Raw genomic sequence first — 113,493 nt, forward strand, 5'->3', positions numbered from 1 at the left:
ACTACCAGCGCGTCATTCCGACCGGCAACGACAAGAAGCTGATTATCGATCGCCAGAGTTTCGCCGCTGCCGTCGATCGCGTTTCGACCATTTCGTCCGAACGCGGCCGGGCGGTGAAGCTTTCGATCGCCGAAGGACAGGTCACGCTTGCGGTCAACAACCCGGATTCGGGCAGTGCCACCGAGGAACTGGCGGCCGACTATTCGTCTGATCCGATCGAGATCGGCTTCAACGCCAAATACCTGCTCGACGTTGCCGCGCAACTGACCGGCACGGAGGCGAAGTTCATGCTGGCGGATGCCGGTTCCCCGACGCTGATCCACGATATGGCCGACGAGACCGCGCTCTACGTGCTGATGCCGATGCGGGTGTAGGGCCCGAACGGGGCCATCTTGCTGTCGTGACCAAATCTGCAAAACCGCAGCAGACCTACATAAGTAAGCTTACACTTACGAATTTCCGCAACTATGCGGCGTTGGCAATCGACCTTGATCCCGGCGCCGTGGTTTTTTCCGGCGACAATGGCGCCGGAAAAACCAATCTGCTTGAAGCGATCTCGCTGCTCACGCCTGGCCGCGGCTTGCGCCGCGCACCCTATGCCGAGGTGGCGCGCGAAGGCGGTGATGGTGGCTTTGCGCTGCATGCTCGGCTTGACGGGCCGGAAGGCCAGGTCGAGATCGGTACCGGAATAGCGGGCAGCGACGGCGAAGGCGGCCGGCGAGTGCGGATCAACGGCGCGGCGGCACGCTCAGCCGAAGACATGCTGGAATGGCTGCGCGTGGTCTGGTTGACACCGGCTATGGACGGCCTGTTCCCCGGGCCGGCGGCCGATCGTCGGCGCTTCCTCGACCGGCTGGTGCTTGCGATCGATCCCGGCCACGGCCAGCGCGCGCTTGACTACGAAAAGGCAATGCGCGGCCGCAACAGGCTGCTCGCCGACGGTTCGCGCGACAGTGCGTGGTTCGATGCAATCGAGATGCAAATGGCCGAGACCGGCGTGGCAATCGCCGCGGCGCGTGCCGAACTGGTGCGCCTGCTCGCCGCCATGATCGACCGGCTGCCCGGCGACGGACCGTTTCCGCAAGCCGACATCGGCATCTCGGGCGAACTGGAAGGCGAAATCGGTGTTTTACCGGCCGTCGACGTAGAGGAACGGTTCCGTCGCGCCCTTGCCCAGGGGCGCGACCGCGACCGCACCGCCGGGCGCACGCTCGACGGCCCGCACCGTACCGACCTCGTGGTGTGCCACCGGCCCAAAGCGATGCCAGCCGAGCTCTGTTCGACCGGCGAGCAGAAGGCGCTGCTGGTCGGCATCTTCTTATCGCATGCGCGGCTAACCGGCGAAATATCGGGCATGACGCCGATCCTGCTGCTCGACGAGATTGCCGCCCATCTCGACGGCGGTCGACGGGCGGCCTTGTTCTCGATCCTGGAGGAACTGAACTGCCAGGCCTTCATGACCGGGACCGATGCCGCGTTGTTTGACAGCCTCAAGGGACGAGCGCAGTTCCTGACCGTAGATCACGGTAAGGTCAGGCCGACCATTTGACCTTCGGCCATGGCGCATTTCCGAGCGGCACGTATTGATGCCTGACAAGTTTTTTCCTCCGTTATAAGGTCCGGGGATGATCGCAGCCGCCCTTACCGACGAAGAGCTCGAACGCTACGCCCGCCACATAGTGCTGCCCGAAATCGGCGGCGCCGGCCAGCAGCGGCTAAAGCGGGCGCGGGTGCTGGTCATCGGCGCCGGCGGATTGGGTGCGCCGGTGCTCGAATATCTCGCCGCTGCGGGCGTTGGCACGCTCGGTATCGTCGATGACGACCGTGTCTCCCTTTCCAACTTGCAACGACAAGTGATCCACGGCACGGACATGGTCGGCATGGCAAAGACCGACAGTGCCAAGGCTGCGATCACCCGCATCAATCCAAACGTCGTCGTGGAAGAGCATAATTTCAGGCTGACCGCAGACACAGCCCCTGCCCTCATCGCCCGTTATGACATCGTCGTTGACGGCTCCGACAATTTCGAGACACGATACGCAGTGGCCGATGCCTGCGCCGCCGAAAGCCGGCCGCTCGTGCATGCCGCCGTTGGCCGCTTCGACGGCTCGGTCACCGTATTGAAGCCTTTCGAGACCGGCCCGGACGGCAAGTCGAACCCAAGCTACCGCGATCTTTTTCCCGAAGCACCGCCGCCGGGACTGGTGCCGTCCTGCGCGGTGGCCGGCATTGTCGGCGCGCTGACCGGGGTCATCGGCACGCTGCAAGCAATGGAAGCGATCAAGCTGATCACCGGGATTGGCGAGCCGCTGGTCGGGCGACTGCTGCTCTACGATGCGCTGGCGGCACGCTTCGACACGATCCGCTACAAGCGAACCAGCCCGTGAGCCAGCCTGCCGAGGTCTCCATTGTGCAGCTTGCGGCCGATATTGACCGTTGGGACGAGGTCCTGGCTCTGATCATGCGCGCCTTCGCCTTCATGGACGGCGTCATTGACCCGCCGTCCTCGGCGCATCGACTTACCGTTGAAAATCTCAGGGCTAGAGCGCTGGAGGAGACAGCATTCCTGGCCCTGAAGGAAAACGAGATCGTCGGTTGCGTCTTCGTCCTTAAGCGCGCAGACGACCTCTATATTGGAAAGCTCGCGGTCGAGCCGACGCTTCAGGGACAAGGCGTCGGAAAACAGCTGATGCAGGCCGTCGAAGATCTTGCCCGCAGCCACAACAGGACCGCCATCGAGCTCCAGACCCGGATCGAGCTGACCGGAAATCACGCAGCCTTTGCCCGCCTCGGTTTTCGTGAAACCGAACGGACGGCGCACAAGGGCTACGACCGGCCGACCTCGATCACCATGCGCAAGATGCTTCCCGTAAGCAAACGCTATCCAAAGACGAACGCTCGATTGCCGCGGCAAGACCATGCCGGCGCGATGGCAGGTCACGCCCTCAGCGGCAGCACGCGGTCGGGCGGGCGATGACCGTCGAAGAAGGCGCGGATGTTGATGATTACCTTCTCGCCCATGTCGATACGGCCTTCGAGGGTCGCCGAGCCCATATGCGGCAACAGCACGACCTTGCCTTTGTGAGCAAGTTTCAGCAGCTTGCTGTTCAGCGCCGGCTCGTGCTCGTAGACGTCGAGGCCTGCGCCGGCGATCTTGCCGTCATGGATGAGCTTGACCAACGATTCCTCGTCAATGATATCGCCGCGCGCGGTGTTGACTATGTAAGCTGACGGTTGCAGAAGCGCCAGCCGCCGCGCCGAAAGCAGGTGGAAGGTTGCCGGTGTCGATGGGCAATTGACCGAGATAATGTCCATGCGGGCGAGCATCTGGTCGAGGCTTTCCCAATATGTCGCTTCCAACTCGTCCTCGATTGCCGGAAGCACGCGGTGGCGGTTGTGGTAGTGGATCGAGAGGCCAAAGGCCTTGGCGCGCCTGGCGACGGCGGTGCCGATGCGACCCATGCCGACAATGCCGAGCCGTTTGCCCCAGATGCGCCGGCCGAGCATCCAAGTCGGCGACCAGCCCGCCCATTTCTTGTCGCCGGTCAGCACGTTGGCGCCTTCGGCCAGCCGCCGCGGCACGGCCAGCATTAGCGCCATCGTCATGTCGGCCGTATCTTCGGTCAACACGTTCGGCGTGTTGGTGACGGTGATGCCTTTCTTGGCCGCTGCCGCAACATCGATCTTGTCAACGCCATTGCCAAAATTGGCGATCAGCTTGAGGTTGTCGCCAGCCTGGGCAATCAGCGCCGCATCGATATTGTCGGTCACGGTCGGCACCAGCACGTCGGCCTCCTTGACCGCCGCCACCAATTCCGGCTGCGTCATCGGCCTGTCCTCGACATTCAAGCGGGCGTCGAACAACTCGCGCATGCGGGTCTCGACCGGGTCGGGCAATTTGCGCGTGATGATGACGAGGGGCTTCTTTTTGCCTGCCATTGTTTCCTCGAACCCGATCTCGTTGAGACCTCTTTAACCAAGAACGGCGAAACTGAGAGCCGATCGCGGTACCGGTCATTCATGTAACAAGCGGTTCCGCCGAAGACAAAGAAAAAGGGGCGAAGGCCGATGGGCCGGCGCCGAAAGGAACGAAAGTGTCTGGTTTCGCGTCGCTCCGCCTGACCCTCCGTGCAGCATTCCTCGGCGCTCTCATCCATAGCCCACTGGTGATGGCGCAAAGTGCCGCGGCACCCGCCCAGAGCGTCACGCTCGGACCAAGCGGCTTGCCGCTGCCGCGCTTCGTCAGCCTGAAATCCGGCCGCGTCAACTCGCGCGTTGGGCCGGGCGTCAATTATTCCGTCGACTGGATGTATATGAAGCCAGGCCTGCCGATGGAGATCATCCAGGAGTTCGATACGTGGCGCCGTGTGCGCGATGCCGACGGCTCGGAAGGCTGGATCAATCAGTCGCTGCTTTCGGGCCGCCGCACGGCGATCGTCGCCCCCTGGCAGCGCGGCAAGGACGCTCGCGTCAACCTCCTGGACGACCCGGCAAAAGATGCTGGCGTCATCGCGATCCTCGAACCGGGGGTGATGGGCACGATCAAGTCCTGCGATGGCCAGTGGTGCGAAATGACCTTCGACGGTCATACCGGCTGGCTCGCGCAGTCGCTCGTCTGGGGTGCCTATCCCGGCGAAAAGGTCAAGAACTGACGTTTTCGGGACCGCAGGTCGGGCCAGCACGGCAAGCACCGGATCCGGCACTTGTTTCGCTGATCTTCGGTTCGGGGATGGTTTAGTGGCCGATGCGGCCGAGATGGGTATCCTGGAAGCTGCTCGACAGCTTCAAGCCATATCGCAGAGCGCGGTCAACGGCGATGTGGGCGATCCAGATCAGCGCAACAGCCATCGCCATTGCATTGTCAAAGACGTTGCCGACAAGCGCCAGCAGAACGGGCAAGATCATTATGTGCAAGGCGTTGTAGGCGACGGCCCCGACGCGCGGCCCGGCCATGTAGCCCAGCATCGACAGGTCGGGCGCCAGAATGAGCACGGCAAATAACCACCAGGAAACACCAGCGATCGCATAGAAAACAAGAGCCGCCACCGCGACTGCGACCCATTCGAGCCGGAGCGTCAAATCCAGGAATTCATAAGGCGCCGGTCAGTCGCAGCGTTTCGGACGCAGTCTCACCACGATATCGACATTGGCGATCTCCATGCCTTCCGGCGGTTCCGGCAGGTTGGAAACCGTCACCGGGCCGCTGTCGATATCGAAGATCCTGTTTTCGCCCTCGATATAGAAATGATGGTGATCGGAGGTGTTGGTGTCGAAATAAGTCTTCGATCCCTCGACGGCAAGGATGCGCAGAAGACCGGCCTGGGTAAACTGGTGCAGAGCATTGTAGACGGTGGCCAGAGACACCGGCACGCCGGCGGCAAGCGCCTCCTCGTGCAGTTCCTCGGCCGAAAGATGGCGGTCGCCCTTGGCGAAAAGCAGATCGGCCAGCGCGATGCGCTGGCGTGTCGGCCTCAGACCGGCCTCGCGAACCCGCTTGTCCACAGCGACATTATCCTTCCGGCAACCCAGATCCATCTATCCGTCGCGCTCACAGTTGCGCCTCAGACACGTCCAAAATGGCAGAAATTGAGCATCTGCCGAAACTGGACGTGTCCTGACATATATTCTGTCGGCCGAATGCGATCAATAGCGCGCATTGACCCGGGCAGACGGGCAGGTTAAGCGCAAACGCCGGTTTCCGGCCTGAAACAGATTGTGTTAGGAAACCACCGACAAGGGCGCCTTTCGCCCGGGACGATCACGGGGACGAGATTGATGGCGGGTTCGAAATCCAGCTACGGTTACGAGGAATTGCTTGCCTGCGCCCGCGGCGAGCTGTTCGGACCGGGAAATGCGCAGCTGCCCTATCCGCCGATGCTGATGTTCGACCGCATCACCGAGATCAGCGAAACTGGCGGTGCGTTCGACAAGGGTTTCATCCGCGCGGAGTTCGATATCAAGCCGGATTTGTGGTTTTTCGCCTGCCATTTCATCGGCAATCCGATCATGCCGGGATGCCTGGGCCTGGACGCCATGTGGCAGTTGACGGGGTTCTATCTCGGATGGCTCGGTGAACCCGGCAAGGGGATGGCACTGTCGACCGGTGAGGTGAGGTTCAAAGGGATGGTCACGCCAACGGTCAAGAAGGTGGAGTATGGCGTCGACTTCAAGCGGGTGATGCGCGGTCGGCTTGTGCTTGGTATCGCCGATGGCTGGCTGAAGGCAGATGGCGAGCCCATATATGCGGCAACGGATCTGAAGGTCGGTCTTTCCAAGCAATTGGCCGCCGTCTGAACGAAGACCCTACAGTGCCACGCCTTGGACGTCCAAAGGACGCTGTAGCACTTTAATTTTTGCGCATGGTTCCGTTCCGGAAATCGATTTCAGGTTTCGGAGGTCCGCGCTGGAAGGAGTTGCGAATGAGACGGGTCGTAGTCACAGGTCTCGGCATCGTATCGTCGATAGGCAATAATGCCAACGAGGTGCAGACCTCGCTGCACGATGCCAGATCCGGCATCAGCTTCTCCGACTCTTTCGCCGAGCATGGCTTCCGTTGCCGGGTGTGGGGTGCGCCGACGCTGGATCCGTCGGGCATGATCGACCGTCGCGCCATGCGCTTCCTGTCGCAGGGTGCTGCCTGGAACCATGTCGCGATGGACCAGGCGATCGCAGATGCCGGCCTCGACGAGACCGACATCACCAACGAGCGCACCGGCATCGTGATGGGCTCCGGCGGACCGTCGACCCGTGCAATCGTCGAGGCGGCCGAGACCACGATCAAAAACGGCAGCCCCAAGCGGATCGGCCCGTTCGCGGTGCCAAAAGCGATGTCGTCGACCGCGTCGGCGACGCTTGCCACCTGGTTCAAGATCCACGGCGTCAACTATTCCATCTCATCGGCCTGCTCGACGTCAGCGCATTGCATCGGCAATGGCTACGAGCTGATCCAGTGGGGCAAGCAGGACATCGTCTTCGCCGGCGGCCATGAGGATCTCGACTGGACGATGTCGGATCTCTTCGATGCCATGGGTGCCATGTCGTCCAAGTTCAACGACAGGGCATCGGTCGCCTCCCGCGCCTATGACGTCGATCGCGACGGATTCGTCATTGCCGGCGGCGCCGGCGTGCTGATTCTTGAAGAGCTCGAGCACGCAAAAGCGCGCGGCGCCAAGATCTATGCCGAGATCGTCGGCTATGGCGCCACATCGGACGGCTACGACATGGTGGCGCCATCGGGCGAAGGCGCGGCACGCTGCATGCGACAGGCAATGGCGACCGTCACTTCACCAGTCGACTACATCAATACGCACGGCACCTCGACGCCGGTCGGCGACTCCAAGGAAATGGGCGCCATCCGCGAGGTGTTCGGAGAGGAAATGCCTTTCATCACATCGACGAAATCGCTGACCGGCCATTCGCTAGGTGCGGCCGGCGTGCAGGAATCGATCTACTCGATCCTGATGATGCAAGGCGGCTTCATCGGCGAGAGCGCCCACATCGAGAACCTCGATCCGGAATTCGAAGGCATGCCGATCGTGCGCAAGCGCATCGACGACGCAAGGATCGACACTGTTTTGTCCAATTCGTTCGGTTTCGGTGGCACCAACGCTACGCTGATTTTCCAGCGCTATTCCGCATAAGGATTTGCCGACCATGGACGGATTGATGAACGGCAAGCGCGGGCTTGTCATGGGTGTCGCCAACGATCATTCCATTGCCTGGGGTATCGCCCGCAAACTGTCCGAACATGGCGCGGAACTCGCCTTCACCTATCAGGGCGACGCCTTCGGACGCCGGGTCAAGCCGCTCGCCGAGAAGCTGGGCGCATCGCTCGTGGTGCCTTGCGACGTCGAGGACAGCGCGTCGGTCGCCGCCACCTTCGAGACCTTGGGCAAGGCGTGGGGCGGGCTGGACTTCATCGTTCACGCCATCGGCTTTTCCGACAAGAACGAGCTGAAAGGCCTCTACGCCGACACCAGCCGCGACAATTTCATCCGCACCATGGTGATCTCCTGCTATTCCTTCACCGAGGTTGCCCGCCACGCCGCCACGTTGATGAAGGACGGCGGCTCGATGATCACGCTGACTTATGCGGGTTCGGTTCGCGTCATGCCGAACTACAACGTCATGGGTGTTGCCAAGGCCGGGCTGGAGGCCAGCGTCCGCTATCTAGCCAACGACTACGGCCCGCGCGGCATCAGGGTGAACGGCATATCGGCGGGACCAGTACGGACGCTTGCGGGCGCCGGGATTTCCGACGCACGCCACATGTTCTCCTACCAGCAGCGCAACTCGCCGCTACGCCGTACGGTGACGATCGACGAAGTCGGCGGCTCCGCGCTCTATTTGCTGTCCGACCTGTCCTCCGGCGTCACCGGCGAAATCCACTATGTCGATTCCGGCTATCACATCGTGTCCATGCCGACGCTTGACGAGTTGAAGCAGACTGACGCCGGACGGGAATAGCGCGAGCGACGTGTCGCCGGCTTGCGCCGCAGCGTTTCAGCGTCGCGCCGAGAAGACCTTAAACATGCCATCACGGGCGAGCTCCGCATGGCTGGAGAAGGCGGCCGCCAGCACCGGTTCGTAGGGAAGCTGACGGTTTGCCACCATGAACAGCCGGCCGCCCGGCTTCAGCGCTTTGCCTGCCGCGCGGATCATACCGGCACCGATTTCCGGCTCAGTCGCCCGGCTGCGGTGAAAGGGCGGGTTCATGACGACCACATCGTAGCGGCGCTCGACCGGTTCGCTCAAAAGATCTGTCCAGAAGAAACGTGGCTCCACGCCTGTGTTGCCGACATTGGTTTTGGCCGCCTCCAGCGCCTCGAAATCCGCTTCGTAAAGGTCAAGCGCCGATATGCCGGGTGAGCGGGCGGCGACCTCGGCAGCGACATAGCCCCAACCGGCACAGAAATCCGCAACGCTGCCACGCAGATCGTTGGGCAGATTTTCGACCAGCAGCTTCGATCCCGCATCGATCTTGTCGAAGGAAAACATGCCTGGGGCCGTGCGGAAGTGGTCCTCGACCACCAAGTCCGGATTGGCGGCGCGAAGCGTTGCCGCGGCAACGGTATCGGTCGGCCGGCGAAACCAGAAGGCAATGCCGTGATGCTTCGGCAGATGGCCTTCGAGCCGCACAAGGGCGCCGACATGCTTGCGCAGGCTGGCGATGCCATCGTCCTTGCCGCCGGCGACGACGATCAACCCGCCTGGTGCCACGCGTTTGACCGCTTCGGCGACGCGCAACTCGTTTTGGCCGCGATGGCGGCCGGCGAGCACAAATGCCGTGTCGAAAGCCTCGCCTTCGACCTGCGGCATGACAGTGAAGCCGGATGCCTGCAAGGCACGAAAATGCGGCCTGAAGCCTTGGACGAGATGAAGCTTGGCATGAAAGCCTTCGGGTAAGCGAAAGCCGGGCTCGGCACCGAGAAAGAGAATGCATTCATCCTTTCGTGGCAGGGACACAGCCCCCGCCTCGAATGGATGGAAAAGCGTCTTCAGCGGCTCGGCGGACATTCACCACTCTTGAACTGCAAGGCTGTTGTTGAATGCAAACGGGCGCGACCTTCCGGCGCGCCCGCTTCGATTGCATAGTTAGATCAGCTTAGGCGGCGTTTTCTTCGCCTTCGCTCTTTTTGTCGCGAGCGATTTCCTTGCCGGTGGCCTGGTCGACGACCTTCATCGACAGGCGGACCTTGCCGCGCTCGTCGAAGCCCATCAGCTTGACCCAGACCTTGTCGCCTTCCTTGACGACATCGGAGGTCTTGGCGACACGATCATTGGCGAGCTGCGAGATGTGGACGAGACCGTCACGCGGGCCGAAGAAGTTGACGAAAGCGCCGAAGTCGGCGGTCTTGACGACCGTGCCTTCGTAGATCTCCCCGACTTCCGGCTCAGCGACGATGGTGTGTATCCACTTCTTCGCCGCCTCGATCTCCTTGGCGTTGGCCGAAGCGATCTTGACCGTGCCGTCATCCTCAATGTTGATCTTGGCACCGGTCTTTTCGACGATTTCGCGGATGACCTTCCCGCCCGAGCCGATCACATCGCGGATCTTGTCGGTCGGAATGTGCATGACCTCGATGCGCGGTGCGAACTCGCCGAGCTCGGCACGCGCGCCGGACAGGGCATGGGCCATTTCGCCAAGAATGTGCTGACGGCCTTCCTTGGCCTGGTCGAGGGCGATCTTCATGATCTCCTCGGTGATGCCCTCGATCTTGATGTCCATCTGCAGCGAGGTGATGCCGTAGGCGGTGCCGGCAACCTTGAAGTCCATGTCGCCGAGGTGGTCCTCGTCGCCAAGAATGTCGGAGAGCACGGCGAAGCGCTCGCCTTCCTTGATCAGGCCCATTGCAATACCGGCGACCGGCTTGGCCAGCGGCACGCCGGCATCCATCAGCGCCAGCGAGGTGCCGCAGACGGTAGCCATCGATGACGAACCGTTGGACTCGGTGATCTCCGAAACGACGCGCAACGTATAGGGGAACTGGTCGGCGGTCGGCAGCATCGGCCGGATGGCGCGCCAGGCGAGCTTGCCATGACCGATTTCGCGACGGCCCGGCGAACCCATGCGGCCGGTTTCACCGACCGAATAGGGAGGGAAGTTGTAGTGCAGGAGGAACTTCTCCTTGTACATGCCGGTCAGCGAATCGACATACTGCTCGTCCTCGCCGGTGCCGAGCGTGGCGACGACCAGTGCCTGGGTCTCGCCACGGGTGAACAACGCCGAGCCGTGCGTGCGCGGCAGGACGCCGACTTCCGAGACGATCTTGCGGACCGTCTTCAGGTCGCGGCCGTCGATGCGCGAGCCGGTGTCGAGGATGTTCCAGCGCACGACCTTGGCCTGGAGCTCCTTGAACACGGTGCCGATCTGTTCGGACGTGTATTTGGCCTCTTCGCCTTCTGCCGGCGCGAACGCCGCCTTGACCTTCGCCTTGACGGCGTCGACGGCGGCATAGCGCTTCTGCTTGTCGGTGATCTTATAGGCGTCGCGAAGCTCGCCTTCGACGATCTTGAGCATCTCGGCTTCAAGTGCGGAATAGTCCGGGGCGGTGAAGTCGCGCGGGTCCTTGGCCGCGACTTCAGCCAGCTTGATGATCGCGTCGATCACCGGCTGGAAGCCCCTGTGGCCGAACATGACGGCGCCCAGCATAAGGTCCTCGCCGAGTTCCTTGGCTTCGGACTCGACCATCAGCACGGCGTCGGCGGTGCCGGCGACGACCAGGTCGAGCTTCGATTCTTGCATCTCGTCGACGTGCGGGTTGAGCACATATTCGCCGTTGATGTACCCGACGCGGGCGCCGCCGACCGGGCCCATGAACGGCACGCCGGACAAGGTCAGGGCGGCGGAGGTGGCGACGATCGACAGGATGTCCGGATCATTTTCGAGATCGTGCTGGACGACAGTGACAACGATCTGGGTGTCGTTCTTGTAGCCTTCGGCGAAGAGCGGCCGGATCGGGCGGTCGATCAGGCGGGAAACCAGCGTTTCTTTCTCGCTCGGACGGCCTTCCCGCTTGAAATAGCCACCCGGGATCTTGCCTGCGGCGTAGGTCTTTTCCTGATAGTTGACCGTCAGCGGGAAGAAATCGAGGCCGGGTTTCGGCTCCTTCATCGAGACGACGGTGGCGAGAACCTTGGTTTCGCCGTAGGTGGCCAGCACCGCGCCATCAGCCTGACGCGCGATCTTGCCGGTTTCGAGAATGAGCGGGCGGCCGCCCCATTCGATTTCCACTTTGTGGTAATTGAACATGTCTTGTCCTTCGTATGCGGAAAGGGCCGCGCCGTTTCAGCGTGCGCGGATGCCCCTTTCCCTTGGCTTCCTTTCTCGGGCAGCCACGGGCAAGACAACGGGAAGCTCGGCTATTCGGCGCGGTGCCGCACGAGCGTCCTGCAATCCTGCCCCATGACCGTCCATGGGCGGTTTCGAGTGGCCCTCTGCTGTTTCGAAACCGGGTTGGCCAATCGATCCGACTGGCCTTGCGCGTGAACCCGAAAACCAGGTTTTCGGAAAGTATCCTGCGCAAATCTAGAACTTCAGAGCGTCCTTTGCGCAGCCAAACCGGTGCGCGGCGCTCTGCTTTCTTCATTGGAGCCTTGGATGATCCGATGCTCCAATGCGCGACCGGCGGGCTCTCGAAAGAACCCGCCGGTCAATTCGTCAACGGCGCAGACCGAGCTTCTCGATCAGCGTCTGATAGCGCGCGTCGTCCTTGCGCTTGAGATAATCAAGCAGGCTGCGGCGCTGGGAAACGAGAGCGAGCAGACCACGGCGGGAATGGTTATCCTTCTTGTGGTCCTTGAAATGATCGGTCAGGTTCTTGATGCGCTCGGAAAGGATGGCCACCTGGACTTCCGGAGACCCGGTATCGCCCTTGGCGGTTGCGAATTCGCCCATCAATTCCTTCTTGCGTTCGGCAGTAATCGACATCGTGTTTTTCCTTGTCTGTTTGAGGAAACGGGACGCCCTCAGCCGGGATGTCGTCCAGCAGGGGCCGGTGCAAGCAACGCGTCAAAGCGCGAAGCTGCGGCGCATATAGTGCAATTCCGACAAAAAGGCCAGCCTAATTCACAAGCCGGCTTTTCGCTGCATAAACGGGCACTTCCGCCTAGTCAGAGCCATTTCTTCCATTTGAAGTACGCAAAGAGCCCGACCGCAACAAGCGCCATGAAGGCGAGCGACAGGGGATAGCCGTAATAGGCCTTCAGCTCCGGCATATTCCAGGGCGAGGTGTCGGGGTCGAAATTCATGCCCCATACGCCGACGAGAAAGGTAAGCGGCATGAAGATCACCGAGACGATCGTCAGATAGCTGATGACGTCGTTGGTGCGCGCCTGGCTGAGCGACAAGTGCATCTCGATCAGGCCGGTCAGCATGTCGCGCTGGGTTTCGACCAGTTCGATCAATCGCAGCGAATGATCGAGCGTGTCGTTCAGGAATATCTTGGTTTCGGCCTTCACATAGGGCACGTCGTTGCGGATCATGGTCGCCAGCGCATCGCGCATCGGCCAAAGCACTCCCTTCAGCACATTGGCATCGCGCCGCAATTCGTGAAGCTGCCGCATCTGGTGCTTGTGCGCCTGGTGCAGCATCTGGTCCTCGATGCTATCGACCAATTCGCCAGCAGCCTCGATCGGCGGGAAATAGCTGTCGACGATGGCGTCGATCAAAGCATAGGCGAGATAGTCGGCGCCGCGCGAGCGCAAGCGGTTGGGCACCGAGCTTGCGATCCGCTTGCGCACGGGGTCGAATGGGTCGCCTTCGCGCTCCTGGAAGGTGACGACGAAGGTCTTGCCGAAGAAGACGGCGATCTGTTCGTAACGGTGCGCGGTGACGTCGTCGATCATCCTGACGACGACAAAGGCGTGGTCCTCGAAGAAATCCACCTTCGGCCGCTGACCGGTGTTGACGACGTCTTCCAGCGCCAGCGGATGCAGGTTGAAAATCCGGCCGATCTCCTCGATCAGCTGGATATTGGCGAGGCCTGTGCAGTCGAGCCAGATGACCGGCCAATTGTGGCAATGGGTGTTGACGTCGTCGATGCTGGCATTCTCGATCGTCTTGAACTTTTCAGGCGAGATCAACGTCAGCCTGAGCTCGGAGCGGCGCGCCGCCGGGTCGGCGATCAGTGTGCCCGGCGAAGCCCCGACCGGCGGCCTCCGTGTTTTGAGCGCCGCTCGTTTGTTGACCGTGTCAGCCTTTGCCATGTGCCCCCTCGAGTGCAGCGTCGAACGGCACTACGCGCAGCGCATCCTTTCGGACGGCAAACGGCACCGTAGCCCCGTTGATTTAACGCATGATCGTTTCCCAAAATAGAATCCGGTTTGGAGATCATGCGCCGGGCCACAGCTGTTACCCGATAAAGACCCGCTTTGGCTTGAACATGCCTTGCTCAATGGCGCCGATGGCGACCAACTTGCCGCGCGCGGTGGCGCAGGCCTCCTCCGCTTCCACCGGCGCGTCACGGCCGCGAATGATGACCGGATTGCCGAGGCGGATTTTGGTTGCCGCATCATCGCTGATCGCGACCTGCGGCAGGCATTCGAGCGCCGCGGCGGTGTCGACCAGGAGTGCATCGATGGCACCGAAGTCGATCGGGGCGTCCGCTGCTTGCGGCTCGCCCTGCTCGCCGAAGCGGGCGACTTCCAGCTCGGCCAGGGTGACGAAATCTTCCTGCGTGAACGGCTCGACCTCGACCCGCCGCAGCTCGGCAATGTGGCCGAAGCAGCCGAGGTCGCGGCCCATGTCGCGCGCCAGCGAGCGGACATAGGTGCCCTTGCCGCATTCGACCTCGAAGACGGTGCGATCGACCATATGCTCGACCAGGTCGAGCCGGCCGATCTCGACCTCGCGTGCCGGAATGTCGACCGTTTCGCCATCGCGGGCAAGGTCATAAGCGCGCTCGCCGGCGATCTTGATCGCCGAAAATTGCGGCGGCGTCTGCATGATGACGCCGGTATATTTCGAAAGCAGCGCCAGCACGTCGGCTTCCGCCGGACGGCGGCCCGAGCTTTTGGTCGCCGGGCCTTCGAGGTCGTCGGTCGAACGCTCCTCGCCCCAGGCAACCGTGAAGCGGTAGACCTTGGCGCCGTCCTGGACGTAAGGCACGGTCTTGGTCGCTTCGCCGAGCGCGATCGGCAGCATGCCGGACGCGAGCGGGTCGAGCGTGCCGGCGTGGCCGGCCTTTTCCGCCTGGAACAGCCATTTGATCTTGGACACGGCTTCGGTCGAGCCCATGCCGACCGGCTTGTCCAGTACCAGCCAGCCCGAGATCGGCCGGCCCTTCTTCTTGCCGCGACGCGCCACTATTCGCTATCCTTCCGGTCGTCTTTGTCTTTGTCGTCGGCGCTGAGATCGCGCGCCACTTCGGGCGAGTGCAGCAATTCGTTGATCTTCTGGAAATTGTCGTAGCTGGTGTCGAGCCGGAAGCGGAATTCCGGCATGTACTTCATCTGCCGCAGCGCGCCGGAGACACGGCCGCGGACGAACTTCGCATGCTTGTTGAGCGCTTCGACCACCACGCCGGCATCCTTGGCGCCAAGCGGTGAGACGAAGGCGGTGGCGATCTTCAGATCGGGCGACATACGCACTTCGGAAACCGAGACCACGGCATTCTCGATCAGCGGATCGAGAATTTCGCCGCGCTGCAAAGTCTCGGAGAGCGCATGGCGCACCTGCTCGCCGACGCGCAGCATGCGCTGGGATGGGCCAGCTGTTGATGGTCTTGGCATGAAAATCTCTTCTCTCAGTGCGGGTTCGAACCGCCTCAAACGGTTGACTTAGCGCCGTTGATCCGGCTTGGCTACCCCAAGGAACCTGCACCTCAGCTAATGTAAGGTGCGCGGCACTGAATGCTCTGTCTCCGGGCCGGCCTGTAATGAGACCATGAACGAAACGATCCTGTCGTATTCGGCTTTCAAATCGCTCTCGGACCCAAATGCACTCATCGGAATAAACCAGCCACCCTCTTGCGTCACAAAACCGATGCCGAATTCGGTCAGAGTAACTCGGCTTACGGATTTCCATCCGATGTGGATCTCTGTATCTGCGGCACGCTTTGAGATGCCGGCGACATCCACTCGGATCATGGTGGGTTCAGGCTCGAAATGAGCAACCTCGACTCGCCTCGCCAGAATGGGGCCGAGATTGATCATGATACCCGTGACAATGGTCATCATGCCCACAACTCCCGCACTCCGGCCAAAGCACCGGAGCCGTCGAGATAGTTTGTGGCAAGCACAAGCGGAATGCCAACGAGAAAGCAGTAAAACAACCGTCTCAGGGCGCCGAGACGACTTTCGCTCCGCGCCCTTGAGTAGACCCCTGAAAAATCGGCAGGAGACAGAACAAAGCGGTACTCAAGGCTTCGTTCTTGCTCCATATGCCGACACTACAGCGTCCTGGTCACCATCTCGACGCGGAAGCACTCGATGACGTCGCCGGCGCGCATGTCCTCGTAGTTCTGGAAGGCCATGCCGCATTCCTGGCCGGCCGGAACTTCCGAAACTTCGTCCTTGAAGCGCTTCAGGGTCTTCAGCGTGCCTTCGTGGATGACGACATTGTCGCGGATCAGGCGCACGCCCGCACCACGCTCGACCTTGCCTTCGGTGACACGGCAGCCGGCGATCTTGCCGACCTTGGTGATGTCGAAGATTTCGAGGATCTCGGCATTGCCGATGAAGGTCTCGCGACGCTCCGGCGAGAGCAGGCCGGAGAGCGCCGCTTTCACATCATCGACCAGATTGTAGATGATCGAATAGTAGCGGATCTCGATGCCTGCCGCAGCCGCGGCTGCGCGGGCCTGCGCGTTGGCGCGAACGTTGAAGCCGATGATCGCAGCCCCCGAGGTTTCCGCCAGCGACACGTCGCTTTCGGTGATGCCGCCAGCTCCCGCATGGACGATGCGCGCGCGCACCTCGTCGGTGCCGAGATTGTCGAGCGCTGCGTTGATCGCCTCGATCGAACCCTGCACGTCGCCCTTGATGACCAGCGGGAATTCCTTCAATCCGCTGGTCTGCAATTGCGACATCATCTGTTCAAGCGAGCCGCGCTGGCCGGCATGTCTGGCCACCGCCTTCTCGCGCGCCAGACGCTGGCGATATTCGGTGATCTCGCGGGCTCGGGCCTCGTTGTTGACAACGGCGAAGCGGTCGCCGGCCAGCGGCGTACCTTGCAGACCGAGGACTTCCACCGGCATTGCCGGCCGCGCTTCCTTGACCTGCTCGCCGCGATCATTGACGAGCGCGCGTACCCGGCCCCATTCGTTGCCGGCGACGAGAATGTCGCCCGGCATCAACGTGCCGGTCTGCACCAGCACGGTAGCGACCGGGCCGCGGCCCTTGTCGAGCTGGGCTTCGATGACCACGCCTTCGGCGGTGCGATCCGGATTGGCCTTCAGGTCGAGGATTTCGGCCTGCAGCAGGATCGCTTCGAGCAACTTGTCGAGATTGATGCCCTTGGTCGCCGACACCTCGACATCCAGCACCTCGCCGCCCATGGATTCGACGAACACCTCGTGGCGCAGCAGTTCCGAGCGCACCTTCTGCGGATCGGCGTCATGCTTGTCGATCTTGTTGATCGCCACGATTATCGGAACGCCGGCCGCCTTGGCGTGATTGATCGATTCGATCGTCTGCGGCATGACGCTGTCGTCGGCTGCCACCACGAGGATGGCGATGTCGGTCGCCTGGGCACCGCGGGCACGCATCGCCGTGAAGGCGGCGTGGCCGGGCGTGTCTATGAACGTGATCTTGTGACCGTTCTTCTCGACCTGATAAGCGCCGATATGCTGGGTAATGCCGCCGGCTTCGCCGGACACGACGTTGGCATTGCGGATGGCATCGAGCAACGAGGTCTTGCCGTGATCGACATGGCCCATGATCGTTACCACCGGCGGACGCGGCTGCAGGTCCTCGGGACGATCCGCGATGTTGAACAAGCCCTCTTCGATGTCGGACTCGGCGACGCGGCGGACCGTGTGGCCAAATTCGGTGGCGACCAGTTCGGCCGTGTCGGCGTCGATGACGTCTCCAGGCTTCAGGATCTGGCCCTGCTTCATGAAGAACTTGACCACGTCGACAGCGCGCTCGGACATGCGCTGCGCCAGCTCCTGGATGGTGATGGTTTCGGGCAGGATCACTTCACGCATGACTTTCTCGCGTGGCTCGTTATGCAACGCGCGCTTGAATTTCTCCTGACGACGGCGCATCGACGAGAGCGAGCGGGCGCGCGCATCCTCGTCGGAAAGAGCCGAATTCAGCGTCAGCTTGCCGCGGCGGCGGTCTTCCTCGCCCTTGGTCGGCTTGGCAGGACGCGCCACTTCGGGCGTGACCAGACGGCGCACTGGTGCACCGGCACCGGTCCGCTTCGGCTTGACCTCTTCCTCGTCATCGACTGTCGCCAGTTCGGCGGCGAGCGGCGCACGGCGGCGCGCCTCTTCCTCGGCACGGCGGCGGGATTCGGCCTCGGCTTGCAGCCGTGCCTCTTCCTCGGCCTGACGGCGAGCCGATTCCTCGCGCTCGCGGCGGCGGCGCTCTTCGTCCTCGCTGCGGCGCTTGGCCTCCTCGATGGCGCGCTGGCGATCCTCGACGTCGCGGACCTTCGAGCCCTCGAGAGCCCGGCGGCGTGCTTCCATTTCCTGGCGCGACAACTCGTTCAGCACCATGCCGCCGCGTTCGAGCGGCGGAGGAGGCGGCGGCGCCTTGGGAGCTTCCTGCACGGCAGGCGCTGCCGCGACCGGCTTCGGCGTGAAAACGGACACAGGCGCTGCCGCCGGCTCCGGCTTGTCGCCAGGCAGCGAGAACTTGCGCTTCTTGGTCTCGACGACCACCGACTTGGTGCGGCCATGCGAGAAGTTCTGGCGCACCGTGCCCTGTTCCATACCGGGGCGCTTCAGCGTCAAGGTCTTCTTCGGCGTAACACTCAGCGTCTTGTCGTCGCCCGATTTCGTATCGCTCATTCCATATCCTCTGCGGCATCATCTTCGTCAGCAACGGCCGCAAGCATTGCCAGATCGTCCGGGGAACCGCCCCGATATCGGTCGAGCGCAACCATGCGCTTCTGGACCGCCCTGCCCGCGTCTCCCGCGAGAACGGCAGCATGTATCACATTTGTACCCCCCAATGCCAAGCTCAACTCGGCCTCGGAGAAAAGTTTGTAAGCGCGGATCGCAGGCCCGCCGAGGTGGACCGTTGCCCGTCGCGCCTGGCTTATCTTGCGGACGCCATCGTCGGAAGCCTCGGTCGCGTGGAGCACGAAAAGTGCAAGTCCGCCGCGCACGGCGCTCTCGACCTTGGTCGCTCCGAGCGCTATGGCGCCCGCCTTGCGGGCCAAGCCAAGCATGCCCAGAGCGGACCTGGAAAGCAGCGCGTCGACCATACCGCCAAGATCGGCTGGCACGCTCACCTGCGCCTTGAAAGCACGGGCAAACAGGTTTTTCGCCGCTGCCTTGTCTATATGTAGGCGGTCGGCCGTCACCCAGCAACCGCGGCCGGGCAGGTTTCTCTTGATGTCCGGAACGACGGCCGAATCCGGGCCGACGACGAAACGGATCAGTTCATCCGGTTCGGCTTGCCTGCGGGTGACGATGCAGGTGCGATCGTTCATCTCGTCCAAGGGCGGGTTCGGTGCGATGCGGTTTCACCTCACGCACCGACGGTTTCGTCAGCCGGCACGCCCTCGGCGGCAAGCTCGTCTTCGGTGATCCAGCCAGCCTTCAGGCGAGCCGCCAGGACCATCTGCTCGGCATCGGCGCGTGATACGCCATGGTTGGCGAGCACACCCGGGAATACCTTCGTCTCGCCGTCCTTGCGTTCTTTCCAACCGGTCAGGTCGTCGGCGGCGTAGCCGGCGAAATCCTCGATCGTCTTCACGCCGTCCTCGCCGAGCGTCACCATCATGGCGGTGGTGATGCCGGGAATCTCGCGCAATTCGTCCTTGACGCCGAGGGCCTTGCGCTTCTCGTCGTGCTCGGCTTCGATCTTCTCCAGATATTCGCGGGCGCGGGTCTGGATTTCCGAAGCCGTGTCCTCGTCGAAGCCGTCGATCGACGCGATTTCGCCGGAATCGACATACGCGACTTCCTCGACGCTGGTGAAGCCTTCGGAAGCGAGCACCTGGCCGACCATCTCGTCGACGTCGAGGGCTTCCATGAACAGCGACGACCGTTCGACGAATTCCTTCTGGCGGCGTTCGCTCTCTTCCTGCTCGGTCAGGATGTCGATATCCCAGCCGGTGAGCTGCGAGGCAAGACGGACGTTCTGGCCGCGGCGGCCAATGGCCAGCGACAGCTGATCGTCGGGAACGACGACCTCGATGCGCTCGGCATCCTCGTCGAGCACGACCTTGGCGACTTCCGCCGGCTGCAATGCATTGACAATGAAGGACGCCGCCGAAGGTGACCACGGAATGATGTCGATCTTCTCGCCCTGCAATTCACCGACGACCGCCTGGACGCGGCTGCCGCGCATACCGACGCAGGCACCGACCGGATCGATGGAGCTGTCGCGCGAGATGACAGCGATCTTGGCGCGCGAACCCGGATCGCGGGCGACCGACTTGATCTCGATGATGCCGTCGTAGATTTCCGGCACTTCCATGGTGAACAGCTTCGCCATGAACTGCGGATGGGTGCGCGACAGGAAGATCTGCGGACCGCGCTGTTCGCGGCGCACGTCATAGACATAGGCACGGACGCGATCGCCATACTTGTAGTTTTCGCGCGGAATCAGCTCGTCGCGGCGGATGATCGCTTCGCCGCGGCCGAGATCGACGATGACGTTGCCGTATTCGACGCGCTTGACGGTGCCGTTGACGATCTCGCCGATACGGTCCTTGTATTCGTCATATTGCCGGTCGCGCTCGGCCTCGCGTACCTTCTGCACGATGACCTGCTTGGCCGACTGGGCGGCGATACGGCCGAAATCCATCGGCGGCAGCTGTTCGGCAATGAAATCGCCGAGCTGGGCGTCCGGATTTCGCTCGCGCGCCGAGGAAATGGCAATCTGGGTCGCGTAGTCGTCGACCTTCTCGACCACTTCCATCAGCCGCTGCAGCTTCATCTCGCCGGTATTCGGATTGATATCCGCCCGGATATTGGTTTCCTGGCCGTAGCGCGAGCGCGCGGCCTTCTGGATCGCATCGGCCATGGCGGCGATGACGATCGACTTGTCGATCGACTTTTCACGCGCGACCGCATCGGCGATCTGCAGCAGTTCAAGCCTGTTGGCGCTTACAACCATCTTCTTTCTCCCGAGCTTGTCGCCGACCTTACCGCCGGCAGCCCAATCACATTTCCTGTTCGGTTTCGTCTTCCGCACCCGCTGGTGCGTCTTCGGGTTCGCCGCGGCGTTTCCTGGCTTCCTTGCGCGCCCGGTTGTCCTTCGACAGTGCATCGCGGATAAGATCGTCGGTCAGAACCAGCCGCGCTTCGCCAATCGCATCGTAGGGAACACGCACCGTCGGCTCCTCGCCGTAAGCGGCCTTGTCGCGCTCGATCACCACACCGTCCGCGTCGCTTTCGGCGATCTTGCCCTTGAAGCGCTTGCGGTCGGCGACGAGAACCGACGTCTCCATCTTCACCAGATGGCCGGCCCAGGCTGCAAAGTCCGATTTGCGGACCAGCGGCCGGTCGATGCCCGGCGACGACACTTCGAGATGATAAGCCTTCTCGATCGGATCATCGACATCGAGCGCCGGCGACACCGCCCGGCTGACCTCTTCACAATCCTCGACCGTCATGGTGCCGTCCTCGCGCTCGGCCATGATCTGCAGCGTCAGCCCGTTCTGGCCCGACAGGTGCACACGTACCAAGCGGAAGCCAATGGCGCGCAGTACCGGCTGAACGATCAGCGCGATGCGCGCATCGATGCCGCTTTCGCGGATGATGCGGTCGTCGCCTTCGCTCGCCGTCATTGTCATTCGGTCTTCCGTCGCTCGATTCCTGTTTGGTCGGCAGGTAATAAAAAAGAGCGGGACCGGGTGGACCCACTCTTCGTCATACCGACCAAGAATTTGAAGCTGATATAGACGATCATGGTCCTCGTTTCAAGCCCGTCCTGCATGACGGCAAGGCACCGAGTCCGCAGCGCTGCGCCAAATGCATGGCGCCCATGCAGTGATCCCCCTTTGAGCACCGGCCACGCACGACTATCTATGTTGCATTGCACAATTGGAGCGATCACTGCGCTCGAAAGGGTACGATCATGAACAATCGTGGATTTTTTTCAGCCATAGGCGATGTCTTTAGCGTGTTCGGCAGCGCCGTAGCAGCGTCGCGGGCTGTGGAAAACGGTCGCAAGCCGCGTGCGCATGATCTGCGCAATCTCGGCATGGAGCCGGCAGCCTTCGACAAGATCCGTCGCTTCTGAGCCAAGTGAGCGCCGAGAGCCTTCGGCCGCTCGCCTTTGCTCAGCTCGGACTTTCTGCTTATTTCCGCACGAAGGTCAGATAGGCTGGCCGTCGGCCTTCGCGAATGGCCTTGGCCTCATAGCGCGTCCCCGGCCAGCCATCATAGGGCCGATGCCAGTCGGCTGCTTCGCTCGCCTGCCACGTGAAGGCGCCGTGCGCCCGGCAATGCAGGAGCGTCCAGTTCACATAGCTGTCGATGTCGGACGCAAAGTGGAACTTTCCGCCGTGCTTCAGGACGCGCGCGAAACGGTCGAGATTGACCGGGCTGACGAAGCGCCGCTTCCAGTGCCTCTTCTTCGGCCACGGATCCGGATAGAGAAGGTCAATGCCGTCAAGCGAAGCCTGCGGCAGCCAGTCCAGCAGGCGCGTGGCGTCGTCATCATAGACGCGCAGATTGGCAAGCGGCCGCTCCCGGACCGCCATCATCATCTTGGCCATGCCGTTGACGAAAGGCTCGACGCCGATAAAGCCGGTCGCCTGGCTGGCCGTAGCACGGTGCAGAAGATGTTCGCCGCCGCCAAAACCGATTTCGAGCTGGACAGCGGAAACTCCGGCTTCGAAAAGGCTGCGCAGATCGGCCGGCGGTTCAACCGTCAGATCGAGCTGGTAGGCGGCAAAGCCGCTCTCCAGCGCCGCTGCCTGCTGTGGTCGAATGGTCTTGCCGCGCCGGCGACCGAAAAACGCCTCGGTCGCACGACTTGGCCGGTCCTTCGGGTCCATAGGCGCCGCGGTTAGGCGGCGACTGCTTCGGCGACCGGTTCGGCGAGAGCGTCCTTGAGCGCCTTGGCGAGATCGGTCTTCTCCCAGGAGAAGGATCCGTCGCGGCCGGCCTTGCGGCCAAAATGGCCGTAAGACGACGTCTTGGCATAGATCGGCTTGTTGAGATCGAGGTGGCGGCGGATGCCGGACGGCGACAGGTCCATCACGGTGCGCAGTGCACGCTCGAGCTTTGCCTCGTCGACCTTGCCGGTGCCGTGGAGGTCGACGTAGATCGACAGCGGCTGGGCGACACCGATCGCATAGGAAAGCTGGATAGTGCAGCGATCGGCGAGCTTCGCGGCAACCACGTTCTTGGCGAGATAGCGCGCCGCATAGGCGGCCGAGCGGTCGACCTTGGTGGTGTCCTTGCCGGAGAAAGCGCCGCCGCCATGGGGCGCAGCCCCACCGTAGGTGTCGACGATGATCTTGCGGCCGGTCAGGCCGGCGTCGCCGTCGGGCCCGCCGATGACGAACTTGCCGGTCGGGTTGATGTACCAGTTGCAATTGTCGGCGATCTTCAGGTCGCCCAGTGCTTCGCGAATATAGGGCTCGACGACGTTGCGCACCTTCTTCGAATCCCACGTCTCATCGAGATGTTGGGTCGACAGCACGATCTGCGTCACTTCCGCCGCTTTGCCGTCGACATAGCGGACGGTGACCTGGCTCTTGGCATCCGGCCCGAGCCTGCCTGCATCACCGCTGCCTTCATGGCGCGCAGCGGCCAGCAGTTCGAGGATCTTGTGGCTGTAATAGATCGGCGCAGGCATCAGGTCCGGGGTTTCGCGGCAGGCATAGCCAAACATGATGCCCTGGTCGCCGGCTCCCTCCTCACCTTGCCGGTCGGAGGCGTTGTCCACGCCTTGGCCGATATCCGGCGACTGGCCGTGCAGCAGGACCTCGATCTTGGCCGTCTTCCAGTGGAAGCCGGCCTGCTCGTAGCCGATTTCGCGGATTGCCTTGCGGGCGACCGACTTGAACTTGGCCGGGTTGACAATCGGATGGCCTGCCGCATCCTTCAGGACATTGCCCTCCTTGTCCTTCTTGAGCAGCGTCTCGGGGACGCGCACCTCGCCGGCGATGACAACGCGATTGGTTGTCGCAAGCGTCTCGCAGGCAACGCGGACCTTCCACGGGTCCATGCCGGTCTTTCTGGCTTCGCGATAGACGAGATCGACAATCTCGTCGGAGATGCGGTCGCAGACCTTGTCGGGATGGCCCTCGGCAACGGATTCCGAGGTGAAGAAGTAATTGTGCCGCGTCACGGGTGTCCCCTCTTGAAAAAATATCGGCAGGCCGCCGATTTTGGCGCGCCAGTTGTTAACGGTGCCGGGCGCCGGTCGTCAAGCCATGCAGCCGTTCTGGCATGAATTTTGACGTTATTTATCTTTGCATCCCGAGACGGCGGCAGGGCGCACTGCGATCAGCCCTTGCGCCAACAGACTGAGGGAAAACGGCTTCGAGGAAGCGCGTCGAGCAAAATCGATCCGCGCTTTGGCGCATCTGCGGAATGCACATCCCTCGATGCGGGCAAGCGCGAGAAATTGCCTGCCCAGCCACGACGAACTCTACCTCTTTGAACTCTTCGCGAGCCAGTCAATCGACCTCGTCGGTGGAGAGCGACTTCACAAGCTCAATTATCTTACGGCGCACTTTCACGTCGGCGATCTTGACGAAGGCGCGATTCAGCTGGAGCCCTTCCGGGCTGCCGCAGAATTCGACGGCGGAGGTCATCGACGCATCCTCGGCAAATCCACGGTTGCCCACGGGCTCCTGACCGGGCGCATCCTCGAAAAAGAAGGCGACGGGCACGCCGAGTATGGAGGCGATTGCCTGCAAACGGCTGGCGCCGACGCGATTGGTGCCCTTTTCGTACTTTTGGATCTGCTGGAACGTTATGCCGAGGTTTTCGCCCAGTTTTTCCTGGCTCATTCCCAGCATATTGCGGCGAAGCCGGATGCGGCTTCCGACGTGGATGTCGATCGGATTCGGCTTTTTCTTGTTTTCTTCTGTCATTTTGTCCTCGCCGAATTTTTCCGGCTTTTTCTATTTTGCTGCCCAAACGACGCCGCGGCCCGTGCCCCAACAGAACGACCTTATCGACTTCGAAAATTTTCAGGCGCTTACAGTATGAGTTTCTAATGTGTCGGCTGTCAATTCGCCCGTAGCCTTTGCCTTACGTTCAAAATGCATGCCGCTACGGCGAGCAAAAACATGATCAGCATTCCGTTAATGCGTCGTTGGCCGGAGGAAACGATGGCTTGGTTGGAGATCGGCACACGCACATCGATGGCGCCGCGTGCATCGATTGCCAGCGCGTCGACGATGCGGCCGCGCGGGTCGACAACGGCCGAAATGCCGTTATTAGCCGCGCGCAACAGGGGTACCCCATTCTCCACCGCCCGGATCTGCGCCTGCCTGAAGTGCTGGTACGGCCCTGGCGTGTCGCCGAACCAGGCGTCATTGGTGACGTTCACAATAAGCTCGGCTGACGTTGCGTCAACCGCGACGAGATCGGAGAAGATGACCTCATAGCAAATAAATGGCAGCGCTCGGATACCGCCGGGCAGCGTGATCGGGTGCCGCTCATTGCCCGCCGCGAAGGTCATCGGACCGGCAACAAGCTGCTCAAGCCCGAAGCGGCCGAGCAGATCGGCGAAAGGCAGATATTCGCCGAAGGGCACCAGGTGGACCTTGTCCACGGCATCGACGATTTCGGCCCTGTCGTCGATCGCCACGACCGAGTTGTAGTAACGGCTGCGGGCCGCCGAGCCGCCTTCCTCGCGAACGACGCCGGCAACCAGCATCTGGCCGTCGCCAAGCATCTCTCCGATGGCAGGCAAGGCATCCGGACGTTCGGTGAACAGAAACGGCACGGAGGTCTCCGGCCACAGGATCAATTGCGGCCTGTTATGGCCGGGTTCCGGTGCCTTGGCCGAAAGCCCCATCATGGTGGCGAAGATGCGGTCACGCACCGAGGCATCCCATTTTTCCGTGAGATCGACGGCAGGTTGCACGATACGGACGTCGAGGCTATGGGCCGCCGCTTTTTCGGGGGCGGCGAGCCGGATATAGCCGAAGCCGGCATGGGCGGCGACGAGAACGACAAGCAACGCCGCGCCCAGGCGAAGATGCTGGCGCGCCGCAAGCAGCGCCGGCAGAGCGAAGACGAAGACCGCCAGCGCGTTCATGCCGACCATGCCAGTCACCGAGACGCTCTGCATCAGCAACGGCACCGGCATCGCCGCATAGCCGACGGCATTCCACGGAAAGCCGGTGAACAGGAAGCCGCGCAGCCATTCCGCCAGCGCAAAGCCGAAGGCGAGCGCGGCGATGCGGCCGATGTCGTTGCTCCACAACAGCCGGGCAACCACGGCAGCGAAACCGTAAAAGAAGGCCAGCGCGAGGGGGATGCCGACCACCGCGAACGGCAAGGCCCAGGCAAAGCTGTCGGCCTCGACCAGAAGCGCCGAGCCGACCCACCAGAGCCCGGCAAGAAAGTAGCCGAAACCGAACCACCAGCCGGTGGCGAAAGCCGGCAGCAAGCGTCGCAGAAAACCGTCCGAGGCTTCGCCGGTCGCGCCATCGAGAAGCCAGACCAGCAGCGGGAACGAAACGAAACCGACGGCGAAGAAATCGTAAGGCGCCTGGGCAAGAACCGCCAGCGCCCCGGCAAGAAACGCCACCAGCGCGCGCCGCCAGCCCCAAAGCAGAATTATCCGGCCGGCCTGGCGCTCCATCTATGCTTCCGAGTCGTGCGAATCAGGAAGCAAGATTTATCAGGCCGCGGGCTTGGCTCCAAACAAACCCTAAGCCTGCTCAGTGCGGACGGCGCGGCGCCGCCGCTCGCCCTTCAGGGTCTCGACGATGCGCACGCGCTTGACGCGGCGCGGATCGGCGTCGAGCACATGGAACTCGAAGCCGGGTATGGCCTGCACCACTTCGCCGCGCGCCGGCACCCGGCCAAGCGTGTTGAAGATCATGCCGCCGATCGTGTCGACATATTCGCCGTGCTCGCCGGCGGCGAAATCCTCGCCGATCATCTTGGCGACATCGTCGATCTCGGCCTTGCCGTCGACGATGAAGACGCCTTCGCCGGCCTGTGTAATCATCGGCTCGTCCTCGTCGTGCTCGTCCTCGATGTCGCCGACTACCATCTCGACGATGTCCTCGAGCGAGACGAGGCCGTCGGTGCCGCCATATTCGTCGATGACCAGCGCCATCTGGGTGCGCGTCGTCTGCATTCGCCCCATCAGGTCGGAGGCGAGCATCGACGGCGGCACGAACAGCACCGGTCGGATCAGGTTGAGATCGCCGATGGTGCGCGCCAGATCGACCTGGGCGAGATCGAGAACCGTCGCGACCGGGGTTTTCCTGGTCGTCCTGCCCTTTCTGACGCGGGCGACCTTGGTGATATGCGCCAGCACGTCGCGGATATGAACCATGCCGCGCGGGTCGTCGAGCGTCTCCGAATAAACTGGCATGCGGGAGTGGCCGGACTGTTCGAACAGCCCCAGAAGATCGCCGAGCTTCGTCGTGATCTCGACCGCCTCGATGTCGGCGCGCGGCACCATGACGTCCTCGACCCGCACTTCGCGCAGGCGCAGGATGTTGTTGAGCATGGCGCGTTCGCCGGGCGAGAAGGATTCTGCATCGCTCGCCGTTTCGGCAAGCGCACCGGCAATCTCCTCGCGCAGGCTGGTGCCGTTGCGGTGCCTGAAAAGCCCGAGCACGCGATCGAACAGGGAAGGACCGGCAGGCGATGCCTCGCTGGCGAAGCTGCCGGTCGTGGTACTCGGACTCGAGCCCTCTTCCGTCGTTTCGGAAGGCTTGATCGCACTGCCGGCGTCGGAGCGGGCGGCAGTCTCTGGTTTGTCGTTCATCATCGTCCGGTCAATTGGTCTTTTGTAATTACGTGTAGGGATCGGGAATGGCAAGCCTCGCAAGTGCTGCGCGCTCTGTCGCTTCCATCAGGTCCGCTTCGGCATCCGTTTCGTGATCATAGCCCAGCAAATGCAGCAGGCCATGGATGACGAGATGGGAGATATGGTCCTCGACGGGCTTGTCTTCCAGTGCCGCCTCGCGCGCGACAGTCTCGGCGGCCAGCACAATGTCGCCGAGCATCGGCGGCAGAGGCCCGCCCCTGGCAAAGGGAAAAGCCGGAAAAGACAGCACGTTGGTCGGCTTGTCCTTGCCGCGCCAGCCGGCATTGAGCGTACGGATATGGGCATCGTCGGAAAAGACGATGCTGAGCTCGGAACGACCGTCCGCACCGGTTTCGGCAAAGGCGGCCGATACGGCGTGGTCGACCAGCCGCGTCAGCGTCGTCTCGCCGGGCCAGTCGCCCGCCTCTATGGCGATATCGATCTCGACGGGAAGCGGCCCTCCCGCCTTTTGCTCCTCAGCCATGCGGCCGCATAATCATATCAGCTTTCGACACCCAAGCCCCTGGCCAGCTTGCCGTCACGGTCGTAGGCCTTGACGATCTCGGCGACCAGCGGATGTCTGACGACGTCGCCTTCATTGAAGCGGACCGTCACCATGCCGGTAACGCCGTCGAGAATTCTCAGCGCCTCGACCAGGCCGGACTTGGTGTTCGGCGGCAGATCGATCTGGGTCGGATCACCGGTGACGATCATGCGCGAGTTCTCGCCGAGCCGGGTCAGGAACATCTTCATCTGCATCGGCGTGGTGTTCTGCGCCTCGTCGAGGATGACGGCGGCATGCGCCAGCGTACGGCCGCGCATGAACGCCAGCGGCGCGATCTCGATGACCTCGGCGGCAATCGCCCGTTCGACCTTGTCGGCCGGCATCATGTCGTAGAGTGCATCATAGAGCGGCCGCAGATAGGGATCGACCTTCTCCTTCATGTCGCCCGGCAGAAAGCCAAGCCGTTCGCCGGCCTCGACCGCAGGGCGCGACAGCACAATGCGTTCGACCATGCCGCGTTCGAGCAGCATTGCCGCGTGCGCCACCGCCAGGTAGGTCTTTCCGGTGCCGGCCGGGCCGATGCCGAAGACGAGTTCCGACCGCTCCAGCGCGCGCATATAGGCGTCCTGGTTCAGCGAGCGGGCATAGATGGTCTTCTTGCGTGTCGATATCTGGGCGGCGGACACCTTGCCCTTGCGCTCCAGCGTCGGCAGCGTCAGCTGGTCGTCGGTGGCGATCGCCATGCGCACCGCGCCGTCGACATCGGACTGGCCGATATCAGTGCCTTTCTGCAGAATGCCGTAAAGATTGTCCAAGGCGCGGCGTGCCTGCTCGGCGGCTGAGGAAGAGCCCTTGATGGTCAATTGGTTGCCACGCGAGCGGATGTCGACGCCGAGCTTCTGCTCGAGCCTGGCCAGATTCTCGTCGAACTGGCCGTAAAGGGCGCTGGCAAGCTTGTTATTGTCGAAAGTCAGTACGATGTGCGCCATATCCGAGGCCCCAGAGGGTAGATTCTGGGGCAGGTTCTTGACTTCAGCAGCGCTCAACCGTCTCTCCTCATCTGCCGAGGCCATCAGGCCAATTCGGCGAACAGGCTGTTGTAGCCCGTCTTCGTGATTCGTACCGGGATAATGTCACCGATTTCGCCGGCCTTTTCATCAACAATAACCGGCTGCAGCCACGGCGAGCGGCCAACCTTCTGGCCGGCCTGGCGGCCCGGCTTTTCGATCAGCGTGTCGATGGTCCTGCCGACCAGGCTTGCGCCGAAATGCTGCTGCTGTTTCAGAAGCAGCGCTTGCAATCGCTGCAGGCGCTCGTCCTTGACGGCCTCCGGCACCTGATCGTTCATTTCGGCGCCCGGCGTGCCGGGCCGCGGAGAGTATTTGAACGAGAAGGCCGAGGCATAGTTGACGTCTTCCACCAACTGCATCGTCGCCTCGAAATCCGCTTCCGTCTCACCGGGGAAGCCGACGATAAAATCGCCGGACAGTGCGATGTCGTTCCGTGCGGCACGGATGCGGTCGATCAACGTCAGATAGTCCTTGGCCATATGCCTGCGGTTCATCGCCTTGAGTATGCGGTCGGAGCCGGATTGCACCGGTAAATGTAGATAGGGCATCAGCGCAGGCAAATCACGATGGGCGGCGATCAATTCATCGTCCATGTCGCGCGGATGGCTGGTCGTGTAGCGCAGCCGCGCCAGACCTGGAATCTCTGCGAGCCTGAACAGCAGCCGGCCAAGGCCCCATTCCTCGCTGTCTTCGCCTCTTCCATGCCAGGCGTTGACGTTCTGGCCGAGCAGTGTCACCTCGCGCACGCCGGCATCCGCCAGGCGCTCGGCCTCGGCGACGATCTGTGCCACCGGCCGCGAGACTTCCGAGCCGCGCGTATAGGGCACGACACAGAAGGTGCAGAATTTGTCGCAGCCTTCCTGAACGGTCAAGAACGCCGTCACGCCGCGCCTGATCAGTTCGGCGCGCTTGGGCTGCGGCAGATGCTCGAACTTGTCCTCGACGGCATAGTCGGTCTCGACGATCTTTTCTCCGGTCCGCGCCTTCGCCAGCACAGCGGGCAGCCGGTGGTAGGTCTGCGGGCCGATGACCAGATCGACCGCCGGCGAGCGACGGATGATCTCGGCGCCCTCGGCCTGCGCCACGCAGCCGGCGACGCCGACCAGCATTTCGCGCCCGGCCTTGGCACGTTCCGCCTTCAACTCCCGGATGCGCCCAAGTTCGGAATAGACCTTTTCGGCCGCTTTCTCGCGGATGTGGCAGGTGTTGAGCAGCACCAGATCGGCCTCGCCAATGGCGTCTGTCGCGGCATAGCCGTCGGTCGCCAGAGCATCGGTCATGCGCTGCGAATCGTAGACGTTCATCTGGCAGCCATAGGTCTTGACGAAGACCTTCCTGGTCGCGGCAGGCGGAACGACCAGGTCTTCGGCGGCAGCGCCGATGTCGTCGCGTTCTATCGTGTTCAATTCCATTTCGCGGCTTCTAGCGCCTTTCCCTGACAAAAAACAGACGAATCTGGCCGGTACCGCGCAGACTACCGGCTCGGGCGCGGTTCGGCGAGCGCCGCCTGCACCATCTCGCGCACCTGGCGTTCCATCTGCTTTGCCGTCTCCTTGCGGCTGGAGCCCTTGGAGAAAGCAATCGCTTCGCCAAAATGCACCTCGACGTCGAGAGCGCCCTCGGCCATCAGCACCTTGAGGTGCGGCATCAGTTCCTCATCGCCGATCCAGGCGGCAACCGGTCGATGCCGGCGGCCGAGTGGCACGCCATGCAGGCGCGTATAAACGATCGCCACCGGCTGGATGAAGACCTGTTCGGCCGCCCCTTCAGCAATCGCCATCGTAGCTGCGCCGAACAGTGTGCTCTTGAACGGCAGGATCATGTTGCCGTCGCCGGTCGAGCCTTCGGCGAACAGCACCATGGCGGCCCCTTTGGCCATCCGGCGGGCGATCTCGCTCGCCTGGTCGCCCGACGAACGTTTGCGCTCACGTTCGATGAAGACGGTGCGTTGCAGCTTCGACAGCATGCCGATCAGCGGCCAGCCTGCCATGTCGGCCCTGGCGATGAACGTCACGTCGACCATCGATCCCAGCACCATGATGTCGGTCCAGGAGATGTGGTTGGCGGCGACCAGCAATGGGCGTTGGCCGGATAGCGCCCCTTTGACATGGATGCGCAGCCCCAGCGCCCTGACGATCATCCTGTGCCAGATCTTCAGGATGAAGGTCTCGCGCCAGAGCCCGGTCTTCATCGACAAGACCTGCAGCGGCACAAGCACCAATGAGCCGACGACAACCAGCCCCAGCGCCAGGAAAATCCTGATTTTTCCTATCATCCGCACCACCCCGGCGTTTGGCTAGCGAAGATCGCGGCGCATGACAAGCGCGCCGGTCGGGCCGTGCTCCGGCGACTTGTAATAGTTGGCGCGCTTGCCGACCTCGCGGAAGCCGAGCCGCCGGTAGAGCGCGATCGCGGCGACGTTGGTCTCGTCGACCTCAAGGAAAAGCGCCTCGGCGCGCTGTGCGTGCAGTTCACGCAGCACCGCATCCATCAATTGCCAGCCGAGCCCCCGGCGCCGGTGCGAGCGTGCCACCGCGACCGTCAGGATCTCCCCCTCGCTGGCGGCCAGCCGCGCCAGGACGAAGCCCACCGGCGGCTTGGCGCCCTGTCCGGTCTCGCGCGCGGCATAACCGAACACCGTGTCCTGCTCGAGCAGCGCGGCGAATTCGTCGTCGGTCCACGGCCGCGCGAAATCCTCGCGATGCAGCACCGACATGGCCGCGCTGTCGGCAACCGTCAGCGGCTCGATCGCATAGTCCCTGCGACGCGGCTGGAGGAATGGAATGCGCATCAGTTTTTTTGCCTGGGTAGAACAAAGCCGGCCTGCGGCTTGGCGTCGGCGCCCCGCAGATAGAGCGGTTTCGGCTTTTCGCCCTCGCCGTGTTTACCGGCACCTTGGGCCGCGGCCAGCCGCGCATAGACAGCGATGTCGGCGGTGGCCGCCGTCTCACCGAGATCGAAGCTGCGTCCGGCCGCCGCGGCAATTTGGGTTGCCGCCGTGCCCGCCAGAACCGGAGAGATGTCGATCGCCATGGCTGCGGCTTGCGAGAGCGTGGTCACAGCCGGACCATAGATCAGAACCGACCTCTCATCGTAAAGTGCCGCATGGATCTCCTCGCGGCCTGCATCGAGCGCTGCGAGCACGGGGCGGCGGGGAAATATCGCTGCGGTCTCTGCCGCCAGTGCCTCCAGAGTCGTCACGCCGATCGCCGGGATTTTCAGCGCCAGCGCCAGGCCGCGCGCCGCCGAGACGCCGACACGCAGTCCGGTGAAGGAGCCCGGACCGGTTGAAACGGCAATGGCGCCGAGGCTGGCATAATCGCTTCCGGCCGCCTTCAACGCGCCTTCGATGACACCCATCAGATGCTCGGCATGACCCTTGCCGAGATCGAGCACCGAACGGCCGAGTTCTTTCCCGGCCGCCGCGTCGTAGACGCAGGCGGCGCAGAGATTGGCGGCACAGTCGATGGCAAGCAACTTCATGAAGCGGCCGGTTGAGACAGTTTCGAAAACAGCTTCCCTCTGCCCGCCAGGGCTGATCCCCGCAAGGGAATAATGGATAAATCGTCAGGCGACTTGGCTTCGGCGCGGGTCCAAGAATGTAAGTTCCAACGCACCCAATCCCCACAATAGGTATCGAGACTAGCCGACCTGTTCGATACGCAGCACGTGATTGTCCCAGACATAGTCCGGCTCTGAACGTATCGAGCCACCGGACTCGACGATATCGCCGGCGCCGGTCGTCGCCATGAAGCTTTCCCCATCGGGCGCAACGCCGCAAACCTCGACCAGCGCCTTGGTGGCGACGATGCGGCCGCTGGCCGTGTCGATCACGGCAAGCGAATTCCCCTCAGGCGAAGACACGGCGATGGTGCCGACGGCAGGGTTGGCCGCGACCGAGCCGATATAGTTCCTGAAGCCGGAGAGCACGTCCTGCGGCATATCGAGCAATTGCAACTCCTTGCCGCGCGGCGCGCGGCCGACCAGCGGGGGACGATTGGTACCCGGCCCCCTGTACTGACAGCCGAACCAGACGGTGCCGGACCGGTCGGCATCCATATGGCGGATCGACAGTTGGTGCAGCGCCGGCGGCAATCCGTGCTTTTCGGTGAGGTCGCCGGTAAGGCGGTCGACCAGAACATAGGAAGGCTTCATCGTTGCGATATTGAGCTCGGCGCGGCCATAATCCGGATGCGTCTCGATGCCGCCATTGGCGACAGCGATTGTCCTGCCGTCGGAGAGAAGCAGAAGTTCGTGCGGCCCCATGCCGTATGTCGGGAACTCGCCGATACGCTCGAATTTCGCATGCGCGTCATAGACGCCGACGACGCCGGCGGCATTGTCGAAATCGTTCTCGGTTGCGTAGAGCAGCGTGCCATCGGCCGAAAACACGCCATGGCCGAAGAAATGCCGGCCGGCAACGCTGGCAATGGTGTGCGGTTCATCGCGGCCGGTATGGTCGAAGACGACAGCAAAGGTGCCCGGCTGCCTGGCAAACACCACCGAACGCTTAGACACCGGGTCGAAGGTAACATCGTGGCCCCGATCGGGCAGATCGATCGTGTGCAACAACTTGCCGGCCTCGGACAGGACGGCCGCGCCATAGCTGCCGTCGCGCTTGACGAAAGCGGTGGCGAAGACCGCGTCGGCGTCGAGTGTATTTGCCCAGGCCGAAGGCGCCATCGCCGCCACGAAACCAGCGCCCGCGGCCCTCAGGAAATCGCGCCGATCGATCAGCGGCGGCCTCATGATCAGTCGCCATCCAGTGACGAGAACCCGGCGGTCAGGCCGAATTCGGCGGTCAGCCTGGCGCCGATCAGGGTCGTCAGGCTGGATGTCACCAGTGCGAAGTAGTCGAGCTTCTGGCGCAACGTCGGATCGGCTAGTGCCTTGTCGACCGGACCCCTGATCGCCTTGGCGGCCTCGATCCCGTTGGTGAATTGGATGTGGACCGATTCCGCAATCCAGCGTGCATCAGGCGGCAGCGCATCGCCAAGCTGGGAGGCCTGGAATAGCGCATCCATGCCCGCCAGATTGCCGGTCAGCGAGCGTGCGGTATTCTGCGAGCGCCAATAAATCGCCTGTTTCGGTTTGTCGGGCTCCGGCTTGGCGCCCAGGAAGCCTTTCAGGCGCACGTCGCGAACCATTTCCAACTCGTTGATGAAGACGCCGACCAGTTCGGTCACCGCTTCAGTGCCGTCGTGATAGAGCGCGTTCTGCGGACCGGGATTGGCCCAGAGCGCGGCAAAGCCGTTAGGCTTGTTCCAAGCCTCGCCGACCTCGCCGGCAATCGTCTCGACATTGCCGGCAATGGCTGCACCATAGGCGCAGCGATAGGCGTCGCCCTTGCCGGCCAATTGACCGGCGCCATCGCCGTAGAGCACGAACTCCAATGCGCCGAGCCCTTGCATGGCGACACTCTTTGTCGCCAGTTGGGCCGGATCGGCGGCCGCCGGATCCTTGCCGGCCAGTGCTGCCTGCACCTGCTTCAGGCCGATGCTCTTGCGGTCCGGCCAAAAAAGCATGCGCTCAAGCCGGTTGTTTTCGGCGATCGGCCCGAAACGGATGATTTCCACCACCGACCAGGCATCCACGACGCCTGAGAATTCGGCGCGTGCCGCATCGAGCGTATCTTGCGAAGAGGCCTGGCAAAGCGCGTGCATGGTCTTGGCCAAGCTGTCCGCATGGTCATGCAGCCTGGCATAGGCCGGGCGGACGAAGCCGTCGATCGCCCGCTGGATCACATCCGAAGCCTTCACCGCGGCGGATGCCGGCAGCGCATCGGCGAGGACCAGCATCAGCGCGAGTGCAAGACGCTTCCGCATCAGAGCGACTCCAGAAACTTGATCAGCGCGGCGCGTTCGGCCGCATTGGCAGCGGCAAAGCGGCCACGCGCCTTCTGGCCCTCGCCGCCATGCCACAGGATTGCCTCGGCCAGGCTGCGTGCGCGCCCGTCATGCAGGAAGAAGGCGTTGCCGCTGACGGTCTGGGTGAGCCCGATGCCCCACAGCGGCGGCGTGCGCCATTCGCTTCCCGTGGCCTCGCCCACCGCCTGTCCGTCGGCAAGGCCGGGTCCCATGTCATGCAGCAGGAAATCGGAATAAGGCCAGATCAGCTGGAAGGCGTGCGCTTTGTTCGGGGTGCCGCGACGGGTGACGAATTTCGGCGTATGGCAGGAGATGCAGCCCATATCGTAGAACAGTTTTTTGCCGGCGAGCACGTCCGGTCTGTCGAGATCGCGCCGAGCCGGCACGGCAAGGTTTTGCGAATAGAAGGTCACGAGGTCCACGACCGGCGGCGGCGCTTCGACCGGACCGAGGCGCTCCTGAACACCGTTGGGTAGGGCAAGGCAGGTCTTTTCTGCGGCGCTGCAATCGCCCCAGTGCCTCGGCACCTCAGGCGTCGAAATGCCGATATCGCCCGCAAAAGCGTCCGCCGATTGCTGACGGATCGAAGCCGCCTGCGCCTTCCAGCCGAAACGGCCGAGCGTCAGTTCACCGCTGCTGCCGTCGCGTATTATGTTGGGCCTGCCGGAAATCCCGTCACCATCGCGGTCGGTCGCATCGGCATGCGCAAGGATGTCGGCAGGAGCGATCTGCTCCACCAGGCCAAGGCCGATCATCGGCGGTGTCATGCGCGGCGACAGCGTGGTGTGCGGATCGAGCGGCCCGTAGGCGAGACCCTCGACCGAATAGCTCGGCTTGCGCAGCGACACGACGCTGCCGTCCGCCAGTTTCACCTTCTCTTCCTGATAGTCGACATGCATCCTGCCTTCGCCCTGCAGACCGGGAACGGCTAGCTCCTGAAGTTGCGTGCCATAGACCGGGTCGGGGAAGTTGAGCACCTTGTGATCGGCGAGTGCGGCTTTCTCCTCCTCGGTACTGGCTTCCCTTGCCAGGCGCAGGAACATCGAGGTGGTGCCGCTGTCTCCTTCGGGCGGATGGCCGCGACCGTCCTTCAGATGACAGTTCTGGCAGGCGCGCTCGTTGAACAGCGGACCGAGTCCATCCGAGGCTTGTGTCGAGGATGGCGACGACACCCAGTTCTTGCGGAAAATGGCATTGCCGAGCTTGAAGGTACCCTCTTCCTCGAAGCTGATGTTGGCGGAGGATTGCGAGAAGGCATCCTTGTTGACGTCCTTCTTCGAGGTGCCGGCGCCGCCTTGCATCATTTCGAATTGCTCGGGCTTGGAGAAATCGCTGGTCGGCCTGGTGATGGCGATGACGCGCGCCAGATCCTTCGGCGTCAGATCGGTGCGGCTGGTGGCAAGCCCCGCCGGTTGTGGCGCTCCGGCCAGCGCCGAGGCTGTGAGCGTCGCCACCACGGCAAGAAGAGGGCCGCGAAGGATACCGTATCGCGGCTTCTTCTGAGGCGGCAGGCCGCAACCTTCGGCCGGCAAGCGGCGCAAGAAATCTAGGGGGCGCCGCATTCCGGCATGTCCTTATTCCGCCTCGTCGGCCGACGTTGCGTTGAGTTGGCCGTACTTTTCCTCGCCGATGGAGGCGAGCAGGTCGAGTTGCGTCTCGAGGAAGTCGATGTGACCTTCCTCGTCAGCCAGCAATTCCTCGAACAGCTTCATCGTCACGTAGTCGCCTGCTTCGTTGCAAACCTCGCGCGAACGCTTGTAGGCGGTGCGTGCGTCATATTCGCCGGCAAGATCGGATTCGAGCACTTCCTTGACATTCTGCCCGATACGCAGCGGCGCCACGGACTGCAGGTTCGGATGGCCCTCAAGGAAGATGATGCGCGCCACGAGCCGGTCGGCATGGTGCATTTCTTCGATCGATTCAGCGCGTTCCTTCTTTGCCAGCTTGGCGTATCCCCAGTCCTCCAGCAGCCGGAAATGCACCCAATATTGATTGACCGCTCCAAGTTCCAGAAACAGAGCCTCGTTAAGCCGCTCTATGATCTGCTGTTCGCCTTTCATGGGTTCTGCTCCCGTATTGGATGCGCAGGCCTCTGACGCGATCCAGGTGTGAAACGATGTCCACGCCGCTCGCCGCCGAGCGGGCGTGATAATTTTCGGTGACCCGAATGATCGTTTCGACCACATTTGGGAAGCAGCCGCAACAGCGACCGCGCTTGTGCATGGCATGGTAGACCTTCGCCGGCACGATCAGCTGCCAGGGGTCCTCATCCAGCAGTCCGACGATCGTCTGCTCTATCTCCTTTTCGGTGATGATGTTGCAATGGCAGATCAGCATTTGTCGCTCTGGCTAACGGCGCTCATTGCGCCGCGTGGCTGTTGGTTTCGAAGTTTACTGGAACACCTTGTCCGGTGAATCGAGGCTGTCCGAGCCCTCGAAGGCGATGGCATTGAGCTTCAGGGTGCCGACGGCGCGTTCGATCGACTTGGTCTGATCGACCAGCGCGTCGATCGCCGCCTGCACGGTGGCGTTGCCGTCAGCGTTACCCTCGGCGATCTGCTGGTCATAGGCCTCACCGGCAAGCGCCCGCGCCTTGATGGCCTCCATCTTGGCGATGGTGACATCCAGTTTAGCCGACAATTCCTTGTCGATCGCCGGATCGGCCGCCTTGACCATGTCGGCCACCGACGGCCCCTCCACGACAGTGCCGTCAAGCCGCGTGTAGCTGCCGTGATAGGCGGCGCGGATGCCGGTCGCATCGTAGAGATGGGAGTTGTAAGTGTTGTCGGAGAAGCAATCGTGTTCCTCTTCCGGATCGTGCAGCAAAAGGCCGAGCTTCATCCGCTCGCCGGCGAGTTCGCCATAGGACAGCGAGCCCATCCCGGTGAAGATGGTCGAAATGGCGGCGTTCGGCTCGCCATCGACAAGGTTCTTGCGGGCGGCGCCGCCTGCCTTCCAGTCGTCGACCATATCCTTTAGATCGGAAACCAGAAGGTCGCTCGCCGATTTCAGGTACTGCGCCCGACGGTCGCAATTGCCGCCGGTGCAATTGGCGCGGTCGTAATCGGTGTAGGGCCGCTCGCCGGCGCCCGGACCGGTTCCGTTCAGGTCCTGACCCCAAAGCAGGAATTCGATGGCGTGATAGCCGGTCGCCACATTGGCCTCGATGCCGCCGGCCTCCTGCAGGGTGCCGGAGAGGAACTCCGGCGTCAGATTGGTGGCGTCGACCTTCTTGCCGTTGATCTCGATCGACTTGTTGGCGATCACATTGGCGGTGTAGAGCGCGTTGGCGTCCGACTCGGTGCCGTAGCTCTTGGCGACATAGTCGATCAAGCCCTCGTCGAGCGGCCAGGAGTTCACCTTGCCTTCCCAGTCGTCGACGATGGCGTTGCCGAAGCGATAGACCTCGGTCTGCTGATAGGGAACGCGCGATGCCTTCCAGGCCTCGCGGGCGGCGTTCAGCGTCTCGGCCGATGGCTTGGCGAGCAGCGCATCGACAGCCTTGTCGAGCGCCTCGGCCGTGATCAGCGAATCCTCGTATTTGGCGAGCGCGATGTCGGAATAGGTCTTGATGACCGCCTTGGCATCGGTTTGCGCCTTGGCCGGCAGCACGAACACCGCCGCCGTGAGCATCGCGGTGGCGCCGATCGCCGCAAGCCTGCCGCCATACCGTGCCGTGATCATCGTTCTCATGACTGTCTCTCCTCGGGAATCAATGAAATGCCGGCGCCGCGGCGGGCAGCTGCCAGCGGGCAAAGAAGGGTCGCGCCATCGCGCGGTTCGCGGAAGAAAGACACCGAAATGCCTCCAATCGAAAGGGTTCAAGGCCCAGACATCAAAGGGATGCGCTGACGCGCGAGCTTCCATAAAACGGCGAAGACACCGGATGTCAACTGGTGGCGTAGAAAAAATTCAATTGAAACAACAGTTTAGAATTATTCTAAACTAGAACTGTCAACTTTAACACCGATGTATAGGGATGCCGGCGCATGACGCGGTTGACAGGCGGCCGTTCCGGGTGCGACCCGGATCGGCGCTCTTGCGGCGGGACCAGACAATCGCCACCTGGCGGGACGTCCTAGATTTGGGTGAGGAATCGGGCTGTTATGAAGATCGGGGTCGTCATTGTCGGTGCGGGTCATGCGGGCGTGCAAGCGGCCGCCAGTCTGCGCGAAGAAGGCTATGACGGGCCGGTAATCCTGATCGGCGACGAAAACGAATTGCCCTACCACAAGCCGCCGCTGTCGAAGACCTTCATCAAGGATCAGCAAGCAAAGCCGCAGCCGTTGCGCGGCGAGGCTTTTTATACCGGCAGCGCCATCGACTACCGGCCAGGCCTCCGGGTCGAGCGGATCGACGTCGCCGGCCGCCGGCTGGAGATATCAGGCGGCGTGCTGCCGTTCGACCGGCTGATCCTCGCCACCGGCGCGCGTCCGCGCCTGCTGCCGCTGCCGGGTTCGGAGCTTTCTGACGTTGTGCCGCTGCGCTCGCTCAGTGATGCCCGCCTGATCCGCGAATTGAGCGCGCAAAGCGAGGAGGTCGTCATCCTCGGCGGCGGCTTCATCGGCCTTGAGATTGCCGCAACGCTCACCGCGGCCGGCCGCAAGGTCACGGTGGTCGAGGCGGTTGACCGGCTGCTCGGCCGCGCCGTGGCGCCGGTCGTCGCCGGCCATGTGCGCCAGCGGCTGGAGGCGACCGGTGTGCGCATCCTTACCGGCACCACCATCGAACGGCTGGAGGGCGAGAACGGCCGTGTTTCGGCTGCAATCACCTCATCTGGCGAAAGATTGCCGGCGCAGATGGTCGTCATCGGCATTGGCGTCGTGCCGAATGTCGAATTGGCCGAAGCCGCCGGCATTGCCATCGCCAACGGCATCCGCGTCGACCAGCAGATGCGCACGTCGGTGCCGGAAATCCTCGCCATCGGCGACGCGGCGTCCTACCGGCACTGGCTCACAGGCGGCGACGTGCGGCTGGAATCGGTGCAGAACGCCACCGACCAGGCGCGGCTCGCCGCACGCACCATCGCCGGCCACACCGACAATTACTCGGCGGTGCCGTGGTTCTGGTCCGATATCGGCGACATGAAGCTGCAGATGGTCGGCCTGATTGCGGGCGGCGACAGCCATCTCGTGCTGGGCGACGTGGCCGAGAACAAATTCTCCATCTACCACTATGCCGGAAGCCGGCTGCTCGGCATCGAGTCGGTCAACCGGCCCAGCGACCACATGCTTGGCCGCAAGATGCTCGGCGCCGGCTTGTCGCCGTCGCCGCAGATTGTCGCGACCGGGCCCGACGGGCTGAAGGCGGCGCTCGCCGCCTTCCAGGAAGAAGAGCCTGTCCGCGCTGCGGGATAAGATCAAACCCAATCACCCTGAATGACCTAGTCTAGTTCGACCGGGAGCTGACCTTCAAACATATAGCGAAGTAAAGGAAACAGCGGTATTTTGACCAATTGAAATCGTCGGGGGGTGCTCATGGCTCTATATGTCATTGGCGCAGGCATGGGTCGCACTGGCACATATTCGCTGAAGCTCGCGTTGGAGCATCTTGGGTTCGGGCCGTGTCATCACATGGCAGATGTCCACGCCAATCCCGAGCAGAAGACGCTGTGGCGCGCAGCCGGCCAGGGACAACTCCCGACCTGGGATGCGGCATATGCCGGCTATCTTTCCGCGGTCGATTGGCCAACGGCGCATTTTTGGCGCGAAGTGAGTGACCACTACCCTGATGCGAAGGTTATCCTGACAGTTCGTGACCCCGAAGCCTGGTATGACAGCATGGCGCAAACAATAGGGCTCACGATGGATGCTGCTACCAATGATCCACAGTCCTTTGGTGTGGCGGTGATTGGAAACACTGTCTTTGGCGGTCGATTTGATAACCGTGATCACGCAATCGCTGTCTATGAAGCACATAACGCTTCCGTGAAATCAACACTGCCACCTGAACGCCTTCTTACTTATCAGGCCTCCGAAGGGTGGGAGCCGCTTTGTGCCTTTCTCGGTGTACAGTTGCCTTCCGAACCGTTTCCACGCACCAATTCGACTGCCGAATTTCGTGCTCGCATAGGGCGTTGAACGGCGGCTTGCCGCCTATCTCGGCCTTCGCCGCAGTTGAATCCCAGGCCATATCCTCGCCGCTTAGGCGGCGCGGGCGTCGCGGATCGAACTTTCCAGGATGTCGAGCGCCTCGTTCATGACGCCGTCCTGGATGGTGATCGGCGCGAGGAAGCGGATGACGTTGCCGTAGACGCCGCAGGTCAGCAGGATCAGACCCTTGTCGAGCGCCTTCAGCCGCACCGCATTGGCGAGTTCCGGCGACGGCAGGCCCTTCGTCACATCGTTGAACTCGACCGCGTTCATAAAGCCGGGACCTCTGATATCAACGATCTCCGGCGCTTCGTCGCGGATCGATTGCAGGCGCTGCTTCAGACGGTTGCCCAGCGTGTTGGCGCGGTCGCAGAGCTTCTCTTCGTCGATGACGTCGAGCACGGCATGCGCCGCGGCGACGCCGATCGGGCTGCCGCCATAGGTGCCGCCGAGCCCGCCGGGGTTCGGCGCATCCATGATCTCGGCACGTCCGGTGACCGCCGCCAGCGGAAAGCCGCCGGCCAGGCTCTTGGCCATGGTGGTGATGTCGGCCGCCACTTCGTGGTGGTCCATTGCGAACATCTTGCCGGTGCGGGCAAAGCCGGTCTGCACCTCGTCGGCGATCAGCAGCATGCCGTGCTGGTCGCAGATCTTGCGCAATGCGGTCATGAAGTCGCGCGGCGCCTCGTAGAAGCCGCCCTCGCCCTGCACCGGCTCGACGATGATGGCGGCAACGCGGGCCGGATCGACGTCGGCCTTCAACAGCCGGTCGAGCGCGGCCAACGAATCGGCGACCGACACGCCGTGCAGCGCAACCGGGAACGGCGCATGGAAGACATCCGCCGGCATGGCGCCGAACCCGACCTTATAGGGCACGACCTTACCGGTCAGTGCCATGCCCATGAAGGTGCGGCCGTGAAAGCCGCCGGAAAAAGCGATGACCGCCGGCCGGCCGGTGGCGTTACGGGCAATCTTGATAGCGTTCTCGACCGCCTCGGCGCCGGTGGTGACAAAAATCGTCTTCTTGTCGAACTTGCCGGGCAGCATGCCGTTCAGCCGTTCGGCCAGCCGGATATAGCTCTCGTAGGGCACGACCTGGTAGCAGGTATGGGTGAAGCGGTCGAGCTGCGCCTTGACCGCTTCGATCACCCTAGGGTGACGGTGGCCAGTGTTGACGACAGCGATACCGGACGAAAAATCGATATAGCGGCCGCCTTCGACGTCCCAGATTTCCGAGTTTTCGGCGCGATCGGCATAGATCTGAGTGGTCATGCCGACGCCGCGCGAAATCGACTGGTTCTTGCGTTCGGAAATGGCTGAATTTGTCATCGTATCCCTCACCGGACCGGCGCCCGCTCTCGTTTGATGGCTGTTGAGACTCTTTTGGGCTTATTTCAGGTTTTCCTCAAGTTGGCACCGTCGCCCGGCGATTGGGCCTGTCGATGCCGGTGTCGGCAACCGAAGGCCCGTCGCTCATGCCGTCCTGACAAACCCCTCGCTCGCCCTCAGCAGATTGCGCGTGTAGTCCTTGGTGACGCGGCGCTCGACGAGGTCGCCGGCGCTGAGGTGCTCGACCGCCTCGCCGTTCTGCATCACCATCAGCCGCTCGCACATATGGGTGATGATGGCGAGGTCGTGGCTGACCATCAGGAAGGTCAGCTTGCGCCGCCGCCGGACCTCTTCCAGCAGGTTCAGCACCTCCGCCTGCACCGAAGCGTCGAGCGCCGAGGTCGGCTCATCGAGCAGCAGGATCGACGGTTCGAGGATCAGGGCACGGGCGATTGCCACGCGCTGGCGCTGGCCGCCGGACAATTGATGCGAATAGCGAAAACGGAAGCCGGTGCCCAGGCCGACCTCGTCCAGCGCCCGCTGGATGCGCTTTTCGCCGTCAGCAAAGCCGTGAATGGCGAGCGGCTCCTGCAGCAGGCGGTCGACGGTCTGGCGCGGGTGCAGCGAGCCGTACGGGTCCTGGAAGACCATCTGCACCTCGCGGTAGAACGCCTTGTCGCGGCGCGCGCCGAGCTGTTTGCCGTTGACGGCGATGGTGCCCGAAGCGGCCGGCGCCAGGCCGGCGATTGCCCTGAGTAACGTCGACTTGCCGGAGCCGGACTCGCCGACCAAGCCGAAGGATTCACCGGATTCGACTTCGAGGCTGACGCCCTTCAGCGCGCGAAAACGGTCGAAGACCACCTCCAGCCGGTCGACGGAAAGGGCTGCGGTCATGCCGCCCACTCCGGCTTGCGGTCGAGCACCGGCAGCGGGTGACGGTCGGCGCCGATCTTGGGCATGCAGTTGAGCAGGCCGCGCGTATAGGGATGCTGGGCACGGCCGAGCTCCGAGGCCTTGAGCTGTTCGACCACCTTGCCGGCATACATGACGATGACACGATCGCAGAAAGATGAGACCAAGCGCAGGTCGTGCGAGATGAAAATCAGCCCCATGCCGCGCTCGCTGACCAGCCGGTCGAGGATGCCGAGCACGTCGAGCTGCACAGTGACGTCGAGTGCCGAGGTCGGCTCGTCGGCGATCATCATCTCCGGCCCGGCGATCAGCATCATGGCGATCATGGCGCGCTGGCCCATGCCGCCGGAAACCTCGTGCGGATGCAGGTCGAAGACACGGGCCGGATCGCGGATCTGCACAGCCTCCAGCATGGCAAGCGCGCGGTCGCGGCCTTCGGCCTTGGAGACTTTCTCATGCGTGCGCAGTGTCTCGACGATCTGGCGGCCGATGCTCATCACCGGGTCGAGCGAATATTTCGGATCCTGCAGGATCATGGCGATACGCTTGCCACGCAGTGCGCGGCGCTCGCGCGGCGAGGCGGCCAGCAGGTCGATGCCGTCGAAAGCAAGCGTCTTTGCGGTCACCTCGGCCTGCGGCGGGGTGACGCCCATGATGGCGCGGCCGGTCTGCGACTTGCCCGAACCGCTCTCCCCGACGATGCCGAGCCGTTCGCGGCCCAGCGAGAAGGAAACGCCGCGCACTGCCTCGATCAGGCCGGTGCGCGTCGGGAAGGTGACGCGCAGGTCGTCGACTTCGAGAAGCGTGCTCATTGGTCACCGCTTCGCGGATCGAGCGCGTCGCGCAGGCCGTCGCCGAGCAGGTTGAAGCCGAGGCTGACGATGAGGATGGCAAAGCCCGGCGCGCCCGCCACCCACCACTGGTCGAGCACGAAGCGTCGGCCCGACGCGATCATCGCGCCCCATTCCGGCAGCGGCGGCTGCGCGCCGAGGCCGAGGAAGCCGAGGCCGGCGGCGGTCAGGATGATGCCGGCCATGTCGAGCGTCACCCTGATGATCAGCGAGGAGATGCAGAGCGGCATGATGTGGCGAAGCACGATGCGAAACGGCGAAGCGCCCATCAATTGCACCGCCTTGATGTAATCGGAATTGCGCACCGTCAGCGTTTCGGCGCGGGCAATGCGGGCATAGGGCGGCCACGAGGTGATGGCGATGGCGAGCACGGCATTTTCGATGCCGGGGCCGAGCGCGGCGACAAAGGCCAGCGCCAGGATCAGCTTCGGAAAGGCGAGAAAGATGTCGGTGATGCGCATCAGGATCGCATCGGTCCAGCCGCCGGCATAGCCGGCAACGGTGCCGACCAGCAAGCCGATGGGCGCGGCGATGATGGCGACCAGAATGACGACATAGAGCGTCCAACGCGAACCGAAGATGATGCGCGAATAGATATCGCGGCCGAGATCGTCGGTGCCGAACCAGTGCGCGGCACTTGGCGCCAGCAGCCGCGAGCCCTTGAGGTCGCCGAATGTCGGCGAATAGGGCGCCAGCACATCGGCGAAGGCCGCGACCACCAGCAGGGCGATGATGATGAGCAGGCCGACAAAGGCCAGCCGGTTGGCGGAAAAGCGCCGCCAGGCTACATAGGCGCGGCCGAGCCTTGCCTGCACGCGCGACGCTGGCCGCTCGCTGAGCAGCCAATCACGGCGGGTTTGAATCGCTTCTGCGCTCATCCTGCCTTGGTCCTCATCCTGCCTTGGTCCTTGGGTCGAGCAGCCGGTAGAGCAGGTCGGACAAAAGATTGATGCCGATGAAGACCGAGCCGATGATGATCGTGCCCCCAAGCACGGCATTCATGTCGGCGTTCTGCAGCGAGTTGGTGATGTAGAGGCCGATGCCCGGCCACGAAAACACCGTCTCGGTCAGCACCGAGCCTTCGAGCAGCCCGGCATAGGACAGAGCGATCACCGTAACCATCGGCACCGCGGCGTTGCGCAGCGCGTGACCCCAGATGATGCGCGTTTCCGACAGGCCCTTGGCGCGCGCCGCCACGATGTATTCCTGGGTGAGTTCGTTCAGCATGAAGGAGCGCGTCATGCGGCTGATGTAGGCGAGCGAGAAATAGCCGAGCAGCGAGGCAGGCAGGATGATGTGGCGGAAGGCATCGGCAAATACGTCCCACTGCCGCTGCCAGAGTGCATCCAGCAGGTAAAAGCCGGTAATCGGCGTGAAGGTGTATTCGTAGACGATATCGAGGCGGCCGGGAAAGGCGACCCATTGCAGCTTGGCGTAGAACAGCACCAGCGCCAGCAGCCCCAGCCAGAAGATCGGCACGGAATAGCCGACAAGACCGATGATGCGCACGATCTGGTCGATGATGCTGCCGCGCCGCACGGCGGCCAGCACACCAAGCGGCACGCCGATCACCGAACCGATCAGCGTCCCCAGTGTTGCCAGTTCGAGCGTCGCCGGAAAGGCGCGGCGGATGTCCGTCATCACCGGATTGGTGGTCAGCACCGAGGTGCCGAAATCACCATTCAAGGCATGTTTGACATAGATGTAGAACTGCTCGACCAGCGGCAGGTCGAGACCCATCTCGCGGCGCGTTCGTTCGACGACATTGGTCGGCGCCCGGTCGCCGAGTACCGCCAGCACCGGGTCGATCGGGATCACCCGGCCGATGAAGAAGGTCACCGCGAGCAGACCGAGATAAGTCGTTATGGCGATGACCAGGAACCGGGCGATCGATGAGGCAACGGCAACGGCGCGAGCGCTGCCGCGCCCCGCCGTCGTTTCCCTTTCAGCCAAGCTCATGCGGCGCGTCCGCCGACATCACTCCTTCGAAACCGGGCCGACGAAGTTGGTGTCGAAGCTCGGACCGAGCGCAAAGCCCTTGAGGTTCTTGCGCAGGCCAGCCACTTCCAGCTGCTGGTGGATGATGATGAAAGGACTGGTATCGAGGATCTTCTTCTGAAGATCCTGGTACATTGCGGCGCGCTTGGCCGGATCCTTCTCGAGCAGGGCGGCCTCCGTCTGCTTGGTCAGGTCCGGAATGTCCCACGCATTGCGCCAGGCCAGCGTCTTGATCTTGGCTTCATCCGAATTGTCCGGATTGCTGGCAAAGGTCTGGGCATTGGAGTTCGGATCGAAATAGTCCTGGCCCCACTGGCCGATATAGATGTCGTGGTTGCGGGCGCGGTATTTGGTCAGCGTCTGCTTGCCGTCGCCGGGGATGATCTCCAGCTTGATGCCGGCCTGTCCCACTGTCTGCTGGAACGATTCCGCCATGCCGGTCACCGGTTGCGTGCTGCGCACGTCCATGGTGACGCTGAAGCCGTCCGCGAGACCCGCCTTGGCAAGCAGCTCCTTCGCCTTGGCGACGTCGAACTTGAACGGATTTTCACCCAACTCGCCGAGCACGCCCTTGGGCAGGAAGGTCTGGTGGATCTCGCCGATGCCTTTGAGGATTGTCGTGCTCAAGGCGTCGTAGTCGACCAAATATTTGAAGGCTTGGCGGACCTCGGGCTTGGCGAGATTCGGGTTCTTCTGGTTGAGGCTGATGTAATAAACCGTGCCCTTCGGTGCACTGGTGGTGGTGATATCGGCGTTCTTGGCGATGGCGTCGAGATCGTTTGGCTCGAGATTGCGGGCGACGTCGATATCGCCGGTTTCCAGCGCCAGGCGCTGGCCTGAGCTTTCCTTCATGTTGCGATAGATGACGCGGGCAAGCTTGGCCTTCTCGCCGTAGTAATTGTCGTTGCGCTCAAGGACGACAACTTCGTTGGCGCGCCATTCGCGCAGCTTGAAGGCACCGGAGCCGGCATAGCCGGTCTTCAGCCAGGCATTGCCGAAATCATTGTCCCATTTGTAGTCGGCGCTCGGCGTGACCGCCGCGACATGCTCCTTGACCAGCTTGGCGTCGACGACCGAGGCGACCGTCGCCGACAGGCAGTTCAGCACGAAGCTCGGCGCATAGGCCTTGTCGACGGTGAACTGGAACGTCGTGTCATCAACAGCCTTGGCCTTCTCGGTGACGTTGCCGCCGTCGATGCCGAACTGGCCGATGATGAAGGCCGGGCTCTTGTCGAGCTTGATGGCGCGCTCGAACGAATAGGCGACGTCCGCCGCTGTGATCGGATTGCCGGAGGCGAATTTGAGGCCGGGCTTGAGCTTGAACGTGTAGGTCAGGCCGTCGTCGGAGACGCTCCAGCTTTCGGCGAGATCGCCTTTGACCTTCGAGGTGTCGCTGAGGTCGAGGCGCACCAGGAGATCGTAGGTGTTGCCGGTGACTTCGGCGGTAGACAGTTCGAATGCCTCGCCCGGATCCATGGAGATGATGTCGTCGATGGCGAAACCCTCGACCAGCGTGTCGGCGGGCGTGACCGCGAAGGCAGGCGCACCGGCCAGAAGCAGCGCGGACATGGCGGCACCCGCAAGCAAGAAGCGGGTGCGTAGAGCAAACTTTTCCATCATCATTTCAACTGTTCCCTGTTTTTGTTGACCTGAGTTCCCGGCTCAGGGTTGTGGCATTTCTTGCCGCGTCGAACGGTGATCCCCGGACCGTCGTATTGGCAATTTTTGTGCGGTTCCAGCTCACCATATCCGGCGGTTTCGAGCGCGGCAACGAGCATTTGCAGAACGGTCGATTGGGCCAGACCGGCGGTGCGAAAATCCGGCTATTTCAGCGCGGTAACCAGGTCGGGGTCGGGAAAGCAGGTAGCGGAACGGCCGTTGCTGGCCTGCCATTTGCCGATCGAGCGGCGCGTCTTGAAGCCAGGCAGGCCGTCGGCGCTGCCGACATCGTAGCCCTTGGCTTCCAGCGCCCGCTGCAGGGCGGCGATGTCGGAGCGGTAGAGCCCGCCGACCGCGCCCCAATTGCTTGAGAAATTGCTGTCGCCATGGGCGATGCGATCGGCGCCATGGCCGATGAACAGGGCATAGAGATCGCTGGTGTTGTACTGCTTCAGCACGTAGAAATTGGGGGTCACGATGAAGGCCGGGCCGCTACGCCCGGCCGGCATCAAAAGAAAGCCCTCGGCTTTCAGTTCGCTCGCCGGGAACGGTTTACCCGACACACGCCTGATGCCCATATCAGCCCATTGGGAAATCTTCTTGCCCTGGTCCGGACCTTCGAGCGAGCACGAGACGCTGTCCGGCACCGTCACCTCGAAGCCCCAGCCACGGCCCCTGACCCAGCCATAATGGACGAGATAATTGGCGATCGATGCCAGTATGTCGGGCGTCGAATTCCAGATGTCGGTGCGGCCGTCGCCGTCAAAATCGACGGCATGCTTGAGGAACGACGTCGGCATGAACTGCGGCTGGCCGAGCGCGCCGGCCCAGGACGATTTCATCGCACCGACCGGGGCAAGCCCGCGCTCGACGATCTCCAGCGCCGCCAAGACCTCGGTGCGGAAGAATTCCTTCTTGGTCGACATGAACGCCTTGGTGCCAAGCACCTCGAAGGCGTCATAAGGCAGCTTCGCTGCGCCGAAGCCGCTCTCGCGGCCCCAGATCGCCAGCAGCACTTCGCCAGGCACGCCGTAGCGTTTCTCGATCGCTGCAAGGGTCCTAGCGTTGGCCGCCTCGCGGGTGCGGCCGCCGGCGGTCACCGCACGGACGATCTTCTCGGCGAAATAGGCGCCGGGCGAACCGAACTCGGCCTGATGCTGCTTCCGCGGCGTCGTCGCCTTCTCGCCCGGCTTTACCAGGTCGGGCAGCTTGAGGTTCGGCTTGACGCCGTCGAAGGCGGCATCGAAGGTTTTCCTGGAAATGCCTTTGGCGCTGGCTTCGGGCCAGAGGTCGTTGCCAAGCCACGCGCGGAACTGGTCGTCGATCTTTGCCGCGGAGGCGGGGGTGGCGAGGATGAGGGCAACAATGGTTGCAAGAAGAAACGCGACGGCTATTTTGCGAAAACAGCGATCCTTCCCACCCCCCTCTGTCCTGCCGGACATCTCCCCCGCAAGGGGGGAGATCAGCAGCTTCAATCTCGGCGCCAATTTTGCAACGTTGAAAATTGGCGAAAGCAGAAGCGACGGCCAATCTCCCCCCTTGTGGGGGAGATGTCCGGCAGGACAGAGGGGGGTGGGACGGAGTGCCAGCCTTAAAGAATGCTTAGCAACCATCATCCTCCCCGCAACTCGCCTCAAAACACCGTCCGCGAGCGCAGTGCCGCGGCGAGCGTGCCTTCGTCGAGATAGTCGAGTTCGCCGCCAACCGGAACACCGTGCGCCAGGCGCGTCACCTTGACGTTGAAGCCGGAAAGCTGGTCGGTGAGGTAGTGCGCGGTAGTCTGGCCCTCGACCGTAGCGTTGACGGCGAGGATCACTTCATTGACCTCGCCGCCGGCGACGCGATCGACCAGCGAACGGATGTTGAGCTCATCGGGACCAATGCCGTCGAGCGGCGACAGCGTACCGCCGAGCACATGATAACGCACGTTCATGGCGGTCGCCCGCTCCAGCGCCCAAAGGTCGGCCACGTCCTCGACAACGATGAGCGTGGTGGGGTCGCGGCGCGGGTCGGTGCAGATCATGCATGGATCGGAGGTGTCGACATTGCCGCAGGTCGAGCAGATGCGCACCTTGTCGACCGCCTCGCCCATGGCGGCGGCGAGCGGCGCCAGCAGCTGCTCCTTCTTCTTGATGAGGTGGAGCGCGGCGCGGCGCGCCGAACGCGGGCCGAGCCCTGGCACCTTGGCCAGCAGCTGGATCAGGCGTTCGATCTCGGGACCGGCGATTCGCTTCGACATCGCTCCGGTTTAGGATTTTTCAACGGGTTTTGGAACAGCGCTGAGGCGCGCTGTTCAGCCTGCAAAGAGGCAATCGCCCGGCGTTGCGCCGCCCCTCATTGCCCTGCCGGGCATTTCTCCCGGTACAACGCGCCGACGCCGGCCGCCTCAGTTTTCCTCCAGCGGCCGGGTCTGGCCGGCGATCATCGCGCCGATGGCGTCGGTGTTCTCGGGCGTCGTCTCGAACGACATTGTCGGCTCTGCCGGCGCCGCCTGGAATGATGTGACCGGCCGGGGGTTCACGGTTCCACCGAAACGGGCCGCGTCCGGTTCCTGCATTGGCTCTTGCAGCGCCACAAGGATTGGCTTCTCCGGTGCCGCCCTCGCCGCGGTCGCCATTCCTGCAGTCACCCTTGTCTGCCTTGCTGGCTGCGATGCGGCGGCGGTAACATAGGTTGCCTTGGCGAATGTCGGCTTGACCTCGCGAGCCGGCTCCGCCGAAGCGACAAGTATGGCCTGAGCGGCAGGCGCTTGCGGCTTGGCCTGGGCCATGGCGACCACCGGTTCGTCCGGCAGCGGCTGCCAGTTGCGGCCGCGCTTTTCATAAAAGGCATTGCCGCCGGCGACCATGGTGTAGTGCATGTTCTTGTAAGGGAAGCGCAGCCCGGCGGTGTGGAAATACATGGTGTTCTTCAGCTTGGCTTTGCGCTCGCCCTTGAGCACCGCCTCGGCGGCCTCCTCGACGTCGGGCATCGCCTTCGAATTCATCGGCCGTGTCATGACGCCCGGCGCGAACTGGCCGCGCTCGCCAACCACTTCGCAGATGGTGCTGCCGTGCTTGCCGGATCGCAGCCGGTTCATCACCACGGTGCCGACCGCAATCATGCCGTCACGGCTCGACCGGTTGGACTCGAAGAACATCGCCCGCTCCAGGCATTCCTTCTCCTTCGGCGTGGAATTGTAGGAGCGCGAGCTCAGGAAACCCGGCGTAATGGCATCGGTCAGGCTGGACATGCCGTGCGAGGCGGTCTGACTGCAAGCGGCCAAAAACAGCGGCGAGATAACGACGCCGAGCCGCAACGGCGTCTTCCATCGGGTAGAGATCAACAGGTGTCCCCTCATTCTGCTGCCAGCCCGCCCCTGGTTGCGGCAAGAATGAGACACTTTCAGGCAAAAAGATGGCTAAAGCGTTATTAAGTTTGGGGCGTTGCCCAATAGACACAGCTGGCGGCGAAGAGCGTTGGATCGCTGCCCTCTTCGGTCAGGTGCCGGCATGGTTCCAAGGATTCATGCCGTGACCTTGGAGCGCCGCAATCTCCGCAAGAGGGCTTGCCCAAGCCTGGAGAGATTGGTTCAGTCGACGCGGTAACTGTAAACACAGCTCGAGGTGTGCTGAGATTCAGGTCAGGCCGAGCCGAAAATGGCGGCTTCCGGGAACCGGAGCGAAGCGTACGTTTCGTACGTGAGCACCGGAAGCCGCCGTTTGCAGGCCGGCATGACCTGAATATCAGCACACCTTAGAACGGCAGCTTCATTCCCGGCGGGATCGGCAGTCCCGCGGTCAGCGCCTTGGTCTTCTCCTGCATGATCTGCTCGACCTTGGTCCTGGCGTCGTTGTGGGCAGCGAGGAGCAGGTCCTCGAGAATCTCGACCTCGTCCTCCTCGAACAGCGCCGGGTCGATCTTCAGCGACTTCATCTCGAATTTGCCGGTCAGCGTCACGCTGACCAGGCCGCCGCCGGCCTGTCCGGTGGCTTCCAGCGTGGCAATCTCATCCTGCATGGCCTGGAACTTGGCCTGCATTTCCTTTGCCTTGCCCATCAGGCCGAGAAGATCTTTCATCGCACGGTCCTTTGCAGTTGGTGCTGGTTGTTCAGGTTTCGTCGTCGTCGGCCGGCGGCTCGACCGGCACTTCGGCCTCTGCCGCATCGGCTTCCGGCGCGTCGGGAATGCGCACGTCGATGATCTTGGCGCCGGGAAAGCGCGCCAGGATGGCGGCGACCGTCGGGTCGCTCTTGGCATCGAGGAAGGCGTTTTCGCGCTTTGTCGATTCCATCTCGGCCAGCGTCTGGCCGCCCTCCTCCTTCGACAGCGACACCAGCCAGCTGCGGCCCGTCCAGGCGCGCAGCTTGGCGGTCAAATCGTTGAGCAGCATCTTCGGCGCATCGTCGGTCAGGCTGACGTCGATACGGCCGGGCTCGATGCGCACCAGGCGCACGCAACGCTTCACCAGCACCTTGAAGGCCATGTCGCGCTGGGCGTCGGCAAGGGCGACAATATCGGCCAGCGATTTCACCGGCACCGGCGGCGCCTCGACCACCGGCTCCGGCGGAGCAATGAAGTTGGTCGGCACGGGCTCGGCCTCGACCAGGCGCATCGTCTGCGCGCCGCCATTGGCCGTCGGCATCCGCGTCTGCGCCACGGCACCGGCACCACCGCTTGCAGGCGCATGGTTTGCGGGGCCGGGGCTTGTCGGCGCGCCATTCACGCGCGGCGCGGCGCCCGGCGGCGAAACGCCGTTCTCCAGCGATTTCAGCGCCTCGTCCAGCGTCGGCAGGTCGGCGGCATGCGCCAGCCGGATCAGCACCATCTCGGCGGCGCTGACCGGGCGGTTGGAAGTCTGCACCTCGGGAATGCCTTTCAAGAGCATCTGCCATGTCCGCGACAGCACCTTGACCGACAGCGTGCTGGCGAAATCGGCGCCGCGCCGACGCTCGTCCTCGGACAGCGAGGCGTCGTCGATGGCAGCCGGCACGAAACGCAGACGGGTGACCAGATGGTTGAACTCGGCAAGGTCGGTCAGCACCGCGGCAGGATCGGCGCCGGTATCGTACTGGGCACGGAATTCGGCAAGCGCGGCCGCGACGTCGCCCTTCATGACATGCTCGAACAGGTCGACGATGCGGGCACGGTCGGCAAGGCCGAGCATGGCACGCACCGCTTCGGCGCTGACCGCGCCGCCGCCATGGGCGATCGCCTGGTCGAGGATGGACTGCGCATCGCGCATCGAGCCTTCGGCCGCGCGGGCGATCATCGCCAGCGCATCGTCTTCAACTTCGATGCCCTCCAGACCGGCTATCCTGGCAAGGTCGGCCTTGATCATTGCCGCATCGATGCGCCTGAGGTCGAAACGCTGGCAGCGCGACAGGACGGTGATCGGCACCTTGCGGATTTCGGTGGTGGCGAAGATGAACTTGACGTGCGGCGGCGGCTCTTCCAGCGTCTTCAGCAGGCCGTTAAAGGCCTGGTTGGAAAGCATGTGCACTTCGTCGATGATGTAGACCTTGTAGCGCGCCGATACCGGGGCGTAGCGCACACGCTCGATGATGTCCCTGATGTCGTCGATGCCGGTATGCGAGGCGGCGTCCATCTCGATGACGTCGACATGCCGGCCTTCCATGATCGCCTGGCAATGCTCGCCGAGCACGGCAAGGTCGACGGAAGGCTGGTCGACCGTCGGTGTTTTGTAGTTCAGGGCCCGCGCGAGTATGCGCGCGGTCGTGGTCTTGCCGACGCCGCGCACGCCGGTCAGCATCCAGGCCTGGGCGATGCGGCCGGTCGCAAAGGCATTGGTCAACGTGCGGACCATCGGCTCCTGGCCGATCAGCTCGGAGAAATTCGACGGTCGGTATTTGCGCGCCAGCACGCGGTAGGCGGCAGGCTTGTCCAATTTCCCGGCCTCGTTTCCGGCTTCGCTCATTCGCCCGTTAAGCTCCAAGGGCTGCCACTGGAGGCGGCCGATTCCTGCGCATAGTTTCGCCCGCACGGCTTGGCGCCGTCAATGTCGGGGCAAAAGGCGAAGAGGCGGGAGGCTGGAACAATGACCCGTTCCGGGCTCGTTAGGGCTGCTTCCTTCCGGACCTGACCCGGTTGGCGAGTGGACCGTCCACCACCAACCTCCCAGCCTCCATATCGGCAATCCGGCGATGAAATGCAAGTGCGGATGATAGGGGCCCTGAGCGACGGCGAAAGCTGAAACCAAAAACCCGCCTCGGCGGGCGGGTCATTGGTGCGAATAATCACCATAGCGGGATTAGTAGCATAGCTGCCGGCACAAAGCAAGAACAAAATGTGGCCGCGATCAAAATCGTCGACCTCGGCGGGGCAGCGCCAACCTGATGCAATTTGCCCGGGCCTTCACTTCTTCGCGCACAATCAGCGCCGCGACGGCCAATGTTGCTTGCTGCCCCTTGCGGCCCTTCGGAAGCCGCTCTAGCGTCGATAGAGTTCAAAAAACGTCAAAAAGTGAGGGAAACGCCGATGCTGCCGGGCCTCAAGGCCGGATTCACGCTTGACGCCCAGCTGGAAGCCGACAGTGAACAGCTGATGTGGCTCGGCCTGTGCGAACTGCGCGTCATGAACGACCGCCGCTGGCCATGGCTGCTGCTGGTCCCGCAGCGGCCGGGCATCGAGGAAATCCACGATATGACGCCGCTCGACCAGGCGATGCTGACCTTCGAGACCAATATGGTGGCGCTGGCGCTGAAGCGGGTGACCGGCTGCACCAAGATCAATACCGGCGCACTCGGCAACATCGTGCGCCAGTTGCATGTACACGTTATTGCGCGCTCGGAAGGCGATCCCGGCTGGCCCGGCCCGGTGTGGGGGCACGGCCTGCGCGAGCCCTATCAGCGCTCCGACCTTCGCAAGTTTGCGGAAAAGATCAAGGCAGCGTTATAAGCCTCCCCCGTGTCCATCTTGAACCTTCCCGAGTCTGCATGAGCTTTCGCCTGTTTGACGCGCCCTTGCGCGAGCCGAGCCAGTTCGTCGGCTTCGCCGGCAACATTATCGACCGGCAGTCCGAAAACCGCGCCGACGATTCCGTCGAAAAGGCGCTCGCCGATCCTTCGGCGCGGCTTTTGCTGATGCGTGGCGGCCGGCTCTATCTGAAGCTTGCGCAAGGCGCATTCGACCCCTGGTTCGGCGTGGCCGAATGCCGGCCGCTCGAAGCATCGCTCGAAAACGGCGTGCTGCTCGGTTTTTCCGAAAGCGGCCCGGTGCTGGCGGTGCCGGCCGGGGTCGAGCCCGAGCAGCTTCCCGAGACGATCAAGGCCATCGACTATCGCTCGGTCTATATGCAGGGACTGATCAACGAAGCGGCCGCCGGCGCGCTGGCGCAAGGGGCGGCGCTGCTTGCCTGGCATGCCAGCCATCGCTTCTGCAGCAAATGCGGCACCGAAGCCGAGATGCGGGCGGGCGGTTACAAGCGGCATTGCCCGGCCTGCGGGACGGAGCACTTTCCGCGCACCGACCCGGTGGCGATCATGCTGACGGCAACACGCGAAAAATGCCTGCTCGGCCGCGGCCGGCATTTCGGGCCCGGCATGTATTCGGCGCTCGCCGGTTTCATCGAGCCGGGCGAGACGATCGAGGCGGCGGTGCGCCGCGAAACGCTGGAGGAAGCCGGCATTCGGCTAGGCCGCGTCGTCTACCACGCCAGCCAGCCCTGGCCGTTTCCCTATTCGCTGATGATCGGCTGCTTCGGCGAACCGCTCAACGACGATATCCACCCCGACTTCAACGAGCTGGAAGATTGCCGCTGGTTCTTTCGCGACGAGGTGCTCTCGATGCTGGCCCGTGAGCATCCGGGCGGCCTGGTGACGCCACCGAAGGGGGCGATCGCCTATAACCTCATCCGCGCCTGGGCCGACAGCGCATAACAGATCGACATCGCAGGAGCAGAAAATGATCCGTCACACCGTCGTGTTCACGCTAAAGCACCCGCCGCATTCGCTCGAGGAAAAAAGGTTCCTGGCCGACGCCAAGACGATCCTCACGGCGATAAAGGGCGTCACGCATTTCGAGCAGTTGCGGCAGGTCAGCCCCAAGAACGACTACCGCTTCGGCTTCTCGATGGAGTTCGCCGATCAGCGGGCTTACTCCGGCTACAACGACCATCCCGACCACGTCGCCTTCGTCCGCGACCGCTGGATCCCAGAGGTCGAGGCGTTTATGGAGATCGACTACGTGCCGCTCGGCTGGGCCTGAGACTGGAAAGCGACGCTCTAAAAAATCAATACCCCGCGTTACGATCCACCACATTTTCCAGCGCTTCGCCGCGCTCGAAGGCATCCATCTGACGCAGCATGATCGGCGCCAGGTGAACCGGATCGGAAGTTGCTGCCGCGTGCGGCGTCACGAACACTTTCGGGTGGCTCCATAGCGGGCTGGTCTTCGGCAGCGGCTCGACCTCGAACACGTCGAGGCTGGCTTCCTTCAGCGTGCCGTCGTCCAGCGCGCGCAAAATGTCGGCGTCCTTCTGCAGCCTGCCGCGCCCGGCATTGATCAGCACCGAGCCGCCGAGGCCATTGCGCTTGCGCAGCTCCTTCAGCACGCCGTGGTTGATGATGCCATGCGTCTGTGGCGTCAGCGGCAACAGCACCACCAGGATATCGGTGGCGTTGAGGAACGGGATCAGGCCGGCCTCGCCCGCGTAAGTCGAGACACCTTCCATCGGCCGATCGCTGCGCGACCAGCCATTAACGGGAAAGCCGAGCGACAACAGTACCGATGCCGCCGCGCGGCCAAGCGTGCCGAGCCCCATGATGCCGACCGAGATGTCGCCGGCCGGCCGCTGCTGCGGCTCGTGCCAGATCTTCTTCTGCTGCTGGGCGCGGTAGAGCATGCCCTGGCGATGGTGGTCGAGCACTCGCCAGACGACGTATTCGGTCATGTACTGGGTAAGGTTGGCGGCGACCACCTTGACGACCGGTACATCGGGCAAGGTGGGATCGGCGAAAATGTGGTCGACGCCGGCGCCGATCGAGAAGATAGCCCGCAGATTAGGTAGCGACGACAACAGGTTCGGCCGCTGTTTCCACACCACCGCATAGGTAATCGAGGGATCGCCGGCGCCATTCGGCTCGAGCACCACTTCGCGCTCCGCCGACAGCAGTTCGCGCCAGCGCAGCGGATGAATACCGGTGAGGGCAAGCAGGATGCGGCCTTTTTCCATTGCGGATTGTTTTTCCCTTTTACCAACAGCGTTCGCGTCCGCACTTGCAGGGGCGCGGCAGCGTTTTGATTTTGTGCATGATCTCTGGCGAAAATCTACTCGCTGACGATACCGACCGGCGCCGTTTCGATCTTGAAGGCGGCCGAGATCAACGCCTTTGTATAGTCGGTCCGCGGGTTGCCGAAAATCTGTTCGGAAGGACCGGCCTCGACGATCCTGCCATTACGCATGACGATGACTTCGTTGGCGAGCGCGCGGATGACCCTCAGATCGTGGCTGATGAAGAGGTAGGCGAGGTCGTGCTTGGCCTGCAGGCTGCGCAAGAGGTCGACGACCTGCGCCTGCACGCTCATGTCGAGCGCCGAGGTCGGCTCGTCCAGCATGACGAAACGCGGGTTGAGCACCATGGCGCGCGCGATGGCGACGCGCTGGCGCTGGCCGCCGGAGAATTCGTGCGGATAGCGGTTGCGCGTCGCCGGATCGAGGCCGACTTCCTTCAGCACGTCGACGACACGCTCGTCGCGCGCATCGGGAGATAGTTTCGGCTCGTGGATCTTCAACCCTTCCTCGATGATCTCGGCGACCGACATGCGCGGACTGAGCGAACCGAACGGATCCTGGAAGACGATCTGCAACTCGCGTCGCAACGGTCGCATTTCGCTGAAGGACAGTTGATCAATGCCGCGTCCGTTGAACTGGATGGTCCCCGTCGACGAGATCATCCTGGCCAGCGCCAGGCCGAGTGTCGTCTTGCCTGAGCCGGATTCGCCGACGACGCCAAGCGTCTGACCGGCCCGCACGGTGACGTCGATGCCGTCGACCGCCTTCACATTGTCGACGGTGCGCCGGAAGAAGCCCTTCTTGATCGGAAACCAGACCTTGACGTCCTTGCCGACCATCACCGGCCTGGCGGCCTGGTTAGCCGCCGGCGGCTTGCCTTTCGGCTCGGCGGCAAGCAGATGCCGCGTGTAGGCGTGCTGCGGATTGGCGAATATCTCCTTGGTCGGGCCGGTCTCGACGATCTTGCCCTTGGTCATCACGCAGACCCGGTCGGCGATCTTCCTGACGATGCCGAGATCGTGGGTGATGAACAGCATCGACATGTTCTTGCGGCTTTTCAGGCCGGCCAGCAATTCGAGGATCTGCGCCTGGACGGTGACGTCGAGCGCGGTCGTCGGCTCGTCGGCGATCAACAGTTCAGGCTCGTTGGCGAGCGCCATGGCGATCATGACGCGCTGGCGCTGGCCGCCGGAAAGCTGGTGCGGATAGGCGTCGAGCCGTTTTTCCGGTTCGCGGATGCCGACCTCGTGCAGAAGTTCCAGCGTGCGCGCCTTGGCGTTGCGATCGCCCAGGCCCTGGTGCAGCTTCAGCACCTCGACGATCTGCTGCTCGATCGTGTGCAGCGGGTTGAGCGAGGTCATCGGCTCCTGGAAGATCATGGTGATCTTGTTGCCGCGCACGCGGCGCAAGTCTCTCTCGTCCGCGGCAAGCAGGTCGGCGCCGAGGAACAGGATCTTTCCCGACGGGTGGCTGGCGGTCGGATAGGGCAGCAGCTTCAGCACCGACAGCGCGGTGACCGACTTGCCGGAGCCGGATTCGCCGACCAGCGCCACCGTCTCGCCCCTGGCGAGGTCGAAGGAGATATGGTCGACGGCGATCGACTGGCTGCCGCCTTGCGTGAAGGCGACGCTGAGATCCTGGACCGAGAGGAGAGGGGCGGTCATCTGAACGTCTTGCGCGGATCGAAGGCGTCGCGGGTGGCCTCGCCGACGAAGACCAGCAGCGACAGCATCAGCGAGATGACGACGAAGCCGGAAATGCCGAGCCAGGGGGCATTGAGGTTGCGCTGCGCCTGCTTCAACAACTCGCCCAGTGAGGCGGAGCCGGGCGGCAGGCCGAAGCCGAGATAGTCGAGCGAGGTCAGCGTCGAGATCGAGCCGCTGAGCAGGAAGGGCAGGAAGGTCAGCGTCGCCACCATGGCATTGGGCAGCAGATGCCGGAACATGATGGTGATGTTGGGCACGCCGAGCGCGCGCGCCGCATTGACATATTCGAAATTGCGGGCGCGCAGGAACTCGGCCCGCACCACGCCGACCAGCGCCACCCAGGAGAACAGCAGCATCAATCCGAGCAGGATAAAGAAGCCGGGCGGCAGGATGGCGGCGACGATCAACAGCAGGTACAGCACCGGGATCGCCGACCAGATCTCGATGAAGCGCTGGAACAGAAGGTCGGTCCAGCCGCCGAAATAGCCCTGCAAGGCGCCGGCCGCCACGCCGATCAGCGCCGAGCCGGCGGTCAGGATCAGCCCGAACAGCACCGATATCCTGAAGCCGTAGATGACGCGCGCCAGCACGTCGCGGGCCTGGTCGTCGGTGCCCAGCCAGTTCCAGTTGCCGACGTTGCAATTGGGGTCCGCTTCGCCTTTCGGATACTGGTTGCAGCGCGTCTTCTTGTCGTAGAGCCAGGACGGCTTGGTCGGTGCTGCTTCGGGAATGGCGTTGTTGACGGTCTGGTAGGAGTAGCGCACCGGCGGCCAGACCATCCAGCCATTGGCATTGATCTCGTCCTGGATGACCGGGTCGCGGTAGTCGGTGACCGCATAGAAACCGCCGAACTTCTCCTCGGGATAGGCGATCAGGACCGGAAACAGGATCTCGCCCTTGTAGGAGGCGATGATCGGCTTGTCGTTGGCGATCAGTTCGGAAACCAGCGACAGCACGAACAGGAACAGGAAAATCCACAACGACCAGTAGCCGCGCCGGTTGGACTTGAAGTTCTGCAGGCGCCGCTGGTTGAGCGGCGACAGAAAGGGCCGCGCGATCCGAGGCGGCGCCGTTTCGGCTGTCGCCTGCGCCATCAGACGTCTCTCCGCTCGAAGTCGATGCGCGGATCGACCCAGGTATAGATCAGGTCGGACAGCAGCCCGACGAACAGGCCAAGCAGCGAGAAGATGTAGAGATTGGCGAAGACCACCGGATAGTCGCGCTGCACCACCGAGTTGAAACCAAGCAGGCCGAGGCCGTCGAGCGAAAAGATGTTCTCGATCAGCAGCGACCCGGTGAAGAATGCCGAGATGAACGCACCGGGGAAACCGGCGATGACGATCAGCATGGCGTTGCGGAAGACGTGGCCATAAAGCACCTGCCGCTCCGACAGGCCCTTGGCGCGGGCTGTGACCACATATTGCTTGCGGATCTCCTCAAGGAAGGAATTCTTGGTGAGCAGCGTCGTCGTGGCGAAGGCCGACAGCACCAGCGCCGTCAGCGGCAGGGTCATGTGCCAGAAATAGTCGACGATCCGCTGCGGCCACGACAGCTGGTCCCAATTATCGGAGGTGAGGCCGCGCAGCGGAAACCAGTCCCAGAATGAGCCGCCGGCAAACAGCACCATCAGCAATATACCGAACAGGAAGCCCGGAATGGCGTAACCGACGATGACGACGCCGCTGGTCCAGACGTCGAAGGTGGAGCCGTCCTTGACCGCCTTGCGGATGCCGAGCGGGATCGAGATCAGATAGGACAAAAGCGTGATCCACAGCCCGATCGAGATCGACACCGGCATCTTTTCCAGGATCAGGTCGAGCACCGAGATGTCGCGGAAATAGCTGTCGCCGAAATCGAAGCGGAGATAGTTCCACAGCATCATGCCGAAGCGCTCGAGCGGCGGCTTGTCGAAACCGAACTGCTTCTCCAGCTTCTTGATGAATTCCGGGTCGAGCCCCTGCGCGCCGCGGTATTTCGAGCCGACGTCGCCGGCGACATCGAAATTGGCGCCGCCAGCATCACCGCCGCCACCGCCGAGGCGATCGCTGCCGCCCTGGTTGGTCAGCCTGGCAATGACCTGCTCGACCGGCCCGCCCGGCGCGAACTGGATGACGGCGAAGGATACCGCCATGATGCCGAACAGGGTCGGGATCATCAACAGGATGCGGCGCAGTATATAGGCGCCCATCAGGTTCCCTGCCTCGCTTGTGCAAAAATCTCAGCCTTTGCCAATCTTTGCCGCCTTGTCTTTGTCGAACCACCACGACGTCTCGACCGGAAAGTCGTAATCCGGCTTTTGAGCGGGAAAGCCGAACATGTCCCAGAAGGCTGCTCGGTGATTCGCCAGATGATATGTTGGAATCCAGTCTAGCCGCGCGCGCAAGACCCGATCGAGCGCGTTGAGCGCGGTGACGAGTTCGATCCGGCTCTGCGCCTTGCCGGCTGCCTCGATCAGCGCGTCGATGGCTTTGCTTTCCGTACCCGGATAGTTGCGCATCCCCGGCGTTTTCGCCATCCGGGAAGCATAGAGTATCTCCAAACCGTCGGCGGTGGGCGTCGCTCCGATCGACCATGCGAGCATGTTGAAGTCGAAGTCGAAATTGCTCTGCCGCGCTTCAAATTGCGTCGAGTCGACCTGCCGGATCGAAGCGTCGATGCCGATCGCCTTCATATTCTCGGACCATGGCGCGAAAATACGAACGAGACCCTCGTCCTCGGCAAGCATTTCCACGCGCAGGCGCTCGCCTTTGTCGTTGAGGACGAAATTGCCCGCTCGCTTCCAGCCGCCTTCGGCAAGCAGCCTCGAAGCCTCGCGCAGCAGCTTACGGTCGTGCCCGGAACCGTCGGAGACGGGTTGCATCACCGGTTCGCCGAAGGTCTCCGGCGGCAACTCGGCTCGAAACGGCTCCAGCAGGGCCAACTCCTTGGGTGAGGGCAGGCCCTTGGCCTTGTAATCCGATCGCTCGAAGTTCGATTGCGAACGCTCGTAGGAGTCGAAAAACAGAACCCGCCTGGTCCATTCGAAGTCGAAGCAATAGGCGATTGCCCGTCTCACGCGAATGTCGCGGAACTGCGGACGGCGCTGGTTCAGCGCGACAGCCTGCATGGATGGCGTTTTCTCGCCAGGAAATTCGCGTTTGACGACCCTGCCATCCTTCAGTGCTGGAAAGTCGTAGCCGGTCGCCCATACCCGCGAGGTGAACTCCTCGCGAAAATGCGTATCCCCTTTCTTGAATGCTTCAAAGGCTGCCTGGCGATCAAGGTAGAAATCGATACGGATGCGGTCGAAATTATAACTGCCGCGGTTCACGGCCAGATCGCGGCCCCAATAGTCGGCGACGCGTTCATATTCGACAGTCTGCCCGGCCACCACCCGTCCAACCCTGTATGGTCCGGAGCTGAGCGGTGGCGTCATCGTCGAGGCGTCGAAATCATTGGCGGTGTAGAAAGCTTTCGACACGATCGGCATTACGACGATCGCGAGGATATTCTGCGCGGACTGTTGGCCGTTGAAGGTAAGGTTGACTGTAAGCGGATCGATTGCGACCGCTTCCGTCATGTGCCGCAGCGCTTGGGAAAGGTTCGGATGTCCCCGGTCTTTGTAGAGGTTCAAGGCGAAGGCAATGTCGTCGGCGGTCAGCGGCGACCCGTCATGGAAGCGCGCTTGTGGCCGCAGGCTGAAGCGGTAGCCATTGCGATCCTGCGACAAGGTAACGGATTCGGCAAGCAGGCCGTAGACCGCATCCGGTTCGTCGACTGCCCTTGCCATCAGCGAATCGAAGCAGAGCTCGGTGCGCGGCGGCGAATCCCCCTTCAACACCAGTGAGTTCAGCGTGTTGAAAGTCAGGAAGCTCTGATTGAGGGTGGAGTTCGGCGGGGCGAAATTCATCCGGCCGCCCTTGGGAGCGTCCGGATTGACATAGTCGAAATGCGTGAAATCCGGAGGATATTTGAGATCGCCAAAAGCCGACAACCCGTGCAGTTTCACGCCGGTTGGAATGGCCGCGAAAGCCCGGCCGGGCAGCAGCGCTGCGGCCGCAGCGGCACCGCCCAGGGCGAGGAAGTCGCGACGGGGCAGCGCCGCCATCAATTGCCGCTCTTGTATCTGGCGGCCAGCGCCTTTTCCTTGGCCGGGTCGATCCACCACGAGGATATGTCGACGCCTTGGTAGCTTGGCTGTTTTGCTGGTATGCCGAACTTGTTCCAGTAAGCGATCCGAACTTTTCCCAGGTGCCACTGTGGGATCATGTAGTAGTTCCAGAGCAACACCCGATCCAGCGCATGGGTGGCCGCTATAAGATCATCCCGATCGGTGGCGAAGATCACTCGGTCGATAAGCGCGTCGACGACCGGGTTCTTGATCCCCGCCAAATTACGTGATCCGGAGGTGTCGGCTGCAGTGGAACTGAAAAAATCCCGCTGTTCGTTGCCCGGCGAGTTGGATTGCTGGAAGCCCGCCAGCGCCAGCATATCGAAGTCGAAGGCGCGGGTCCGGTTTGTATACTGGCTGTCGTCAACGATACGCAGCGTGGCGTCGATGCCTAGACGTTTGAGATTGTCGATCAAGGGCGAGGCGACGCGTTCGTCAACTGGATCGTTGCCCAGAAACTCTATCCTGAACGGGTCGCCAGTCTTCTCATTGACCAGCCTGCCGCCTCGATTGACCCATCCCGCTTGCTTCAAAAGCTCATAGGCTTTCCGAAGATTTTCACGCCCTGACTGCGGCGTATTGTAGACCGGTAGCTTAAACTCTTGGGTGAATAGTTCAGGCGGCAGCTTGTCGCGATATTGTTGCAGGATTTCCAATTCCTTCCCCTGCGGCAAGCCGCTTGACGCCAAATCACCACCTTCGAAGTAACTGTCCGTGCGCGTATAGGCGCCGAAAAAGATGGTGCGGTTCATGCTCTCGAAATCATAGGCGTAGGTCAGAGCCTGCCGCACGCGCACGTCCTGAAAAAGCGGCCGGCGCGTATTCATAACGTAGGCCTGCATTGGTTCCGGGGACGTCGTAGGATATTCCGCCTTTGTGACGTCCCGCGCCTTGATGGCCGGAAAAGTATACTCGACGGCCCATCGCTGGGCACGTGACTCAAAGCGAATATCCTGAAATCCACCCTTGGTGAAGGCCTGCCACGAGGCATTGTCGTCGAGAAAATAGGAGAAGCGCTGTCTGTCGACATTCTCGCGGCCGATCTTCACGGGCAGTTTAGCGCCCCAGTAATCGGGGACGCGCTGCCAGATGATTTCCGAACCCGGCTTGAAGCTGGCGATCTTGTAGGCGGCCGAGCCGAGCGGCGGCTCCTGCGTCGGCCTGGTGACGTCGCGCTTCTTGCCGCTGGCATCGGTGCCTTCCCACCAGTGCTTGGGCAGCACGACGAGATCGCCGATGATCTTCGGTAGCTCCCGGTTGCCCTTCTGGTTGAAATGGAACTCGACCTCGCGGTCGGAGATGGCGACGGCGTCGGTGACGTTTTCGAAATAGCGGCTGTACATAGGGCTGCTGGCCTTCAGCACCTTGAACGACCAGATCACATCGTCCGTGGTGATCGGCTGGCCGTCATGCCATTTCGCCCGCGGATCGAGCCGATAGGTCGCCGAGGAATAGTCGGCCGGATATTTATAGGCATCGGCGATCAGCGGATGGCTGGTACTGCCCTCGTCGGTCGCCTGCTCCATCAGCGTGTCGTAGAGCAGGCCGCCGCCAAACTGCGCGAAGCCGGCGGCCGGCGAACCCTGCACGATGTAGGGATTGAAGCTGTCGAACGTGCCCAGCACAACCGAATTCAGCGTGCCGCCCTTCGGTGCATCCGGATTGACGTAATCGTAATGCTGGAAATTGTCGCCGTATTTGGATTCGCCGATCAGCGACGAGGTCGTGCGCCATTCGTCCGCGAAGGCCGCCTGCAGGCCGCCGGCAAAAGCAGCCAGCATCAGCACTGATTTCAGAAGCGTCCGCGCTCGGCCAACCGTCATGCGTTCTCCTCTTCGCGATATAGCGCCGTCACAATAGCGTCTGGGCTCAATCTAGATCATTTGGCGGCGCTGAAAACCGCAACCGAGTGGCTTTGTCGTCGCATATGCATTTTCCCTAACGAAAAAGCCGGGCTGAACCCGGCTTTTTCAAGGATTATGTCATTACAGTTTTGTTATTTTGCGGGTGCGGCCGGAGCGGCCGGAGCCGCGCCTTCTGCCGGCTTGGCAGGGGCTGCACCTTCGGCCGGCTTGGCGGGCGCGTTCTCGGCCGAGGCGCCGGGCGCCGGCAGCGGCTTCGGATTGTCCGACAGCGTGCGCAGATAGGCGATGACGTTGGCGCGGTCCTCATCCTTCGGCAGGCCGGCGAAGCCCATCGCCGTGCCCTTCACGAACTTCTTCGGCGAGGTGATGAAGTGGTTGAGGTTATCGTAGGTCCACTTCTCGCTGCCACCCTTGGAGAACTCCTTCATGCCGGCCGAATAGGCAAAGCCCTCATGCTCGGCGACCGGACGGTCGATGATGTCCCACAGATCGGGGCCAACCTTGTTGGGGCCGCCTTTTTCGCCGGAGTGGCAGGCCTGGCATTTCTTGAAGATGGCTGCACCCGCTTCGGCGTTGGCGGTGGCCAGCAGCTCGGCGATCGGCTTGGCCTCCGCGGCTGGAGCGGCCGGGCCGCCTTCGGCGGGCTCGGTCGCCTCGATGGCGAAGCCGGGCTTTTCCGGCGTCGGCGAGGCAAACAGCGCGTCAGATACGATGCCAACGGAAAAGACGATGAACACCGTGCCGAGGAAACCGGCGAGCAGCTTGTTGACTTCGTTGGAATCCATACGCCCCAGGCTCCCTTTTCCGGCGGACCGATCCGTCCACTCCGTCCGTCGGTATCGTGAACCACCCTGCGAGGCGGTCAAATCGCGCGGAAACTAGGTCTTTTGCTCCGGCGTTGCAACACCTATAAGGGCGCTGCCAGTGAGACCTTTTGCCACTTTTGTCCCCCTCTTTTTCGAGCCCCTGCCCGCCTCATGTCCACGCTCATCCTGATCCCGGCCCGCATGGCCTCGACCCGCCTGCCGGGCAAGCCGCTGGCCGACATTGCCGGCACTCCGATGATCGTCCACGTCGCCCGCCGTGCTGCCGAGGCGGGGCTCGGCCGGGTGGTCGTCGCCACCGATACGCAAGGCGTTGCGGAGGCGGTGCGCGCCCATGGTTTCGAGGCGGTGATGACGCGGGCGGACCACGAAACCGGCTCCGACCGCATCTTTGAAGCGCTGACCATTCTCGACCCTGGCAACAGCGTCGAGACCATCGTCAATGTGCAGGGCGATCTGCCGACCATCGACCCCCTTGTTATCGGTGCCGCGCTGAAGCCTTTCGAGAACGCGGCGGTGGATATCGCCACGCTCTGCGTCGAGATCGTCCGCGATGAGGAAAAGACCAATCCGAACGTCGTCAAGCTGGTCGGCTCGCCACTCTCGACGACGCGGCTCAGGGCGCTCTATTTCACCCGCGCCACCGCCCCTTGGGGCGAAGGCCCGCTCTACCATCATATCGGCCTCTATGCCTATCGCCGCGCCGCACTCGAACGCTTCGTTGCGCTAAGGCCGTCGCCTCTGGAGCGCCGCGAGCGGCTCGAGCAGTTGCGGGCGCTGGAGGCTGGCATGCGCATCGATGCCGAGATCGTGCAGTCGGTGCCGCTTGGCGTCGATACGCCGGACGATCTCGAACGCGCCAGGGCGCTCCTTTCCAACTAAGAAATTCCCCCAATTCCCGAGACTCCGCGCATGCCTGAAAAGACCAACAAAATATCCTTCCAGGGCGAGCCGGGCGCCAATTCCGACACCGCCTGCCGCAACATGTTCCCGTCGATGGAGCCGTTGCCGTGCCCGACCTTCGAGGACGCCTTCAACGCCGTCGAGACCGGCAAGGCCGATCTGGCCATGATCCCGATCGAGAACACCATTGCCGGCCGCGTCGCCGACATCCATCACCTCTTGCCGGAATCGAAGCTGCACATCATCGGCGAATACTTTCTGCCGATCCACTTCCAGCTGATGGTGCTGCCGGGCGTCAGGCGCGACGAGATCAGGACCGTGCACAGCCACATCCACGCGCTCGGCCAATGCCGCAAATACATCCGCAAGAACGGCTGGAAGGCGGCGGTTGCCGGCGACACCGCGGGCGCCGCCAAGATGGTCGCCGCGATGAAGGACCGCACCATGGCCGCGCTGGCGCCGGCGCTGGCCTCGACCCTCTACGGGCTCGACATCATCGAGGAGAATGTCGAGGACACCGACAGCAACGTCACCCGCTTCGTGGTGCTGACCAAGAACAAGCAATGGGCCGAACGTCCCTCGGCCGACGCCAAGATGATGACGACCTTCATCTTCCGCGTCCGAAACGTGCCGGCGGCGCTCTACAAGGCGATGGGCGGGTTTGCCACCAACGGCATCAACATGACCAAGCTGGAAAGCTACCAGCTCGGCGCGTTTACAGCGACGCTGTTCTACGCCGACATAGAGGGCCATCCCGACGATCCGCTGGTGAAGCTGGCACTCGACGAGTTGCGCTTTTTCTCGCGCGAAATGCGCATTCTCGGCGTCTATCCCGCCAGCGCCTCGCGCGAGCAGTGGAAGGTGGCGGATTAGGATCCGGTCAGGTCAGGCCGAGCTTGTTCTTTTTGGCCGGCTTGCCGCATTCGCGGCGGGCAATCGACCGGTTCATGGCGTCGATCTTGCCGCTTGCCTGGTCGGCGTCGCGCTTGGCTTTTGAGCGCATATCCGGCGTGAACGGGCCAAAGCCCGTCGCCGGGTTGGAGAAGGACGGCTTGGCGTCCACCGGCAGATGATATTGCTGCGCCAGGCCGTTTCGTTGCGCCAGCAATTGATCGCAAGGCACCTTGTCATACAGCAGCGAGGACTGGACGTTTTCGTCCTGCCGTTCGGACATCGAATTGCCGACGCAGCCGGCCATCGCCAGGCAAGATGCCAAGACCGTCATGTTCCAGCGCATGAACGTGCTCCTTGTCTTTCGCAGCTGCGGCTTCTCATGCGCAGCGGCAGAAGTCTTAGCCAGATTTTACGCTGCCGGAAAGCAAGCTTGCCACTACGGCCAGCCCTTCGACCGGTTCGCGGCGATCCTGCCGGATGATCGTTGCCTGCAGCGACAGGACCGAAAAGCCGTCGGCATCCAGAACCCGCTCTATATAGCCTTGCCAATGCGCGTAGCGGCGCGACGGCTGCAGGGCGAAGCCGGCGCGGTCAGACGATTCTCCGCCCGGGAGCGTCTCGACAGAGAACGCAAACAGACCGCCGCCGGCAAGCATTCCGGCAATCTTGTTCACCACCCTGTCGAGTGCGCCGACATAGATGAACACATCGGCCGCCGTCACCAGATCGGCTTTCGGGCCAGAATAGCAAAAATCCTGCAGGTCCGTCTTGACGAGCAGATCGTAGAGGCCTTTGGCGCGCGCCTGCCGCAGCATGCCGGCCGAGATGTCGTAACCCTCCAGCCGATCGGCGATCGGCCGCAGCTTCTGGCCCATGAGGCCGGTGCCGCAGCCGAGATCGAGTGCCAGCGAAAACCGGCCCGGCCGTGCTGCCCGAATGGCGCGGTCGAGGCATTCGGGCAGACGGTAGCCGAGCCTGTCGACCAGCTCAGCCTCGAAGCTTTCGGCATAGTAGTCGTAAAGCGTCTCAACAAAGGCGCTGGGCGGCGCCTGGGCAGCCGCTGCCCTGCCGATCAATTGCAGCTTGAGCACCGCGCCGAGCCTGTCCGCCGGGTCGAGCCGCAGTGCCGTCGTCCAGGCCTGCGCGGCACGATCGGGCGCGCCCGCCGCTTCCTGCATCTCGCCGAGGCGGAACCAGCCGGCTGGCCATTGCGGCGCCAGTTCGAGCGCGCCGAGCAGCAATTCCGCGGCGGCCGCATGATCGCCGGATGCATGGAGCATTTCGGCATAGTCGGCGCGGCGGTCGGCAGTCAAATCGCCGGACGAGGTCTGGAGCGGTTTCATCGTGATCGAATTCCGCCGGGTGTTTGCAGCCGGCTTGCGCTCTATGCTGGAGTCAGCAGTGACTTACAACAGGCTTCCCGCGCCGGAATTAGTGCCTATCTTGGGGCCATGCGCGCCAGCGACCTGCTTCATCCCCGGCCGGAAGGGCTGTATTGCCCGCCCGGCGATTTCTTCATCGACCCGGTGCGGCCGGTCAACCGGGCGCTGATCACGCATGGCCATTCCGACCATGCCCGCTCCGGCCACCGCTCGGTAATGGCGACGCAGCAGACGCTCGATATTATGGGGCTGCGTTATGGCGAAGGTTTTGCCGGAACGACGCAAGCCGCCGTGCTCGGCGAGACGATTGCGCTTGGCGGTGTGGCCGTCAGCTTTCACCCGGCCGGCCATGTGCTGGGCTCGGCGCAGATCAAGGTCGCGCATCAGGGCACATGCATCGTCGCGTCCGGCGACTATAAGCGCCAGAAGGACGCGACTTGCGAGCCGTTCGAGCCGCTCAAGTGCGACGTCTTCATCACCGAGGCGACGTTCGGCCTGCCGGTGTTTCACCATCCGCCCGATTCCGACGAGATCGCCCGGCTGCTGAAATCGACCGAACAGTTTCCCGAGCGCACGCATCTGGTCGGCGCTTATGCGCTGGGCAAGGCGCAGCGTGTCATGCGGCTGCTGCGCCATGCCGGCTACGAAAAGCCGATCTACATCCATGGTGCGCTGGCCAAACTCAGCGAATATTACCAGAGCCAGGGCATCGATCTCGGCACGTTGGAGCCGGCGACGGTCGAGGCCGGCCAAAAAAGCGACTTTGCCGGCGCCATCGTCATCGGCCCGCCATCCGCCTTCGCCGATCGCTGGGCGCGGCGTTTTCCCGATCCGATGTCGTGCTTCGCCTCAGGCTGGATGCGCATCCGCCAACGCGCCAAGCAGGGCGGCGTCGAGCTGCCGCTGATTATCTCCGATCACTCCGACTGGGACGAGCTGACAGCAACGATCAAGGAGACCGGCGCGGAAGAAATCTGGGTGACGCATGGCCGCGAGGAGGCGCTGGTGCGCTGGTGCGAACTCGAAGGCATCGCCGCCAGGCCGCTGCATCTCGTCGGCTATGAGGACGAGGGCGATTGATGGTACTCATGGCGCTCCGCTCATGAACCGCTTCGCCGAGCTTCTCGACCGGCTGGTGCTGACGCCGTCGCGCAACGGCAAGCTGACGCTTTTGACCGACTATTTCCGCAGCGTCGAGGATCCGGATCGCGGGCTGGCGCTGGCGGCCATTACCGGCGATCTTTCCATCGCCGCGGTCAAGCCGGCAATGCTGCGCACGCTGGTCGTCGAGCGCATGGATCCCGTGCTGTTCGGCTATTCCTACGACTATGTCGGCGACCTGGCCGAGACCGTGTCGCTGGTCTGGCCGCAAGCGCCTCTCGATATTGCGAACCACGCGCCGACGCTGGCCGAGGTGGTGGCCAAGCTGCAGGCGGCAAGCCGTTCCGACGGGCCGCAGGTGCTGGCCCGGCTGCTCGACAGCGCCAGCACGTCCGCGCGCTTTGCCATCATAAAGCTGGTCACCGGCGGCCTGCGCATCGGTGTCTCGGCGCGGCTCGCCAAGCAGGCGCTGGCCGATTTCGGCAAGGTCGATATCGCCGAGATCGAGGAACTCTGGCACGGGCTGACGGCGCCTTATGCGGCTCTGTTCGCCTGGCTGGAGGGCAAGGCGGAAAAACCCAGGAAGACGGCGCTGGCGCTGTTTAGGCCAGTGATGCTGTCGAACGCCGTCGGCGACGGCGACCTCGAAAAGCTCGACCCGGCCGACTACGCGGCCGAATGGAAATGGGACGGCATCCGCGTCCAGGCGGTTTGCGAAGGCGGCATTCGCCGGCTCTATTCGCGCACCGGTGACGATGTCTCCGGCGCCTTTCCGGATCTTGCCGAGGCGATGGATTTTTCAGGCGCCCTCGACGGCGAGCTTCTGGTCGGTGACCCCAGGCAGGCGACGGGCACGTTCTCGGACCTGCAGCAGCGGCTGAACCGCAAGAGCGTGTCACCCAAGATCCAGCAGCAATACCCCGCCTTCATGCGCTGCTACGATGCGCTGCAGATTGGTGACGAGGATGTGCGGGGATTGCCCTTCCGCCAACGACGCGGCCGGCTCGAGGCCTTCGTGAGGACACTCGATCCGAGTCGCTTCGATCTGTCGCCGCTGGTCGAATTCACCACCTGGCAGGCGCTGGAGGAATTGCGCCGCAAGCCGCTGCATCCGGTCATCGAAGGCGTCATGCTGAAGCGCTGGGATTCGCCCTATGTGGCCGGGCGACCGAAGGGCCCGTGGTTCAAATGGAAGCGCGATCCGCACACGGTCGACGCCGTGCTGATGTACGCCCAGCGCGGCCACGGCAAACGCTCGAGCTTCTATTCCGACTACACATTCGGCGTCTGGTCCGGGCCGGAAGGATCGGAGGAGCTGGTGCCGGTGGGAAAGGCCTATTTCGGCTTCACCGACGAGGAACTGAGGCAAATCGACAAATATGTTCGCGACAATACGATTGAGCGCTTTGGCCCGGTGCGCTCGGTACGGGCCGACCGCAGACATGGCCTGGTGCTGGAGGTGGCGTTCGAAGGGCTTAACCGTTCGACGCGGCACAAATCCGGCGTCGCCATGCGCTTTCCGCGCATTTCGCGGCTTCGCTGGGACAAGCCGGCCGCGGAAGCCGACCGCATCGAGACGCTGCAGGCGCTGCTCGATAGTTAATGCATGTCGCGCAAAAAGCGTGCAGCGGTTTTGCGGTACCGACATGCATCAAAACAAGAATTTAAACTGCGTCGCATGAGGCCGGTCCGAACGCGACGTGCTTTACGGAACGACCGAGACGCGAATCTCGTAGATGTCGACCGACTTGCCCTGCTTGTCGAAGTCGGAATTGATGGCGATGGTGCCGGCAGCACCCGGATGCTTGTCGGGAAAGCGCACGTCGAACAGATATTCATTGCGCTCGCGACCGACGGCATAGCGTTTGCGGCCGCAGTCGCCGAGTTCGCCGAAATTGCAATCGACGGAAATCTGCGTCTCCTGGCCCTCCTCGGAGCGCGCGATGATGTCGAATGTGGCATGCTTGCCGGCGAGTTTTTCCAGCACGCCTTGCCCGACGTCGAAGCTGATGGCCGAACCGGATGCACCCGAGCGGATGCGCAGGAAGGAACCGCTTTCGTCCTGGATGACGTCGGCCTTGGCGTCCGACGGTGCGTTGACCTGCGTCGGGTCACCCGGCGAAAAGACGTTGATCCAGTCGCGCGCCTGGTCCTGCTCGCCCTGCTTCGGCGGCGAAGCGGTGTCGTCCGGCGTGAAATCATCGCCATCGACCGTTGGCGGCGCTTCCGGCGGCGCCGTGTCGAGTTCGGTCGCCGATTTGAAGACGCCGGTCTGGTTGGCGAAATAAAGGCCGATGCCGGCGGCTGCGAGCAGCGTCACGCCGAAGAAGATCGCGGTCAAAGGCAGGCGCCGCCGCCTCGCCCGCCGGTCGTCGCGGTCGGGCGTCACTTCCGCGTCGTCTGTTTCGGCGTCGGCTTCGGTCGGAGCCGAGGCCCCCATGTCGATCACCGGCGCGTCGGGAACAGGCGCATCGGGCATTATGTCGGGGACGACCGGCAGGACGCGCGACCGGGGCGCATCGGATTCGGGCGGCTGTGCCGGACCGTCAATGACGACATCGGGCGACGGCGCGGGCTCGGCTTCGGCCGGAGGCTCCACCTCCGGTGCTGCCTCCAAACTGTCGGTCGGCGCGGCGACGTCGGCAACCGCCGGCAGGAATTCCGATTCGATTTCGGTGATCTTCGCCTGGACCGCCTTGCGGCGCTTGATGGCGACTTCCACGGTGACGTTTGGATTGGCCTGCAGGGCACGGTCGAGTGCCGCGAAAGCCGATCGATAGACCCGCTCGCGAAACGCCCGGTCGTCGGCATTGCCTTTCTCGAAGGCGTTGCGGATCGCTTTTTCGATCGCGTCCAAACGAATTCCCTCTGCAATTTCACTCACATTGTCATGATCGTTAGCCGCAGGCGACCAATCAATCAACAAGCGAGCGGCTGCATTCTGCCTTGCCGAGGGATACAAAGCTCATTTCGGCGGTTTTCGGTAAAGAAATCAACCTTTTTCGCTGATTTTCCGTCACGGCCCCGACGTGACGGACGGGGCGGCCTGCCGATACGGCATCGCATCGGCGCGGCGGCTGCCCTTGTGCCCGTCCTGGGACGGAGACGAATTGCTCGTCCTGAATTCGCGGCAGCCATCTTGAATTCGCGGCCAGTTGCGTCTATCACCCAGCCCATCTTGGAAGCACGGCTTCCCGGGCCGCTTTAGCTCAGTTGGTAGAGCACATCATTCGTAATGATGGGGTCGCGTGTTCGAGTCACGCAAGCGGCACCAGTTATCCCTTGGAATTGCGGCAAATTTAGCCCTGTCTGTTAGAGACGTTATTTGGACGCAAGCCCCAATAAGCGAAACCCATGTCCGTAGCCGACACGTCGGGCACCCCGGATTTCCAGGGTGCCCTTCGTAGTTCAAGCAAGCGCCGGTTGCTTCTCGTAATAGAGCGAGATCTGTTGCGCCTGTCGCGGGGGTAGAAGTCGGCGTGCTGGAGGCGGCGATCGCTGAGATCATTGGCCTGAGAATTGCCGTGCAGACCGCCGCGTCGAAGGCGACATGGACGACAGACTGAGTTGCAGCCCGGTCGAACGTGCGCCTCAGCTCGGCGAGGTGTCGCCCAGCGACGCCACGGTCTTCAGCGCGCCGTCGAGCATGTCGCCCTTCTCGTCCTTCAGCGCCGCTTCGCGCAGGCGCCGGATCCAGTCGGCGGCGTCCGGGCGGCCCTTGACCATGTCCAGCGCCGACAGCACCCGGTCGAATTTCGACTGCGCGCGGGCGTGGGTGTCGCTGTAACCCTTGATCAGCCGGCGGCAGTTGAGGATCTCCGTACCAAGCGCGTAATCCTGGCCGACCTGGCCCAGCGCCAGCGCATACCAGCGATCGAGATGCGCGGTCTCGACCTTGTGGCGCAACAGGCGGCGGCGCCAGCGGCGCAGGCCGCCGATGAACCACAAAGCGGCAAAGCCGGCGAAACTGTCGGTGCGGATGTGGCGGCCGCGATTGATGCGGCGGTCGAGAAAGGCGGCGAGCTTCGGCCGGTCCTCGATGTAGCTGCCGAGCCCGGCCGGCAGCGTGCCGCAGAATTCCTCAATGCGCGGATGGAAATATTCCGTCACCTGCAGGACTGAGCCTTGCTTGACACCGACTTCGCGGCGTACGCGGTGGTCGCGCGTCGAGCGTGTCTTCAGATCGGCGACGCGGATCATGTCGTCGTAGCACATGGCGTTGGCCAGATGCTTGGCCGCGGCGATCGACAGCACGTAGTCATGTTCGGCATTGTCCAGGACGACCGCCCGGTCGAGCCGGTCGAGATACTCGCCGCCATAGGCGACGTCCTGGTAGTCGACGACTTTTTTCAGGCCGCGAAGCGCCATGTCGTGCACGGGTAAAGGCAAAGCAGCGACGCGCGCCGCCAGTTGTTGCCAGCCCTTCAACAGGCTTTCCGGGCCGCTGACATTTGTCGCCGCGGCCGAGCGGGTTTCAGCGGCCGCCGGCTGTACAGTCTTGTCGCCCGAAGGCGCACTCGCGATGGCGCGCGCCCGATCGTAGGCGGCGGCGAAGGCAGCGAGGCTTGCCTTGACGCCGCGGCCGCCGGCGCCGATGGCCTGCTCATAGCTCTCGCGTGTGAACGGCAAGGCATCGGACCCGGCCAGCGCGCCGAGCAAGCTGGCCGAGATCATCGAGCCGTTATCGACGGCGATCTTCTCCATGTCGAAGGCGATGAAGCGCTTGGCCGCGGCTTCAGCCGTGGCATGGACCTTCGAGGACGATGCGCGGCCGTCGCCGGGTTCGATCTTCTCGGAGACCGCTGCGATGCGGTGCGACGAGGCGATCAGCGTGGTGCGCTCCGGCGTGACGAACCCGCGGATGATGGCGCGGCCGGCTTCCATCAGTTCGGCGGCGATCAATATATCGACGTCGCCCTGCGACGGCGACAGCGCGAAGACCGGCAGCCGGCCGGTGTCGCGGCACATTTCGACATAATAGATGGTGGCGCCGGTGCGCTGGGCGACGCCCGCAACCGAGGTCGATTGGGCGACGTAGCCGTTGCGCTCGGCGACGTCCGTGATCCAGTCGGCCAGCACGCCGCCGCCCTGGCCGCCGACCGCCAGCACAGCAAGCTTTATGACGCGCTCATCGCCCTGCGCGCCGGCCTTGGAACGGGTTGATGGGACAGCGTCAAGCATCGGCAAATATCAGCCGCCGGCTTTCGCGGCGGCGCTGCAAGAGGCGGATCGTGGCGCGCCGCGCGGCTTCAAGCAAACGGTCCCAGCGGCTTGGATTATGCACCACGTCGGCTCTGTAGAAGGATGGGCACAGCACCGCCGCATCGGCAACCTCGCCGCAATTGCCGCAGCCGACGCAGCTCTGGTCGATATGCGCCACCGGATCGTCGCGCAGCGGGTCATCGAGCGACTTCACCGACAGCGACGGACAGCCGGAGAGCCGCATGCAGGCATGGTCGCCGGTGCAGATGTCCTCGTCGACGCCGAATTTCGGCTTGACGACCCGCTCACCGCCCTTGATCGCCTTTTCGACCAAAGGCTTCTCGCGACGCTGGCGGTTGAGCATGCATTCGGACGAGGCGACGATGACTTTCGGGCCCTTCTCGTCCGTCGTCAGCGCCTCGCGCAGCGTGTCTTGCATCCTGGTCACATCATAGGTGCGGTCGATGTGGCGCAGCCATTTGACGCCCATGCCTTTCACCGCCTCGGTGATCGGATGCTTGGTCGACTTGGTCTTGTTGCCGGCGCGGGAGGAAAGGATATCCTGCCCTCCCGTCGCCGCCGAATAGAAATTATCGACGATGACGATGACGCCATCGTTCTTGTTGAACACGGCATTGCCGATCGAGGACGTCAGGCCGTTGTGCCAGAAGCCGCCGTCGCCGACGAAGGAGATCGAGCGGCGCTTGGCATCGGGCGAGTTGAACGCCGAGGCCGAGGCCGGCCCCAGCCCGTAGCCCATGGTGGTGGCACCTAGCTCGAAAGGCGGCATGATCGAGAACAAATGACAGCCGATGTCGGAGGCGATGTGGTGCTTGCCCAGCTCCTGCTCGACCAGCTTGGTGGCGGCGAAGATCGGCCGCTCCGGGCAGCCGACGCAGAAGCCGGGCGGCCGGCCCGGGACGACGTTGATCAGGTCGGCGGTGTCGAGCCCGTCGCCGATCTTGTTGGGCGCGCGGACCTCACTTGGCAGCAGATGCGGGATGGTGGCACGCAGGAACGATCCGATGCCGTCGAGCATCACCTGGCCGGTATATTCGCCGGCCATAGGCAGATGTTCCTTGCCAACGAGCTTGGTGCCGCGGCCGGCCTTGTGCAGCATCGCGGCAAAGGCCTGTTCGATGTAGTTGGGCTGGCCTTCCTCGACGACGAGCACGGCGTCCTTGCCTTCGCAGAAGGACAGGAATTCGTCATCGACCAGTGGATAGACGGCGTTCAGCACATAGAGCGGCACGTCGGTGTCGCCATAGGTGTCGGCGAGGCCGAGCCGCTGCAGCGCCCGGATGACCGAATTGTACATGCCGCCCTGCATGACGATGCCGACCGAGCCGTGCTCTGGGCCGAAAAACTCGTTGATCTTGTTGGTGCGGATGAAGTCGACCGCCGCCGGCCAGCGTTTCTGCACCTTTTCCTTCTCGTGCAGGAAGGACGCGGGCGGCAGCACGATGCGGCCGGTGTCGCGGCGCGGCGCGGCGAGCGCATCGGCCACTGTCATCGCCGGGCGCTTGTTGTCCTTGGCGATGAAATGGCCGTGGACATGGCAGCAGCGAATGCGGACCTGCAGCATGACCGGTGTGTTGGAAACCTCGGACAGCTCGAAGCCGTCCTCCACCGCCTTGACGATCGACGGCAGGTTCGGGCGCGGGTCGAGCAGCCAGACCTGACTCTTCATGGCGAAGGCGTGGCTGCGCTCCTGCATGATCGAGGAGCCTTCGCCGTAATCCTCGCCGACGATGATCAATGCACCGCCGGTGACGCCGCCGGAAGCGAGATTGGCGAGCGCGTCGGAGGCGACATTGGTGCCGACCGTCGACTTGAAGGTGGCCGCACCGCGGATCGGATAATGCACCGATGCCGCCAGCATGGCGGTGGCGGTCGCTTCCGAGGCGCTTGCCTCGAAATGCACGCCGAGCTCGCCCAGGATATCCTGCGCGTCGGCCAGCACGTCCATCAAATGGCTGATCGGTGCACCCTGATAGCCGCCGACATAGCCGACGCCGCATTGCAGCAGCGCCTTGGTGATGGCGAGAATGCCTTCGCCGGAAAACTCCTCGCCGGCGCCGAGCCTGAGCTTTTCGACTTCCTTGGCAAAAGACCGTTCGGCCATTTTTTGCTCCTTCCGTTACCGTCCCGATGGCGGCGCGTAAGATCGTCAGATGTCGTGCTTGCGAATGTTCTTCAGCATCTTCTGCAATGTCGCGATCAGCGCCGCGTATTCGGCATCGTCGACATCGTCGAACATAGCCTCGAAAGCGTCGTGCATGGCCGGCCAGGCGCGCGCGAACTCGGCGCGGCCATCGTCGGTCAGGAACACATGGCGGATCCGGCTGTCTGTGACCCCCTGCTCGCGCCGAACAAACCCTTGTCCCTCCAGCGTGTCGAGCGTGCGGCTCAAGGTCGACTGCTCGATGACGGTATAGACCGAGAGATCGTTGACGGTGACGCCATCGGTGACCGACAATACGGCCAGCGTGCGCACCTGCGGAATGGTCAGGCCCTGCTTGCGGAAATTGTCGCGCAGCGTGGCGTTGTAGCGGCCCATGATGCGGTTCATCAGATAGGGCGCGAACTGCTGCAGGCCGATCTGGCCCAAAGTCGAGATGCGCTGGCGTTTTTCAACCTTCTGTTCCATCACAGCCTCCCCGCCAGGAGAAAGCCGGAGCCGCCGCCCAAGCCAGCACCCGGATGGGTCGAGGCGCCGATGTGGTAGAGACCCCTGACCCCGGTTTCGTGATTGCGGCTCGTCTTGAGCGGCCGCCACAGAAACGACTGGTCGATGGTCGAGGAACCGCCATAGGGGTCGCCGCCGACCAGATTGATGTTCATCGCTTCCAGGTCGGCCGGCGAACAGGCGCGGCGCGCGATGACGCTGTCCTTGAACCCATCGATATGGCTGGCGAGGATCGCTTCGGCACGGTCGGCATAGGCTTCGCGCAGCGCCTCGGTCCAGCGACCGTCTGCCGGTGTTTGCAGTTTGCCGGCGGCATCGCCCTTGATATGGCGTGGCGCCTCGGGCAGTTGCAGCCACAGGACCGCCTTGCCGTCCGGGCAGCGCGATGGGTCGAGTACGTGCGGCTGGCCGACGCAGATGGTCGGCACCTCCGGCAGCATGCCGCGCATGGCTTCGTTGCAGGCCTTCGAGACGCCGTCGAGCCCCGGCGTCAGATGCAGCAGCGCGACCTTGTCCAGGCCCTCGCCGCGCCATGCCGGCGGCTTGTCCAAGGCATAGTGGATCTGGAAATTGCTCTTGCCATAGCGGTATTTTTGCGCTGCCTCGACGTCGGCTTTCGGCGCCGCGTCGCCGAGCAGCCGCCCGTAAAGCTGGGTCGGCGTGACCGAGCAGATGACGCTCTTGTTCACGCTGATCGTTTCGCCCGAAGCCAGCCGCACGCCGGCGGCGCGGCCTCCGCCTTGGACAATAGCCGCGACGTCGGCGCCGGTGCGGATTTCGCCGCCACGTTCCCTGATCAGGGCTTCGAAGGCAGACAGCAGATTCCTGGCACCGCCCTTGACGATCGGCGCGCCGGCCGCCTCAAGCGCGAAGGCGATGACCTTGGCGATCTGGCCGGAGAACGCGTCCTCAGGCCCAAGGCCGGCATGCAGCACCCAGGGCGCCCACAGCGCGCGCATGGTTTCCGACTGGTAGGTGCTTTCCAACCAACCGCGCGCTGGCACCAGCGCGCGGCCGAGAAAGGCGGCAAGGCCACGCGGGCCGCGCCGCCAGGCTTCGCCCGCGAGCAGCTTTACCGTCGGGTAAGACCACAGGCTGCCGCCGAGCAGACCGAACAGCAGGCCAGCATTGCGTTCGATCTCGCCGACATCGTTTGCGTGCCGGTCGCCGTCGCCCGCGGCAAGCGCATTGATCGCCGCTACATTGGCGATACGTTCGGTGCGCAGGACGGCATGGCTGCCGTCCGGGCGCAGCACACCGGTCGGCGTGGAGGTGTTGCAAAACTCCAGGCCGTGCCGCGCCAGATCCTTGCCCAGCGCGGCATAGGCCGGCGAGGTGATGAACAGGACAAAGGTCGTCGCCATCACGTCGTGGATGAAGCCGGGCGCGGTGATTTCTTCGGTGCGCATGCAGCCGCCGATGCGGTCGTTGCGCTCGAGCACCAGCACCTTCGCCCCCTTGCCGCCAAGCATCGCCGCGCAAACCAACGCGTTGATGCCGCTACCGACGATGATGTGATCGATATCGCTCATCGAGGGTTGCTCCGGGTGAGCGGAAGGTGGAATTCATTTGTGTGGATTGGCGTTTCTTCGCGCCCCCCTCTGTCCTGCCGGACATCTCCCGCACTTGGCGGGAGATCGGCTGTCACCGCGGCCTTCGCCACTCTCCAACGTCGCAGGAATGAGCGGGGCACCGAAACTGCCAATCTCCCCCTAAGTGGGGGAGATGTCCGGCAGGACAGGGGAGGGCGCCGTAGAGCAGCCTTGCAAGACTGCCGCTCCCAACTCGTCACCACAGCATTGCCTGCAAGCATGATCTTCTCCCGAAGACCGCCAGTTGCCCTATTGTCTCGGCACGAGCGCCAGTGCGCGGATCGGGCTGCCGGTGCCGTGCTCGATCTTGAGCGGTGCGGCGATCAGGATCGCGCCCTTCGGCGGCAGCCGGTCGAGGTTGCACAGGCTGGCGAGCCCATAGCGGTTGGCCTTGTGCATCAGGCTGTGCGCCGGGAATGGCGGCTCCATTCCCCCTGCTTTGCCAGCATCCGTGCCGATCGTCTCGCTGCCCCAGCCCTTGATGTCCTTGCTGATCAGATACTGGATGGCCTCGGCCGTCGGTCCGGGCGTGTGCGGTCCGGTCTCATTGGCGTTGAGGAACTCGGCTTCCGAGCCGTTGCGCTTGTACCAGTCGGTGCGCATCACCACCCATTCGCCCGCGTTGATAGCGCCATGTTCGGCTTCCCAGGCCTTGATGTGGTCGACGGTGAGCAGGAAGTCGTGATCGGCGGCGGCTTGCTTCGAGCAGTCGATGACATTGACCGGGCCGACGAAATTCTGAACCGGAATGGTGTCGGTGGCACCGTCCGGATAATCCTTGCCGGTGATCCAGTGCTGCGGCGCGTCGAAATGCGTGCCCGAGTGTTCGCCGAGCTTCAGCCAGTTCCAGGCCCACCACGGACCGTTCTTGTCATAGTGGGAGATGGCGTGGATCTCGACCTTCGGCGTGTCCACCGCCAGCTCCGGCGGCAGCTTGATCAGCGGCGTGTTGGGCCCGAGCGGCGCCGTCAGGTCGACCACCTGGATGGCGCCTGAAAGAAGCTGGCCGGCGACGTCGCCGAGGAGTTGTTGTGTGTCCATGGTCTCTGTTCCCTCTTTCTCAATGGTGCTGAAGGCTCTCGCGGCCCTTAATATCCTACTAGACGAAAACATATGCATCTGCAATTATCTTTAAGCATAAAGGAAATGGGACGGGGCGTGAGCGAGTTCGACGCCATATTTGTCGGGGCAGGCCACAACAGTCTGGCATGCGCCGCGCATCTGGCGCTCAAAGGCTGGAAAACAGCGGTTTTCGACCGCAATCCAACGATCGGCGGCGCCGTCCAGACGCGTGAATTCACGCTTCCAGGCTTCCGGCACGATTTCGGCGCAATGAATCTGGGCCTGTTCGCCGGCTCGGCCTTTCACAGGAAATATGCAAATGAATTGAAAACCCACGGGCTGGAATTCGTGCCGGTGGCCGACTGTTTTGCCAGCGCCTTCCCCGACGGTCGCTGGTTCGGCGTCAGCAGCGACCTGGAGAAGACCACTGGACGGATGACCGCCTTCTCCGCGACCGACGCAGCCACATGGCGCCGTCTGGTTGCGGCATTCCCGGCGGAGGCCGAGCATCTGTTCCGGCTGCTGGGCTCGCCGATGAGTGGGCGTGCGCTCGCCGGCACGGCCTGGAAGCTCTGGCGCAAGAAGGGTATTGGCGGCGCGCTCGATACCGGCCGATTACTGCTTTCCTCACCCCGCGCGTGGCTCGAGCAGACTTTCGAGTCACCGCATGTCAGGGCGACGCTGGCCACCTGGGGCATGCATCTCGATTTCGCGCCTGACATCGCTGGCGGCGCGGTATTTCCTTACCTCGAATCGATGGCCAACCAGTGCTTCGGCATGCTGCTCGGCAGAGGCGGCGCCGACACGATCATCCGCGCTTTGTCGGGCATGCTCACGGCAGCCGGCGGCAAGATCGTCACTGGGGCTGATGTCGCCGAGATCACGGTTTCGGCCGGCAAGGCGACCGGCGTGCGGCTCGCTTCCGGCGAGACTCACACCGCCACCAGGGCCGTCATCGCCGGTGTCGCACCCAAGGCGCTGACCGGGAAACTGTTGCCCAATGGATCGGGCGACGCCGGCTTCGACACGGCCATGAAAAAATTCCGCCACGCGCCGGGCACGATGATGATCCATCTGGCACTCGACGATTTGCCGGACTGGCGCGCCGGCGCCGAGCTTCGGCAGTTCGCCTATGTGCATCTCTCGCCGTCGCTCGACGCCATGTCGCGAACCTATCAGCAGGCGATGGCAGGCATGCTGCCGGAAGAGCCGGTGCTGGTCGTCGGCCAGCCGACCGCGGTCGATCCGTCGCGCGCGCCGGACGGCAAGCATGTGCTCTGGGTGCAGGTGCGCATGCTGCCGGCCGAGATTGTGGGCGATGCGGCGGGCATGATCGCGCCGGCCCACTGGGACGAGGCTAGGGAGCACTACGGCGAGCGCGTCCTCGACATTATAGAGCGCTATGCGCCCGGCCTTCGCCGGAAGATCCTCGGCCGCGCCGTGTTCTCGCCCATCGACCTCGAACGCGAGAATCCCAACCTGGTCGGCGGCGACCAGGTCTGCGGCAGCCATCATCTGGCGCAGAATTTCCTGTTCCGGCCGGCGCGCGGTTACGCCGGCTGGAACACGCCGATCGGCAATCTGCACCTGACCGGGGCGGCAACATGGCCGGGCGCCGGCACCGGGGCGGCGTCAGGCTTCATGCTCGCACAACAACTTGGCGGGAGGTAGGCTCCATTTTTCATCCAGGGTGAAGGAGGACAAGGCGCGGTTGCCCAAGGAGCCTGAACCCACCGATTGACAACGACACCGCGCATAAAAGCAACAGGGGAACGACCATGACAATCAACAGACGAGAATTGCTCGGATACGGCGCGGCCGCACTTGGCGCCACGGCGCTCGGCCTGCCGCAAATCGCCAAGGCTGCCGGCGAACTGACTATCGCCTACAACGTCAACCTACCGTCCTGGGACCCGACCACCGGGCCTTCGGCGGTCAACCCGACCATCCAGGGTCTCTACCAATCGGTGTTCGACCAGTTCATCCCGCAGAAGCCGGACCTTTCTTTCGCACCCGGCCTGCTCACCGAATGGGGCTGGAACGAGGATCGCAGCAAGATCATGATGACGGTGCGCGAGGGCGTCACCTGGCATGACGGTTCGCCGTTCACGGCCGAAGACGTGGTCTGGTCGCTGCAGCGGGCGGGCGATGAAAAGACCGGCAACCCGATCCAGTTCGTCTGGAAGAACGTCAACAACTTCAAGATCGACGGCAACAAGATCACCGGCGACGTCGTGCAATTCGACCCGGTGTATTTCAAATGGATGTCGTTCCTCACCGGCTACATCATGCCGAAGGCCTATTACGAAAAGGTCGGCGCCGAGGGTTTTGAGAAAGCCCCGATCGGCACCGGGCCCTATATGGTCGACAAATTCGAGCGCAACGCCTTCCTGCGGCTCAAGGCCAACCCGAACTACTGGGGCGGCAAGCCGGCCTTCGAAAACGTAACCATCAAGTTCGTCACCGATGCGGCGAGCCGCGTCGCCGAGATCGAGTCCGGCTCCTCGCAGGTGACTCTCGAAATCCCCTATGAGGAATATGACCGCCTGATCGCCAAGGACGGACTTACCGGCTCATGCAAGAATGTTTCCGACATCGGCATGATCTTCTTCAACGACATCGACGTGATGCTGGACAAGAACGTGCGCCAGGCAGCGGTGATGGCGGTCGATAAAAAGCTTTTGGTCGACCGGCTGCTGCGCGGTTACGGCCAGCCCATCGATACGCTGGAGACGCCGGAATACGCCGCCTACGATGCGTCGATCAAGGCCGAACATAACCCGGAAAAGGCCAAGGAATTGCTGGCCGCCTCCGGCTATTCGCCGGAAAAGCCGGTCAAGTTCACGATACAGACGACCAAGGGCTTCAAACCCAAGGACTACGAGATGATCCAGGCGATCGTCGGCATGTGGCGCAAGGTCGGCATCGAGGCGACGATCGAGGTCTACGAGATCGCCAAGCATTATGAGTTGCGCGCCGCCGACAAGCTGGCGCCGGCCGCCTTCTACAATTGGGGCAACGCCATCGGCGACCCGACCACCTCGACCGGCTTTGCCATGTATGGCCCGAGCCCGCATTCGGTGTGGGACAGTCAGGATCTGATCGACATGATCAACCCGCTGTGGGGCGAGAAGGACGAGGCCAAGCGCATTGCCGGCTGGAAGGCCGTCGACAAGTACATTGCCGAGCAGGCCTATGTACTGCCGCTGATCCAGTATGCGCAGCCGATCGTGCATGCCAAGGGCGTCAATGTCGTGCAGCATGTGTCGGGCGCGCTGTTGCCGGCGCTGATGAGCCCGGCCTGAGACAGCCTTCGGCTTGCCGCGCGCCGTGCGGAATGACGGCGCGCATTTTCTGTCACGGGCGACCATGCTGCTGCAAAGATTCCTGATCCGTCTTCTGACGATGGCGATCACGCTGTTCGGCGTGGCCGTCGTCGTCTTCGTCGTCATCCGTGTCGCGCCAGGCGATCCGATCGCGATGATGCTGCCGCCCGGTGCAACCGATGCCGACATCGCGCGTCTGCGCGCGCTTTACGGGCTGGACAAGACCATCGTCCACCAATTTTTCATCTGGCTGGCAGGTGTCGTCAGGGGCGATTTCGGCACTTCGATTTCGCTCCGGCAGGATGTTCTGGGCCTGGTCTTCAACCGCCTGCCGGCGACGCTGGAACTCGCGATCGTCGCGCTCTTGATGGCGCTGGCGATCGGCGGCACGACGGCGATCCTCGGCGCGCGCGAACGCGGCACCGCGGTCGAGGCTGGCATCGACATCGCCAGCGGTGCGGCGCTCTCGATTCCCGATTTCCTGTGGGGTTTGGTGCTGATCCTTTTGTTCGGCGTGCTGGTGCCGGTTTTTGACATTTCCGGCCGGGTGTCGCCGCAACTCGATCTGCCCTTCGTCACGCAGTTCTATTTGTTCGAGAGCATCGTGCGGCTGCGCTTCGACCTGACCAAGGATCTGCTGGCGCATATGCTGATGCCGGCCGTGGCTCTGGCGCTGCCACTCGCCGCGATCATCTCGCAGCTGCTGAAACAGTCGCTGAAGGAAGTGCTCGACCTCGACTATGTCGTGCTGGCGCGGGTAAAGGGCTTTTCGGAAACGCACGTCATCCTGCGCGAGGCGTTGAAAAACGCCGCCCTGCCGACGCTCACTCTGGTCGGCGTGCAGTTCACCTTCCTGATCGGCGGCACGGTCATCGTCGAGCGGCTATTTTCCTATGAGGGTCTCGGCAACATGGCGATCGATGCCGTCATCAACCGCGACCTGCCGCTGATCCAGGGCATCGTGCTGGTGTTCGCGCTGCTGTTCGTGCTGATCAACCTCAGCGTGGACATGATGTATGCGCTGCTTAATCCGAGGCTGCGCCATGGATGAGGCCCGCATTTCAAGACATGGCTCGCAGGCACGCCTGTGGCTGGCCGGCGGCTGGCTGCTGATTGGGCTGTTGGCCGCGATTTTTGCGCCGTTGGTCGCGCCGCAGGACCCACTGGCGCAGGATTTGATGCTGGAGCGGCTGCCGCCGTTCTGGCTGAGCGGTGCTGAGCCCGGCTACTGGCTCGGCACCGACAGCCTCGGCCGCGATCTTCTGTCACGGCTGATCTTCGGTGCCCGCATCGCCTTCATCGTCGCCTTCGTGGCAGCCCTTGCCGCCTGCCTGGTCGGCTCGACGCTGGGGCTGATCGCCGGCTATTTCGGCGGCTGGGCCGACCGCATCATCTCGCGTATCGTCGATGTCTGGATGGCGTTTCCCCCGGTGCTGTTTGCCATCCTTCTGGTCGCTGTGCTCGGCACCGGCTTGAGCTCGGTTATCATTGCCATTGCCGTCATCGACTGGACGCGCTTCTGCCGGGTGATCCGCGCCGAGACGATGGGCCAGTCGCGCATGGACTATGTCGAGAACGCCCGCATCGCCGGTTACGGCCGCATCGGCATCATGCTGCGCGAAGTGCTGCCCAATGTGGTGCCGTCGATCGTGGCGCTGCTGTCGCTGGAGATGGGCATTGCCATCATCGTTGAGGCGATCCTGTCCTTCGTCAATCTGTCGATCTCGACCGACGACCCAACCTGGGGCGGCATCATCGCAGAGGGTCGCCTATCGATCCATCAGGCCTGGTGGGTGCTGGTGTTCCCGCTGGTCACCCTGATCCTCACGGTGCTGTCGTTCAGCCAGTTCGGCGAAGGTCTTAGGGCACGTTTCGATCCGGTGCTGCGATGAACGCGCTGGCGAAATCCTGCCTCGACATACGCGACCTTAGCGCGGTGCTGCCTAATGGCTTGCGCGTGTTGCGCTCGGTATCGCTTTCCGTTCAACCCGGCGAGGTCCGCGCGCTGGTCGGCGAGAGCGGCGCCGGCAAGACGATGATCGGCAAGGCGGTGCTCGGCGTGCTGCCACCCAGCGTGCGCATTGTCGAAGGCGACATGCTGCTCGAGGGCGAGGACCTCGGCAAGCTTCAGCCGAAGGCAAGGCGCACGCTGATCGGCGCGCGCACCGCGCTGATCCCGCAGGACCCGCTGACCGCGCTCAATCCGTCACGGCGAATCGGCCCACAGATGACCGACCGGCTGGTGCGCATCCTCGGCTGGAGCGGTGAGAAGGCCGATACACGCATCCGCCAATTGCTGGACGAGGTGCAGATCCGCGACCCCGAGCGTGTCCTCAAATGCTATCCGCACGAGCTGTCCGGCGGCATGCGCCAGCGTGTGCTGATCGCCGCGGCGTTCGCAGCCGAACCAAGGCTGATCGTCGCCGACGAGCCGACCACGGCGCTCGACGTGACCGTGCAGAAGCAGATCTTGCGCTTGATCGCTGCGTTGCAGCGCGAGCATGGCACGGCGATCCTGTTCGTTACCCACGATCTCGGCGTCGTCGCCAAGATCAGCCAGAAAGTTTCAGTGCTCTACGCCGGCAAGGTGGTGGAGGAGGCCGAGACGGCTGCTCTCTTCGCTGCCCCGCAGCACCCCTATACGCGGGCGCTGATGGCCGCGACGCCGCGCTACACCGATCCCCTCGCTTCGCTGAAACCCGTGGACGAGGCGGTACTGGCCGGGCTGGCCGCGGAGATCGCCGCCGCCGACCAGGCCTGGAGGCACCCGCATGGCTGAGCCGCTGTTTTCCGTGCGCGGGCTGAAGGTTGCCTTACCCGACATGACGCGCAAGCCGTTGTTTGGCCGCGCTCCGTTGGCCGAGATCCTGAAAGGCCTGGACTTCGATCTGCCCAGGGGATCGGTGACCGGCATCGTCGGCGAATCCGGGTCGGGGAAATCGACGCTCGGCCGCGCGCTGGTGCGTCTGCTGGAGCCCAGCGCCGGCAGCGTCAGCTTCGACGGCCGCGACATCACGCATCTGCCAGAGGCGGAGCTGCGGCCCGTACGCCGCAATCTGCAGATGATCTTCCAGGACCCGATGTCGTCGCTTAACCCACGCCGCACCATCGCCAGCATCATCGCCGCACCACTCAAACAGAATGGCCTCGGCGACAATCTGAAAGCCCGAGTTGCTGAAGCGCTTCAGCGCGTCGGCCTGCCGCAAGGCTTCGCCAGCCGCTATCGTCATGAATTGTCGGGCGGCCAGCGCCAGCGCGTCGGCATTGCCCGCGCGCTGGCGCTGTCGCCGAAATTCGTGCTGGCCGACGAAATCGTCTCAGGCCTCGATGTGTCGACCCAGGCACAGATCCTGACGCTGTTGGAAAAACTCGCCGCCGAGATGGGCCTGACCGTTGCCTTCATCAGCCATGACCTGTCGGTGATCCGGCGGCTCTGCCGGCAAGTGATCGTCATGCGCGAAGGCGCGATCGTCGAAGCCAGTGCGACGGATACTTTGTTCGAGAAGCCGCAGCAGGCTTACACGCGCGACCTCCTCGCCGCCATTCCGCTGCCCGAGATCGATGACGCCTGGCTGCTTCCCGCCGCAAAGGCGCCGGCATGAACACATTCCTACTCGCACACCGAAGAGCGGGCCTCGGACGTGCGCCGACAAGTCAGCTCGCGAAACGGAGGAGAACTGGAATGAAATACGCAATCAGAAACACGATGCTTGCGGCCGCTCTGGCCGGCTCGATGGGAGCAGCCTCGGCTGATTCGATACCCGGCATGCGTGGCCACGACCACACCGGCGTCACCGTCCCCGACATGCAGCAGGCCGTCGAGTTTTTTACCGAGGTGGTCGGCTGCAAGAAGGCGATGTCGTTCGGCCCGTTCGCCGACGACAAGGGCACGTTCATGCAGGATCTGCTGGGCGTCGATCCCAAGGCAGTGATCGAGGAGATCACCCTGGTCCGCTGCGGACACGGGTCGAACATCGAGCTGTTCAAATACACCGCGCCGGACCAGAAGGACCTGACGCCTCGCAACAGCGACATAGGCGGCTTCCACATCGCCTTCTATGTCGACGACATCGCCGCCGCAAAAGCCTATCTTGACGGCAAGGGCGTCAAGACGCGGATGGGGCCGCTGCCGGTTACCGAAGGCCCGGCCGCCGGCCAGACTATCCTCTACTTCCAGGCGCCCTGGGGCTTGCAGTTGGAAGCGATCAGCTATCCCAATGGCATGGCCTATGAAAAAGATGCGGAGACGGTGCTGTGGAGCCCGAAGAACCCGGAAAAATAGCCCGGAGCTTTCCTGGCCCGCGCAAGCCGACTGCCGGCAGGCTGGGTTTCTGAGGCGGATTGTTTCAATCCTGAAACTTCAAGCTTGAATTAATCTGCTTCAGGCGTAAACTCGACTGACAGAAGCGAAGAGGAGATCGCACGATGAAAGTTGCGGTTCTCGGCGGCGGGCCAGCCGGGCTCTACTTTGCAATCTCGCTGAAGCTCAGGGATGCCGCGCATGAGGTCACGGTATTCGAGCGCAACCGTGCCGATGATACGTTCGGCTGGGGCGTCGTGCTGTCGGCCGAAACGCTGGAGAACCTGACCAAAAACGACCCGGTCAGCGCCGTCTGGATCCGCAAGCATTTCGCCTATTGGGACGACATCGCCGTCATCCATGACGGCGTGCGAACGGTCTCGACCGGTCATGGCTTTTGCGGCATCGGCCGCAAGCGGCTGCTCACCCTGCTGCAACGGCGGGCGCGCGAGCTCGGCGTCAAGCTGGTCTTCGAATCCGACATCGCCGATCCAAGGCCGTTTATGGAGACGCACGACCTGGTTGTCGCCGCCGACGGGCTGAACTCGAAAGCGCGGGGCACCTTCGTCGACGTGTTCAAGCCCGATATCGACATCCGTAAATGCAAGTTCGTTTGGCTCGGCACCCACCAGAAATTCGACGACGCCTTCACGTTCATCTTCGAGAAAACCGAGCATGGCTGGGTGTGGGCGCACGCCTACCAGTTCGACAGCGATACCGCGACCTTCATCGTAGAATGCAGCGAGCAGACCTGGCAGCGCTTCGGCTTCGGCGCGATGTCGCAGCAGGAATCCATTGCCGTCTGCGAGCGCATCTTTGCCCGTCATCTCGGCGGCCACGCGCTGATGACCAATGCCAGTCATATCCGCGGCTCGGCGTGGATCAATTTCCCGCGCGTCTTGTGCGAACGCTGGTCCTACAAGAACCTGGCGCTGATGGGGGACGCGGCGGCGAGCGCGCATTTCTCGATCGGTTCCGGCACCAAGCTGGCGCTGGAAAGCGCGGTGGCGCTGGCCGACTATGTCGAGTCCGAACCGGACCTCGAGGCAGCCTTCCGCAAATATGAGGACGCCCGCCGCACCGAAGTGCTGAAGCTGCAGTCGGCGGCGCGCAATTCGCTCGAATGGTTCGAGGAGGTCGAGCGCTATCTCGGCCTCGATCCGGTGCAGTTCAACTATTCGCTTTTGACGCGTTCGCAGCGCATCAGTCACGAGAATTTGCGGCTGCGCGATGCCGAATGGCTGGCCGGCGCCGAGGAATGGTTCCAGCGCCAGGCCGGTGCCGGCGGCAACAATCTGCGTCGCGCGCCGATGTTCGCGCCGTTCCGGCTGCGCGGCATGGCGCTGCAGAACCGCGTCGTCGTCTCGCCGATGGCGCAGTACAAGGCGGTCGACGGCTGTCCGACTGACTGGCATTTCGCCCATTACGCCGAACGGGCCAAGGGCGGCGCCGGCCTCCTCTACATCGAGATGACCTGCGTCAGCGCGGAGGGCCGCATTACGCCTGGCTGCCCCGGTTTCTATGCGCCCGAGCATGAGGTCGCCTGGAAGCGGCTGGTCGAGTTCGTCCATGCCGAGACCGAGGCCAAGATCTGCGCCCAGATCGGCCATTCCGGTGCCAAGGGGTCGACCAGGCTCGGCTGGCAGGGAACCGACGTGCCGCTGCCCTCAGGCAATTGGCCGGTCATGGCAGCCTCTTCCGTGCCGTGGTCGCCGGAAAACCAGGTGCCGAAGGCGATGGACCGCGCCGACATGGATATGGTGCGCGACCAGTTTGTCGCTTCGGCCGAGATGGCGGCGCGCTGCGGCTTCGACATGCTCGAAATCCACGCCGCGCACGGCTATCTCCTGTCCTCCTTCATCACGCCCGTGACCAACCGGCGCACCGACTCCTATGGCGGCTCGCTGGAAAACCGCATGCGCTATCCCTTGGAAATCTTTCATGCGGTGCGCGCCGCGTGGCCGGCCGAGAAGCCGATCTCGATGCGCATCTCCGCCAATGACTGGCTGGGCATCGAAGGCGTGACGCCGGCCGATGCCGTAGAGATCGCGCGGCTGCTGCATGAGGCCGGCGTAGACATCTGCGACGTATCGGCCGGCCAGACTTCGGCCGTGGCAAGACCGGTCTATGGCCGCATGTTCCAGACGCCGTTTTCCGATCGCATCCGCAACGAGGTCGGCATGGCGACGATGGCGGTCGGCAATATCTATGAGCCGGACCACGTCAACTCGATCCTGATGGCGGGCCGCGCCGATCTCGTCGCACTGGCTAGGCCGCATCTTGCCGATCCGTACTGGACGCTGCACGCGGCCGTCACGCTTGGCGATCGGGGCGTCAAATGGCCGGATCCCTATCTGCCCGGCCGCGACCAGCTCTACCGGCTGGCCGAGCGCGAAGCGGCAGCGGGGTTGAAGGTATGAGTGCCACGGCGACGATTTCGGGGCGTCACGCGCTGGTCACCGGCGGCGGCTCCGGCGTCGGCCGCGCGATCGCGCTGGCGCTGGCCGGCGCGGGCATTAACGTGACCATCTGCGGCCGGCGCGTGGAGCCGCTTGCCGAGGTTGCCGCCGAGAACAAGCGCATCTTCGCCGTTGCCGCCGACGTCACCGACGAGGCATCGATGACGGCGCTCTATGAGGCCGCGGAAGCGGCACACGGAGCGTTCGACATCGTCGTTGCCAATGCCGGCATGTCCGGCAGCGCGCCGGCGCAACGGACCTCGCTGGCAGACTGGCAGCGCACGCTCGACGTCAACTTGACTGGTGCGTTCCTGACGGTGAAGCCGGCGTTGGCCGGCATGGCAGTGCGCAAGACTGGCCGTATCATCTTCGTCGCTTCCACCGCCGGATTGAAAGGCTATCCCTATGTCTCAGCTTACGTTGCCGCCAAGCATGGCGTCGTCGGCCTGATGCGGGCACTCGCCGTCGAGACCGCCAAGTCCGGCATAACAGTGAATGCCGTGTGCCCAGGGTTTGTCGAAACCGAGATGCTGGAGAGCGCCGTCCAGCGCATCGTCGAAGCGACCGGCCGCTCGTCCGAGCAGGCACGGGCAAGCCTTGCCGCGACCAACCCGCAAGACCGCTTCATCCAGCCGGAGGAAATTGCGGCCGCGGTACTTTATCTGTGTGGCGACGCCGCCCGGTCGATTACCGGGCAGACGATGTCGATCTCCGGAGGTGAGACATGGTAGCCGGTCCCCTACCCGCCCCGTCCGGACCCGGCAAGGACCGCCTGCGGCTGTGGATTCGCCTGCTGCGCGCCTCGCGCACCATCGAGGCCGAGCTGCGCGAACGCCTGCGGCAAGAGTTCAACACGACGCTGCCACGCTTCGACGTGATGGCCGCGCTCTACCGCGCGCCGGAAGGCATGCTGATGAGCGATCTTTCGCGCTTCCTGCTGGTGTCCAACGGCAATGTCACCGGCATCATCGACCGGCTGGTCTCGGAAGGGCTGGTGATGCGGGCCCGACGCAATGGCGACCGCCGCACTTCGATGGTGCGGCTGACGGAAGAGGGATCGAAGACTTTCGCCGTGATCGCCGCCGCGCATGAAAAATGGGTCGGCGAGTTGCTGGGCAATGTGAGCGAGGACGAGGCGCGCCGGCTGACCGGCATGCTGACCTCCTTCCGCAGCAATTGGGAGGGACGGGAATGACGAAGATGGCTGGCCGCAAGTCGAAGCATTTCCTCTGGCAGGTCGAAGGCAAGATCGCAAAAATCCGGCTCGATCGGCCGGAGCGCAAGAACCCGCTGACCTTCGACAGCTATGCCGAATTGCGCGACACTTTTCGCGATCTCGTCTATGCCGACGATGTCGATGCGGTGGTGTTCCTTCCCAATGGCGGCAATTTCTGCTCGGGCGGCGATGTCCATGAAATCATCGGGCCGCTGGTCAAGATGGACATGAAGGCGCTGCTCGCCTTCACCCGCATGACCGGCGATTTCGTCAAGGCGATGCTGAATTGCGGCAAGCCGATTATTGCGGCGGTCGACGGCGTGGCGGTCGGCGCCGGCGCAATCATCGCCATGGCCTCCGATATCCGCATCGCCACGCCACAGGCCAAAACGGCTTTCCTGTTCACCCGCGTCGGCCTTGCCGGCTGCGACATGGGCGCCTGCGCGATCCTGCCGCGCATCATTGGCCAGGGCCGCGCCGCCGAGCTGCTCTATACCGGCCGCACGATGAGCGCCGAGGAAGGCGAGCGCTGGGGCTTCTACAACCGGCTGGTCGATGTCGCAACGCTAGAGGCCGACGCGCTCGACATGGCCGCGCGCGTCGTTTCCGGCCCGACCTTCGCCCATGGCATGACCAAGACGCAGCTGAATCAGGAATGGTCGATGGGGCTTGACCAGGCTATCGAATCGGAAGCGCAGGCGCAGGCGATCTGCATGCAGACACGCGATTTCGAACGGGCGTACGAGGCTTTCGTCGCCAAGGAAAAGCCGGTGTTCGAGGGGAATTGAGGATGTTTTCTTCGATAAAGACCGACAGGTTCGCGGGACAGCGCCCCCCTCTGTCCTGCCGGACATCTCCCCCTCAAGGGGGGAGATCGACTTTGGTTCCCACCTTAGCCAATCGCAACCGCCGCAAGATGCGGGCGGACGCCGGAGCTGCCAATCTCCCCCCTGGAGGGGGAGACGGCCGGCAGGCCAGAGGGGGGCGCCGTAGAGCGCGAGGCCCGAAGCATAGCGGAGGCAGAAATGCCTGATCGGTCCTTCCTCAACTGGCCGTTCTTCGAGGACCGACACCGCGCACTCGCCGAAGAGCTGGATGCCTGGTGCGGGAAAAACCTGCCGGTCGCGCATGACGATGTCGACGCCGCTTGCCGCGAGCTGGTGGCCAAGCTCGGCCGGGACGGCTGGCTGAAGCCGACGGCGCTCGACATCGAAAACCCCTCGCCGCTCGACGTGCGCACGCTCTGCCTCACGCGCGAGACGCTGGCCCGGCATGATGGGCTCGCCGATTTCGCCTTCGCCATGCAAGGGCTCGGCACCGGCGCGCTCAGCCTGTTCGGCACGCCAGACCAGCAGCACTGGCTGGCAAAGACACGGGCCGGCAAGGCGATTTCGGCTTTCGCGCTTTCGGAGCCGCGTTCGGGCTCGGACGTTGCCAATATGGAAATGACCGCCGCGCGAGACGGCGACAGCTATCACCTATCCGGCGAAAAGACCTGGATCTCCAACGGCGGTATCGCTGACTTTTATGTTGTCTTTGCCCGTACCGGCGAGGCGCCCGGCGCCAAGGGGCTTTCCGCCTTCGTCGTGCCTTCCGAGGCCGAGGGGCTGACCATCGCCGAGCGGCTGGAGGTGATCGCGCCGCACCCGCTCGCCCGGCTATCTTTCGACAATGCACGCGTCCCAGCCTCGGCGCTGATCGGCAAACCCGGTGACGGTTTTCGCATCGCCATGTCGGTGCTCGACGTATTCCGTTCGACTGTCGGCGCAGCGGCGCTCGGCCTTGCCCGGCGCGCGCTGGACGAAGGCATCACAAGAGTGGCCGAGCGCAAGCTGTTCGGTGCACCGATGGCCGAGCTGCAGATGGTGCAGGGCCATATCGCCGACATGGCGCTGGATGTCGATGCCGCCGCCTTACTGGTCTACCGCGCCGCCTGGACCAAGGACATGGGCGCGGCCCGGGTTACCCGCGAAGCCGCCATGGCCAAGCTGTTCGCTACCGACAAAGCGCAAGAGGTGATCGACAAGGCTGTCCAGCTGCATGGCGGCGACGGCGTCCGCAAGGGGCATATCGTCGAAAGACTGTATCGCGAGATTCGGGCACTGCGCATCTACGAGGGGGCGTCCGACGTGCAGAAAGTGGTGATTGCACGGCAAGTGATGGGAGCGGCCTGAGACAGGAGTTTGCGTAAAAATTGATTGTCCTTGAGTTTGAGCGACCGGATTTGAGCATTGGGAGGTTTTGACATGCACACCATCCTGCAGCCGGAAGGCTGGGCGAAACCCGTCGGCTACGCCAACGGCGTCGCCGCGCGCGGGCAGCTTGTCTTCGTCGGCGGGCAGGTCGGCTGGAACGGACAGGGCTGCTTCGAGACCGATGATCTTGTCGGTCAGGTGCGGCAAACGCTGGCCAATATTGTCGCCGTGCTCGCCGAGGCCGGCGCCAAGCCGCAGCATATCACCTCGATGACCTGGTACTTTACCGACAAGGCGGAATATCTGGCCAATCTCAAGGGGATCGGCGAGGTCTATCGCGAGGTGATCGGCCGGCATTTTCCGGCCATGGCCGCCATGCAGGTGATGGCGCTGGTCGAGGATCGCGCCAAGGTTGAGATCCAGGCCACGGCGGTAATTCCGGAGTGACGGCAACACGTAGCAATTTTTTAAGCTTAAACTTTCGCCTTGAAAAACGCGGTACTTTGGATAGCATCCGATGTCTTACGACTGCCGTGCCGGGAGGGCTTTCCGGCAGTCCCGTCACTTGGCGCATCAAAACCGTGCGGGGCCAAACCCGCCCGATCACAACCAGAGGGAACGAAAATGAACTTCACCCGTCGCAACCTGCTTCTTGTTGCTGCCGCGATCGGCATCGCCGGCGGCCCGGCCTACGCCGAAGGCGCGCTGAATGTCGGCGCCTATCCGACCAATCCGCCTTTTGAATACAAGAACGAGAGCGGCACGTTCGAGGGTTTCGAAGTCGACATCGTCAATGAGGCGGCAAAGCGTATCGGCATGACCACCGACATCGCCGACCTCGGTTTCCAAGCGCTGTTCGCCGCCACCACCTCGAAGCGCATCGACGTCGCCATCTCGTCGATCACCATCACGCCGGAGCGGCTGAAGTCTCAGTCGTTCACGCAGCCCTACTATGATTCCGACATGGGCATCGCCGCGAAGGCCGACAGCCCAATCAAAGCCGAGGCCGACCTCAAGGGCAAGATCATCGGCGTGCTGTCCGGCTCGACCGGCGAAGCCTGGGTGAAGGCCCACCAGGAGGCGGACGGGTTCAGTGACGTCAAAGGCTACGACACGCAGCAGAATTTGCTGCTCGATCTCAGCTCCGGCCGCGTCGATGCGGCGGTCAGCGATATTCCGGGCCTGGAATATTCTTTCACCAGGATGAAGGATCTCGCCGTAAAAGAGCGCATCAAGACCGGCGAGCAGTACGGCCTGATGATGACCAAGGACCACCCGCTGCTCGGCAAGCTGAACGACGCGCTGACCGCGATGAAGAAGGACGGCACGCTGGCCGCGATCCACAAGAAGTGGTTCGGCAGCGACGCACCGGCCGATTCCTCGACCGTCAAGGAAATGCCTGTGCCGAAGGCCTGAGCGGCAGTTCGCGCTTAAATTTCGTGCCGGCTTTCGTACCGGCACGATTTCGGGATTTCGAGCTGGGGCTCGAGCGTCGCGGGACGCCAAACGTTTCGGAAATGCTGCGATGTCGCTGCTGGACACCTTCTTCAACGCCGACGTCATGGTCTCCAGCCTGCCGGCGCTGCTGCGCGGTTTCCTGAACACGCTGCTGCTCGGAATCATGAGCATCGGCATCGGTATTCCCGTCGGCCTCGCGATCAGCCTGGTGCGGCTCTATGCGCCAAAGCCGCTTCGGCTGCTGGCTGTCGGCTACATCGACATTTTCCGGGCGATGCCGGTGCTGGTGGTGCTGATCCTGATCTACTATGCGCTGCCGTTCCTCGGCATTCGCCTGTCATCGTGGACGTCCGCGGTGATGGCGTTCGCCATCATCATGGCGGCCTATTCGGCCGAGGTGCTCCGCTCCGGCATAGAGAGCATTCCGCGCGGCCAGTTCGAGGCGGCGCAGGCGCTCGGCCTGCCGTTCTTGCTGACCTTGCGCAAGGTAGTGCTGCCGCAGGCGATCCGCGTCGTCATTCCGCCAATGACCAGCAATTGCGTTTCGATGTTCAAGGACACCTCGCTCGCCTCCACGGTAGCATTGCCTGAACTGCTGAAGGAAGCGACCAACGCGCAATCGCTCTATGCCAATCCCTCACCGCTGATCGGCGCGGCGCTGGTCTATCTGATCTTTCTCTGGCCGATGGTCCGACTCGTCAGCCTCCTGGAACGCCGCTTCCAGACCGAAAAGACCCGCTGAGGTCGCCAACGATTTCCGTCCGCCAATTCCCCGAATATCAACTTCCGTTAGGCACTTCGCAGGAGACGAGCTTGAACCAGCATCAGATTTCGAAAACCGGCGATGCCGCAGCTTTCCCGGTCGAGACGATCCGCGCCATGTTTCCCGCCTTGCAGCAAGCCGGAGACTTCGTCTTCATGGACAATGCCGCCGGCGCGCAGATCCCGCAAAGCGTGCTCGATGCGGTCACCAACCATTTGGTTGCGCATAATGTGCAGCGCGGCGGCCGCTATGGCCGCAGCGTCACCGTCGATCAAGCAGTGGCCGGCGCGCGCGAAAGCGTGGCCTTGCTGATCAACGCTACCAACCCGGCGGAGATCTGCTTCGGCATGAACGCCACTTCGTTCATCCGCCTGGTCAGCCTCGCCATCGGCCAGATGCTTTCCGAGCGCCCAAACGGGGAGCGTGACGAGATCGTCATCACCGACATGGATCACGACGCTAATATCGCGACGTGGCTGGCGCTGGCGCCCGCCGGCGCCAAGTTCAAATGGTGGCGGATGCGCGAGGACGGCAATCTGCATGTCGACGATTTGCGCCCGCTGGTCTCAGAGCGCACCCGGCTCGTCGCCTGCACGGTGACGGCGCATTCGATCGGCTCGATTGTCGACGTTGCTTCCGTGGCTAGGATTGCGCATGCGGCAGGCGCCGAAGTGTTCCTAGACTGCGTGCATTACGGCCCGCACGGGTTGATCGATGTGCAGGCCTGGGATTGCGATTATCTGGTCTGCTCCGGCTACAAGAATTTCTCGCCTCATATGGGCTTCCTGTGGGGCCGCTTCGAAACACTGAAGCGCTTGCCGACCTTCCGCGAGGATTTCATCCCCGACGAGCCGCCTTACAAGATCGAGGCCGGTACCTTCATCTACGAGAACGTCTCCGGCATGGATGCCGCGGTGCGCTATCTCGAGTCGATCGGCCGCAATTTCTTGTCCGAGAATAACCGGTCGCGTCGCGACAACATCGTCGCCGGCATGAATGCCATCCGCGATTACGAGCAGGTGCTGGCGCGCGAAATGCTGGCGGTGCTCAAGGGTTGCGGCGCGACGATCTATGGTGTCGCCGACGAAGCACGCCTCAGCGAGCGCGTGCCGACTTTCTGTTTCAACATCGGCACGCTGTCGCCGCAGAGGATCGTCGAGGAAATGGCCGAGATGCAGATCGGCATTCGCGACGGCCATATGTATGCGCCGCGCCTGATGAAGCGGCTCAACTTAAGCATGGACAGCGGCGCCGTCCGCGCCTCCCTGGTGCATTACAATACGATCGAGGAAGTTCGGCGTTTCGGCGAGGCGCTGCGTACCGTCATCGCCCGGCTGTCCTGATCGGGCTGTCCGGCTGCGCTTGCGCCGTTCTGGTGGAGCGCGAAAGCGGTTGCACCCGGGCTCTCCAGGCCGGGGCGCAACTGCATGCTTGGGATCAGGTAATCGCCACCATTCTGCTGCCGATAAGGAATGGGCCGGATTGTCTCGAGCGTCCGCATCCTCTCGCGCAGCCGCTCCGCGACAGGCTCGAAATCGGCTTCCCCAAAACGGTCCACCCTGTAAACCACGAACGGCGGAAGCACGTCGTAGCCCGGATAATAGAGAATTCCGTGATTGATCGGGAACAGCAGGTCGTCGATCGGGCCGTTGACGCCGCGGGCAGAATAATGCTCCTCCCAGCCGCCGGTGGTCACGATCAGCATTGCGCGCTTGCCGGCGAGCGTTCCCTCACCAAAGCGGTCACCCCACCGCTTGTCGCTGTGCTCGCCAACGCCATAGGCGAAGCCATAGGCGTACACGCGATCGACCCAGCCCTTGAGGATCGCCGGCATGGCGTACCACCACAGCGGGAACTGGAGGATCAGGGTGTCGGCCCATAGCAGCTTGTCGATCTCGGCTTTGACGTCTTCGGTGAGTGTGTTGGTCGCGAAAGCCTTTTTGGAGGCGGCGGTCGGCAGGAAGCGTGCTTCGGGCGGCCACGCCGGAAAGTCGGCACGGTCCACCTCGGCTTTCCAGCCGTCGGCATAGAGGTCCGACACCCGCACCTCGTGTCCTTGGGCCTCGAGTTCCCTGATGGCGACGTCACGCAGCGCGCCGTTGAGCGAACGCGGTTCAGGATGAGCAAAAACAAGCAGGACTTTCATGGGTCTACTCCGAAGAAGGACGATAGACACCAAAGGTAGCCAGCCGCGGGCTGATCCACTATATGTAGGAAATGCATAAGATTATGCCGAATAATGGATAGATCGGACGTCACTCTCGAGCGCATGCGCACCTTCGTTCGCGTCGCCGAGCGCGGCAGCCTCTCGGCGGTGGCGCGCGAACTCGGAGTTGGGCAGTCGACGGTCACACGGCATTTGCGAGAACTCGAGGAGGCCGTCGGAGTGCCCTTGCTCAGCAGGACCACCCGGCGTGTGACGATGACCGATGAAGGCAGCCGTTACTATGCCGACAGCGTCCAGATCCTGCGCCTCGTTGAGCAGGCCGGCGATGAGGCGCGGGGCACGCGCGGCGCGTCGGCCGGCACGATCCGGATATCCTGCACGGCGGCGCTCGGGGTCTTGCACGTCAGCCGGTTGATCTTCGCCTTTCAGGACCGCTATCCCGACATCGGCATCGATCTCAGCCTCACCGACGAGCGCATCGATCTCGTGCGGGAGGGCGTCGATATCGCGCTTCGCCTCGGTCCGCTCACCAACAGCTCGATGAAACTGCGGGCGCTCGGCCAGTCCCGGCGTCTGCTGGTGGCGGCGCCGGCCTATCTGGCGGCGCGCGGCAGACCGGCTGTCCCGCACGATCTGCCTGGCCATGAAGGCATCCGGATGTCGAACATCGCGGGAAGCGACATGCTCGTCCTGCAGGGGCCGGGCGGCGAGACCTTTGCGGTGCCCTTTGGCGGGCGATTTCGTGTGGACCATGGGCTTGCCGCGCGCGAAGCCCTTGTCGCCGGACGCGGCATCGCACCCGCGCACCACTGGCTTGTCGACGATCTTCTGGCGGCCGGCCGGCTGGAAGTGGTCATGCCGGGCTATTTTCCGCCTCCCGTCCCGCTGAGCATGCTGATCGTTCCGGAGCGTGCGGGTATCGCCCGGGTGCGGCTGCTGGTCGACTTTCTCGTCGAGGAGATCTCCAGCATTCCGGGGATCGAGAAGCGGTAGCCGGCCGGCAAACCTCGCCGGATCAGGCGGCCTTCTTTTTCGCCAACCTTGCCTTGATGCTGGCGACGTCGGCACGCGGCGTCGCCGCGAACAGCGTCCTGGTGTAGCTGTGCTTGGGGTCGGCGAAGACCTCGTCGCGCGAGCCGTATTCGACCGCCTCGCCGAAATACATCACCATCACGTCGTCGGCGATATAGCGTACCACCGACAGGTCGTGGCTGATGAAAACATAGGTCAGCTGAAACTCGTCCTGCAGGTCGGCGAGCAGGTTCAGCACCTGCGCCTGCACCGAAAGATCGAGTGCCGAGACCGGCTCGTCCAGCACCAGAAGGCTGGGGTTGAGCATCAGCGCGCGGGCAATGGCGATCCGCTGGCGCTGGCCGCCCGAAAACATATGCGGGTAGCGATTATAATGTTCGGGGCCGAGACCGACCTTCTTCAACATCTTCATGGCGAGATCGCGCCGTTCGTCGGCCGTGCTGTCGGTGTTGATGAGCAGCGGCTCGCCAAGCACGTCGCCGATCTTCTGGCGTGGATTGAGCGAACCATAGGGGTTCTGGAAGACGATCTGCACCTTGCGGCGCATTTCCTTCGACAGACCATCCCTCGCGATGTCGACCTTCTTGCCATCGATGAAAAGCTCGCCGGAGGTCGCCGGGTCGATCAGGGTGATGATGCGGGCGAGTGTTGACTTGCCGCAGCCGCTCTCGCCGACGATGGCCAGCGTCTTGCCCTTGTCGACGCTGAACGAAACACCCTTGACCGCATGAACCGTACGGGAGGGGCGGAAAAGCCCGCCGCCGACATGATAGTCGCGCACGATGTTCTTGCCTTCGACTACCGTCACGCTCATGAGGCGGTTCCTCCTGCGGATCGGGCTGCGACTACAGATGGGGCCGGCTCGAACAGCATGTCGGAAACAGTAGGCAACCGGTCGCCGACGGCGTTCTCCGGCAGCGCCGACAGAAGCGCGCGCGTGTAATTGCTCCTGGGGGATTCGAACAGCGACAGCACATCGGCCTCTTCCATCTTGCGGCCCTTGTACTGGACGATGACACGGTCGGCGGTCTCGGCAACGACCCCCATATTGTGGGTGATCATGATCAGGCCCATGCCGTATTTGGCCTGCAGGCCGACCAGCAGGTCGAGGATCTGCTTCTGAATGGTGACGTCGAGTGCCGTGGTTGGCTCGTCGGCTATCAAAAGCTTCGGATTGCAGGCGATGGCGATGGCGATCATGACGCGCTGGCACTGGCCGCCCGACATCTGATGCGGGAACGAGCCCAGCCGTTCCTCGGGGTCGGCGATGCCGACGAGCTTCATCAGTTCAATGGCGCGCGCCCGGCGCTGAGCGCGGTCCATGCCCATATGAAAACGCAGCACCTCCTCGATCTGGAAGCCGACGGTGAAGCATGGGTTGAGGCTGGCGACCGGTTCCTGGAAGATCATCGAAATGTCCTTGCCGACGATCTTGCGCCGCTCGGATGGGCCGAGCTTTAGCAGGTCGATGCCGTCGAAGGCCATGCGGTCGGCCCTCACCGTCGCCGTGTTGGGCAAGAGCCCCATCACCGCCAGCATCGCCACCGATTTTCCGGAACCGGATTCGCCGACGATCGCCAGCACCTCGCGCGGTTCGACCGACAGGTCGATGCCTTGTACCGCCATGAATGGTCCGGCGGCGGTGTCGAAGGAAACGGTCAGGTTCTTGATCTCGAGAAGAGGCATTGGATCATGATCTCTTCAGCTTGGGGTCGAAGGCATCGCGCAGGCCGTCGCCGATCAGATTGATTGCAAGCACAGTGATCAGGATGGCAAGGCCGGGGAAGGTCACCACCCAAGGCGCGCGCAGGATGAATTCGCGCGCCGAAGCGAGCATCGTGCCCCATTCTGGTGTCGGCGGCTGCGCACCGACACCGAGGAAGCCGAGCGCCGCAGCCTCGAGAATAGCGTTGGAGAAGGACAGCGTGGCCTGCACGATCAGCGGTGCCAGGCAGTTCGGCAAGATCGTCCTCACCATCAAGCGAAGATGACCGGCGCCGGCCACCTTGGCGGAGATCACATATTCGCGGTTCTTTTCGGCCATCACGGCGGCGCGGGTGAGACGTGCGAAATGCGGCTGCAGCACCAGTGCGATCGCCAACATGGCATTGAACAGGCCCGGGCCGAGGATCGCCACCAGCACCAGCGCCAGAAGCAGCGACGGGAAGGCCAGGATGATATCCATGATGCGCATGATCAGCGTGTCGACCCAGCCGCGGAAATAGCCGGCGAGCACGCCAAGCACGATGCCGCTGGTGAGTGAGAAGACGACGACCACCAGGCCGATGAACAGCGAAAAACGTGCCCCGAAGATCAACCGCGAAAGCATGTCGCGGCCGACCGCATCGGTGCCGAGCAGGAACATCGATTTGCCGCCTTCCTGCCAGGCAGGAGGCGCCAGCAGTGCATCGCGAAACTGCTCGTCGGGCGAATGCGGGGCGACGAACGGCGCAAAGATCGCCACCAGCACGAGCGCCGAAAACACGACAAGACCGATGACGGCCCCGGTGTTCATCGAGAAGTAATGCCAGAACTCGGCAAACGCCCTTTGCCTGCCGCCTGTCGGGATGGAGGCAGCGGTGGCTTCGGCGGCGGATTCGTCGGTCATCTCACTGCACCCGGATGCGCGGATTGATGACGGCGTAGAGCACGTCGACGATCAGGTTCACCGCCATGACGATCAGCGCGATGATCAGCAATCCGCTCTGCACGACGACATAGTCGCGCTTGCCGATGGCGTCGATCATCCATTTGCCGATGCCTGGCCAGGAAAAAATGGTTTCGGTCAGAATGGCGCCTGCCATCAACGTGCCGACCTGCAGTCCAATGGTGGTGACCACTGGGATCAGCGCGTTGCGAAAAGCATGCAGCCCGATGACACGGCGCGGCGCCAGGCCCTTGGCACGCGCGGTGCGGACATAGTCCTCGCCCAGCACCTCGAGCATCGCCGAGCGCGTCTGGCGCGCTATGACGGCGAGCGGGATCGTCGCCAGCACGATCGATGGCAGGATCAGATGGCTGACGGCGGATTTGAAAGCGCCGCTCCTGCCGGAGATCAGGCTGTCGATGAGCATGAACCCGGTCGTCGGCCTGAAGAAATACTGCAGGCCGATGCGGCCGGAAACCGGCGTCCAGCCGAGATAGCCGGAGAAGAAGATAATGAGCAGCAGCCCCCACCAGAAGATCGGCATCGAATAGCCGGTCAGCGCGACACCCATCGTCGCCTGGTCGAACCAGGAGCCCCGCTTGACCGCAGCGAAAATGCCGGCAGGGATGCCAAGCAGGATGGCGATGATCAACGCCACCGTCGCCAGTTCCAGCGTGGCCGGAAACAGCGCCTGGAATTCGCCGAGCACTGGCCGCTTGGTGGCAATGGATATGCCGAAATCGCCGGTGAGGACCCTGCCGATATATTCCAGGTACTGGATGACATAGGGCCGGTTGTAGCCAAACTGCTCGATGAGCTGGGCGTAGCGTTCGGGGCTGACGCCGCGCTCGCCGGCCAGGGCCAGGATGGGATCGCCGGGCAGAAGCCGGACGAAAGCGAACGCCGCCAGCGATATGCCGAACACGGTCGGGATGATCAAAGCGAGCTTGTGGAGGAGATAACGGAGCATCTTGCTTCATAGAACGGCGGCGCGGGAAGTCCAGCGCCGCCGTTCAATTTCTCAGGACTTATTCGGTGACGTCGACGCCGTCAAACCGATGAATGCCGAGCGGGTCCATAACGAAGCCCGACACCTTCTTGTTCATCGGCATGAAGACCTTGGAATGGGCGATGGTCAGCCACGGAGCCTCACGCTTGAACACCACCTGAGCTTCCTCGTAGATCTTGGTGCGCTCGGCGACGTCCGTCGTTGCCTTGCCTTTTTTCAGCAGGGCTTCGAATTCCTGATTGCACCAGATCGCATAATTGGACTGGCCGATGGCATCGCAACCGAGCAGGAAAAAGAAGTTGTCCGGATCGCCATTGTCCCCGGTCCAGCCCAGTTGGAAGGCGCCGTCGCGATCCTTGGCTTTGCCGCGCTGGCGATACTCGGTCCATTCGTAGCTGACGATCTCCGCCTTGACGCCGACGGCGGCATAGTCGGCCTGGATCAACTCGGCGACGCGCTGGGCGTTCGGGTTGTAGGGGCGGCTGACCGGCATAGCCCAGATCTTCATCGACAGATCCTTGACGCCGGCGTCGGCCAGCATCTTCTTGGCCGCCTCCGGATCGTAGGGATCGTCCTTGATGTCCTTGTTGTAGGACCACATGGTCGGCGGGATCGGGTTGATGGCCGGCGTGCCGGCACCCTGATAGACCGCGTCGATGATTGCCTTCTTGTTCACCGCCATGTTGAGGGCCTTGCGGACCTCGACCTTATCGAAGGGCGGCTGCGTTGTGTTATAGGCCATGTAGCCGATATTCAGGCCTTCCTGCTCATCGACCTTGAGGTTCGTGTCGGCCTGCAGTCCGGCAATGTCGGCTGGCGCCGGGTACGACATGATATCGCATTCGCCCGCCTTCAGCTTCTGCGCGCGCACGGCGGGATCGGGCGTGATGGCGAAGATCAGATCGTCGATCTTCTGGCGGCCGCCATAGTAGCCGTCCCATGCCGCGTAGCGGATGACCGCGTCGACCTGGTAGTCGACGAACTGGAACGGACCGGTGCCGACCGGCTTCTGGGTGAACTGCTGCCTGGTGCCGGCCTTGTCGAGCTGGTCGGCATACTCTTTGGAAACGATCGAGGCGAAATCCATGCCGAGGTCCGGCAGGAACGCGACTTCAGGCTTGTTCAGCACGAATTTCACCGTCAGGTCGTCGACCTTGACGATTTCCTTCAGGAGATCGGGGAAGCCCATGCCGGTGAAATATTCCCAGCCGGTGCCTTCCAGATAGCTGTACCACGGGCTTTCTTTCTTCCACTGGCGTTCGAAGGAAAAGATCACGTCGTCGGCGTTGAGGTCGCGCGTCGGCGTGAAATAATCGGTCGTCTGGAATTTCACACCAGGGCGAAGCTTGAAGGTGTATTCGAGACCGTCGTCGGAAACCGTCCAGCTCTCTGCCAGGCCGGGGGAGATGGTGGTCTTGCCATGCTCGAACTCGACCAGGCGCGAATAGATGGTGCGCGACGAGGCGTCGAAGTCGTTGCCGCCGCTCCATGGCGACGGGTCGAAGCCGGCCGGCGAAGCCTCCGAGCAATAGACCAGTTGTTTTGCGTTGGCCATGCCGCCGAGGACGCTTGCAGCCAGCAACGCGGCTGCAAAAGTCAGTTTCTTTTTCATTGAGCACTCCCTGATGTTCTTCCAAGCCCCTCTATCAGGCTCGCGAAGGCCGCATATAAGCACCGTTTTTCTAGCTTTGGAACTGCTTGTTTGCCTAACCCACGGGAAGCAGAAAAAAATTCCGGCACGCGGCAAATTGTGGAAAAAAACGAGCCGAATCCGCAGATCACGACATTATTAGCGACTTCAATTTTTTGTTGATCGGCGATGCCGCCAATTGTGGGAATCGAGCCTTTCGGTTCAAGAGACCCGCGTCCGAAAACCGGTCGCGGCCGAGAGGTTTGACGGCAAGTCTTACCGCACTCCCGGTGCCGAAGGCTTGCATGGCCGCCGCTTGTGGCAATACATAGATAGATGGGCAGCGTGCCGGATTTTCCCGGGTTTCGGGCATTGCGGCAAGCGTTGGGATATCTTTGTTGATCAGGGCGGTGGTGGCGCGCAAGCATGCCGAAACAATAAGAACGATTGAGGGAGCGACAGGTGGCAAAACCGGCAAAGACAACCAGCGCGGCGAAAGCAAAGGCCGAGGCAACATCGAAAGCAGTCAAGTCAAAAGCGGCCGACGCCAAGCCGGCGGCTACCGCGAAGGCAAGCGCGAAGCCGGCGGCGAAGACCACGGTTGGAACGGCTGCTAAACCGGCAACCCGCAAGACGGCGCCTGCTGCAAAGTCTGCCGCCAAGCCGGCGGCGAAGGCAGTGCCGACAGCGCCCCGACCGTCGGCAGGTCCGGCCAAGAGATTACCAAAGGCGATCACGTCGCTGGCCGCCGGCCTGCCGGAAAAACCGTGGCTCAAGAGTTATCCAAAGATCGTGCCGGCCGAGATCGGCGCCCTGCCCGCCAGCTCGATCGGCGACTTTCTCGTCACCGTGTGCAAGCAGTTTGCGAATCGGCCGGCCTTCGTCTGCATGGGCAAATCGATCACCTATGCCGACCTCGAGCGACAGTCGGCCGCCTTCGGCGCCTATCTGCAATCAACGGGGCTGCAGAAGGGCGCGCGCGTCGCACTGATGATGCCGAATGTGCTGCAATATCCGGTGGCGATCATGGCAGTGCTTCGCGCCGGCTATGTCGTGGTCAACATCAATCCGCTCTACACACCGCGCGAGCTGGAGCACCAGCTCAAGGATTCCGGCGCTCAAGCCATTGTCATCCTCGAAAATTTCGCTTGCACCCTGCAGGCGGTGATCGCCAGGACCGCGGTCAAGCATATCGTGGTCGCCTCGATGGGCGACATGCTCGGTGGGATCAAGGGACCAATCGTCAACTTCGTTGTACGCCGCGTCAAAAAGATGGTGCCGGCATGGTCGCTGCCCGGCCATGTCAAATTCAGCGCCGCGCTGAAGGCAGGCGCCGGCATGGCCTTCAGGCCCGCAGAGGTCGCGGCCGACGACATCGCCTTCCTGCAATACACAGGCGGCACGACCGGCATCTCCAAGGGCGCGATGCTTTTGCACAGCAACATTTTGGCGAACGTCGCGCAGAACGCGCTGTGGGCTGAAGACGCCTTTACCGTCAAGCCTAAGCCGGCGCATCTGAATTTCCTCTGCGCGCTGCCGCTCTATCACATTTTTGCGCTGACGGCGAACGTGCTGCTAGGCATGCAGCAAGGCGCACAGAATGTCCTCATCCCCAATCCGCGCGACATTCCCCGCTTCGTCAAGGAGCTGCAGAAATACCCGATCCACATCTTTCCGGGCCTCAACACGCTGTTCAATGCGCTGCTCAACAATGAGGATTTTCGCAAGCTCGATTTCAAGCCGCTGATCCTGACGCTGGGTGGCGGCATGCCGGTGCAGAGGGCCATCGCCGAACGCTGGAAGGCGCTGACCGGCTGCCCGATCAGCGAGGCCTACGGGCTTACCGAAACCTCACCGGGGACAACCATCAACAAATTCAGCGACGGCGTTTACACCGGCACGATCGGCCTGCCGCTGCCCTCGACCGAGATCGCCATCCGCGACGACGACGGCAACAATTTGCCGCTCGGCGAAGTCGGCGAAATCTGCATCCGCGGACCGCAAGTGATGGCCGGCTACTGGAACCGGCCGGACGAGACCGCCAAGGTGATGACCGAGGACGGCTTCTTCAAGTCGGGCGACATGGGCTTCATGGACGAGCTTGGCTATACCAAGATCGTCGACCGCAAGAAGGACATGATCCTGGTTTCCGGCTTCAACGTCTATCCGAACGAACTCGAGGAAGTGGTGGCACAGCATCCGGGGGTACTCGAAGTGGCGGCGATCGGCGTGCCGGACGAGCATTCGGGTGAAGTGCCGAAGCTGTTCGTCGTCAAGAAGGACCCGGGGCTGACCGCCGAAGCGCTGGCGGCTTATTGCAAAGAGAACCTGACCGGCTACAAACGCCCCAGGCATATCGAGTTCCGCACCGAGCTGCCCAAGACACCGGTCGGCAAGATCCTGCGACGGGCGTTGCGGGGCTAGGCGCAGCTTGAGCGATTGCATCGCCGGCGCCAATGCGGTGGGTATAGGCTCGCGCCCAGATCCGGCAGAGTTCATCCGGGCGAACATGCGGATCGCGGCAGTACCTGCGATTCCCGAAATTCGGCTTTACACCGCCCATCCGGGAAGCGGGCTCAGGCGACTTGTCGAGTGGAACCAACACGCGACCGAAGAGGACGGACCTGAACCGGAGCCACCGTATTGGGCCTATATCTGGGCCGGCGGCGCGGTGCTCGCCCGCTATATTTTCGACCGGCCGGAGACCGTGACCGGCCGTCGCGTGCTCGACCTCGGCGCCGGCTCGGGCCTCGTCGGCATCGCAGCGGCAAAAGCCGGCGCAAGCGCGGTGATCGCGGCCGAGATCGACCGCAACGGCGTTGCCGCGATCGGCCTCAATGCGATGGCGAACGGCGTTGCGATTGCGACGATCGGCGGGGACATAACCAGCGGTCCGCCGCCACCGGTGGATGTCGTGGTGGTCGGCGACCTGTTTTACGCCCATGATCTTGCCGGCCGGGTCGTTCCCTTCCTCGACCGCTGCCTCGCTGCCGGCATCGAGGTGCTGGTCGGCGATCCAGGCCGCACCTATCTGCCCCGCTCGCGGCTTCGCCTGCTTGCCGAATACGAGGTGCCGGATGTCGGCGAGGGCAGGAATGCGGCGATGAAACCGAGCGGCGTGTTCTCGTTCGGACCAGCTTAGCTGCGAGTCTAGACCGTCTCGCTGACTCGGGCCGCAAGAAAATCGGGCAGATCGGCAACTGAATCGAGGATAACGTCGGCGATCTGCGACAGCGATTCCCGTGTGCCGGTGCCGGACAGCACGCCGATCGCCAGGCCACAGCCGCCGGCCCGCGCCATCTCCAGATCGTGGCGATTGTCGCCGACCATTGCGATCGTCGCCGGCCTGAGCCCTGTCAGATCCGAGAAGGCAAGGATCGTATCCGGCGCCGGTTTTGGATTAGCCACCGCATCGTAACCATAGGCGGCGTCGAAAAGCTGCGCGACGCCCAGAGTGACCAAGGTCTTTTCCGCGCCGCTGGTCGAGTCGTTGGTGGCGACGCCAAGCCGGTACGATTTTCTGTGAAGCAGGCCAAGCGTCTCGACCACACCCGGCAGCGCCACCGCCATTGCCGATCCCTGCGCCGAAGTGATGGCGTTGAAGCGGGCGACGGCAAGCATCTGGTCCTCGTCGGACAGCCGTGGAAACCACAGCTCGACGACGTCCATGTTGGTACCGGAGGCAAAAATCGAATCCGGCTTGAAGCGCTTGGCGGCAAAGTCGAAGCCCGCCGCCGCAAGCAGCCTGTCTGCTTTCCAGCGATCGCCTTCGGCCGCATCCATCGCCATGAAGTCGGCGATGCCCAGCCATGTCGCGTTGAAATCTACGAGCGTGCCGTCCTTGTCGAACAATATTCCCTTGATGTCCGCCAAGCTTTTCACTCCAGGCCGCGCAAGCGGTGGATGTATTCCACCAGTCCGGCAGTCGAGGCGTCCCGCTTTGCGGCGTTCTCCTTGCCTTCAACGACGGGCAGCAGCCCGGTCGCCAGTTCCTTGCCGAGTTCGACGCCCCATTGGTCGAAGGAGTTGATGTTGAACAGCGTGCCTTCGACGAAGACGCGGTGCTCGTAGAGCGCAATCAGCCGTCCGAACGTGTGGGGGTCGAGCTTTCTGTAGAGGATCGTCACCGAGGGGCGGTCGCCGGAGAAGACGCGGTGCGGAGCAATCCTGTCGACATCAGCCGGCTTCATGCCTTTCGCCAGCATCTGTGCGCGGGCTTCCTCAAGCGTGCGGCCCTTCATGAAAGCTTCCGACTGCGCCAGGCAATTGGCAAGCAGAAGGTCGTGGTGATGCTTCAGTTCCGGCTCGTGGCCGACGGCAGCGGCGAGGAATTCGACGGGAATGAAATCGGTGCCCTGATGCAGAAGCTGGAAGAAGGCGTGCTGGCCATTGGTGCCGGGCTCACCCCAGACCAGCGGGCCGGTCGGCGTCGTCACAGCGCCGCCGTCCAGGGTCACGCTCTTGCCGTTCGATTCCATGTCGAGCTGCTGCAGATAGGCCGGGAGCCTGGACAGACGCTGATCGTAAGGGATGACGGCGCGAGCGGGGTATTTGCAGATCACGCGGTGCCACCAGCCGATCAGCCCCATCAGCGCCGGCAGGTTCCTCGCCAGCGGCGCGGTGCGGAAATGCTCGTCCATCTCATGGGCGCCGTCGAGAAAGGCGCGAAAATTCCGCGGGCCGACGGCGATCATCACCGGCAGGCCGATCGCACCCCAGACGGAATAGCGGCCGCCGACCCAGTCCCAGAAGCCGAAGACGCGATCGGGCGCGATGCCGAATTTGGCGACCAGGTCGAGCGCCGTCGAGACGGCGGCGAAGTGCTTGCCGACCGCTTCCTTGCCGAGCGCCTTCTCGACCCATCCGCGCGCGGTCTCGGCATTGGTCATAGTCTCGACCGTGGTGAAGGTCTTGGACGCGATGATGAACAGGGTGGTTTCGGCGGAAAGTCCCTTCAGCGTGTCGTGGATATGCGCACCGTCGATATTGGATACGTAATGCGCGCGCGGCCCGTCATGATAGGGCGCCAGCGCCAGCGTCGCCATGGCAGGGCCGAGATCGGAGCCGCCGATGCCGATGTTGACGATGTCGGTGATCTTCTTGCCGGTCGCGCCGGCCGCTTTGCCGGAACGCACCGCGTCGGCGAAGGCACCCATCGCGTCGAGCACGGCGAGGACTTCCGCCTTCACGTCCTGGCCGTCGAGCACGATGCCCTTGCCGGTCAGGTTGCGTAGTGCCGTGTGCAGCACGGCGCGGCCTTCGGTGACATTGATCTTCTTGCCGGCAAACATGGCGTCGCGCCGGCCTTCGAGGTCGGCGGCCTCGGCCAGCTTCTCCAGCAACTCCATCGTCCGCGCATCGACCGCACATTTCGACCAGTCGAGCAGCACGTCGCTGTCGCTGGCGGAGAATTTCTCGAAGCGCTGCGGATCGGCGGCGAAAGCCTCGCGCATCGAGCCCGATTTGGCCGCACGATGATCGCGCAATGCGCCGAGCTGCTTTTGAAAGGACGGTTGATCCACTGCCTCGCTCCGGTTCTTGAGGTGCATCTTATCAGGCCGGATGTTTCCGGCGCGTGTCGTCGCGGCAAACTATCGGGTCGAATTCCATCTGTTTCAATGCGCAGCGATGCCGCAGCGCAGCGCGGGCCGGCGCAAAGGATCACTGGCATAAATCCCAGCGATCAGAAAAATTGATTGGCGCAACACCTTGTGCCACCGGTACATTCGACTGGTCCAGCCAAGTGAAAAAAGCTGGCCATCGAGGAACATCTCCCATGCCACAGCGAAACGACACGGCCATATGGTCCGGCCTGTTCCGGATTTCGGCGGACTCCGGTCAGACCCTGCAGGCGCAGATCCGCCAGGCGATCGTCGCCGCCATCCTCGACCGGCAGATCGCGGCTTCGATGCCGCTTCCGTCCTGCCGGATTCTTGCCGAAAAACTCGGCGTGGCGCGGGGCACCGTGGTGCTGGCCTTCCAGCAGCTGGTCGACCAGGGCTTCCTGGTGGCGCGCGAGCGCCGCGGCCATTTTGTCAATCCCGAGGTGCTGGCGACGCCGGCCAAGCCGCACCAGAAGGCGCCCGACCAGGCCAACGAGATCGACTGGAAGGCGCGCCGGCAGATCGCGGCGAGCGACATGCCGCCGCCGGCCAAGCACGACAACTGGATCAAGTCGTCCTACCCCTTCGTCTACGGCCAGTTCGACCCGGCGCTGTTCCCGACCGCCGAATGGCGCGAGTGCAACCGCATGGCGCTGGCGGTGCTCGAAATCCGCAACTGGGCATCCGACATGGTCGACCGCGACGATCCGCTCCTGATCGAGCAGATCCAGGCCCGGCTGCTGCCGCGGCGCGGCATCTTCGCCAATCCGGACGAGATCATCGTGACGCTGGGCGCGCAGAACGCGCTTTACATGCTGGCCACGCTTTTGATGACCAAGGGCTCCAAGGTGGCGATGGAAGACCCCGGCTATCCCGATGCACGCTCGATCTTCCGGCTGGCCGGCGCCGATATCCAGCCGGTTCCAGTCGACCCCTCCGGCATCGTAACCTCTGCCATTCCCAGTGATTCCGGCTTCGTCTTCGTCACGCCCAGCCACCATTGCCCGACCATGGTGCCGCTGTCGGCGGAGCGGCGGCAGGATCTTCTGGCGCGCGCCAACCGGCACAACCAGATCATCATCGAGGACGGCTATGACAGCCAGCTCCTGGACGAGGCGCCGCAGCAGGCGCTGAAGAGCCTCGATCGGTCCGGCCGCGTCGTCTATGTCGGCTCGATGTCGAAGACGCTGGCTCCCGGCCTCAGGCTCGGCTACATCGTCGCCTCGGCCGGGCTGATCTCCGAGCTTCGGGCGCTGCGCCGCTTCATGCTGCGCCATCCGCCGGCCAACAACCAGCGCGCCGTGGCGCTCTTCCTGTCGCTCGGCCATCACGAGGCGCTGGTGCGGCGGCTGTCGAGCGCCTTCGACGAGAGGCGCAAGCGTCTGGTCCATGCGATTTCTGCCTTCCTGCCTGAGTGGCGCTCGACCGATTCGGCCGGCGGTACGTCGCTCTGGCTCGAGGGGCCGCGCGGCACCGATTCGCGCGGACTGGCGGAGGCCGCAGCCTCGCGCAGCGTCATCATCGAGCCCGGCGACCGCTTCTTCGATCGCACCGAAAAGCCTTCGCGCTTCATGCGCTTGGGCATTTCATCGATCGCGCTGCAGCACATCGAACCCGGCATCCGCGAACTGGCGACGGCAGCTGGACGCAGGCCGGCAGCGGCCTGATCTCCCTTCCCCGACCGGAGCCTGGCGCATGTAGTGCGGCTCCGGTCCTTTAGCTCCTTGGCATATGCGACGGGACCGGCTGGCACATAGGCTGTGCCAATGCCGGCGGCATAGTCGCTGTATAGAGGGGACGAAGCAGGCCGATGGTGGACCAACCGCCGCGCCCGCTCCGCAGCTAAAGTTGGAGTGCCTTCATGCCAATGGCCCATGAGAAGCAGGACGTGTCCGCAGACCAGCGTTCGCGGCGGTCCGGCGGGCGCGAGGCGCGCCGCGCCATGCGGGCGGCACCGCTTGCCGACGACGTCAAGCCGGTGCGCGCCGGCCTCGAAGGTGGGAGCTACAGCCCGCTCAGCGGCAATGATTGCGAACGTATCCATGAGGCCGTGCTTACCCTTCTGGAGACGGTCGGCTTCGCTAATGCCATCCCCTCCTGCATCGAGGCACTGACCAAGGCGGGCGCGACCCTCGGTGAGGACGGCCGCCTGCGCTTTCCTCGCGGCCTTGTGCTCGACACCATCAAGAAAGCGGCGCGGCATTTCACCCTGCACGGCCAGGATCCGAAGCACGACATGGTGATCCAGGGCAAGCGTGTGCATTACGGCACGGCTGGTGCTGCGGTGCATCTTGTCGATGTCGAAAAGCGTGAGTATCGCGAGTCGCTGCTGCAGGACATTTACGATGCCGCGCGCCTGGTCGAAGGGCTCGACAACATCCATTTCTTCCAGCGGCCGATGGTGCCGCGCGACATTCCCGATCCGCTCGATATGGATTTCAACACGCTCTACGCCTGCGTCATGGGCACGTCGAAGCATGTCGGGACCTCGTTTACCGTGCGCGAGAACGTCAAGCCGGCGCTCGACATGCTCTATGCGATCGCGGGCGGCGAAGCGAATTTTCGCGCCCGGCCTTTCGTCTCCAATTCGAACTGCTTCGTCGTGCCGCCGATGAAATTTGCCGAGGACGCCTGCGGTGTTCTCGAAGCCTGTGTCGAGGGCGGAATTCCGATCCTGCTGCTGTCGGCAGGACAGGCGGGTGCGACGGCACCGGCGGCGATTGCCGGCGCCGTGGTGCAGGCGGTCGCCGAAGTGCTCGTTGGCCTCATCTACGTCAACGCCATCAAGCCAGGCCATCCAGCGATCTTCGGCACCTGGCCGTTTGTCTCGGATCTCAGGACCGGCGCCATGTCGGGCGGTTCGGCCGAGCAGGCGGTGCTGACCGCGGCCTGCGCGCAGATGGCGCAATTCTACGACCTGCCGGGCGGTTCGGCCGCCGGCATGACAGATTCGAAACTGCCTGACATTCAGTCCGGCTACGAAAAGGGCATAACCGACGTGATGGCCGGTCTCGCCGGCCTCAACCTGGTCTATGAGTCGGCCGGCATGCATGCCTCGCTGCTCGGCTTCTGCCTGGAGAGCCTGATCATCGACAATGACATGCTCGGCCACTGCCTGCGCTGCGTGCGCGGCATCGAAGTGACGGACGAGTCGCTGTCGATCGACACCATTGCCGATGTCTGCCTGAAAGGGCCGGGCCATTATCTGGGCAACG

The 113,493-nt window shown here is 63.1% G+C and carries 106 protein-coding genes, 1 tRNA gene, 1 other RNA gene and 1 pseudogene (2 of these 109 cut by a window edge); 40 read left to right on the top strand and 69 right to left on the bottom strand.

Annotated elements, in window-relative coordinates:
* The 4 genes and pseudogenes from dnaN to NKH83_RS14920 form a co-directional block, all read left to right on the top strand.
* Positions 1 to 374, top strand: partial view of a DNA polymerase III subunit beta gene (gene dnaN, locus NKH83_RS14905; protein ID WP_352475963.1) — the end only. It extends 745 nt beyond the left edge of the window; only the last 374 of its 1,119 coding nucleotides appear in the window; its start codon lies off the left edge, out of view; it ends in the stop codon at positions 372 to 374.
* A gap of 26 nt (positions 375 to 400) precedes the next feature.
* Positions 401 to 1,549: a DNA replication/repair protein RecF gene (gene recF, locus NKH83_RS14910; protein WP_352475964.1), complete on the top strand. Its 1,149-nt coding sequence runs from the start codon at positions 401 to 403 to the stop codon at positions 1,547 to 1,549.
* Between the two features lie 76 nt (positions 1,550 to 1,625).
* Positions 1,626 to 2,387: a molybdopterin-synthase adenylyltransferase MoeB gene (locus NKH83_RS14915; RefSeq protein ID WP_352475965.1), complete on the top strand. Its 762-nt coding sequence runs from the start codon at positions 1,626 to 1,628 to the stop codon at positions 2,385 to 2,387.
* A pseudogene (locus NKH83_RS14920) lies at positions 2,384 to 2,866 on the top strand (GNAT family N-acetyltransferase); the annotation flags it as partial. The gene NKH83_RS14915 and the pseudogene NKH83_RS14920, both read left to right, overlap by 4 nt.
* 71 nt (positions 2,867 to 2,937) lie before the next feature.
* Here the strand turns inward: NKH83_RS14920 and NKH83_RS14925 are convergent.
* Entirely contained in the window at positions 2,938 to 3,939 is a 1,002-nt protein-coding gene (locus NKH83_RS14925) for a 2-hydroxyacid dehydrogenase (protein WP_254816279.1), read from the bottom strand.
* A 155-nt stretch (positions 3,940 to 4,094) separates the two neighbouring features.
* Here NKH83_RS14925 and NKH83_RS14930 point away from each other — a divergent pair, with 155 nt between their 5' ends.
* A complete protein-coding gene (locus tag NKH83_RS14930) occupies positions 4,095 to 4,652 on the top strand; it encodes an SH3 domain-containing protein (protein WP_352475966.1) in 558 nt (185 codons plus the stop codon).
* 82 nt (positions 4,653 to 4,734) lie between these two features.
* On the opposite strand, the gene NKH83_RS14935 is transcribed toward NKH83_RS14930, so the two are convergent.
* Both NKH83_RS14935 and irrA read right to left on the bottom strand, forming a co-directional pair.
* Complete coding sequence (locus tag NKH83_RS14935) at positions 4,735 to 5,085, bottom strand: DUF4260 domain-containing protein (RefSeq protein ID WP_352476077.1); 351 nt, start codon at positions 5,083 to 5,085, stop codon at positions 4,735 to 4,737.
* Positions 5,086 to 5,103: 18 nt separating this feature from the next.
* The gene (gene irrA / locus NKH83_RS14940; RefSeq protein ID WP_023676913.1) at positions 5,104 to 5,535 is read right to left on the bottom strand and encodes an iron response transcriptional regulator IrrA; all 432 of its coding nucleotides are present in this window, start codon (positions 5,533 to 5,535) and stop codon (positions 5,104 to 5,106) included.
* A 240-nt stretch (positions 5,536 to 5,775) separates the two neighbouring features.
* On the opposite strand from irrA, the gene fabA reads away from it, so the two are divergent.
* From fabA to fabI, 3 genes are all read left to right on the top strand, one after another.
* Complete coding sequence (gene fabA, locus NKH83_RS14945; RefSeq protein ID WP_352475967.1) at positions 5,776 to 6,294, top strand: 3-hydroxyacyl-[acyl-carrier-protein] dehydratase FabA; 519 nt, start codon at positions 5,776 to 5,778, stop codon at positions 6,292 to 6,294.
* A 125-nt stretch (positions 6,295 to 6,419) separates the two neighbouring features.
* Positions 6,420 to 7,640 carry a beta-ketoacyl-ACP synthase I gene (fabB, locus tag NKH83_RS14950; RefSeq protein WP_352475968.1) on the top strand — a complete coding sequence of 407 codons (1,221 nt, stop codon included), beginning with the start codon at positions 6,420 to 6,422 and terminating at the stop codon, positions 7,638 to 7,640.
* A gap of 13 nt (positions 7,641 to 7,653) precedes the next feature.
* The gene (gene fabI, locus NKH83_RS14955; RefSeq protein ID WP_352475969.1) at positions 7,654 to 8,466 is read left to right on the top strand and encodes an enoyl-ACP reductase FabI; all 813 of its coding nucleotides are present in this window, start codon (positions 7,654 to 7,656) and stop codon (positions 8,464 to 8,466) included.
* A 36-nt stretch (positions 8,467 to 8,502) separates the two neighbouring features.
* On the opposite strand, the gene NKH83_RS14960 is transcribed toward fabI, so the two are convergent.
* The 11 genes from NKH83_RS14960 to rimP all read right to left on the bottom strand — a co-directional run bounded on the left by NKH83_RS14960 (position 8,503) and on the right by rimP (position 21,418).
* Positions 8,503 to 9,516: a class I SAM-dependent methyltransferase gene (locus NKH83_RS14960; protein WP_352475970.1), complete on the bottom strand. Its 1,014-nt coding sequence runs from the start codon at positions 9,514 to 9,516 to the stop codon at positions 8,503 to 8,505.
* Between the two features lie 88 nt (positions 9,517 to 9,604).
* Positions 9,605 to 11,752: a polyribonucleotide nucleotidyltransferase gene (gene pnp, locus NKH83_RS14965; protein WP_254816273.1), complete on the bottom strand. Its 2,148-nt coding sequence runs from the start codon at positions 11,750 to 11,752 to the stop codon at positions 9,605 to 9,607.
* A 408-nt stretch (positions 11,753 to 12,160) separates the two neighbouring features.
* Entirely contained in the window at positions 12,161 to 12,472 is a 312-nt protein-coding gene (gene rpsO / locus NKH83_RS14970) for a 30S ribosomal protein S15 (protein ID WP_280940423.1), read from the bottom strand.
* 140 nt (positions 12,473 to 12,612) lie between these two features.
* Complete coding sequence (gene corA, locus NKH83_RS14975) at positions 12,613 to 13,707, bottom strand: magnesium/cobalt transporter CorA (protein ID WP_352805424.1); 1,095 nt, start codon at positions 13,705 to 13,707, stop codon at positions 12,613 to 12,615.
* A gap of 145 nt (positions 13,708 to 13,852) precedes the next feature.
* Complete coding sequence (truB, locus tag NKH83_RS14980) at positions 13,853 to 14,806, bottom strand: tRNA pseudouridine(55) synthase TruB (protein ID WP_352800449.1); 954 nt, start codon at positions 14,804 to 14,806, stop codon at positions 13,853 to 13,855.
* Complete coding sequence (gene rbfA / locus NKH83_RS14985) at positions 14,806 to 15,231, bottom strand: 30S ribosome-binding factor RbfA (RefSeq protein WP_352475973.1); 426 nt, start codon at positions 15,229 to 15,231, stop codon at positions 14,806 to 14,808. Before rbfA ends, truB begins: the two co-directional genes overlap by 1 nt.
* Before the next feature lie 96 nt (positions 15,232 to 15,327).
* Positions 15,328 to 15,678, bottom strand: coding sequence for a hypothetical protein (locus NKH83_RS14990; protein WP_352506142.1), 351 nt, complete (start codon positions 15,676 to 15,678; stop codon positions 15,328 to 15,330).
* A gap of 212 nt (positions 15,679 to 15,890) precedes the next feature.
* Positions 15,891 to 18,458, bottom strand: coding sequence for a translation initiation factor IF-2 (gene infB, locus NKH83_RS14995; protein ID WP_352800446.1), 2,568 nt, complete (start codon positions 18,456 to 18,458; stop codon positions 15,891 to 15,893).
* Complete coding sequence (locus NKH83_RS15000; RefSeq protein ID WP_352644408.1) at positions 18,455 to 19,105, bottom strand: RNA-binding protein; 651 nt, start codon at positions 19,103 to 19,105, stop codon at positions 18,455 to 18,457. The genes infB and NKH83_RS15000 overlap by 4 nt, the downstream gene beginning before the upstream one ends.
* A gap of 38 nt (positions 19,106 to 19,143) precedes the next feature.
* Complete coding sequence (gene nusA / locus NKH83_RS15005) at positions 19,144 to 20,739, bottom strand: transcription termination factor NusA (RefSeq protein WP_023719563.1); 1,596 nt, start codon at positions 20,737 to 20,739, stop codon at positions 19,144 to 19,146.
* Positions 20,740 to 20,785: 46 nt separating this feature from the next.
* Positions 20,786 to 21,418 (bottom strand): ribosome maturation factor RimP, encoded by a 633-nt coding sequence (gene rimP / locus NKH83_RS15010; RefSeq protein WP_352475976.1) that lies wholly within the window; start codon positions 21,416 to 21,418, stop codon positions 20,786 to 20,788.
* Positions 21,419 to 21,702: 284 nt separating this feature from the next.
* Between rimP and NKH83_RS15015 the strand changes: the two genes are divergently transcribed.
* On the top strand, positions 21,703 to 21,867 hold the full coding sequence (locus NKH83_RS15015) for a hypothetical protein (RefSeq protein WP_254816264.1): 165 nt from the start codon (positions 21,703 to 21,705) through the stop codon (positions 21,865 to 21,867).
* Positions 21,868 to 21,925: 58 nt separating this feature from the next.
* Here the strand turns inward: NKH83_RS15015 and trmB are convergent, their stop codons facing one another.
* The 17 genes from trmB to NKH83_RS15100 form a co-directional block, all read right to left on the bottom strand.
* The gene (gene trmB, locus NKH83_RS15020) at positions 21,926 to 22,627 is read right to left on the bottom strand and encodes a tRNA (guanine(46)-N(7))-methyltransferase TrmB (RefSeq protein ID WP_352475977.1); all 702 of its coding nucleotides are present in this window, start codon (positions 22,625 to 22,627) and stop codon (positions 21,926 to 21,928) included.
* An 11-nt stretch (positions 22,628 to 22,638) separates the two neighbouring features.
* On the bottom strand, positions 22,639 to 23,928 hold the full coding sequence (metK, locus tag NKH83_RS15025) for a methionine adenosyltransferase (RefSeq protein WP_023719567.1): 1,290 nt from the start codon (positions 23,926 to 23,928) through the stop codon (positions 22,639 to 22,641).
* 331 nt (positions 23,929 to 24,259) lie between these two features.
* On the bottom strand, positions 24,260 to 24,679 hold the full coding sequence (locus tag NKH83_RS15030) for a helix-turn-helix domain-containing protein (RefSeq protein WP_023676895.1): 420 nt from the start codon (positions 24,677 to 24,679) through the stop codon (positions 24,260 to 24,262).
* Positions 24,680 to 24,816: 137 nt separating this feature from the next.
* Positions 24,817 to 26,403, bottom strand: coding sequence for an apolipoprotein N-acyltransferase (gene lnt, locus NKH83_RS15035; RefSeq protein WP_352805432.1), 1,587 nt, complete (start codon positions 26,401 to 26,403; stop codon positions 24,817 to 24,819).
* A gap of 69 nt (positions 26,404 to 26,472) precedes the next feature.
* Entirely contained in the window at positions 26,473 to 27,546 is a 1,074-nt protein-coding gene (locus NKH83_RS15040; RefSeq protein ID WP_254816261.1) for a hemolysin family protein, read from the bottom strand.
* 28 nt (positions 27,547 to 27,574) lie between these two features.
* On the bottom strand, positions 27,575 to 28,072 hold the full coding sequence (gene ybeY / locus NKH83_RS15045; RefSeq protein WP_352475979.1) for an rRNA maturation RNase YbeY: 498 nt from the start codon (positions 28,070 to 28,072) through the stop codon (positions 27,575 to 27,577).
* Between the two features lie 17 nt (positions 28,073 to 28,089).
* Entirely contained in the window at positions 28,090 to 29,082 is a 993-nt protein-coding gene (locus tag NKH83_RS15050) for a PhoH family protein (protein WP_352464821.1), read from the bottom strand.
* A gap of 83 nt (positions 29,083 to 29,165) precedes the next feature.
* Positions 29,166 to 30,575, bottom strand: coding sequence for a tRNA (N6-isopentenyl adenosine(37)-C2)-methylthiotransferase MiaB (miaB, locus tag NKH83_RS15055; RefSeq protein ID WP_352475981.1), 1,410 nt, complete (start codon positions 30,573 to 30,575; stop codon positions 29,166 to 29,168).
* Positions 30,576 to 30,637: 62 nt separating this feature from the next.
* Positions 30,638 to 31,438, bottom strand: a complete 801-nt coding sequence (gene olsA / locus NKH83_RS15060) for a lyso-ornithine lipid O-acyltransferase (RefSeq protein ID WP_352475982.1) — start codon at positions 31,436 to 31,438, stop codon at positions 30,638 to 30,640.
* A 21-nt stretch (positions 31,439 to 31,459) separates the two neighbouring features.
* Positions 31,460 to 31,954: a ribosomal protein S18-alanine N-acetyltransferase gene (rimI, locus tag NKH83_RS15065; RefSeq protein WP_352475983.1), complete on the bottom strand. Its 495-nt coding sequence runs from the start codon at positions 31,952 to 31,954 to the stop codon at positions 31,460 to 31,462.
* Complete coding sequence (gene tsaB, locus NKH83_RS15070) at positions 31,954 to 32,646, bottom strand: tRNA (adenosine(37)-N6)-threonylcarbamoyltransferase complex dimerization subunit type 1 TsaB (RefSeq protein WP_352475984.1); 693 nt, start codon at positions 32,644 to 32,646, stop codon at positions 31,954 to 31,956. Before tsaB ends, rimI begins: the two co-directional genes overlap by 1 nt.
* A gap of 159 nt (positions 32,647 to 32,805) precedes the next feature.
* Entirely contained in the window at positions 32,806 to 33,912 is a 1,107-nt protein-coding gene (locus NKH83_RS15075) for a DUF1513 domain-containing protein (RefSeq protein ID WP_352805440.1), read from the bottom strand.
* A 2-nt stretch (positions 33,913 to 33,914) separates the two neighbouring features.
* Entirely contained in the window at positions 33,915 to 34,988 is a 1,074-nt protein-coding gene (locus NKH83_RS15080) for an imelysin family protein (protein ID WP_352475986.1), read from the bottom strand.
* Positions 34,988 to 36,592, bottom strand: a complete 1,605-nt coding sequence (locus NKH83_RS15085) for a di-heme oxidoreductase family protein (RefSeq protein ID WP_352805444.1) — start codon at positions 36,590 to 36,592, stop codon at positions 34,988 to 34,990. Before NKH83_RS15085 ends, NKH83_RS15080 begins: the two co-directional genes overlap by 1 nt.
* Positions 36,593 to 36,604: 12 nt before the next feature.
* On the bottom strand, positions 36,605 to 37,090 hold the full coding sequence (gene bfr / locus NKH83_RS15090) for a bacterioferritin (protein ID WP_352805446.1): 486 nt from the start codon (positions 37,088 to 37,090) through the stop codon (positions 36,605 to 36,607).
* The gene (locus tag NKH83_RS15095; protein WP_352805449.1) at positions 37,056 to 37,367 is read right to left on the bottom strand and encodes a (2Fe-2S)-binding protein; all 312 of its coding nucleotides are present in this window, start codon (positions 37,365 to 37,367) and stop codon (positions 37,056 to 37,058) included. The genes bfr and NKH83_RS15095 overlap by 35 nt, the downstream gene beginning before the upstream one ends.
* 54 nt (positions 37,368 to 37,421) lie before the next feature.
* Entirely contained in the window at positions 37,422 to 38,714 is a 1,293-nt protein-coding gene (locus NKH83_RS15100) for an imelysin family protein (RefSeq protein WP_352805595.1), read from the bottom strand.
* Positions 38,715 to 39,136: 422 nt separating this feature from the next.
* Here NKH83_RS15100 and NKH83_RS15105 point away from each other — a divergent pair, with 422 nt between their 5' ends.
* Positions 39,137 to 40,387: an NAD(P)/FAD-dependent oxidoreductase gene (locus tag NKH83_RS15105; RefSeq protein ID WP_352805452.1), complete on the top strand. Its 1,251-nt coding sequence runs from the start codon at positions 39,137 to 39,139 to the stop codon at positions 40,385 to 40,387.
* Positions 40,388 to 40,507: 120 nt separating this feature from the next.
* Positions 40,508 to 41,110 (top strand): sulfotransferase family protein, encoded by a 603-nt coding sequence (locus NKH83_RS15110; protein ID WP_352644430.1) that lies wholly within the window; start codon positions 40,508 to 40,510, stop codon positions 41,108 to 41,110.
* Between the two features lie 63 nt (positions 41,111 to 41,173).
* Here the strand turns inward: NKH83_RS15110 and NKH83_RS15115 are convergent, their stop codons facing one another.
* The 13 genes from NKH83_RS15115 to ffs all read right to left on the bottom strand — a co-directional run bounded on the left by NKH83_RS15115 (position 41,174) and on the right by ffs (position 53,989).
* Positions 41,174 to 42,451, bottom strand: coding sequence for a 4-aminobutyrate--2-oxoglutarate transaminase (locus tag NKH83_RS15115; RefSeq protein WP_352805456.1), 1,278 nt, complete (start codon positions 42,449 to 42,451; stop codon positions 41,174 to 41,176).
* Between the two features lie 144 nt (positions 42,452 to 42,595).
* The gene (locus NKH83_RS15120) at positions 42,596 to 43,345 is read right to left on the bottom strand and encodes an ABC transporter ATP-binding protein (RefSeq protein ID WP_352805460.1); all 750 of its coding nucleotides are present in this window, start codon (positions 43,343 to 43,345) and stop codon (positions 42,596 to 42,598) included.
* On the bottom strand, positions 43,342 to 44,175 hold the full coding sequence (locus NKH83_RS15125; RefSeq protein ID WP_352805464.1) for an ABC transporter ATP-binding protein: 834 nt from the start codon (positions 44,173 to 44,175) through the stop codon (positions 43,342 to 43,344). The genes NKH83_RS15120 and NKH83_RS15125 overlap by 4 nt, the downstream gene beginning before the upstream one ends.
* Positions 44,172 to 45,092, bottom strand: a complete 921-nt coding sequence (gene nikC, locus NKH83_RS15130; RefSeq protein ID WP_254816191.1) for a nickel transporter permease — start codon at positions 45,090 to 45,092, stop codon at positions 44,172 to 44,174. Before nikC ends, NKH83_RS15125 begins: the two co-directional genes overlap by 4 nt.
* A 13-nt stretch (positions 45,093 to 45,105) precedes the next feature.
* Positions 45,106 to 46,173: an ABC transporter permease gene (locus NKH83_RS15135; RefSeq protein ID WP_352686841.1), complete on the bottom strand. Its 1,068-nt coding sequence runs from the start codon at positions 46,171 to 46,173 to the stop codon at positions 45,106 to 45,108.
* Between the two features lie 18 nt (positions 46,174 to 46,191).
* Entirely contained in the window at positions 46,192 to 47,835 is a 1,644-nt protein-coding gene (locus NKH83_RS15140) for an ABC transporter substrate-binding protein (RefSeq protein WP_352805469.1), read from the bottom strand.
* Positions 47,832 to 47,990 (bottom strand): hypothetical protein, encoded by a 159-nt coding sequence (locus NKH83_RS15145; RefSeq protein WP_352475995.1) that lies wholly within the window; start codon positions 47,988 to 47,990, stop codon positions 47,832 to 47,834. Before NKH83_RS15145 ends, NKH83_RS15140 begins: the two co-directional genes overlap by 4 nt.
* 45 nt (positions 47,991 to 48,035) lie before the next feature.
* Positions 48,036 to 49,313: a lytic murein transglycosylase gene (locus NKH83_RS15150; protein ID WP_352805596.1), complete on the bottom strand. Its 1,278-nt coding sequence runs from the start codon at positions 49,311 to 49,313 to the stop codon at positions 48,036 to 48,038.
* A 191-nt stretch (positions 49,314 to 49,504) separates the two neighbouring features.
* Positions 49,505 to 50,110, bottom strand: a complete 606-nt coding sequence (gene recR, locus NKH83_RS15155; RefSeq protein ID WP_352805473.1) for a recombination mediator RecR — start codon at positions 50,108 to 50,110, stop codon at positions 49,505 to 49,507.
* 147 nt (positions 50,111 to 50,257) lie between these two features.
* Positions 50,258 to 51,196, bottom strand: coding sequence for a cell wall hydrolase (locus NKH83_RS15160; RefSeq protein WP_352805476.1), 939 nt, complete (start codon positions 51,194 to 51,196; stop codon positions 50,258 to 50,260).
* A gap of 410 nt (positions 51,197 to 51,606) precedes the next feature.
* Positions 51,607 to 51,930 (bottom strand): YbaB/EbfC family nucleoid-associated protein, encoded by a 324-nt coding sequence (locus NKH83_RS15165; protein ID WP_352805479.1) that lies wholly within the window; start codon positions 51,928 to 51,930, stop codon positions 51,607 to 51,609.
* Positions 51,931 to 51,961: 31 nt separating this feature from the next.
* Positions 51,962 to 53,788, bottom strand: coding sequence for a DNA polymerase III subunit gamma/tau (locus NKH83_RS15170; protein WP_352805482.1), 1,827 nt, complete (start codon positions 53,786 to 53,788; stop codon positions 51,962 to 51,964).
* 104 nt (positions 53,789 to 53,892) lie between these two features.
* Positions 53,893 to 53,989: signal recognition particle sRNA small type (gene ffs, locus NKH83_RS15175), an RNA gene on the bottom strand.
* A 359-nt stretch (positions 53,990 to 54,348) separates the two neighbouring features.
* Between ffs and NKH83_RS15180 the strand changes: the two genes are divergently transcribed.
* The 3 genes from NKH83_RS15180 to NKH83_RS15190 are packed head-to-tail and all read left to right on the top strand — an operon-like array spanning position 54,349 to position 56,076.
* Positions 54,349 to 54,768 carry an HIT family protein gene (locus NKH83_RS15180; protein WP_023676868.1) on the top strand — a complete coding sequence of 140 codons (420 nt, stop codon included), beginning with the start codon at positions 54,349 to 54,351 and terminating at the stop codon, positions 54,766 to 54,768.
* 38 nt (positions 54,769 to 54,806) lie between these two features.
* Complete coding sequence (gene nudC / locus NKH83_RS15185; protein ID WP_352805485.1) at positions 54,807 to 55,748, top strand: NAD(+) diphosphatase; 942 nt, start codon at positions 54,807 to 54,809, stop codon at positions 55,746 to 55,748.
* Positions 55,749 to 55,773: 25 nt separating this feature from the next.
* Positions 55,774 to 56,076, top strand: a complete 303-nt coding sequence (locus NKH83_RS15190) for a Dabb family protein (protein WP_352805488.1) — start codon at positions 55,774 to 55,776, stop codon at positions 56,074 to 56,076.
* 25 nt (positions 56,077 to 56,101) lie between these two features.
* On the opposite strand, the gene NKH83_RS15195 is transcribed toward NKH83_RS15190, so the two are convergent.
* The 7 genes from NKH83_RS15195 to NKH83_RS15225 form a co-directional block, all read right to left on the bottom strand.
* The gene (locus tag NKH83_RS15195) at positions 56,102 to 57,043 is read right to left on the bottom strand and encodes a 2-hydroxyacid dehydrogenase (RefSeq protein WP_352805491.1); all 942 of its coding nucleotides are present in this window, start codon (positions 57,041 to 57,043) and stop codon (positions 56,102 to 56,104) included.
* 95 nt (positions 57,044 to 57,138) lie between these two features.
* On the bottom strand, positions 57,139 to 58,767 hold the full coding sequence (locus NKH83_RS15200) for an ABC transporter ATP-binding protein (RefSeq protein WP_352805494.1): 1,629 nt from the start codon (positions 58,765 to 58,767) through the stop codon (positions 57,139 to 57,141).
* The gene (locus tag NKH83_RS15205; protein WP_352476001.1) at positions 58,764 to 59,903 is read right to left on the bottom strand and encodes an ABC transporter permease; all 1,140 of its coding nucleotides are present in this window, start codon (positions 59,901 to 59,903) and stop codon (positions 58,764 to 58,766) included. The genes NKH83_RS15200 and NKH83_RS15205 overlap by 4 nt, the downstream gene beginning before the upstream one ends.
* A complete protein-coding gene (locus tag NKH83_RS15210; RefSeq protein WP_254816205.1) occupies positions 59,903 to 60,997 on the bottom strand; it encodes a microcin C ABC transporter permease YejB in 1,095 nt (364 codons plus the stop codon). Before NKH83_RS15210 ends, NKH83_RS15205 begins: the two co-directional genes overlap by 1 nt.
* A 30-nt stretch (positions 60,998 to 61,027) precedes the next feature.
* Positions 61,028 to 62,896, bottom strand: coding sequence for an extracellular solute-binding protein (locus NKH83_RS15215; RefSeq protein WP_352476002.1), 1,869 nt, complete (start codon positions 62,894 to 62,896; stop codon positions 61,028 to 61,030).
* On the bottom strand, positions 62,896 to 64,782 hold the full coding sequence (locus tag NKH83_RS15220; protein ID WP_352476003.1) for an extracellular solute-binding protein: 1,887 nt from the start codon (positions 64,780 to 64,782) through the stop codon (positions 62,896 to 62,898). The genes NKH83_RS15215 and NKH83_RS15220 overlap by 1 nt, the downstream gene beginning before the upstream one ends.
* Positions 64,783 to 64,955: 173 nt before the next feature.
* Positions 64,956 to 65,609, bottom strand: coding sequence for a c-type cytochrome (locus NKH83_RS15225; protein ID WP_352476004.1), 654 nt, complete (start codon positions 65,607 to 65,609; stop codon positions 64,956 to 64,958).
* A 192-nt stretch (positions 65,610 to 65,801) separates the two neighbouring features.
* Between NKH83_RS15225 and NKH83_RS15230 the strand changes: the two genes are divergently transcribed.
* Entirely contained in the window at positions 65,802 to 66,530 is a 729-nt protein-coding gene (locus tag NKH83_RS15230; RefSeq protein ID WP_023676856.1) for a 3-deoxy-manno-octulosonate cytidylyltransferase, read from the top strand.
* Positions 66,531 to 66,560: 30 nt separating this feature from the next.
* Positions 66,561 to 67,424: a prephenate dehydratase gene (locus tag NKH83_RS15235; protein ID WP_254816209.1), complete on the top strand. Its 864-nt coding sequence runs from the start codon at positions 66,561 to 66,563 to the stop codon at positions 67,422 to 67,424.
* A 7-nt stretch (positions 67,425 to 67,431) separates the two neighbouring features.
* On the opposite strand, the gene NKH83_RS15240 is transcribed toward NKH83_RS15235, so the two are convergent.
* The gene (locus NKH83_RS15240) at positions 67,432 to 67,788 is read right to left on the bottom strand and encodes a hypothetical protein (RefSeq protein ID WP_352476005.1); all 357 of its coding nucleotides are present in this window, start codon (positions 67,786 to 67,788) and stop codon (positions 67,432 to 67,434) included.
* A gap of 55 nt (positions 67,789 to 67,843) precedes the next feature.
* Complete coding sequence (locus NKH83_RS15245; protein ID WP_352476006.1) at positions 67,844 to 68,788, bottom strand: methyltransferase domain-containing protein; 945 nt, start codon at positions 68,786 to 68,788, stop codon at positions 67,844 to 67,846.
* A 108-nt stretch (positions 68,789 to 68,896) separates the two neighbouring features.
* Here NKH83_RS15245 and NKH83_RS15250 point away from each other — a divergent pair, with 108 nt between their 5' ends.
* A complete protein-coding gene (locus NKH83_RS15250; RefSeq protein ID WP_352805500.1) occupies positions 68,897 to 69,907 on the top strand; it encodes a ligase-associated DNA damage response exonuclease in 1,011 nt (336 codons plus the stop codon).
* A 22-nt stretch (positions 69,908 to 69,929) separates the two neighbouring features.
* Positions 69,930 to 71,531 carry a cisplatin damage response ATP-dependent DNA ligase gene (locus tag NKH83_RS15255; RefSeq protein ID WP_352476008.1) on the top strand — a complete coding sequence of 534 codons (1,602 nt, stop codon included), beginning with the start codon at positions 69,930 to 69,932 and terminating at the stop codon, positions 71,529 to 71,531.
* A 102-nt stretch (positions 71,532 to 71,633) separates the two neighbouring features.
* Here the strand turns inward: NKH83_RS15255 and NKH83_RS15260 are convergent, their stop codons facing one another.
* The gene (locus NKH83_RS15260; protein ID WP_352476009.1) at positions 71,634 to 72,785 is read right to left on the bottom strand and encodes a hypothetical protein; all 1,152 of its coding nucleotides are present in this window, start codon (positions 72,783 to 72,785) and stop codon (positions 71,634 to 71,636) included.
* 341 nt (positions 72,786 to 73,126) lie between these two features.
* Between NKH83_RS15260 and NKH83_RS15265 the strand changes: the two genes are divergently transcribed.
* Positions 73,127 to 73,202 (top strand) — tRNA-Thr (locus tag NKH83_RS15265).
* Between the two features lie 317 nt (positions 73,203 to 73,519).
* Here the strand turns inward: NKH83_RS15265 and NKH83_RS15270 are convergent.
* The 5 genes from NKH83_RS15270 to NKH83_RS15290 all read right to left on the bottom strand — a co-directional run bounded on the left by NKH83_RS15270 (position 73,520) and on the right by NKH83_RS15290 (position 80,452).
* Positions 73,520 to 75,109 (bottom strand): indolepyruvate oxidoreductase subunit beta family protein, encoded by a 1,590-nt coding sequence (locus NKH83_RS15270; protein WP_352476010.1) that lies wholly within the window; start codon positions 75,107 to 75,109, stop codon positions 73,520 to 73,522.
* Positions 75,102 to 77,255 (bottom strand): thiamine pyrophosphate-dependent enzyme, encoded by a 2,154-nt coding sequence (locus NKH83_RS15275; protein WP_352476011.1) that lies wholly within the window; start codon positions 77,253 to 77,255, stop codon positions 75,102 to 75,104. Before NKH83_RS15275 ends, NKH83_RS15270 begins: the two co-directional genes overlap by 8 nt.
* A gap of 45 nt (positions 77,256 to 77,300) precedes the next feature.
* Entirely contained in the window at positions 77,301 to 77,780 is a 480-nt protein-coding gene (locus NKH83_RS15280) for a MarR family winged helix-turn-helix transcriptional regulator (protein WP_352455076.1), read from the bottom strand.
* Positions 77,780 to 79,351, bottom strand: a complete 1,572-nt coding sequence (locus NKH83_RS15285) for a phytoene desaturase family protein (protein WP_352805505.1) — start codon at positions 79,349 to 79,351, stop codon at positions 77,780 to 77,782. The genes NKH83_RS15280 and NKH83_RS15285 overlap by 1 nt, the downstream gene beginning before the upstream one ends.
* Before the next feature lie 309 nt (positions 79,352 to 79,660).
* On the bottom strand, positions 79,661 to 80,452 hold the full coding sequence (locus tag NKH83_RS15290) for a cyclase family protein (protein ID WP_254816222.1): 792 nt from the start codon (positions 80,450 to 80,452) through the stop codon (positions 79,661 to 79,663).
* Between the two features lie 117 nt (positions 80,453 to 80,569).
* Between NKH83_RS15290 and NKH83_RS15295 the strand changes: the two genes are divergently transcribed.
* From NKH83_RS15295 to NKH83_RS15370, 16 genes are all read left to right on the top strand, one after another.
* Entirely contained in the window at positions 80,570 to 82,144 is a 1,575-nt protein-coding gene (locus NKH83_RS15295; protein WP_352476013.1) for a phytoene desaturase family protein, read from the top strand.
* A gap of 107 nt (positions 82,145 to 82,251) precedes the next feature.
* Positions 82,252 to 83,778 carry an ABC transporter substrate-binding protein gene (locus tag NKH83_RS15300; RefSeq protein WP_352476014.1) on the top strand — a complete coding sequence of 509 codons (1,527 nt, stop codon included), beginning with the start codon at positions 82,252 to 82,254 and terminating at the stop codon, positions 83,776 to 83,778.
* Positions 83,779 to 83,842: 64 nt separating this feature from the next.
* Complete coding sequence (locus NKH83_RS15305) at positions 83,843 to 84,850, top strand: ABC transporter permease (RefSeq protein WP_352476015.1); 1,008 nt, start codon at positions 83,843 to 83,845, stop codon at positions 84,848 to 84,850.
* Positions 84,843 to 85,691, top strand: a complete 849-nt coding sequence (locus tag NKH83_RS15310; RefSeq protein WP_352476016.1) for an ABC transporter permease — start codon at positions 84,843 to 84,845, stop codon at positions 85,689 to 85,691. Before NKH83_RS15305 ends, NKH83_RS15310 begins: the two co-directional genes overlap by 8 nt.
* Complete coding sequence (locus NKH83_RS15315; RefSeq protein WP_352476017.1) at positions 85,688 to 86,578, top strand: ABC transporter ATP-binding protein; 891 nt, start codon at positions 85,688 to 85,690, stop codon at positions 86,576 to 86,578. Before NKH83_RS15310 ends, NKH83_RS15315 begins: the two co-directional genes overlap by 4 nt.
* On the top strand, positions 86,571 to 87,401 hold the full coding sequence (locus NKH83_RS15320) for an ATP-binding cassette domain-containing protein (protein ID WP_352476018.1): 831 nt from the start codon (positions 86,571 to 86,573) through the stop codon (positions 87,399 to 87,401). The genes NKH83_RS15315 and NKH83_RS15320 overlap by 8 nt, the downstream gene beginning before the upstream one ends.
* A gap of 80 nt (positions 87,402 to 87,481) precedes the next feature.
* Complete coding sequence (locus tag NKH83_RS15325) at positions 87,482 to 88,081, top strand: VOC family protein (RefSeq protein ID WP_254816229.1); 600 nt, start codon at positions 87,482 to 87,484, stop codon at positions 88,079 to 88,081.
* A 143-nt stretch (positions 88,082 to 88,224) separates the two neighbouring features.
* Positions 88,225 to 90,519, top strand: coding sequence for a bifunctional salicylyl-CoA 5-hydroxylase/oxidoreductase (locus NKH83_RS15330; protein ID WP_352805513.1), 2,295 nt, complete (start codon positions 88,225 to 88,227; stop codon positions 90,517 to 90,519).
* Positions 90,516 to 91,289 carry an SDR family NAD(P)-dependent oxidoreductase gene (locus tag NKH83_RS15335; RefSeq protein ID WP_352805516.1) on the top strand — a complete coding sequence of 258 codons (774 nt, stop codon included), beginning with the start codon at positions 90,516 to 90,518 and terminating at the stop codon, positions 91,287 to 91,289. Before NKH83_RS15330 ends, NKH83_RS15335 begins: the two co-directional genes overlap by 4 nt.
* Positions 91,283 to 91,753, top strand: a complete 471-nt coding sequence (locus tag NKH83_RS15340; protein ID WP_254816232.1) for a MarR family winged helix-turn-helix transcriptional regulator — start codon at positions 91,283 to 91,285, stop codon at positions 91,751 to 91,753. The genes NKH83_RS15335 and NKH83_RS15340 overlap by 7 nt, the downstream gene beginning before the upstream one ends.
* Positions 91,750 to 92,562, top strand: a complete 813-nt coding sequence (locus NKH83_RS15345) for an enoyl-CoA hydratase family protein (protein ID WP_352805519.1) — start codon at positions 91,750 to 91,752, stop codon at positions 92,560 to 92,562. Before NKH83_RS15340 ends, NKH83_RS15345 begins: the two co-directional genes overlap by 4 nt.
* A 237-nt stretch (positions 92,563 to 92,799) precedes the next feature.
* Entirely contained in the window at positions 92,800 to 93,948 is a 1,149-nt protein-coding gene (locus NKH83_RS15350; protein WP_352805522.1) for an acyl-CoA dehydrogenase family protein, read from the top strand.
* Between the two features lie 72 nt (positions 93,949 to 94,020).
* Positions 94,021 to 94,416 (top strand): RidA family protein, encoded by a 396-nt coding sequence (locus NKH83_RS15355; RefSeq protein ID WP_254816235.1) that lies wholly within the window; start codon positions 94,021 to 94,023, stop codon positions 94,414 to 94,416.
* 177 nt (positions 94,417 to 94,593) lie between these two features.
* Entirely contained in the window at positions 94,594 to 95,385 is a 792-nt protein-coding gene (locus tag NKH83_RS15360) for an ABC transporter substrate-binding protein (protein WP_352805526.1), read from the top strand.
* A 109-nt stretch (positions 95,386 to 95,494) separates the two neighbouring features.
* On the top strand, positions 95,495 to 96,169 hold the full coding sequence (locus tag NKH83_RS15365; RefSeq protein ID WP_352805528.1) for an amino acid ABC transporter permease: 675 nt from the start codon (positions 95,495 to 95,497) through the stop codon (positions 96,167 to 96,169).
* Positions 96,170 to 96,240: 71 nt separating this feature from the next.
* Positions 96,241 to 97,533: a cysteine desulfurase-like protein gene (locus NKH83_RS15370; protein ID WP_352805531.1), complete on the top strand. Its 1,293-nt coding sequence runs from the start codon at positions 96,241 to 96,243 to the stop codon at positions 97,531 to 97,533.
* Here the strand turns inward: NKH83_RS15370 and NKH83_RS15375 are convergent.
* Positions 97,464 to 98,336: an NAD(P)H-dependent oxidoreductase gene (locus NKH83_RS15375; RefSeq protein WP_352805533.1), complete on the bottom strand. Its 873-nt coding sequence runs from the start codon at positions 98,334 to 98,336 to the stop codon at positions 97,464 to 97,466. The genes NKH83_RS15370 and NKH83_RS15375 overlap by 70 nt on opposite strands.
* Positions 98,337 to 98,429: 93 nt before the next feature.
* Here NKH83_RS15375 and NKH83_RS15380 point away from each other — a divergent pair, with 93 nt between their 5' ends.
* Positions 98,430 to 99,350, top strand: coding sequence for a LysR family transcriptional regulator (locus tag NKH83_RS15380; protein ID WP_352805535.1), 921 nt, complete (start codon positions 98,430 to 98,432; stop codon positions 99,348 to 99,350).
* A gap of 22 nt (positions 99,351 to 99,372) precedes the next feature.
* Here NKH83_RS15380 and NKH83_RS15385 read toward each other — a convergent pair whose 3' ends face one another.
* From NKH83_RS15385 to NKH83_RS15410, 6 genes are read right to left on the bottom strand one after another with little or no spacing between them, the layout of a single operon-like run.
* Positions 99,373 to 100,203 carry a dipeptide ABC transporter ATP-binding protein gene (locus NKH83_RS15385; protein WP_254816240.1) on the bottom strand — a complete coding sequence of 277 codons (831 nt, stop codon included), beginning with the start codon at positions 100,201 to 100,203 and terminating at the stop codon, positions 99,373 to 99,375.
* A complete protein-coding gene (locus tag NKH83_RS15390; protein ID WP_352506082.1) occupies positions 100,200 to 101,075 on the bottom strand; it encodes an ABC transporter ATP-binding protein in 876 nt (291 codons plus the stop codon). Before NKH83_RS15390 ends, NKH83_RS15385 begins: the two co-directional genes overlap by 4 nt.
* 4 nt (positions 101,076 to 101,079) lie before the next feature.
* Entirely contained in the window at positions 101,080 to 101,997 is a 918-nt protein-coding gene (locus NKH83_RS15395) for an ABC transporter permease subunit (RefSeq protein WP_023676823.1), read from the bottom strand.
* A 1-nt stretch (position 101,998) separates the two neighbouring features.
* A complete protein-coding gene (locus tag NKH83_RS15400) occupies positions 101,999 to 103,006 on the bottom strand; it encodes an ABC transporter permease subunit (RefSeq protein ID WP_254816243.1) in 1,008 nt (335 codons plus the stop codon).
* Positions 103,007 to 103,064: 58 nt separating this feature from the next.
* The gene (locus NKH83_RS15405) at positions 103,065 to 104,657 is read right to left on the bottom strand and encodes an ABC transporter substrate-binding protein (protein WP_254816244.1); all 1,593 of its coding nucleotides are present in this window, start codon (positions 104,655 to 104,657) and stop codon (positions 103,065 to 103,067) included.
* Positions 104,654 to 105,451: a hypothetical protein gene (locus tag NKH83_RS15410; RefSeq protein ID WP_352476030.1), complete on the bottom strand. Its 798-nt coding sequence runs from the start codon at positions 105,449 to 105,451 to the stop codon at positions 104,654 to 104,656. The genes NKH83_RS15405 and NKH83_RS15410 overlap by 4 nt, the downstream gene beginning before the upstream one ends.
* 16 nt (positions 105,452 to 105,467) lie before the next feature.
* On the opposite strand from NKH83_RS15410, the gene NKH83_RS15415 reads away from it, so the two are divergent.
* Positions 105,468 to 107,099: a long-chain-fatty-acid--CoA ligase gene (locus tag NKH83_RS15415; RefSeq protein WP_352805540.1), complete on the top strand. Its 1,632-nt coding sequence runs from the start codon at positions 105,468 to 105,470 to the stop codon at positions 107,097 to 107,099.
* 7 nt (positions 107,100 to 107,106) lie between these two features.
* On the top strand, positions 107,107 to 107,817 hold the full coding sequence (locus NKH83_RS15420) for a class I SAM-dependent methyltransferase (protein ID WP_352476032.1): 711 nt from the start codon (positions 107,107 to 107,109) through the stop codon (positions 107,815 to 107,817).
* 8 nt (positions 107,818 to 107,825) lie between these two features.
* Here NKH83_RS15420 and NKH83_RS15425 read toward each other — a convergent pair whose 3' ends face one another.
* From NKH83_RS15425 to NKH83_RS15435, 3 genes are all read right to left on the bottom strand, one after another.
* On the bottom strand, positions 107,826 to 108,548 hold the full coding sequence (locus NKH83_RS15425; protein WP_254816188.1) for an HAD family hydrolase: 723 nt from the start codon (positions 108,546 to 108,548) through the stop codon (positions 107,826 to 107,828).
* A 5-nt stretch (positions 108,549 to 108,553) separates the two neighbouring features.
* Positions 108,554 to 110,197 (bottom strand): glucose-6-phosphate isomerase, encoded by a 1,644-nt coding sequence (gene pgi, locus NKH83_RS15430; protein WP_352476033.1) that lies wholly within the window; start codon positions 110,195 to 110,197, stop codon positions 108,554 to 108,556.
* 93 nt (positions 110,198 to 110,290) lie between these two features.
* On the bottom strand, positions 110,291 to 110,446 hold the full coding sequence (locus tag NKH83_RS15435; protein WP_254816186.1) for a hypothetical protein: 156 nt from the start codon (positions 110,444 to 110,446) through the stop codon (positions 110,291 to 110,293).
* Between the two features lie 5 nt (positions 110,447 to 110,451).
* On the opposite strand from NKH83_RS15435, the gene pdxR reads away from it, so the two are divergent.
* Both pdxR and NKH83_RS15445 read left to right on the top strand, forming a co-directional pair.
* Positions 110,452 to 111,945 (top strand): MocR-like pyridoxine biosynthesis transcription factor PdxR, encoded by a 1,494-nt coding sequence (gene pdxR, locus NKH83_RS15440; protein ID WP_352702400.1) that lies wholly within the window; start codon positions 110,452 to 110,454, stop codon positions 111,943 to 111,945.
* Between the two features lie 194 nt (positions 111,946 to 112,139).
* On the top strand, positions 112,140 to 113,493 hold the 5' portion of the coding sequence (locus tag NKH83_RS15445; protein WP_352476035.1) for a trimethylamine methyltransferase family protein. The gene runs 236 nt beyond the window's last position; the window shows 1,354 of its 1,590 coding nt (coding positions 1-1,354); its start codon is at positions 112,140 to 112,142; its stop codon lies beyond the right edge, outside the window.

Source organism: Mesorhizobium sp. M0909 (genome assembly GCF_040319515.1).
In the GTDB taxonomy this organism is placed as follows: Bacteria; Pseudomonadota; Alphaproteobacteria; order Rhizobiales; family Rhizobiaceae; genus Mesorhizobium.

Excerpts from the sequence above, each read along its gene's own strand:
- NKH83_RS14915 (WP_352475965.1), top strand. The coding sequence starts at position 1,626 with ATGATCGCAGCCGCCCTTACCGACGAAGAGCTCGAACGCTACGCCCGC.
- NKH83_RS14925 (WP_254816279.1), bottom strand. The coding sequence starts at position 3,939 with ATGGCAGGCAAAAAGAAGCCCCTCGTCATCATCACGCGCAAATTGCCC.
- irrA (WP_023676913.1), bottom strand. The coding sequence starts at position 5,535 with ATGGATCTGGGTTGCCGGAAGGATAATGTCGCTGTGGACAAGCGGGTT.
- fabA (WP_352475967.1), top strand. The coding sequence starts at position 5,776 with ATGGCGGGTTCGAAATCCAGCTACGGTTACGAGGAATTGCTTGCCTGC.
- fabB (WP_352475968.1), top strand. The coding sequence starts at position 6,420 with ATGAGACGGGTCGTAGTCACAGGTCTCGGCATCGTATCGTCGATAGGC.
- fabI (WP_352475969.1), top strand. The coding sequence starts at position 7,654 with ATGGACGGATTGATGAACGGCAAGCGCGGGCTTGTCATGGGTGTCGCC.
- NKH83_RS14960 (WP_352475970.1), bottom strand. The coding sequence starts at position 9,516 with ATGTCCGCCGAGCCGCTGAAGACGCTTTTCCATCCATTCGAGGCGGGG.
- pnp (WP_254816273.1), bottom strand. The coding sequence starts at position 11,752 with ATGTTCAATTACCACAAAGTGGAAATCGAATGGGGCGGCCGCCCGCTC.
- corA (WP_352805424.1), bottom strand. The coding sequence starts at position 13,707 with ATGGCAAAGGCTGACACGGTCAACAAACGAGCGGCGCTCAAAACACGG.
- rbfA (WP_352475973.1), bottom strand. The coding sequence starts at position 15,231 with ATGCCAAGACCATCAACAGCTGGCCCATCCCAGCGCATGCTGCGCGTC.
- NKH83_RS14990 (WP_352506142.1), bottom strand. The coding sequence starts at position 15,678 with ATGATGACCATTGTCACGGGTATCATGATCAATCTCGGCCCCATTCTG.
- infB (WP_352800446.1), bottom strand. The coding sequence starts at position 18,458 with ATGAGCGATACGAAATCGGGCGACGACAAGACGCTGAGTGTTACGCCG.
- NKH83_RS15000 (WP_352644408.1), bottom strand. The coding sequence starts at position 19,105 with ATGAACGATCGCACCTGCATCGTCACCCGCAGGCAAGCCGAACCGGAT.
- nusA (WP_023719563.1), bottom strand. The coding sequence starts at position 20,739 with ATGGTTGTAAGCGCCAACAGGCTTGAACTGCTGCAGATCGCCGATGCG.
- rimP (WP_352475976.1), bottom strand. The coding sequence starts at position 21,418 with ATGACAATGACGGCGAGCGAAGGCGACGACCGCATCATCCGCGAAAGC.
- NKH83_RS15015 (WP_254816264.1), top strand. The coding sequence starts at position 21,703 with ATGAACAATCGTGGATTTTTTTCAGCCATAGGCGATGTCTTTAGCGTG.
- trmB (WP_352475977.1), bottom strand. The coding sequence starts at position 22,627 with ATGGACCCGAAGGACCGGCCAAGTCGTGCGACCGAGGCGTTTTTCGGT.
- NKH83_RS15030 (WP_023676895.1), bottom strand. The coding sequence starts at position 24,679 with ATGACAGAAGAAAACAAGAAAAAGCCGAATCCGATCGACATCCACGTC.
- lnt (WP_352805432.1), bottom strand. The coding sequence starts at position 26,403 with ATGGAGCGCCAGGCCGGCCGGATAATTCTGCTTTGGGGCTGGCGGCGC.
- NKH83_RS15040 (WP_254816261.1), bottom strand. The coding sequence starts at position 27,546 with ATGAACGACAAACCAGAGACTGCCGCCCGCTCCGACGCCGGCAGTGCG.
- ybeY (WP_352475979.1), bottom strand. The coding sequence starts at position 28,072 with ATGGCTGAGGAGCAAAAGGCGGGAGGGCCGCTTCCCGTCGAGATCGAT.
- NKH83_RS15050 (WP_352464821.1), bottom strand. The coding sequence starts at position 29,082 with ATGGCGCACATCGTACTGACTTTCGACAATAACAAGCTTGCCAGCGCC.
- miaB (WP_352475981.1), bottom strand. The coding sequence starts at position 30,575 with ATGGAATTGAACACGATAGAACGCGACGACATCGGCGCTGCCGCCGAA.
- olsA (WP_352475982.1), bottom strand. The coding sequence starts at position 31,438 with ATGATAGGAAAAATCAGGATTTTCCTGGCGCTGGGGCTGGTTGTCGTC.
- rimI (WP_352475983.1), bottom strand. The coding sequence starts at position 31,954 with ATGCGCATTCCATTCCTCCAGCCGCGTCGCAGGGACTATGCGATCGAG.
- tsaB (WP_352475984.1), bottom strand. The coding sequence starts at position 32,646 with ATGAAGTTGCTTGCCATCGACTGTGCCGCCAATCTCTGCGCCGCCTGC.
- NKH83_RS15075 (WP_352805440.1), bottom strand. The coding sequence starts at position 33,912 with ATGAGGCCGCCGCTGATCGATCGGCGCGATTTCCTGAGGGCCGCGGGC.
- NKH83_RS15080 (WP_352475986.1), bottom strand. The coding sequence starts at position 34,988 with ATGCGGAAGCGTCTTGCACTCGCGCTGATGCTGGTCCTCGCCGATGCG.
- NKH83_RS15085 (WP_352805444.1), bottom strand. The coding sequence starts at position 36,592 with ATGCGGCGCCCCCTAGATTTCTTGCGCCGCTTGCCGGCCGAAGGTTGC.
- bfr (WP_352805446.1), bottom strand. The coding sequence starts at position 37,090 with ATGAAAGGCGAACAGCAGATCATAGAGCGGCTTAACGAGGCTCTGTTT.
- NKH83_RS15095 (WP_352805449.1), bottom strand. The coding sequence starts at position 37,367 with ATGCTGATCTGCCATTGCAACATCATCACCGAAAAGGAGATAGAGCAG.
- NKH83_RS15100 (WP_352805595.1), bottom strand. The coding sequence starts at position 38,714 with ATGATCACGGCACGGTATGGCGGCAGGCTTGCGGCGATCGGCGCCACC.
- NKH83_RS15105 (WP_352805452.1), top strand. The coding sequence starts at position 39,137 with ATGAAGATCGGGGTCGTCATTGTCGGTGCGGGTCATGCGGGCGTGCAA.
- NKH83_RS15110 (WP_352644430.1), top strand. The coding sequence starts at position 40,508 with ATGGCTCTATATGTCATTGGCGCAGGCATGGGTCGCACTGGCACATAT.
- NKH83_RS15115 (WP_352805456.1), bottom strand. The coding sequence starts at position 42,451 with ATGACAAATTCAGCCATTTCCGAACGCAAGAACCAGTCGATTTCGCGC.
- NKH83_RS15120 (WP_352805460.1), bottom strand. The coding sequence starts at position 43,345 with ATGACCGCAGCCCTTTCCGTCGACCGGCTGGAGGTGGTCTTCGACCGT.
- NKH83_RS15125 (WP_352805464.1), bottom strand. The coding sequence starts at position 44,175 with ATGAGCACGCTTCTCGAAGTCGACGACCTGCGCGTCACCTTCCCGACG.
- nikC (WP_254816191.1), bottom strand. The coding sequence starts at position 45,092 with ATGAGCGCAGAAGCGATTCAAACCCGCCGTGATTGGCTGCTCAGCGAG.
- NKH83_RS15135 (WP_352686841.1), bottom strand. The coding sequence starts at position 46,173 with ATGAGCTTGGCTGAAAGGGAAACGACGGCGGGGCGCGGCAGCGCTCGC.
- NKH83_RS15140 (WP_352805469.1), bottom strand. The coding sequence starts at position 47,835 with ATGATGATGGAAAAGTTTGCTCTACGCACCCGCTTCTTGCTTGCGGGT.
- NKH83_RS15145 (WP_352475995.1), bottom strand. The coding sequence starts at position 47,990 with ATGCTCGTTGCCGCGCTCGAAACCGCCGGATATGGTGAGCTGGAACCG.
- NKH83_RS15150 (WP_352805596.1), bottom strand. The coding sequence starts at position 49,313 with ATGTCCGGCAGGACAGAGGGGGGTGGGAAGGATCGCTGTTTTCGCAAA.
- recR (WP_352805473.1), bottom strand. The coding sequence starts at position 50,110 with ATGTCGAAGCGAATCGCCGGTCCCGAGATCGAACGCCTGATCCAGCTG.
- NKH83_RS15165 (WP_352805479.1), bottom strand. The coding sequence starts at position 51,930 with ATGAAAGATCTTCTCGGCCTGATGGGCAAGGCAAAGGAAATGCAGGCC.
- NKH83_RS15170 (WP_352805482.1), bottom strand. The coding sequence starts at position 53,788 with ATGAGCGAAGCCGGAAACGAGGCCGGGAAATTGGACAAGCCTGCCGCC.
- NKH83_RS15180 (WP_023676868.1), top strand. The coding sequence starts at position 54,349 with ATGCTGCCGGGCCTCAAGGCCGGATTCACGCTTGACGCCCAGCTGGAA.
- nudC (WP_352805485.1), top strand. The coding sequence starts at position 54,807 with ATGAGCTTTCGCCTGTTTGACGCGCCCTTGCGCGAGCCGAGCCAGTTC.
- NKH83_RS15190 (WP_352805488.1), top strand. The coding sequence starts at position 55,774 with ATGATCCGTCACACCGTCGTGTTCACGCTAAAGCACCCGCCGCATTCG.
- NKH83_RS15195 (WP_352805491.1), bottom strand. The coding sequence starts at position 57,043 with ATGGAAAAAGGCCGCATCCTGCTTGCCCTCACCGGTATTCATCCGCTG.
- NKH83_RS15200 (WP_352805494.1), bottom strand. The coding sequence starts at position 58,767 with ATGACCGCCCCTCTCCTCTCGGTCCAGGATCTCAGCGTCGCCTTCACG.
- NKH83_RS15205 (WP_352476001.1), bottom strand. The coding sequence starts at position 59,903 with ATGGCGCAGGCGACAGCCGAAACGGCGCCGCCTCGGATCGCGCGGCCC.
- NKH83_RS15210 (WP_254816205.1), bottom strand. The coding sequence starts at position 60,997 with ATGGGCGCCTATATACTGCGCCGCATCCTGTTGATGATCCCGACCCTG.
- NKH83_RS15215 (WP_352476002.1), bottom strand. The coding sequence starts at position 62,896 with ATGGCGGCGCTGCCCCGTCGCGACTTCCTCGCCCTGGGCGGTGCCGCT.
- NKH83_RS15220 (WP_352476003.1), bottom strand. The coding sequence starts at position 64,782 with ATGACGGTTGGCCGAGCGCGGACGCTTCTGAAATCAGTGCTGATGCTG.
- NKH83_RS15225 (WP_352476004.1), bottom strand. The coding sequence starts at position 65,609 with ATGGATTCCAACGAAGTCAACAAGCTGCTCGCCGGTTTCCTCGGCACG.
- NKH83_RS15230 (WP_023676856.1), top strand. The coding sequence starts at position 65,802 with ATGTCCACGCTCATCCTGATCCCGGCCCGCATGGCCTCGACCCGCCTG.
- NKH83_RS15235 (WP_254816209.1), top strand. The coding sequence starts at position 66,561 with ATGCCTGAAAAGACCAACAAAATATCCTTCCAGGGCGAGCCGGGCGCC.
- NKH83_RS15240 (WP_352476005.1), bottom strand. The coding sequence starts at position 67,788 with ATGCGCTGGAACATGACGGTCTTGGCATCTTGCCTGGCGATGGCCGGC.
- NKH83_RS15245 (WP_352476006.1), bottom strand. The coding sequence starts at position 68,788 with ATGAAACCGCTCCAGACCTCGTCCGGCGATTTGACTGCCGACCGCCGC.
- NKH83_RS15250 (WP_352805500.1), top strand. The coding sequence starts at position 68,897 with ATGCGCGCCAGCGACCTGCTTCATCCCCGGCCGGAAGGGCTGTATTGC.
- NKH83_RS15255 (WP_352476008.1), top strand. The coding sequence starts at position 69,930 with ATGAACCGCTTCGCCGAGCTTCTCGACCGGCTGGTGCTGACGCCGTCG.
- NKH83_RS15270 (WP_352476010.1), bottom strand. The coding sequence starts at position 75,109 with ATGCTTGACGCTGTCCCATCAACCCGTTCCAAGGCCGGCGCGCAGGGC.
- NKH83_RS15275 (WP_352476011.1), bottom strand. The coding sequence starts at position 77,255 with ATGGCCGAACGGTCTTTTGCCAAGGAAGTCGAAAAGCTCAGGCTCGGC.
- NKH83_RS15280 (WP_352455076.1), bottom strand. The coding sequence starts at position 77,780 with ATGGAACAGAAGGTTGAAAAACGCCAGCGCATCTCGACTTTGGGCCAG.
- NKH83_RS15285 (WP_352805505.1), bottom strand. The coding sequence starts at position 79,351 with ATGAGCGATATCGATCACATCATCGTCGGTAGCGGCATCAACGCGTTG.
- NKH83_RS15290 (WP_254816222.1), bottom strand. The coding sequence starts at position 80,452 with ATGGACACACAACAACTCCTCGGCGACGTCGCCGGCCAGCTTCTTTCA.
- NKH83_RS15300 (WP_352476014.1), top strand. The coding sequence starts at position 82,252 with ATGACAATCAACAGACGAGAATTGCTCGGATACGGCGCGGCCGCACTT.
- NKH83_RS15305 (WP_352476015.1), top strand. The coding sequence starts at position 83,843 with ATGCTGCTGCAAAGATTCCTGATCCGTCTTCTGACGATGGCGATCACG.
- NKH83_RS15310 (WP_352476016.1), top strand. The coding sequence starts at position 84,843 with ATGGATGAGGCCCGCATTTCAAGACATGGCTCGCAGGCACGCCTGTGG.
- NKH83_RS15315 (WP_352476017.1), top strand. The coding sequence starts at position 85,688 with ATGAACGCGCTGGCGAAATCCTGCCTCGACATACGCGACCTTAGCGCG.
- NKH83_RS15320 (WP_352476018.1), top strand. The coding sequence starts at position 86,571 with ATGGCTGAGCCGCTGTTTTCCGTGCGCGGGCTGAAGGTTGCCTTACCC.
- NKH83_RS15325 (WP_254816229.1), top strand. The coding sequence starts at position 87,482 with ATGAAATACGCAATCAGAAACACGATGCTTGCGGCCGCTCTGGCCGGC.
- NKH83_RS15330 (WP_352805513.1), top strand. The coding sequence starts at position 88,225 with ATGAAAGTTGCGGTTCTCGGCGGCGGGCCAGCCGGGCTCTACTTTGCA.
- NKH83_RS15335 (WP_352805516.1), top strand. The coding sequence starts at position 90,516 with ATGAGTGCCACGGCGACGATTTCGGGGCGTCACGCGCTGGTCACCGGC.
- NKH83_RS15340 (WP_254816232.1), top strand. The coding sequence starts at position 91,283 with ATGGTAGCCGGTCCCCTACCCGCCCCGTCCGGACCCGGCAAGGACCGC.
- NKH83_RS15345 (WP_352805519.1), top strand. The coding sequence starts at position 91,750 with ATGACGAAGATGGCTGGCCGCAAGTCGAAGCATTTCCTCTGGCAGGTC.
- NKH83_RS15350 (WP_352805522.1), top strand. The coding sequence starts at position 92,800 with ATGCCTGATCGGTCCTTCCTCAACTGGCCGTTCTTCGAGGACCGACAC.
- NKH83_RS15355 (WP_254816235.1), top strand. The coding sequence starts at position 94,021 with ATGCACACCATCCTGCAGCCGGAAGGCTGGGCGAAACCCGTCGGCTAC.
- NKH83_RS15360 (WP_352805526.1), top strand. The coding sequence starts at position 94,594 with ATGAACTTCACCCGTCGCAACCTGCTTCTTGTTGCTGCCGCGATCGGC.
- NKH83_RS15365 (WP_352805528.1), top strand. The coding sequence starts at position 95,495 with ATGTCGCTGCTGGACACCTTCTTCAACGCCGACGTCATGGTCTCCAGC.
- NKH83_RS15375 (WP_352805533.1), bottom strand. The coding sequence starts at position 98,336 with ATGAAAGTCCTGCTTGTTTTTGCTCATCCTGAACCGCGTTCGCTCAAC.
- NKH83_RS15380 (WP_352805535.1), top strand. The coding sequence starts at position 98,430 with ATGGATAGATCGGACGTCACTCTCGAGCGCATGCGCACCTTCGTTCGC.
- NKH83_RS15385 (WP_254816240.1), bottom strand. The coding sequence starts at position 100,203 with ATGAGCGTGACGGTAGTCGAAGGCAAGAACATCGTGCGCGACTATCAT.
- NKH83_RS15390 (WP_352506082.1), bottom strand. The coding sequence starts at position 101,075 with ATGCCTCTTCTCGAGATCAAGAACCTGACCGTTTCCTTCGACACCGCC.
- NKH83_RS15395 (WP_023676823.1), bottom strand. The coding sequence starts at position 101,997 with ATGACCGACGAATCCGCCGCCGAAGCCACCGCTGCCTCCATCCCGACA.
- NKH83_RS15400 (WP_254816243.1), bottom strand. The coding sequence starts at position 103,006 with ATGCTCCGTTATCTCCTCCACAAGCTCGCTTTGATCATCCCGACCGTG.
- NKH83_RS15405 (WP_254816244.1), bottom strand. The coding sequence starts at position 104,657 with ATGAAAAAGAAACTGACTTTTGCAGCCGCGTTGCTGGCTGCAAGCGTC.
- NKH83_RS15435 (WP_254816186.1), bottom strand. The coding sequence starts at position 110,446 with ATGTTCCTCGATGGCCAGCTTTTTTCACTTGGCTGGACCAGTCGAATG.
- pdxR (WP_352702400.1), top strand. The coding sequence starts at position 110,452 with ATGCCACAGCGAAACGACACGGCCATATGGTCCGGCCTGTTCCGGATT.